This is a genomic window from Bradyrhizobium sp. S69 (genome assembly GCF_009766005.1).
Taxonomy (GTDB): Bacteria; Pseudomonadota; Alphaproteobacteria; order Rhizobiales; family Xanthobacteraceae; genus Bradyrhizobium.
Window position 1 is genome coordinate 140,544 of sequence record NZ_LMUK01000041.1, and the last position, 110,207, is coordinate 250,750.

Annotated in this window: 111 protein-coding genes and 5 pseudogenes (1 of these 116 only partly in view); 70 read left to right on the top strand and 46 right to left on the bottom strand. The window is 61.5% G+C overall.

The window, feature by feature from the left end:
* Window positions 1-227: 227 nt before the first annotated feature.
* Window positions 228-662, bottom strand: coding sequence for a hypothetical protein (locus GSQ88_RS18035; protein ID WP_159009090.1), 435 nt, complete (start codon window positions 660-662; stop codon window positions 228-230).
* Between the two features lie 284 nt (window positions 663-946).
* The gene (locus GSQ88_RS18040) at window positions 947-1,153 is read right to left on the bottom strand and encodes a hypothetical protein (protein ID WP_159009091.1); all 207 of its coding nucleotides are present in this window, start codon (window positions 1,151-1,153) and stop codon (window positions 947-949) included.
* A 207-nt stretch (window positions 1,154-1,360) separates the two neighbouring features.
* Between GSQ88_RS18040 and GSQ88_RS18045 the strand changes: the two genes are divergently transcribed.
* The 5 genes and pseudogenes from GSQ88_RS18045 (at window position 1,361) to GSQ88_RS18065 (ending at window position 5,830) form a co-directional block, all read left to right on the top strand.
* Window positions 1,361-1,522, top strand: coding sequence for a DUF2934 domain-containing protein (locus GSQ88_RS18045; protein ID WP_159009092.1), 162 nt, complete (start codon window positions 1,361-1,363; stop codon window positions 1,520-1,522).
* Window positions 1,523-1,654: 132 nt separating this feature from the next.
* The gene (gene tkt / locus GSQ88_RS18050) at window positions 1,655-3,703 is read left to right on the top strand and encodes a transketolase (protein WP_159009093.1); all 2,049 of its coding nucleotides are present in this window, start codon (window positions 1,655-1,657) and stop codon (window positions 3,701-3,703) included.
* A 16-nt stretch (window positions 3,704-3,719) separates the two neighbouring features.
* A pseudogene (locus GSQ88_RS18055) lies at window positions 3,720-4,488 on the top strand (EcsC family protein).
* A gap of 149 nt (window positions 4,489-4,637) precedes the next feature.
* Window positions 4,638-4,886 carry a hypothetical protein gene (locus GSQ88_RS18060; RefSeq protein ID WP_159009094.1) on the top strand — a complete coding sequence of 83 codons (249 nt, stop codon included), beginning with the start codon at window positions 4,638-4,640 and terminating at the stop codon, window positions 4,884-4,886.
* Entirely contained in the window at window positions 4,883-5,830 is a 948-nt protein-coding gene (locus GSQ88_RS18065) for an MFS transporter (protein WP_159009095.1), read from the top strand. Before GSQ88_RS18060 ends, GSQ88_RS18065 begins: the two co-directional genes overlap by 4 nt.
* A gap of 111 nt (window positions 5,831-5,941) precedes the next feature.
* On the opposite strand, the pseudogene GSQ88_RS18070 reads toward GSQ88_RS18065, so the two are convergent.
* Window positions 5,942-6,313: pseudogene (locus tag GSQ88_RS18070) on the bottom strand (transposase); the annotation flags it as partial.
* Here GSQ88_RS18070 and GSQ88_RS18075 point away from each other — a divergent pair.
* From GSQ88_RS18075 to GSQ88_RS18090, 3 genes are all read left to right on the top strand, one after another.
* Window positions 6,283-6,690: a low affinity iron permease family protein gene (locus GSQ88_RS18075; RefSeq protein ID WP_159009484.1), complete on the top strand. Its 408-nt coding sequence runs from the start codon at window positions 6,283-6,285 to the stop codon at window positions 6,688-6,690. The pseudogene GSQ88_RS18070 and the gene GSQ88_RS18075 overlap by 31 nt on opposite strands.
* A gap of 394 nt (window positions 6,691-7,084) precedes the next feature.
* Window positions 7,085-7,270 carry a hypothetical protein gene (locus GSQ88_RS18080; protein WP_159008515.1) on the top strand — a complete coding sequence of 62 codons (186 nt, stop codon included), beginning with the start codon at window positions 7,085-7,087 and terminating at the stop codon, window positions 7,268-7,270.
* A gap of 1,004 nt (window positions 7,271-8,274) precedes the next feature.
* A complete protein-coding gene (locus GSQ88_RS18090) occupies window positions 8,275-8,565 on the top strand; it encodes a hypothetical protein (RefSeq protein WP_159009097.1) in 291 nt (96 codons plus the stop codon).
* Between the two features lie 608 nt (window positions 8,566-9,173).
* Here the strand turns inward: GSQ88_RS18090 and GSQ88_RS18095 are convergent.
* Window positions 9,174-9,917, bottom strand: coding sequence for a Crp/Fnr family transcriptional regulator (locus GSQ88_RS18095; protein ID WP_159009098.1), 744 nt, complete (start codon window positions 9,915-9,917; stop codon window positions 9,174-9,176).
* Window positions 9,918-12,824: 2,907 nt separating this feature from the next.
* On the opposite strand from GSQ88_RS18095, the gene GSQ88_RS18100 reads away from it, so the two are divergent.
* Entirely contained in the window at window positions 12,825-13,022 is a 198-nt protein-coding gene (locus GSQ88_RS18100; RefSeq protein WP_159009099.1) for a hypothetical protein, read from the top strand.
* Window positions 13,023-13,285: 263 nt separating this feature from the next.
* Here the strand turns inward: GSQ88_RS18100 and GSQ88_RS18105 are convergent, their stop codons facing one another.
* The 3 genes from GSQ88_RS18105 to GSQ88_RS36200 all read right to left on the bottom strand — a co-directional run bounded on the left by GSQ88_RS18105 (window position 13,286) and on the right by GSQ88_RS36200 (window position 18,055).
* Complete coding sequence (locus GSQ88_RS18105) at window positions 13,286-13,672, bottom strand: response regulator (protein WP_210253845.1); 387 nt, start codon at window positions 13,670-13,672, stop codon at window positions 13,286-13,288.
* Between the two features lie 28 nt (window positions 13,673-13,700).
* Window positions 13,701-17,015: an ATP-binding protein gene (locus GSQ88_RS18110; protein ID WP_159009100.1), complete on the bottom strand. Its 3,315-nt coding sequence runs from the start codon at window positions 17,013-17,015 to the stop codon at window positions 13,701-13,703.
* Window positions 17,016-17,638: 623 nt separating this feature from the next.
* On the bottom strand, window positions 17,639-18,055 hold the full coding sequence (locus tag GSQ88_RS36200; protein ID WP_159009101.1) for a GrpB family protein: 417 nt from the start codon (window positions 18,053-18,055) through the stop codon (window positions 17,639-17,641).
* Window positions 18,056-19,054: 999 nt separating this feature from the next.
* Between GSQ88_RS36200 and GSQ88_RS18120 the strand changes: the two genes are divergently transcribed.
* From GSQ88_RS18120 to GSQ88_RS18130, 3 genes are all read left to right on the top strand, one after another.
* The gene (locus GSQ88_RS18120; protein WP_159009102.1) at window positions 19,055-19,243 is read left to right on the top strand and encodes a hypothetical protein; all 189 of its coding nucleotides are present in this window, start codon (window positions 19,055-19,057) and stop codon (window positions 19,241-19,243) included.
* 173 nt (window positions 19,244-19,416) lie between these two features.
* Window positions 19,417-19,659, top strand: coding sequence for a DNA-directed RNA polymerase subunit alpha C-terminal domain-containing protein (locus GSQ88_RS35730; protein ID WP_246784889.1), 243 nt, complete (start codon window positions 19,417-19,419; stop codon window positions 19,657-19,659).
* Between the two features lie 679 nt (window positions 19,660-20,338).
* Window positions 20,339-20,605: a hypothetical protein gene (locus GSQ88_RS18130; RefSeq protein ID WP_159009104.1), complete on the top strand. Its 267-nt coding sequence runs from the start codon at window positions 20,339-20,341 to the stop codon at window positions 20,603-20,605.
* 77 nt (window positions 20,606-20,682) lie between these two features.
* Here GSQ88_RS18130 and GSQ88_RS18135 read toward each other — a convergent pair whose 3' ends face one another.
* Window positions 20,683-21,384, bottom strand: coding sequence for a LysR substrate-binding domain-containing protein (locus GSQ88_RS18135; RefSeq protein ID WP_210253846.1), 702 nt, complete (start codon window positions 21,382-21,384; stop codon window positions 20,683-20,685).
* Here GSQ88_RS18135 and tnpA point away from each other — a divergent pair.
* From tnpA to tnpC, 3 genes are all read left to right on the top strand, one after another.
* Window positions 21,373-21,771 carry an IS66-like element accessory protein TnpA gene (gene tnpA / locus GSQ88_RS18140; protein ID WP_159009106.1) on the top strand — a complete coding sequence of 133 codons (399 nt, stop codon included), beginning with the start codon at window positions 21,373-21,375 and terminating at the stop codon, window positions 21,769-21,771. The two genes, GSQ88_RS18135 and tnpA, sit on opposite strands and share 12 nt — an antisense overlap.
* On the top strand, window positions 21,768-22,115 hold the full coding sequence (gene tnpB, locus GSQ88_RS18145; RefSeq protein ID WP_159006605.1) for an IS66 family insertion sequence element accessory protein TnpB: 348 nt from the start codon (window positions 21,768-21,770) through the stop codon (window positions 22,113-22,115). Before tnpA ends, tnpB begins: the two co-directional genes overlap by 4 nt.
* A gap of 70 nt (window positions 22,116-22,185) precedes the next feature.
* Window positions 22,186-23,826 (top strand): IS66 family transposase, encoded by a 1,641-nt coding sequence (tnpC, locus tag GSQ88_RS18150; RefSeq protein WP_159009107.1) that lies wholly within the window; start codon window positions 22,186-22,188, stop codon window positions 23,824-23,826.
* A 44-nt stretch (window positions 23,827-23,870) separates the two neighbouring features.
* Here tnpC and GSQ88_RS18155 read toward each other — a convergent pair whose 3' ends face one another.
* From GSQ88_RS18155 to GSQ88_RS18160, 3 genes are all read right to left on the bottom strand, one after another.
* A complete protein-coding gene (locus tag GSQ88_RS18155) occupies window positions 23,871-24,080 on the bottom strand; it encodes a LysR family transcriptional regulator (protein WP_246784890.1) in 210 nt (69 codons plus the stop codon).
* A 134-nt stretch (window positions 24,081-24,214) separates the two neighbouring features.
* Window positions 24,215-24,424: a hypothetical protein gene (locus GSQ88_RS35285; RefSeq protein ID WP_210253847.1), complete on the bottom strand. Its 210-nt coding sequence runs from the start codon at window positions 24,422-24,424 to the stop codon at window positions 24,215-24,217.
* 282 nt (window positions 24,425-24,706) lie between these two features.
* Window positions 24,707-24,961 (bottom strand): hypothetical protein, encoded by a 255-nt coding sequence (locus tag GSQ88_RS18160; RefSeq protein WP_159009108.1) that lies wholly within the window; start codon window positions 24,959-24,961, stop codon window positions 24,707-24,709.
* A gap of 847 nt (window positions 24,962-25,808) precedes the next feature.
* Here GSQ88_RS18160 and GSQ88_RS18165 point away from each other — a divergent pair.
* The 3 genes from GSQ88_RS18165 to GSQ88_RS18170 all read left to right on the top strand — a co-directional run bounded on the left by GSQ88_RS18165 (window position 25,809) and on the right by GSQ88_RS18170 (window position 28,048).
* The gene (locus GSQ88_RS18165; RefSeq protein ID WP_159009109.1) at window positions 25,809-26,600 is read left to right on the top strand and encodes an enoyl-CoA hydratase/isomerase family protein; all 792 of its coding nucleotides are present in this window, start codon (window positions 25,809-25,811) and stop codon (window positions 26,598-26,600) included.
* Between the two features lie 835 nt (window positions 26,601-27,435).
* The gene (locus GSQ88_RS35290) at window positions 27,436-27,615 is read left to right on the top strand and encodes a hypothetical protein (protein WP_210253848.1); all 180 of its coding nucleotides are present in this window, start codon (window positions 27,436-27,438) and stop codon (window positions 27,613-27,615) included.
* A 73-nt stretch (window positions 27,616-27,688) separates the two neighbouring features.
* Window positions 27,689-28,048: a hypothetical protein gene (locus GSQ88_RS18170; protein ID WP_159009110.1), complete on the top strand. Its 360-nt coding sequence runs from the start codon at window positions 27,689-27,691 to the stop codon at window positions 28,046-28,048.
* A gap of 102 nt (window positions 28,049-28,150) precedes the next feature.
* Here GSQ88_RS18170 and GSQ88_RS18175 read toward each other — a convergent pair.
* A pseudogene (locus GSQ88_RS18175) lies at window positions 28,151-28,576 on the bottom strand (hypothetical protein).
* A gap of 144 nt (window positions 28,577-28,720) precedes the next feature.
* Between GSQ88_RS18175 and GSQ88_RS18180 the strand changes: the two are divergent.
* The 3 genes and pseudogenes from GSQ88_RS18180 to GSQ88_RS18190 all read left to right on the top strand — a co-directional run bounded on the left by GSQ88_RS18180 (window position 28,721) and on the right by GSQ88_RS18190 (window position 29,597).
* Entirely contained in the window at window positions 28,721-28,870 is a 150-nt protein-coding gene (locus GSQ88_RS18180) for a hypothetical protein (RefSeq protein ID WP_159009111.1), read from the top strand.
* A 121-nt stretch (window positions 28,871-28,991) separates the two neighbouring features.
* Window positions 28,992-29,370: pseudogene (locus GSQ88_RS18185) on the top strand (SOS response-associated peptidase family protein); the annotation flags it as partial.
* Window positions 29,370-29,597, top strand: coding sequence for a hypothetical protein (locus tag GSQ88_RS18190; protein WP_246784859.1), 228 nt, complete (start codon window positions 29,370-29,372; stop codon window positions 29,595-29,597). The pseudogene GSQ88_RS18185 and the gene GSQ88_RS18190, both read left to right, overlap by 1 nt.
* Window positions 29,598-30,156: 559 nt before the next feature.
* Here GSQ88_RS18190 and GSQ88_RS18195 read toward each other — a convergent pair.
* Both GSQ88_RS18195 and GSQ88_RS18200 read right to left on the bottom strand, forming a co-directional pair.
* Entirely contained in the window at window positions 30,157-30,438 is a 282-nt protein-coding gene (locus GSQ88_RS18195) for a hypothetical protein (RefSeq protein WP_349628227.1), read from the bottom strand.
* A gap of 311 nt (window positions 30,439-30,749) precedes the next feature.
* The gene (locus GSQ88_RS18200) at window positions 30,750-30,953 is read right to left on the bottom strand and encodes a cold-shock protein (protein ID WP_159009112.1); all 204 of its coding nucleotides are present in this window, start codon (window positions 30,951-30,953) and stop codon (window positions 30,750-30,752) included.
* Between the two features lie 1,341 nt (window positions 30,954-32,294).
* On the opposite strand from GSQ88_RS18200, the gene GSQ88_RS18205 reads away from it, so the two are divergent.
* Window positions 32,295-32,504, top strand: coding sequence for a hypothetical protein (locus tag GSQ88_RS18205; protein ID WP_159009113.1), 210 nt, complete (start codon window positions 32,295-32,297; stop codon window positions 32,502-32,504).
* A gap of 986 nt (window positions 32,505-33,490) precedes the next feature.
* Here GSQ88_RS18205 and GSQ88_RS18210 read toward each other — a convergent pair.
* From GSQ88_RS18210 to GSQ88_RS18235, 5 genes are all read right to left on the bottom strand, one after another.
* The gene (locus GSQ88_RS18210) at window positions 33,491-33,778 is read right to left on the bottom strand and encodes a hypothetical protein (RefSeq protein WP_159009114.1); all 288 of its coding nucleotides are present in this window, start codon (window positions 33,776-33,778) and stop codon (window positions 33,491-33,493) included.
* 667 nt (window positions 33,779-34,445) lie between these two features.
* Entirely contained in the window at window positions 34,446-34,646 is a 201-nt protein-coding gene (locus tag GSQ88_RS18215) for a hypothetical protein (RefSeq protein ID WP_159009115.1), read from the bottom strand.
* 419 nt (window positions 34,647-35,065) lie between these two features.
* Window positions 35,066-35,992, bottom strand: coding sequence for a glycosyltransferase family 4 protein (locus tag GSQ88_RS18225; protein WP_210253849.1), 927 nt, complete (start codon window positions 35,990-35,992; stop codon window positions 35,066-35,068).
* 103 nt (window positions 35,993-36,095) lie between these two features.
* A complete protein-coding gene (locus GSQ88_RS18230; protein ID WP_159009117.1) occupies window positions 36,096-37,697 on the bottom strand; it encodes an alpha-amylase family glycosyl hydrolase in 1,602 nt (533 codons plus the stop codon).
* Window positions 37,698-37,824: 127 nt separating this feature from the next.
* Complete coding sequence (locus GSQ88_RS18235; RefSeq protein WP_159009118.1) at window positions 37,825-38,142, bottom strand: hypothetical protein; 318 nt, start codon at window positions 38,140-38,142, stop codon at window positions 37,825-37,827.
* A 41-nt stretch (window positions 38,143-38,183) separates the two neighbouring features.
* On the opposite strand from GSQ88_RS18235, the gene GSQ88_RS35295 reads away from it, so the two are divergent.
* Both GSQ88_RS35295 and GSQ88_RS18240 read left to right on the top strand, forming a co-directional pair.
* Window positions 38,184-38,384: a hypothetical protein gene (locus tag GSQ88_RS35295; protein ID WP_210253850.1), complete on the top strand. Its 201-nt coding sequence runs from the start codon at window positions 38,184-38,186 to the stop codon at window positions 38,382-38,384.
* Between the two features lie 241 nt (window positions 38,385-38,625).
* The gene (locus GSQ88_RS18240; protein ID WP_159009119.1) at window positions 38,626-38,814 is read left to right on the top strand and encodes a hypothetical protein; all 189 of its coding nucleotides are present in this window, start codon (window positions 38,626-38,628) and stop codon (window positions 38,812-38,814) included.
* 346 nt (window positions 38,815-39,160) lie between these two features.
* Here the strand turns inward: GSQ88_RS18240 and GSQ88_RS18245 are convergent, their stop codons facing one another.
* From GSQ88_RS18245 to GSQ88_RS18255, 3 genes are all read right to left on the bottom strand, one after another.
* Complete coding sequence (locus GSQ88_RS18245; protein ID WP_159009120.1) at window positions 39,161-39,310, bottom strand: hypothetical protein; 150 nt, start codon at window positions 39,308-39,310, stop codon at window positions 39,161-39,163.
* Window positions 39,311-39,320: 10 nt separating this feature from the next.
* On the bottom strand, window positions 39,321-39,812 hold the full coding sequence (locus GSQ88_RS18250; protein WP_159009121.1) for a hypothetical protein: 492 nt from the start codon (window positions 39,810-39,812) through the stop codon (window positions 39,321-39,323).
* A 304-nt stretch (window positions 39,813-40,116) separates the two neighbouring features.
* Window positions 40,117-40,887 (bottom strand): enoyl-CoA hydratase, encoded by a 771-nt coding sequence (locus GSQ88_RS18255; RefSeq protein WP_159009122.1) that lies wholly within the window; start codon window positions 40,885-40,887, stop codon window positions 40,117-40,119.
* A gap of 145 nt (window positions 40,888-41,032) precedes the next feature.
* Between GSQ88_RS18255 and GSQ88_RS18260 the strand changes: the two genes are divergently transcribed.
* Both GSQ88_RS18260 and GSQ88_RS18265 read left to right on the top strand, forming a co-directional pair.
* Window positions 41,033-41,572 carry a PaaI family thioesterase gene (locus GSQ88_RS18260; protein WP_159009123.1) on the top strand — a complete coding sequence of 180 codons (540 nt, stop codon included), beginning with the start codon at window positions 41,033-41,035 and terminating at the stop codon, window positions 41,570-41,572.
* A gap of 62 nt (window positions 41,573-41,634) precedes the next feature.
* Entirely contained in the window at window positions 41,635-42,255 is a 621-nt protein-coding gene (locus GSQ88_RS18265; RefSeq protein ID WP_159009124.1) for a TetR/AcrR family transcriptional regulator, read from the top strand.
* A gap of 11 nt (window positions 42,256-42,266) precedes the next feature.
* Here GSQ88_RS18265 and GSQ88_RS18270 read toward each other — a convergent pair whose 3' ends face one another.
* Window positions 42,267-43,193: a LysR family transcriptional regulator gene (locus tag GSQ88_RS18270; RefSeq protein WP_159009125.1), complete on the bottom strand. Its 927-nt coding sequence runs from the start codon at window positions 43,191-43,193 to the stop codon at window positions 42,267-42,269.
* Window positions 43,194-43,291: 98 nt separating this feature from the next.
* On the opposite strand from GSQ88_RS18270, the gene GSQ88_RS18275 reads away from it, so the two are divergent.
* From GSQ88_RS18275 to GSQ88_RS18310, 8 genes are all read left to right on the top strand, one after another.
* Window positions 43,292-44,788 carry a CoA-acylating methylmalonate-semialdehyde dehydrogenase gene (locus tag GSQ88_RS18275; protein WP_159009126.1) on the top strand — a complete coding sequence of 499 codons (1,497 nt, stop codon included), beginning with the start codon at window positions 43,292-43,294 and terminating at the stop codon, window positions 44,786-44,788.
* 122 nt (window positions 44,789-44,910) lie between these two features.
* On the top strand, window positions 44,911-46,053 hold the full coding sequence (locus GSQ88_RS18280; RefSeq protein ID WP_159009127.1) for an acyl-CoA dehydrogenase family protein: 1,143 nt from the start codon (window positions 44,911-44,913) through the stop codon (window positions 46,051-46,053).
* A complete protein-coding gene (locus tag GSQ88_RS18285) occupies window positions 46,053-47,147 on the top strand; it encodes an enoyl-CoA hydratase/isomerase family protein (protein WP_159009128.1) in 1,095 nt (364 codons plus the stop codon). Before GSQ88_RS18280 ends, GSQ88_RS18285 begins: the two co-directional genes overlap by 1 nt.
* Before the next feature lie 43 nt (window positions 47,148-47,190).
* Window positions 47,191-48,078: a 3-hydroxyisobutyrate dehydrogenase gene (gene mmsB, locus GSQ88_RS18290; protein WP_159009129.1), complete on the top strand. Its 888-nt coding sequence runs from the start codon at window positions 47,191-47,193 to the stop codon at window positions 48,076-48,078.
* A 160-nt stretch (window positions 48,079-48,238) separates the two neighbouring features.
* Window positions 48,239-49,972, top strand: a complete 1,734-nt coding sequence (locus GSQ88_RS18295) for an AMP-binding protein (protein WP_159009130.1) — start codon at window positions 48,239-48,241, stop codon at window positions 49,970-49,972.
* Window positions 49,973-49,975: 3 nt separating this feature from the next.
* Complete coding sequence (locus GSQ88_RS18300) at window positions 49,976-50,455, top strand: MaoC family dehydratase (RefSeq protein WP_159009131.1); 480 nt, start codon at window positions 49,976-49,978, stop codon at window positions 50,453-50,455.
* A 128-nt stretch (window positions 50,456-50,583) separates the two neighbouring features.
* Complete coding sequence (locus tag GSQ88_RS18305) at window positions 50,584-51,501, top strand: SDR family NAD(P)-dependent oxidoreductase (RefSeq protein WP_159009132.1); 918 nt, start codon at window positions 50,584-50,586, stop codon at window positions 51,499-51,501.
* A gap of 181 nt (window positions 51,502-51,682) precedes the next feature.
* Window positions 51,683-52,927, top strand: a complete 1,245-nt coding sequence (locus GSQ88_RS18310) for a BaiN/RdsA family NAD(P)/FAD-dependent oxidoreductase (RefSeq protein WP_159009133.1) — start codon at window positions 51,683-51,685, stop codon at window positions 52,925-52,927.
* A 106-nt stretch (window positions 52,928-53,033) separates the two neighbouring features.
* Here the strand turns inward: GSQ88_RS18310 and GSQ88_RS18315 are convergent, their stop codons facing one another.
* The 3 genes from GSQ88_RS18315 to GSQ88_RS18325 all read right to left on the bottom strand — a co-directional run bounded on the left by GSQ88_RS18315 (window position 53,034) and on the right by GSQ88_RS18325 (window position 56,569).
* Window positions 53,034-54,116 carry a D-TA family PLP-dependent enzyme gene (locus tag GSQ88_RS18315; protein WP_159009134.1) on the bottom strand — a complete coding sequence of 361 codons (1,083 nt, stop codon included), beginning with the start codon at window positions 54,114-54,116 and terminating at the stop codon, window positions 53,034-53,036.
* 125 nt (window positions 54,117-54,241) lie between these two features.
* Window positions 54,242-56,062: an ABC-F family ATP-binding cassette domain-containing protein gene (locus GSQ88_RS18320; protein ID WP_159009135.1), complete on the bottom strand. Its 1,821-nt coding sequence runs from the start codon at window positions 56,060-56,062 to the stop codon at window positions 54,242-54,244.
* A gap of 9 nt (window positions 56,063-56,071) precedes the next feature.
* Complete coding sequence (locus GSQ88_RS18325) at window positions 56,072-56,569, bottom strand: YaiI/YqxD family protein (RefSeq protein WP_159009136.1); 498 nt, start codon at window positions 56,567-56,569, stop codon at window positions 56,072-56,074.
* Window positions 56,570-56,824: 255 nt separating this feature from the next.
* Between GSQ88_RS18325 and GSQ88_RS18330 the strand changes: the two genes are divergently transcribed.
* Entirely contained in the window at window positions 56,825-57,625 is an 801-nt protein-coding gene (locus GSQ88_RS18330; protein ID WP_159009137.1) for a hypothetical protein, read from the top strand.
* Window positions 57,626-57,792: 167 nt separating this feature from the next.
* Here GSQ88_RS18330 and GSQ88_RS18335 read toward each other — a convergent pair whose 3' ends face one another.
* Window positions 57,793-60,168 (bottom strand): xanthine dehydrogenase family protein molybdopterin-binding subunit, encoded by a 2,376-nt coding sequence (locus GSQ88_RS18335; protein ID WP_159009138.1) that lies wholly within the window; start codon window positions 60,166-60,168, stop codon window positions 57,793-57,795.
* 192 nt (window positions 60,169-60,360) lie between these two features.
* Between GSQ88_RS18335 and GSQ88_RS18340 the strand changes: the two genes are divergently transcribed.
* The 3 genes from GSQ88_RS18340 to GSQ88_RS18350 all read left to right on the top strand — a co-directional run bounded on the left by GSQ88_RS18340 (window position 60,361) and on the right by GSQ88_RS18350 (window position 63,904).
* On the top strand, window positions 60,361-61,488 hold the full coding sequence (locus tag GSQ88_RS18340; RefSeq protein WP_159009139.1) for a Ppx/GppA phosphatase family protein: 1,128 nt from the start codon (window positions 60,361-60,363) through the stop codon (window positions 61,486-61,488).
* Between the two features lie 162 nt (window positions 61,489-61,650).
* Complete coding sequence (locus GSQ88_RS18345) at window positions 61,651-62,340, top strand: RlmE family RNA methyltransferase (protein WP_159009140.1); 690 nt, start codon at window positions 61,651-61,653, stop codon at window positions 62,338-62,340.
* Window positions 62,341-62,593: 253 nt separating this feature from the next.
* Window positions 62,594-63,904: a glycoside hydrolase family 3 N-terminal domain-containing protein gene (locus GSQ88_RS18350; protein WP_159009141.1), complete on the top strand. Its 1,311-nt coding sequence runs from the start codon at window positions 62,594-62,596 to the stop codon at window positions 63,902-63,904.
* A 26-nt stretch (window positions 63,905-63,930) separates the two neighbouring features.
* On the opposite strand, the gene GSQ88_RS18355 is transcribed toward GSQ88_RS18350, so the two are convergent.
* Window positions 63,931-65,403: a DHA2 family efflux MFS transporter permease subunit gene (locus tag GSQ88_RS18355; RefSeq protein ID WP_159009142.1), complete on the bottom strand. Its 1,473-nt coding sequence runs from the start codon at window positions 65,401-65,403 to the stop codon at window positions 63,931-63,933.
* A gap of 323 nt (window positions 65,404-65,726) precedes the next feature.
* Here GSQ88_RS18355 and guaB point away from each other — a divergent pair, with 323 nt between their 5' ends.
* The 5 genes from guaB to GSQ88_RS18380 all read left to right on the top strand — a co-directional run bounded on the left by guaB (window position 65,727) and on the right by GSQ88_RS18380 (window position 71,357).
* Window positions 65,727-67,214 carry an IMP dehydrogenase gene (gene guaB / locus GSQ88_RS18360; RefSeq protein ID WP_174248066.1) on the top strand — a complete coding sequence of 496 codons (1,488 nt, stop codon included), beginning with the start codon at window positions 65,727-65,729 and terminating at the stop codon, window positions 67,212-67,214.
* Between the two features lie 151 nt (window positions 67,215-67,365).
* Complete coding sequence (locus GSQ88_RS18365) at window positions 67,366-67,989, top strand: hypothetical protein (protein ID WP_159009144.1); 624 nt, start codon at window positions 67,366-67,368, stop codon at window positions 67,987-67,989.
* Window positions 67,990-68,124: 135 nt separating this feature from the next.
* A complete protein-coding gene (gene curA, locus GSQ88_RS18370; RefSeq protein WP_159009145.1) occupies window positions 68,125-69,153 on the top strand; it encodes an NADPH-dependent curcumin/dihydrocurcumin reductase in 1,029 nt (342 codons plus the stop codon).
* 148 nt (window positions 69,154-69,301) lie between these two features.
* Window positions 69,302-70,900, top strand: coding sequence for a GMC family oxidoreductase (locus GSQ88_RS18375; RefSeq protein ID WP_159009146.1), 1,599 nt, complete (start codon window positions 69,302-69,304; stop codon window positions 70,898-70,900).
* A gap of 7 nt (window positions 70,901-70,907) precedes the next feature.
* A complete protein-coding gene (locus GSQ88_RS18380; RefSeq protein ID WP_159009147.1) occupies window positions 70,908-71,357 on the top strand; it encodes a gluconate 2-dehydrogenase subunit 3 family protein in 450 nt (149 codons plus the stop codon).
* A 157-nt stretch (window positions 71,358-71,514) separates the two neighbouring features.
* Here the strand turns inward: GSQ88_RS18380 and GSQ88_RS18385 are convergent, their stop codons facing one another.
* Window positions 71,515-71,712, bottom strand: a complete 198-nt coding sequence (locus GSQ88_RS18385) for a hypothetical protein (RefSeq protein ID WP_159009148.1) — start codon at window positions 71,710-71,712, stop codon at window positions 71,515-71,517.
* A gap of 177 nt (window positions 71,713-71,889) precedes the next feature.
* Between GSQ88_RS18385 and GSQ88_RS18390 the strand changes: the two genes are divergently transcribed.
* On the top strand, window positions 71,890-72,393 hold the full coding sequence (locus GSQ88_RS18390) for an ester cyclase (protein WP_159009149.1): 504 nt from the start codon (window positions 71,890-71,892) through the stop codon (window positions 72,391-72,393).
* A gap of 49 nt (window positions 72,394-72,442) precedes the next feature.
* Here GSQ88_RS18390 and GSQ88_RS18395 read toward each other — a convergent pair whose 3' ends face one another.
* From GSQ88_RS18395 to GSQ88_RS18410, 4 genes are all read right to left on the bottom strand, one after another.
* Entirely contained in the window at window positions 72,443-73,243 is an 801-nt protein-coding gene (locus GSQ88_RS18395; protein ID WP_159009150.1) for an SDR family NAD(P)-dependent oxidoreductase, read from the bottom strand.
* A gap of 1 nt (window position 73,244) precedes the next feature.
* The gene (locus GSQ88_RS18400) at window positions 73,245-73,799 is read right to left on the bottom strand and encodes a carboxymuconolactone decarboxylase family protein (protein ID WP_159009151.1); all 555 of its coding nucleotides are present in this window, start codon (window positions 73,797-73,799) and stop codon (window positions 73,245-73,247) included.
* Window positions 73,800-73,823: 24 nt separating this feature from the next.
* The gene (locus GSQ88_RS18405) at window positions 73,824-74,636 is read right to left on the bottom strand and encodes an SDR family NAD(P)-dependent oxidoreductase (protein ID WP_159009152.1); all 813 of its coding nucleotides are present in this window, start codon (window positions 74,634-74,636) and stop codon (window positions 73,824-73,826) included.
* 170 nt (window positions 74,637-74,806) lie between these two features.
* Window positions 74,807-75,646 (bottom strand): metallophosphoesterase family protein, encoded by an 840-nt coding sequence (locus GSQ88_RS18410; protein ID WP_159009153.1) that lies wholly within the window; start codon window positions 75,644-75,646, stop codon window positions 74,807-74,809.
* A 79-nt stretch (window positions 75,647-75,725) separates the two neighbouring features.
* On the opposite strand from GSQ88_RS18410, the gene GSQ88_RS18415 reads away from it, so the two are divergent.
* From GSQ88_RS18415 to cyoD, 5 genes are all read left to right on the top strand, one after another.
* Complete coding sequence (locus GSQ88_RS18415; RefSeq protein ID WP_159009154.1) at window positions 75,726-76,550, top strand: amidohydrolase family protein; 825 nt, start codon at window positions 75,726-75,728, stop codon at window positions 76,548-76,550.
* A gap of 123 nt (window positions 76,551-76,673) precedes the next feature.
* Window positions 76,674-77,492: a ubiquinol oxidase subunit II gene (gene cyoA / locus GSQ88_RS18420; protein ID WP_159009155.1), complete on the top strand. Its 819-nt coding sequence runs from the start codon at window positions 76,674-76,676 to the stop codon at window positions 77,490-77,492.
* Window positions 77,482-79,479, top strand: a complete 1,998-nt coding sequence (gene cyoB, locus GSQ88_RS18425) for a cytochrome o ubiquinol oxidase subunit I (protein ID WP_159009156.1) — start codon at window positions 77,482-77,484, stop codon at window positions 79,477-79,479. Before cyoA ends, cyoB begins: the two co-directional genes overlap by 11 nt.
* 14 nt (window positions 79,480-79,493) lie before the next feature.
* Window positions 79,494-80,114 (top strand): cytochrome (ubi)quinol oxidase subunit III, encoded by a 621-nt coding sequence (locus GSQ88_RS18430; protein WP_502706748.1) that lies wholly within the window; start codon window positions 79,494-79,496, stop codon window positions 80,112-80,114.
* Window positions 80,111-80,500: a cytochrome o ubiquinol oxidase subunit IV gene (cyoD, locus tag GSQ88_RS18435; RefSeq protein WP_159009158.1), complete on the top strand. Its 390-nt coding sequence runs from the start codon at window positions 80,111-80,113 to the stop codon at window positions 80,498-80,500. The genes GSQ88_RS18430 and cyoD overlap by 4 nt, the downstream gene beginning before the upstream one ends.
* A gap of 31 nt (window positions 80,501-80,531) precedes the next feature.
* Here cyoD and GSQ88_RS18440 read toward each other — a convergent pair whose 3' ends face one another.
* Window positions 80,532-81,245, bottom strand: a complete 714-nt coding sequence (locus GSQ88_RS18440; RefSeq protein WP_159009489.1) for a thermonuclease family protein — start codon at window positions 81,243-81,245, stop codon at window positions 80,532-80,534.
* Between the two features lie 284 nt (window positions 81,246-81,529).
* Entirely contained in the window at window positions 81,530-81,811 is a 282-nt protein-coding gene (locus GSQ88_RS18445) for a hypothetical protein (RefSeq protein ID WP_159009159.1), read from the bottom strand.
* A 377-nt stretch (window positions 81,812-82,188) separates the two neighbouring features.
* Here GSQ88_RS18445 and GSQ88_RS18450 point away from each other — a divergent pair, with 377 nt between their 5' ends.
* The 4 genes from GSQ88_RS18450 (at window position 82,189) to GSQ88_RS18465 (ending at window position 86,517) form a co-directional block, all read left to right on the top strand.
* Entirely contained in the window at window positions 82,189-82,569 is a 381-nt protein-coding gene (locus tag GSQ88_RS18450) for an MAPEG family protein (RefSeq protein ID WP_159009160.1), read from the top strand.
* 44 nt (window positions 82,570-82,613) lie between these two features.
* Window positions 82,614-83,912, top strand: coding sequence for an RsmB/NOP family class I SAM-dependent RNA methyltransferase (locus GSQ88_RS18455; protein WP_159009161.1), 1,299 nt, complete (start codon window positions 82,614-82,616; stop codon window positions 83,910-83,912).
* 231 nt (window positions 83,913-84,143) lie between these two features.
* A complete protein-coding gene (gene guaA, locus GSQ88_RS18460; protein ID WP_159009162.1) occupies window positions 84,144-85,739 on the top strand; it encodes a glutamine-hydrolyzing GMP synthase in 1,596 nt (531 codons plus the stop codon).
* 22 nt (window positions 85,740-85,761) lie between these two features.
* The gene (locus GSQ88_RS18465; RefSeq protein ID WP_159009163.1) at window positions 85,762-86,517 is read left to right on the top strand and encodes a toll/interleukin-1 receptor domain-containing protein; all 756 of its coding nucleotides are present in this window, start codon (window positions 85,762-85,764) and stop codon (window positions 86,515-86,517) included.
* A gap of 99 nt (window positions 86,518-86,616) precedes the next feature.
* Here the strand turns inward: GSQ88_RS18465 and GSQ88_RS18470 are convergent, their stop codons facing one another.
* On the bottom strand, window positions 86,617-86,934 hold the full coding sequence (locus GSQ88_RS18470) for a Fic family protein (protein ID WP_159009164.1): 318 nt from the start codon (window positions 86,932-86,934) through the stop codon (window positions 86,617-86,619).
* Window positions 86,918-87,817 carry a hypothetical protein gene (locus GSQ88_RS18475; RefSeq protein ID WP_159009165.1) on the bottom strand — a complete coding sequence of 300 codons (900 nt, stop codon included), beginning with the start codon at window positions 87,815-87,817 and terminating at the stop codon, window positions 86,918-86,920. Before GSQ88_RS18475 ends, GSQ88_RS18470 begins: the two co-directional genes overlap by 17 nt.
* 251 nt (window positions 87,818-88,068) lie before the next feature.
* Between GSQ88_RS18475 and GSQ88_RS18480 the strand changes: the two genes are divergently transcribed.
* On the top strand, window positions 88,069-89,328 hold the full coding sequence (locus tag GSQ88_RS18480; RefSeq protein ID WP_159009166.1) for a serine hydrolase domain-containing protein: 1,260 nt from the start codon (window positions 88,069-88,071) through the stop codon (window positions 89,326-89,328).
* 19 nt (window positions 89,329-89,347) lie between these two features.
* Here the strand turns inward: GSQ88_RS18480 and GSQ88_RS18485 are convergent, their stop codons facing one another.
* Window positions 89,348-89,905, bottom strand: coding sequence for a TetR/AcrR family transcriptional regulator (locus GSQ88_RS18485; protein WP_159009167.1), 558 nt, complete (start codon window positions 89,903-89,905; stop codon window positions 89,348-89,350).
* A 414-nt stretch (window positions 89,906-90,319) separates the two neighbouring features.
* Between GSQ88_RS18485 and GSQ88_RS18490 the strand changes: the two genes are divergently transcribed.
* Complete coding sequence (locus GSQ88_RS18490) at window positions 90,320-90,979, top strand: class I SAM-dependent methyltransferase (protein WP_502706749.1); 660 nt, start codon at window positions 90,320-90,322, stop codon at window positions 90,977-90,979.
* Window positions 90,980-91,195: 216 nt separating this feature from the next.
* Here GSQ88_RS18490 and GSQ88_RS18495 read toward each other — a convergent pair whose 3' ends face one another.
* On the bottom strand, window positions 91,196-91,555 hold the full coding sequence (locus GSQ88_RS18495; RefSeq protein WP_159009169.1) for a BA14K family protein: 360 nt from the start codon (window positions 91,553-91,555) through the stop codon (window positions 91,196-91,198).
* Window positions 91,556-92,031: 476 nt separating this feature from the next.
* Between GSQ88_RS18495 and GSQ88_RS18500 the strand changes: the two genes are divergently transcribed.
* From GSQ88_RS18500 to GSQ88_RS18510, 3 genes are read left to right on the top strand one after another with little or no spacing between them, the layout of a single operon-like run.
* Window positions 92,032-93,111, top strand: a complete 1,080-nt coding sequence (locus GSQ88_RS18500; RefSeq protein ID WP_159009170.1) for a helix-turn-helix domain-containing protein — start codon at window positions 92,032-92,034, stop codon at window positions 93,109-93,111.
* Window positions 93,112-93,154: 43 nt separating this feature from the next.
* Window positions 93,155-94,216, top strand: a complete 1,062-nt coding sequence (locus tag GSQ88_RS18505) for a helix-turn-helix domain-containing protein (RefSeq protein ID WP_159009171.1) — start codon at window positions 93,155-93,157, stop codon at window positions 94,214-94,216.
* 24 nt (window positions 94,217-94,240) lie between these two features.
* On the top strand, window positions 94,241-94,462 hold the full coding sequence (locus GSQ88_RS18510; protein WP_159009172.1) for a type II toxin-antitoxin system Phd/YefM family antitoxin: 222 nt from the start codon (window positions 94,241-94,243) through the stop codon (window positions 94,460-94,462).
* Window positions 94,463-94,697: 235 nt separating this feature from the next.
* Here GSQ88_RS18510 and GSQ88_RS18520 read toward each other — a convergent pair whose 3' ends face one another.
* Entirely contained in the window at window positions 94,698-95,717 is a 1,020-nt protein-coding gene (locus GSQ88_RS18520) for an LLM class flavin-dependent oxidoreductase (RefSeq protein WP_159009174.1), read from the bottom strand.
* Window positions 95,718-95,921: 204 nt separating this feature from the next.
* Between GSQ88_RS18520 and GSQ88_RS18525 the strand changes: the two genes are divergently transcribed.
* The 4 genes from GSQ88_RS18525 (at window position 95,922) to GSQ88_RS18540 (ending at window position 100,072) form a co-directional block, all read left to right on the top strand.
* Complete coding sequence (locus GSQ88_RS18525) at window positions 95,922-96,632, top strand: RibD family protein (protein ID WP_159009175.1); 711 nt, start codon at window positions 95,922-95,924, stop codon at window positions 96,630-96,632.
* Window positions 96,633-96,656: 24 nt separating this feature from the next.
* Window positions 96,657-97,040, top strand: a complete 384-nt coding sequence (locus tag GSQ88_RS18530; protein WP_159009176.1) for a nuclear transport factor 2 family protein — start codon at window positions 96,657-96,659, stop codon at window positions 97,038-97,040.
* Between the two features lie 79 nt (window positions 97,041-97,119).
* A complete protein-coding gene (locus tag GSQ88_RS18535) occupies window positions 97,120-97,929 on the top strand; it encodes an NAD-dependent protein deacetylase (RefSeq protein ID WP_159009177.1) in 810 nt (269 codons plus the stop codon).
* 94 nt (window positions 97,930-98,023) lie between these two features.
* Entirely contained in the window at window positions 98,024-100,072 is a 2,049-nt protein-coding gene (locus GSQ88_RS18540; RefSeq protein WP_159009178.1) for an acetoacetate--CoA ligase, read from the top strand.
* 19 nt (window positions 100,073-100,091) lie between these two features.
* Here the strand turns inward: GSQ88_RS18540 and GSQ88_RS18545 are convergent, their stop codons facing one another.
* The 3 genes from GSQ88_RS18545 to GSQ88_RS18555 form a co-directional block, all read right to left on the bottom strand.
* Window positions 100,092-100,508 (bottom strand): PIN domain-containing protein, encoded by a 417-nt coding sequence (locus GSQ88_RS18545; RefSeq protein ID WP_502706743.1) that lies wholly within the window; start codon window positions 100,506-100,508, stop codon window positions 100,092-100,094.
* A complete protein-coding gene (locus GSQ88_RS18550; protein ID WP_159009180.1) occupies window positions 100,489-100,719 on the bottom strand; it encodes an AbrB/MazE/SpoVT family DNA-binding domain-containing protein in 231 nt (76 codons plus the stop codon). Before GSQ88_RS18550 ends, GSQ88_RS18545 begins: the two co-directional genes overlap by 20 nt.
* A 103-nt stretch (window positions 100,720-100,822) precedes the next feature.
* On the bottom strand, window positions 100,823-101,794 hold the full coding sequence (locus tag GSQ88_RS18555) for a LysR family transcriptional regulator (protein ID WP_159009181.1): 972 nt from the start codon (window positions 101,792-101,794) through the stop codon (window positions 100,823-100,825).
* A gap of 78 nt (window positions 101,795-101,872) precedes the next feature.
* Between GSQ88_RS18555 and GSQ88_RS18560 the strand changes: the two genes are divergently transcribed.
* Window positions 101,873-102,403, top strand: a complete 531-nt coding sequence (locus GSQ88_RS18560; RefSeq protein WP_159009182.1) for a DUF8737 domain-containing protein — start codon at window positions 101,873-101,875, stop codon at window positions 102,401-102,403.
* On the opposite strand, the gene GSQ88_RS18565 is transcribed toward GSQ88_RS18560, so the two are convergent.
* On the bottom strand, window positions 102,372-102,869 hold the full coding sequence (locus GSQ88_RS18565) for a peptide deformylase (protein ID WP_159009183.1): 498 nt from the start codon (window positions 102,867-102,869) through the stop codon (window positions 102,372-102,374). The genes GSQ88_RS18560 and GSQ88_RS18565 overlap by 32 nt on opposite strands.
* A 154-nt stretch (window positions 102,870-103,023) precedes the next feature.
* On the opposite strand from GSQ88_RS18565, the gene GSQ88_RS18570 reads away from it, so the two are divergent.
* Together GSQ88_RS18570 and GSQ88_RS18575 are read left to right on the top strand one after the other, a co-directional pair.
* Window positions 103,024-104,247: an MFS transporter gene (locus GSQ88_RS18570; RefSeq protein ID WP_159009184.1), complete on the top strand. Its 1,224-nt coding sequence runs from the start codon at window positions 103,024-103,026 to the stop codon at window positions 104,245-104,247.
* Between the two features lie 33 nt (window positions 104,248-104,280).
* Entirely contained in the window at window positions 104,281-104,784 is a 504-nt protein-coding gene (locus GSQ88_RS18575; protein ID WP_246784860.1) for an SRPBCC family protein, read from the top strand.
* Here the strand turns inward: GSQ88_RS18575 and GSQ88_RS18580 are convergent.
* Window positions 104,773-105,231, bottom strand: a complete 459-nt coding sequence (locus GSQ88_RS18580; RefSeq protein WP_159009185.1) for a winged helix-turn-helix transcriptional regulator — start codon at window positions 105,229-105,231, stop codon at window positions 104,773-104,775. The genes GSQ88_RS18575 and GSQ88_RS18580 overlap by 12 nt on opposite strands.
* 175 nt (window positions 105,232-105,406) lie before the next feature.
* Here GSQ88_RS18580 and GSQ88_RS18585 point away from each other — a divergent pair, with 175 nt between their 5' ends.
* Together GSQ88_RS18585 and GSQ88_RS18590 are read left to right on the top strand one after the other, a co-directional pair.
* Complete coding sequence (locus GSQ88_RS18585) at window positions 105,407-106,327, top strand: alpha/beta fold hydrolase (protein WP_159009186.1); 921 nt, start codon at window positions 105,407-105,409, stop codon at window positions 106,325-106,327.
* Window positions 106,328-106,464: 137 nt separating this feature from the next.
* A pseudogene (locus GSQ88_RS18590) lies at window positions 106,465-107,795 on the top strand (MFS transporter).
* Window positions 107,796-107,810: 15 nt separating this feature from the next.
* Here the strand turns inward: GSQ88_RS18590 and GSQ88_RS18595 are convergent.
* Window positions 107,811-108,710 carry an AraC family transcriptional regulator gene (locus GSQ88_RS18595; RefSeq protein ID WP_159009491.1) on the bottom strand — a complete coding sequence of 300 codons (900 nt, stop codon included), beginning with the start codon at window positions 108,708-108,710 and terminating at the stop codon, window positions 107,811-107,813.
* 177 nt (window positions 108,711-108,887) lie between these two features.
* Here GSQ88_RS18595 and GSQ88_RS18600 point away from each other — a divergent pair, with 177 nt between their 5' ends.
* The 3 genes from GSQ88_RS18600 to GSQ88_RS18610 all read left to right on the top strand — a co-directional run.
* Window positions 108,888-109,622 carry an SDR family oxidoreductase gene (locus tag GSQ88_RS18600; RefSeq protein WP_159009187.1) on the top strand — a complete coding sequence of 245 codons (735 nt, stop codon included), beginning with the start codon at window positions 108,888-108,890 and terminating at the stop codon, window positions 109,620-109,622.
* A 68-nt stretch (window positions 109,623-109,690) separates the two neighbouring features.
* On the top strand, window positions 109,691-109,990 hold the full coding sequence (locus GSQ88_RS18605) for a hypothetical protein (protein WP_159009188.1): 300 nt from the start codon (window positions 109,691-109,693) through the stop codon (window positions 109,988-109,990).
* Between the two features lie 94 nt (window positions 109,991-110,084).
* Window positions 110,085-110,207 carry the start of a helix-turn-helix domain-containing protein gene (locus tag GSQ88_RS18610; RefSeq protein ID WP_159009189.1) on the top strand. Its footprint extends 834 nt past the window's final position, so 123 of the gene's 957 nt are visible here — the first part of the coding sequence; the start codon lies at window positions 110,085-110,087; its stop codon lies beyond the right edge, outside the window.

Sequence of the window (110,207 nt, forward strand, 5' to 3'; positions counted from 1 at the left end):
AATTAATCTGCTGTCCGAGGATCACAGCCAGGCCGGCGGCGGCGGCCGGCATAAACTGGTGCTCGAAGGATATGGATACCGATGGTACCGCGTCGGCGGGCTGAATTATCTCTTGGAGCGCAGTGATATCGATAGTTTTGCAAGCCCTCGAAATCCGGGCTGAGACCGTCTGGCCGGACTGCCCCCGGACGGCGATTTCGCTCGATTTGCCACTGCGACCAGCTTGCCTAGGTCTTTCCCATGTCCTTGTCGGCGACAGCCACGGCGCGCAGCGCGGTCGGCTTATTCGCTTTCAGATTGGGGGCATCCACGACCAGGCTGTCAAACTCCATCTCGGCGGCAGCCTTGATAATGGGCTCTTTTGGCGCGCCCTCGGCAGGCGCGTACCACGGCGCTTTCTCAATCGCCCCTTTTTCAAGGGCTTGCGCCATCAGTTGTCCGATTTCTTGTCCGCTCAGCGGGACGAGCGAGCCGTCCTCGTTCTTGTAGAGTTGGGGACAAAAATATAACGCGTGTATCCGTGGATCATATCCGTCTACGACGAGGAAATGCTGCGCTTTGCCGAATATTTTACGCTTCGTTACAAGCCTTCTTTCCTGCGTCGTGAGTGCGACCCTCAGACGCTCGCGCTCATAGCCGACGATCGTGGCCGCACAGAACAAGCCAATCCCTCGTGTTGGCGTTGTCTGAGTGGATCGGGACGAGAGTGCCTCGCGGTTTGACAAAGATACCCATGCGCCGAAGCCTACCAAGTCTGACTATCAGGTCAACCCGATAAGACAATTGCAATAGTCAGTATGTGCCATTCCGGCGCTACATCCGATTTTGGACGTAGGAACCCTTCGACGAAGCGCGGGTTTTAGTTGAAGCCGTTTGGCTTCATCCTGAGGCCCGTTTTTGTCGCCCATGCTGGCGATTGCTCTGGAGTGCGCTCTGTGAACGAGTCTCAATTGCTGGAAGATTCGGTCGCCATCGCCTGGTCTTCCTGCAGAGAAGCGGCGAACTGGGCGACGGATACGTCGCGGCGCATTTCCTGACGGACAAGGTTGATGCCATGATCCGAACAGGCCGGCGCAATCGGATGTTTCTGGCAAACATGGCGATCATCAAGTACCGGGAATCGCGACGTAAGGTCGTCCCGATCCCCAAACACGCTTGAACTTCCGAAGCTCCCCGGAAAGTTACTCTTCCGTGATCGCGTGATGGGAACAAAGGCTCTTCCAGCGACGTTTCCGGCGCGGAACAATTGGAGGATACCGGATGGATCGGACTGCGCGTCGTCTGCAAAACGTGCGGGTGCCGATGTGCGAGATTCGTTTGTCCATGCACCCCCTGGCAGAATTTGGCTTAGGAAACTGTAATGGGACGCGTCCCCAGCATTGAGATCGTTCGCCGCGCGTACAAGATTTGGGAGGAATCAGGTAAACCTGAGGGCAAAGATCAGGAATTCTACCATCGGGCCGAGCGCGAGCTCGAAGACGAACTGGCCCAGCGGGAAGCAACGCGGTCAGACAAAGCTTAAATCTTTCAGGCTTTGTCGTCAGGTGCTGCAATTCCTTGCCCACCGCCGCCCTGCTCGCCGCGCCAAGCGTCTCGCGGTCGCGAGATAACTTTTGAAATCAGATCAATCCAGCGAAAACAGGAGATGACAATCATGGCCGACGCCGCGCCACCTCCGGCCGTCAAGACGGCCCCCAAGCCCCGCGACCAGCATCTGCGGGACATGGCTGATTGCATTCGCTTTTTGTCGATGGATGCCGTGCAGCAGGCCAAGAGCGGCCATCCCGGCGCGCCCATGGGCATGGCCGACATCGCGACCGTCCTTTTCAGGGATTTCATGCAGTTCGACGCTGCCGATCCGCATTGGTTTGACCGCGACCGGTTCGTGCTATCGAACGGCCACGCCTCGATGCTGCTCTACAGCCTGCTCTATCTCACCGGTGTCAAGGATATGACCCTCGAGGAGTTGAAGCGGTTCCGTCAGATCGACAGCAAAACCGCCGGCCATCCTGAGTACAAGCACGCGGACGGCATTGAAACGACGACTGGCCCGCTCGGCCAAGGTATCGCCAACTCGGTGGGCTTCGCGCTCGCCGAACGCATTCTCAACGCCAGGTTCGGCGACGACCTCTGCAAGCATTGGACCTACGTCTTCGTGGGCGATGGCTGCCTGATGGAGGGCATCAGCGAGGAAGCGATTTCGATGGCGGGCCATTACAAGCTCGGTCACCTTATCGCCTTCTGGGATAACAACTCGATCACGATCGACGGCCCTACCCGTCTTGCGGTCTCCGATCTTGAGATCGAGCGCTTCCGCGCCTCCGGCTGGCACGTCCAGGAGATCGACGGCCACGACACGGATGCGATCCGCGACGCCATCACCGCCGCCCGCGCCGTGACTGACAAGCCGTCGATGATCGCCTGCAAGACCATCATCGGTTTCGGCTTCCCGACCAAGGCCGGCACTCAGAAGGCCCATAGCGATGCTCCAGGCGAGGACGAAATCGCCGGCGCACGCAAAACCCTTGGCTGGGATTCGCCGCCATTCGTGATCCCCGAACCGCTGCTGCGCGAGTGGCGCGAGATCGGCGCCAAGGGCCGAGCCGCTCGCATGGCCTGGGCCGACCGCGTCAAGGCGGCTCCGGCCAAACTGCGCACCGAATTCGAGCGTCGCAACGACGGCAAATTGCCCGCAGATTGGCAGACCGCGATCGCAGCGGCCCGCGCCGAGTTCATCGCAAGCGGCAAGGAAATGGCGACGCGCTCCGCCAGCGGCGCGGTGCTCGATCATCTCGCCGCGGCTATTCCGGAATTGATCGGAGGTTCGGCCGACCTCACGCCCTCGAACAACACGAAGGCCAAGGGCATGATCGAGATCAAGCCTGGCGAATACGGCGGCACCTACATGCATTACGGCGTGCGTGAGCACGGCATGGCCGCGGCCATGAATGGCATCGCGCTGCACGGCGGCTTGATCCCCTACGGCGGCACTTTCCTGTGTTTTTCGGACTACTGCCGTCCGTCGATCCGCCTTGCGGCCATGATGCTAGTGCGGACCATCTTTGTCATGACACATGACTCGATCGGCCTCGGCGAGGATGGCCCGACCCATCAGCCGGTCGAGCAACTCGCGGCGCTGCGGGCCATACCGCATCTTGCCGTGTATCGTCCCGGCGATCCGGTCGAGACCGCCGAGTGCTGGGAGGCTATCCTCAATACGCCGCGCCAGGCGGCTCTGCTAGCCCTCTCCCGGCAGCCGATGCCGTTGCTCCGTCGCGAACCCGGTAACGAAAACAAATCGGCCAAGGGCGGCTACGTGTTCCAGGAAGCCGACGGCGGCGAGCGCAAACTCACCATCCTGAGCACCGGTTCGGAGCTGCATCTTGCGGTGCAAGCGCGCGAGATGCTCCAGAAGCAAGGCATTCCGACCGCCGTCGTCTCCATGCCATGCCGCTTGCTATTCCAAGAGCAGGACGCCGCCTACAAGAAGGCCGTGCTCGGCAAGACCCGCGCGCGCGTCGCGGTGGAAGCCGCGGTCGAACTCGGCTGGGAGCGCTACATCGGCCTCGAAGGCCGCTTCGTCGGGATGCACTCCTTCGGCGCTTCCGGAAAGATCGCCGATGTGTACAAGAAATTCGACATCAACGCCGAAGCGGTCGTTCGCACGGCGCACGAGACGCTGGCGGAGGTCGCTGCACTCTGACAAGCTCTATCCCGATGTGCCGCGGTGGGCACCCAAAGGAAGCAGTTCGATCTTGTCGCTGCAGGAATCCACAGAGATCACCAGCGAGGACCGAGATGCCCTGCGCAGGGCCGTCAAGTCGCTGGAGCATCCCGGCGTCGCCGCGCGCCTCACTAATATCGTCGGGAAACCCGTCGAACTGATCGGGTACGCTCTACCATCTTTCGCCCTCCCCGCGGACGCATTCGCAGCTTCTGCATCGGGTGCTTGCGACCGCATCCGGCGCCGCGGGAGGAACGCTCGGGTTGGCGGCACTTCCAGTCGAACTGCCGGTGTCAACCGTAATCATGCTGCGGTCAATCGCAGACATTGCACGGAGCGAGGGCGAGGACCTCTCCGATCCGGAAGCTGCGCTTTCCTGCATCGAGGTGTTCGCGTTGGGCGGCCGCGCCGGATCGGCCGACGCCTCGGAGAGCGGTTATTTCGCCGTCCGAAGCATGCTCGCCAAGACCGTGACGGAGGCCGCGCGCTTTGTCGCCGAACGCGGCGTCATCAAGGAAGGCGCGCCCATCCTTCTGAAGTTCGTCACACAGGTCGCCGCACGATTCGGAGTGGTGGTCACGCAGAAGGTCGCCGCGCAGGCCTTGCCGGTGGTGGGCGCCCTCGGCGGCGCCGCCGTGAACTACGCGGTCATCGAACACTTTCAGGACGTAGCCCGGGGCCATTTCACAGTGCGCCGTCTGGAGCGCATCTACGGCAAGGAAAAGATCCGTTCCGAATACGATCTGATCGCTAGCGAACTTTAATCGTCGATCATACTTTGCCTCAGATCTCGTTCACTCTCCTCACTGGCAGCCTCGCCGAAGCTGACGTGGAACCAAACGAAGCCGGGAACATTGGCACGGCGTGCGCAGACGGCGATCCGCCCGTCTAAGATGATCCAAGGATGCAGATCATGACTGACGATGCCCCGCCGCCTCCCTTCGTTTACGACGGCCTCGACCCTGTGCTCGAGGAAAAAACGATAATCGGCGAGCTGACGGACGCCGTGAAGGGGACCGCGCGGCGCATCGGCGATACCATCGATTCTGGCCGTCGACCGGGAATGCCTCTCAGCGTATTGAGCAATATCGCCCGAGAAGCACCGCTCGGATCGCTCCTGATCGCGTTCTTGCTGGGCGTCGCGGTCGCAAGGCGCCGGTGACCGCAGGGACGTCCACGCAAGTAGCGACTCAGCAAGACGGGCTACCTACTCCGCAACGATATTGGGCCGCCACCACCATCTGGCTTGCGCTCACACTCTCGGTCCTCGACGGCTCGATCGCCAACGTCGCGCTTCCGACGATCGCAGCGGACCTCCATGCGCCCGCTGCGGACTCGGTATGGGTGGTCAACGCCTATCAACTCGCCATCGTCGTCTCGCTCCTTCCGATGGCCGCCGTCGGTGAGATGATCGGCTTTCGCCGCGTGTTCCAGCATGGCATCATCGTTTTCACCCTCGGATCGCTAGGATGCACCCTTGCGCATTCGCTGCCGACGTTGGCATTCGCCCGGGCCATCCAAGGCTTTGGCGCCGCCGGCATCATGAGCCAGAACGGAGCGTTGGTTCGCTTCACCTACCCCTCGAAGATGCTGGGGCGTGGTCTCGGCCTAAACGCACTCGTCGCCTCGGCCGGGGCGGCGCTTGGCCCCACCGTGGCGTCCGGCATCTTGGCGGTGGCTTCGTGGCAATGGCTTTTCGCCGTCAACGTTCCTATCGGAATCGGGGCGTGTCTTTTGGGCAGGAAATCCCTGCCGGATAATCCGAAGTCCGGCGAATTCGATCTCTGGGGCACGTTGTTGAATGCATCGATGTTCGGCTTCGGATTCATCGGCATCGATCTTCTGACCCGCGGCGGCAACATCTGGATCGGGATGGCGACGTTGGCGATAGGAACGACGGCGGCTGCCGGTCTTTTCTTCCATTCGCGTTCACAGGCGGAGCCAATCGTCCCATTCGATTTATTGAGAAACCCGGTATTCAGCCTGTCAGTCGCAACGTCGATCGCTTCATTCGCCGCCCAGATGCTAGCCTTCGTGTCCCTGCCGTTCTTTTTCGAAAGCGCGCTCCATCGCGGTCAGGTAGAAACCGGTCTAACAGTCTGCTGAAAAACCCAGAAACGGAGAGTTTTCTTGTTCTCGCGGGTCGTTGTTGGGCGGCACCCGGTGGAGTTGGATGTAATTTTCCAGCCTGGTTGGGTGCACCCTGGCGACGGGTGGCTAAGCGGCAAGCAGTTTGGGAATGCGGATCAGGTTATAGGCGATCAGATTGAGCAGGAAGTCGGCGGCGACGCGAGCGATGCCACGATGTTTGGTCTTGCGCATGGTGCCGTGCTGCTTGCCCCAACCGAAGATGCACTCGACCATCGCCCGGCGTGATTGCGACATGCCATAGCCTTGATGCCGGGTGGTTCGTTGGTCGATGGCGCTGTTGCGGGTCTTGCCGGTTTTGGTGACGGCCTGGTTCTGTGTCACATGCGGCGTCACGCCGATGGCGCGAAGATTGGCGACATGATCGGCGGTATCGTACGCCTTGTCCTCACCGGCCGTGATGCGGCGGCCTGCGGCTTTGCGTCTCGACCTCCCAGGCAGCCGGCCGCGCGCTGACATTCATGATAGCCACCGGCATCGTGATTATCTGGTCCATCACCGGCCCTTTGTTTCACTACTCCAATACGTGGCAGTTGGTGATCAATACCGGCACGACCATCGTGACGTTTCTGATGGTCTTCCTCATCCAGAATTCGCAGAACCGTGACAGCGCGGCCATCCAGGTGAAACTGGACGAACTCATCAGGGTGAGTGCGGTCCACAACTCCTTCGTCGGCATCGAACACCTGACCGATCACGAACTCGATGAAATCCGGTCGAATTGCGAGCGGCGCGCCGAGGCGGAAAAGGTCGCGGACGAGACCGTGAAAAACACCAGGAAAAAGGCGCGGCGCGCCGCAGACCTCGTTACCGAATGAATGGCGAGACCGATCATACGCACAACGTCCGCCGGCAGGCGGTTTTGAAGAATATCGATTCGATCGAGGGCCACCGGCCTCCACGAGGAGGCCCGCATAGCCGCGCTCCGGAGGTGCTGAAAAGATTAAGTCGGACATTCCGCAAAATTAAGCGCTTTAGAACGCCGCCCCAAGCGCGACGGCGCATCTCTCCCCTCAATGCGTCGTTTGCTGCGATGCCACCGCGGCTCGGCTCGGCGGGCCCATTCACCTGAATCCTTGAGGCAAATGGTTCCGATAACGCTGAAAAGATTCCCGCCTGACAAAACGCAATTAAAACGGAGCAAATCGGCTGCTGGCGCATTTCATTGATGGACTCAAACAACTGTGACAGATGTCAGAAAAGGAGACCGCCATGAGCGTCAAGGGTGAAATCAAGGAAGGTGCAGGGTTCGTCAAGGAAGAGATGAACGAGCACGGCAAATCTCCCGAGAGCCAACGTAAGGCGCAGGAAGGCCGCGATCTGCGTAACGAAGGCAGGGTCGAGGACGGCAAGGCGCCGAAGACGACCAAGCCCGGAACGGGCCATCCCGAGAAGTAAAATACCGAGTCCGCCTCCGCAAAACGGGGGCGGACTTTTTTTGTGCCATCCTATTCCCGCGCGCGACGCAGCCCCGCCTTCAGGCGCTTCTCGTCTTCTCCCCAGGCGGCATTTTCGGACTTTACCCTCTTCTCAATCGCCTCGATCTCGGCCCGAAGCGCGTCTGCGCGTCTGCGCGTCGATTATGTTGCCGCTCCGCCTCGTCCAGAGCCTTTTGCGCCTTGTCGACGGCCTTCTGCCTACGTTCGCGCTCCTTCTGTCCGGCCGTTTCCTCCCTTGCTTCCTCTCGCTCGCGCCGCTGCAGCTCCCGCTCGTAAGCCTGAGCGGCCTTGCGATCCGCCGCCTTGTCGGATCGGACGGACGATTTCTTCGCCCTGGGATTTGGTCGCCTCGAAGCGGGATTCCGCTCCGCCTCGGCCGAGGTCCTTAGGCAGTTCGGCGTTCTCGCCGAAGGGCCCATCGGATCCAACGGGGCGTTTGAGACGACGCCGGTCTTAGCCATAGTGGCGGCGATGACGTCCGGATCGGCGGCCTTCTTGGCCGCGCCGTGGTGAAGTAGATTGCTGTCGGCGCCCTATGCTTCTAGCGCGGCCTTCATCGACGGCGCGGCGATTGCCTGCTCGAAGAAGCCAAGCGAAGTCTGGTAGGCCTTCAACTTCCTTGCCATCGGCCGTATCGCGCCTTCCATCCTGCTTCCGACCCGTCGCGCAGGCAGTTCGCCTCGCATCTAAGCCGTGCAGGGCGGCCGGATCTTCATCGAACTGATCAAACGCGCCGATGCTGTACGAGCACAAGGCGACGCCGGCGGAATACTCAGCCGGGCTCAAGCTGGCGATCGAGCGCGGCTGGCTGGAACTCGACCGCTCCGGCACCTTCGTGAAGTTCACCTAGGCAGGCGCGGAGCTATTCGCCTGAGCGAAGGCTGCTTTCCTGGCAGGAACGATCGTGAGCTTGCTCTGTTGAATGATCCAAGGGCAGGCAAAGATTGATCAGGGAGTAAACCGATGAAATCGAAATACAAAATGACATCGCTGGCCGTCGCCATGGTGCTCGGATCTGCCGGCGTCGCCGCAGCGCAAGGTGGAATGACGGACCGCAACGGCAATTCAAATGGCTCGCAGCATGTCGGTAACGGTTCGCCGGCGCGCGGAACCGTCATACAAGGAACGACCGGCATGGGCGCCGGCCCTGTTCGGTCATCGGAGACTGGCCCGAACGGCTCGCCCAACTTGCCACCTACAGCCAAGAGCGGGCCTGTAGGTGACCCGTCCAGGGACGCCGGCACTCCCAAATAATCGCTTCGATCGGAACGAAAAGGGCCCCGCCGTGCAAGTCGCGGGGCCTTTTCGCGTGTGTACCTCTGCGCCGCGCTGGGCCTTGGAAACGGCTGTTTCCCATTAGATTGGAGTAGTTCCATACCCGCGCTGAAAATAATCCGCTCGCGCTCCCGGACACTCAGCGGCAAAATTCGGCGATCAATCTTACCCCGCGAGGGCCGCCATGCCGCGTTTATTACCTTCAGACCAATGTCCGAAATGCCGCGGCCCGATGGAGCGAACGCCGTCCCTGCTCGGCGCGCTTTACACCTGCGATCGGTGCGATCGCCGGCGATCCGATTGAGGACATCAAGCGATGGCTGGGCTGAGAGCTTGAGCCGCCGGGCGTCGGGAAAATGCCGCCGACCGATGAAATGCATCCTATGCGCGGATACCGGATGGGTTTGTGAAAACCATCGCCGACGGCCTTGGGACGGCCCGCATGGCTGCGATTGCGGAGGCGCTGGAATGCCCTGCCCGGCTTGCAACATGGCGGACGAAGGCGCAGCGCCAGGGCTGCCGGATCGCTTCAAAACCGAGGTCGATAAGGACGCTGGCGGCACTGAAAATGGCGAATGAGCCTGACATTAATCGTCTTTGGGATACAACCCATCCATGACCTCGTCGAAATGCCGTTTCGATACGCTGTCGCAAAGGCAGGCTTTGGCTCGCAGGCCCTCGGCATTCTTGACAAGCAATGCTTTGCGTCGTGTTTCCAATAAGCGCGCAGCCTTGAACTTTTGGACCACGCGGCTCGCGTAGCTTCGTCCAACACCCAAAAGCATCCCAAGCTGCTCATGGGTAAGAGGCACTGGTCCGGGCTCAGTGCGCTGCGCCGCTGAGGTGATCCACTTTGCCGCACGTTGCTCGATGGAATGCGTCGCGTTGCAAGCCGTCGATTGGAGAATCTGTGCAAGCAGACAGTCAGCGTAGCGAGCGAACAGTCCTGCTAGCGTGCGGGATCTCCCTTTTGCGGCTTCGAGCCGAGCGACAGGCAACCTCGCAAAAGGTCCCGCGAAACGTACTGTTATCCGGGAAAAAGCCGGCAGAGAACCATGACTGACAATACCGCCCGCCGCACCTTCCCGGCCGATTAAGGCGGCATCGAACTCACGGCCATCCTCTATAGCTATCACGAAGGCTGCCACACTAGCCCCGCAGGGAAAATGCACGCTCTCGACCTGATCTCCAGGATTGTAGAGAACGCGATCCGCGGACGCGTCGAACTGGTCCAGGTATGGTGATATCAGTGCGAAGTCGCGTGGACTTAGCCGTTGCAACAGCTCATTCGCGGGCAGCCCGTTTTTGCCCACGCTATCCCGCGATGCCATTTTAGGAAGTTGCCCTTCACACTCAGCCGAGGAACGTCGGCTTATCGATGTTGTGGGGAACCGTCCGTACCAAAGTGAACACAAGCCAAGATAATTTGCCTTCTCGGGAGAAAACGATCGAGCGGAGGGTGCGGCGCGAACGCTCCTGCATCCCGGACTGACGACTATTCGATGCTGGCCTAGTCTAGTGGCCTAATTTTAAAATCGCAGTGGCCTAATTTGATGTTGTGGAACGCCAGTCCGGTCATGCCGTTTTGGAATTGGCGAGATTTTGGACTAGCGGCAAAATCATTTCATGGGACAAGCACAGCGACCGACTTGCGCTGATTGCGGGGCTCACCTCACTCTCGCACTGCCGCCAGCTGGCAGCGGTCCACTCAGTGCTTGGATTGCGAAGGCCCCGCCCCCTCAAGAGTCTCCACTCGATAGGCCGGCTTGCCGGTGAGCTGGGCTGGAACGCTCCAGACGCAGAGTAAGGTACTGGCACCTTTCCAACGCGCCGGTTATAGGATTTGTCATCCGGCAGAGGACTATCGGGGTGGAAGAGTATCGGAGCTTACTTCGTTGGGCACGACGGGCATTTCAACGGATTCGACCCCCTGATTTGTGCGGACGACGGGATTGCAATCGAGAAGGCAAAGCGCCTTGTCGGAGCGTGGGGCGTCGAACTTTGGAGCGGTCCTCGGTTGGTTGCCCGGTTGGAACCCACGGCTAAATAAGATTTGAACGGTTCATGCTTTCGCCCGTCTTCTATAGGGAGGGCGATACATGACAGCTTTACGCGAAAAGGAAATTGAACGCCGTTTGGAGCAATCCAAGCGGTTGCTCCGAGGCGCAGCCGATCCCACGACCACCGAACGAATTGGAAAGATGATCGGCGAATTGGAGCACGAAATTCGCCGCCTCAGTTGGCGGCCTCTTTGTCATCTTCCGGCTGCCAAGCCAATTTTGCGGCTGGTTGCAGCAGATTGCGACCGTCTGAAGGAATCACGGATCAACGCCACACCGGCCTTTCGGCTGGCGGGGCGTCTTTGTGTGCGGAAGCGTGGCAAAGTGGCCTATTGCACCGCGCTTACCCCTCGGCAGGCGTTTGGGCGTCCATACCCGCGGGGGGCAACTGAGGCCGTCCTTAGGATGTGCCGGCGGCGGTCCGGCACCTACATTAAATTTCGAATCTTGGCGTCGGCTCCAGAGAATCCAGTGGTAGCATCACGCCCAAGGCGCGCCCCAGCGCGTCGAATCCTGATTGAGCAGCCCCCGCCTGCACGATCCCCGCGCGGGCGGGGTTTTCCGTTCACGGTAGCGACTCCAACCGGGAAACAATTCGTGGCTAAGAAACGGCCCGAGCATTGCGGATAGTCCGGCCATGCTCGTCGTCAATCGGACCATTGAGTCGTTCACGTGCCCTAGGTGCGGCCTCCGCTACCAAGGCACGAAAGAACCATTCCCGTTTCTTTGTGCCGGTCGATTCGATTGCATCCAGTGCGGCGCTGAAATCCATGCGTGGTCTGGACCTCACGACTATACCAGATGGACATGCAGCAAGGGCGAATGAGCGAGTGGCCTATTTTGATTTGGCGAGTGGCCTAATTCGCCCAGTGTCATGGGGAACCGGTCGTCGAGCCGCGCTCCAGAATTAGGGTACAATAGGCATTGCTGCCTCACTCGTCCCAAGTGCGCGTTCCACACTTGCATTCGAACATTCGGATTGTCTTGCCCGTCCGGGGGTCAAGCATTCTGTGGATCAAGCGCGGCTCGGCATCGCATTTAGTACACCGCCGATCCTCGCGAGTTTCTTTACGGAGAGGGAGAGCTTGCCACCACTGAAAAAGTTCATTCCTCACCCCTGCCAAAGGTGAGTTGATAAGTTCAAAAGTGAACATTTGTTCCGGGTCCTTCGAATATTCAAACAGGCCACTGCGAAAATCAAACGAGGCAACCAGGGGGCAGCTCCGAATCCGCCCGGCACAAAAGCCCGTAAATATCCCGGGACATCACACCGCAGCCACTTTGTGAGGTAGTTCACATTTGGAAAAAGAAATCCGGTGGCAGCCTTCTCGCGAAGGGAATCACCAAATGCCACACAATGACCAACGGCCAGAGTGCCCCGCGTGCGGGATGAATATGGTCGCGACCACCAAGTTAATCGCAGGAGACCAGGCTTTCGAGTGCTTGCGGTGCGGCCATGCGGCACCAACCAGGCCAGAGATGAGACGTCAGACTGCGTGAGAACCGTTGAGAACCCCGGCCGGGGCTCAAAAAGGACGACTTTTGGTACAGGCAGAATTAGGCGACTCGCTTTGGAACAGTTGGGATTGCCACTGCGACCTCTGACACAGGATTCGGCCCAGACTGGAGCATTCCCTCAGCCCCGACAAAGAGTTCGGAATGAGGGTCAACGGACATCTCATCGAACAGAGCTCGCAGCTCAGGCCGGAGCCCATCGCCGCAGAGGGCAGCAATAGAATCAAACTTACGCATCTCAGTCCTCCTACGTGTTCGGGACACGATAGGAGACCCGGCTTCGCGAACCACCCGATTGCCGACAACCCCGCGGATTGCATACCGATGATGGCCAGTTGATCTGATTGCAGTGGATTTTAGTATTGCAGTGCACCTCTGCGCAACGCTGCAGGGTGGCCTTGCCTATCTCATAAAGCGCGAATGATCTGCACCGCCCCGATCAGCGCCGCGACGGACAAAACTAGGCCAGCGAAATTATCGACTGGCCAGGATTTAAGAGAGTGACCGGCGATCCGAAGCTATCGCCAAGGGCCGCCGCTTCGTTGATGGCATTCACGCCGTAGAAGTGTGGAGTGGTCCTCGTCTGGTTACCTGATTTCAGCGGGAACCCGCCGTCCGTTAGAGCGTTCTTAATCCCGGCTAACCGCCGAGGAGATGGAACCGATGCAGCGCCGACGTTTTAAGAACGTGCTCTCGTTCCCCGATCGTCTCAACCAAGAAGCACAACGCCTTCGCGAAGAGGCAAAAAAGATGCCGCACGGCACGGAGCGCGATGCGCTTCTGAAGAAGGCCCGGCAAGCGGAAACCGCCGCACACATGGACGAATGGCTTTCATCGCCGGGATTGAGGCCGCCAGATTAGGTTCACACCATGAGCGACTTACTTTACCGCGCATGCGTCGTGATTTTGTGGGTGTCTCCCATCGCGATCGCTGTGATTGTTCTGTTTATGTAAGCCGCCTACGAGTGCCAGCCATGACTCCAAGGTGCCCGGTCATCGCCTCCTCTCGTCAAACGTGACCGTGTAACGTGAGAGCGATGAGCGCTGCGAAAATCACAGAAAATACGATCGACCTGATCAATCGTTCGCTGAATATGGCGACATCCCGGATACTCTGTTTCCGTCTAGCCCCGCACACCGCTCGAACCGCCCAGGGCTTCCGTGAGCGCCATTTCGAGATCTTTCTGCTGAAAGGGCTTCTGTAGAACCGGCCGATTTCCATATTCCTGGCGAAGGCCAGTGGACCCGTACCCGGTCGCAAAGATGAAGGGCACATTCTTCCGTTGGAGCGCGTCGGCAATCGCGTACGTGTCCTTGCCATCCAGGTTCAAGTCGAGGATCGCTACTTCTATCGACTCGTTGCCGATCAGTTCCAGCGCGCGCGGCACGCTGGTGGCCTGTCCGACAAGCTTGCAGCCGAGTTCGTCAAGCATGTCCTCGATCAGCATCGCAATCATCATCTCGTCTTCGACGACGAGGACCTCGCGGTTTGATAATTCCCGCTTGCTCAAATCTCTCACCTCCGCGCCTGCCCAGACACTATTCAAGAACGGCCGGCACGTTGCCCGTAATAGTGCCCAAAGGCGCCATTATCCTGCATACGACACCGGTCTCGCGATAATCGATCACTGCTTCACCACCGAGTTGTCCCGCCAGGCCCCGCTCGATGAGCCGCGAACCGAATCCCTTACTGCTGGGTGCAGCGACTTTGGGGCCCCCCGTTTCGGTCCAGACGATCTGCAGATGCGGCGCATCTTGTTCGGCGACTGCCCATTGCACCGATATGCGGCCGGAGCCGTTCGACAGCGCGCCGTACTTCGCCGCGTTCGTCGCAAGCTCATGCACCGCCATGGCGACGGCAAGCGCCGATTTGGGAAGAAGCCTGATATCGGGACCATCGACGTCGAATTCCCGCCTAGGCGACGTGAAAGGCGACAGCGCCTTTTTCACGATGTTACGCAGGTCCGCGCCTTCCCAGTTCTGCTGGGTCAACACGTCATGTGCGCCGGCCATCGAAAGCAGGCGAGACTCAAGCGCGCTTTTCACAGTCGCCGGTACCGTGTTTCCTTTCAGCGTCTGGGCGGCGACGGATTGAACCGTTGCAAGCGTGTTCTTGACCCGATGGTTGAGTTCATTGATCAGCAGTTCGCGCTGCTGACGCGCTCGAACGTAGGCGGAAATATCCCTGAAATAGCAGACCACGCCGTAGCGACCCGCGGGGAGAGGAATGCGGTTGATCCGCCACTCGTAATATTCCCTGACCCTCCTGTCGCGTCGTTCCTCAATGTGTTCGGGCGTCACGTACGGCTCGCCGGTTTCGAGCGTGTGCCGGAATAGGCGCACGACTTCGCCGGCATAGTCCTTGGGCCAAAGGATACGAATAACCTCGTCGAAATCACGCCCAACGAGGTCGGGAATATCCCCGAACACCGGCAATGCGGTGGGATTGACGGCCTGAATCTTGAAGTCCGCGTCGACCAGATACACCCCCAGCGGAGCTTCATTAAGCAGCGTCTCGAATTGGGTCGTCCGTCGCCGCAGAGCTTCTTCGCTCGCGCGGAGCTCCCGTGCCGCGTCGCTTCTGACCCGCGCGAGCGCCAGGTTGGCGTTGACCTGTGCTACGAGTTCGCGGGCGGAGAAGGGTTTGGTCAGATAGTAATCGGCTCCGGCATCAAGGCCTTCGATGCGCGCTTCCTCGCCGGCCCGCGCCGACAGCATGATGACGGGCATATCCCGCAGGTCGGGATCCTTTCGGATCGCCTCCAGCAGACCGAAACCGTCAAGTCCAGGCATCATCGCGTCGGTGACGACGAGGTCGGGTCGGCTTCGCTTGATGGCCTCTATCGCCGCGTTTCCGTCTTTCGCGGTCTCGACGCCCCAATGGGCCCCGAGCAATCTTCCGATATAGGCGCGCATGTCCGCATTGTCGTCAGCGACCAGGATCCGGCCCTGCATCTTGTTTCCACCCACGTCGGGGGTGGCGACGTCCCGCTGCGAGATCGGGAATTTCGCCGTGGGGTCCTGTGGCAGCCAACTCAATGCTTCTTCGACGTAGGCTTCCGCTCGACTGGTCGCGGGCATAGCTGTCGATCCGGAATCGAGGCTGTCAGCCGAAAGCTGGACCGACGCGAACGGAATGTTGACCTTGAACGACGATCCCCTGCCCACTTCGCTTTCCGCAACCAGCGAGCCGCCATGCAGCTTGACGAGTTCCTGAACCAGAGCGAGACCTATGCCGGATCCCTCGAACGACCGGCTCTTCTGGTTTTCGACACGGTGGAAACGCTCGAAAAGCCGCGGTACTTCGTGAGGCGGTATGCCGACGCCGGTATCGCGCACCACAAGCTCGGCGGATTTGCCGTCGTCCGCAGCATGCATCCGGACCGAGATGCTTCCCTCGAATGTAAACTTGAAGGCGTTCGAAAGAAGGTTGAAAACGATCTTCTCCCACATGTCGCGATCGACCGGCACGCTCTGCGGCAGCGGCTCGCAGTGGATTTCCAACTTCAGTCCGGCCTTCTCGGTGGCGGAATGAAAATTTGACGCAAGCTCGCTCGTAAAATCCGACAAGTCGGTCGGTTGAAAATTGGCGTTCACCCGGCCCGCTTCGATACGGGAAAAATCAAGCAGCGTGTTCACCAGCTTGAGCAACCGCAGCGAATTGCGCTGGGCGACATCAAGGCGCTGGCGCTGCACCGAATCGAGGGCGGAAGCGGAGGTGTCGTTCAGCGCGTCCTCGACCGGACCCAGCATCAGCGTCAGCGGGGTGCGGAATTCGTGGCTGACGTTGGAAAAGAACAGCGTCTTCGCCCGGTCGATCTCCGCCAAGGCGTCGGCGCGGTGGCGCTCTTCCTCGAAAGCACGCGCACCTACCAGGCTGGCAGAGATCTGGCCGGCCAAAAGTTCAAGGAAGCTGGCGTAAACTTCGTCATATTTCCGGTAGGGGTTCAGCGCGGAAATGATACAGCCGACGGGCTTTTCCTGCCCTTTGGTACCGATCGGAATAACGACGGCCTGGGTAGACGGATTGCTCCAGACGCCGCCGGGCAAAGCAGCGCCGACCCGGGCGGACAGATCGTCCACGAGCAGGCTTCCCGCCTCCGGAATCTCGTGGGGCCACGGACCGCCAGGCAGGATCACCGCCGGCGATGCCGGATGACCGCCTTCGATGCCGGAAGCGCGCGCGAGCCGCAAGGTGCCTTGCTCGTCGTGAAGGTACAGCAGAGCGAAAGGCAGGTCCTTGTTCGCTGCGTCCAGGCCCTCCTTGATCGCATCCAGAACTTCCGATTCAGCCCGGGCCGATGCCAGGCGACCGGCGAGATGGCTCAGGGTGGAGAGCCGTCTCTCCCCTACGACGCGTTCGGTTTCTTCCGTAACGACACAAAGCATGCCGCTGATCTGGCCCTTGTCGTCGGCCAGCGGGCTGTAGGAAAACGTGTGGTAGGTTTCTTCTCGAAAACCCAGCCGCTCGAGGAACAGAAGCAAGCCTTCGTCCCAGGTAGCCTCGCCGGTGTTCAGCACGCGCTCGATGCGAGGCCCGATATCGGGCCAGATCTCCTGCCAGACCTTGTCCGATCTGGACCCAAGAACCCAGTCGCGCTTTATTCCGACCGTGGGGAGGTACGCATCGTTGCAGAAAAATCTCAGGTTCGGACCCCAAGCCATCCACATCGCATAGCGGGAAGTTAACACGATCCGAACGGCCGTCTTCAGGCTTTGAGGCCACGACCCAGGCGCACCGAGGTCGGTCGCAGCCCAGTCAAAATCCCGCATCATCGACGCCATTTCGCCCGATCCTTCCAGGAAATCGGGCACGCCGCGAATCTCAACCGTTGGGTAAGGGGTTTCGAGCATCCAAGATGTCGGTTCTAAAAATCCTAAAGAAAAACTGCCGGGTTCCAAACGCGAATTCAGTAACCCGCTGTCCCCGCGTTTGTTCCCGGTTTTTGCATATTTTGGTCGGAATCCGGCGCAATGGAAGTGGAAAAATGCAGGGGCCCCTTGAGTTATGTCGCCCCCCGGACACAAAAGTGTCCGCGCGGCTTCTAAGCCGTTGGCCTCCTCCCCTAGAAAGAATTCCACACTCGATGGAACGGCCTTGTATTCCGCGCTGGCCTTATAGCGGAGTAATCACGGCCTCTTAGCGTACCTATTTTCCAATCGAATCAATGACGGTGGTTGCGGATTCATTTCCATTTCGCAAAGAAAACGCGGGTTATGTCCCGACCAGTTTCGTCATCCAGGACGACGAAATAAATTCGTCTTTTGAGCCAGCCGAGCAACTTGCTCCCCGTATGACAATTGCGATCGATATCAAAATGCACTCCTCCCGATCGAGGACACCGTCGGAGAACAACCGGACCGTCTTTGGCTCTGCTGACAAAACTTGGACACTCCTGCATGTCCACCCCTGGAAGGAGCTGGTTGTTTAGGTGGACGCAGCGACGTACAGCGAATCGGATGTTGAGGCTCTTGCGCTACCTGCTTGCCTTCCGCATCACGTCTTCCACGTAAACAGATCTAGCGTCGGTGTAAGCCTCCCGATCTGTCTGATGTTCGGCGGCAAGTCGCATTTTGAGCCGCCCGTAAGTCTCAGCTTCATCTGGATGAGCACGCAAATAGTCCCTGAACGCCAACCGTCGCCACATCTCCCCGTCTGGCTCTGCGACATGCACATGGTGGGAAAGGGAGCAATGAGAACTCCTGACACGGTCGTGCGGCAGTCCGCGCGGAAGATTCCCGATTCCGTGCCGTCGAGACCCGGAGATTGGGCCGAAAATGAGTGCCAGGGTCTGGCGGTAGTCGCGATCGCACCGGTCTCCGCCGATAGTCTCTGCAAAACGGGAATATTCGGGGTGGTGGCCGGAGACTTTCGGCAGTTGCTGCCCGAACATCGGCGCTCTGGGAGGCCAGAGACAAAACCAAATACGCACAAAGCCCGGATTTCCGGCCCATTCTCGCGTCTCTTGGTCGGCCTGGCCAAATGCGGGAATGGCTGGCTGGCGACGCAGTGCTGATCGCACCTTTCTCTAGACAAATTCCCTGCTAACAGGGAATTTAACAGGGAAATTCACGGCTTTGAGGGCCGGAAGGCCGAATGCAGCCCTAAAAAGGACCGCGCGCAGTCGTTTAGCAGGATTTTCCCTGCGCTAGTTAACTGGGAAAATCATTCGACGATCAGGGAAATTTTTCTGTCGTATCAGGGATTTTTCATCCCTACCAAAGGCGATACGCGGTTCGCGCCAGCAGCGGTCATTCGAAATTTGAGCACGTGACTTTTAATCATGGAGTGGTGGGTTCGAGTCCCACCGCGCTCACCAAAAACCCCACTACCGCAATGGGTTCTTTCATCCACCGAAGTGCCAGCCGAGTTGTACGCAACTTTAGATACGGAATAGTCAGCAACGCGTTAAAACCGCCCTCCAGGCGCCAATTGCTGCCCTTCTCGCTGATCGCCCCTTGACCAGCCCCGCCAACACGCCCACCCCATGGGCCATGACTATCCCCCAAACAGACATCACAATTGAGCACCGCTGCGAGGCGCTGACGATCAGTGAAATCCCACCCTACCGCTGCACCACGTCAGCTACTGGTGCCCGGCGAGGCCGGGAGGTCTGTCCCAGCCACGCCAGCGCGCTCCACGTCCGTTGGTTCGATGATGACGATGCTGGCGTGCGCCAGCTACAGAACTGACGTACCGGCGTCTAGCTGCCGTCCACGAGGGTGAAAACTAGGAACATTGCCGCCACCGCAGGTTCTCCGGACATTCATTTAGAGGAGGTCGGTAGATACGACAGTCGGCGTCGCAGGGGGATAGCAGACGACTCAGGCTGACAAACTCGGTAAGCCCGAGGCCATCAGCCGTCTGGTCGAAATCGGATTGAAGGCAAAAAATGACTTCACCTCTCACCGCAGCTGAGCGCAAAGTGCGCGATGAAGAACTCGAGTCCGCGAAAAGGGCCTCGGCCCGCGCCGCCATGGCCGACCAGGCAGCTCGGATCAACACTTTCAATGACAATTACAAGCGTTTGAAAGCCGATCGGCAGGCGCGAGAGGCGTCGGAACTGAAGGCGAAGAAATGAACGGTGTCCGGAAAAGCACTGATGCCGGACTCACGACCGCCGAGCGAAAAAGTCTGCGCGAGAGCGAAGCGCAAGAGGCGATGTCGGACCATGTGGACGCCGAGAAGGCCTTTCACGACAATCGAGAGCGTTTGCGCGCGGCCCGACTGGCGCGCGAAGCCGTGGCTGGCCCGATGCTTTATCCCGCTCTGGGCCTTCCAGATGAGACTCCTATCTTTAACGTCCGCTTTTCGACACGCATCACAAACGCGCTCAACGGGGCGGGCGTCAAAACAGTCGGCGAAATCCGCGAAGCATCCGACGCAACGCTGCTAAGCTATCAAGACCTTGGAGCAAGCTCGATCGCCCGGCTTCGCGAAACTCTAGGGCCGGCGCAATCGGACGCGCTCAAGCCGAAGCGCGAAAACCCGAGATGAATTGACAGCGTGCCCCCCCGGGGCGACCTCGCGCACCCTACCGTGAATTACCTCGCCATCGGCGACTGACTGGCGCAACTTGCGTAAGGGGCGACGCGGCGACCTCCGAAATTGAGCAAAGGCTCCATACTCCCCACAACAGAGGCGACCGAAATGCCCAAGTATCATATCGATCTTCTCAGAGGTCCCCTTGTTGTTAAATCTTTCGATTATGAGGCAGTCAATGCTCCGGGCGCTTGCGCCGGCGCCAATGACTGGCTTGAGAAAGCATCCCCTTTAACGGAAGCTACTCGCGCCCAGATTTCGCAAGGTCGCGACATAATCGCAACCAGAGAGCCGATCGCGGACGGGGTTTGGTCTATGGCGAATCCTTGATCGGCGTCGGCAAGCCATGGCGTGCCGTCAGCCATGTCACCACTCCAAAACGGCTTGAGCTTGCATCAGCAGTGTCGGCCGCGCTGGTTGAACCTGGTTCGGTTGGCCCGATGCACCTCATCCCGGCAGAGAGATGTGTCGGGCCGCTTCCTTCGCTCAGAATAAATCTCGCCTTCCGGAGAGCAATGTCGGCTTACCCCGCCTCCATGGCTGACCTCCTGTGAGGCTGTGGCGGCCAGTCGGGGTCGGACGCACGGAACAAAATCCATCGCCCTCCCTTGATTGAGACATCAGAGGAATGCCGATGCCAAGCAGCCAGTTAAAACGCGCCGAACGCTCGATCCAGACGATCCGTGATCAGGGCGAGCTTCCGCCGGAAACTGCCGACGCGCTGCAAGAGCTGGTCGATGTCATCCGGACGATCGAAGTGCGCGTGTCGGCGCTGGAAGGTCAACGCGTTGGCGCACTGGACGTGAGACCCGTGCAGCCCGGTCGCAGAATCTATCCGCCACCGTGCAAGGAATGCGATGGCAAAGGACGGATACCAAAGGAGGGCAACTTACCAGCTTAGACCGCCGGGCCACTCGGCGCGACAGTTCGATTGCGAGACATCGGTACGGAGGACGTCGCGACCTGCCGGCAATTCATTTATTGCGAATTAGATGGATCAAAAAACAGAGTCGAAAGCTGCTTGATTAAGCTCGCAGCTTTTTCAGTTTCAAGCCCAAGTCGCGCACACAAAAGCGATTTGATAGGGGGAAGATCGGGCAGATAATATTCCCGTGCGATGACCAACTCCGATGGCACGATACGCTTTGGAATTGCACTCAAGCCAATGCCGGCTTTCACGGCGGCTAATTTCGCATGGTAATCAGGGCTGTTAAACACGATATTGTAATGGATACCGCGCTTGGCCAAGGTACGGATCATCCAATCATCGCCCGGCCACGTCAGAATTGGGATGGGTGCCCCCGGACTTAAAACAAACTTGTTAGCCCTTACCCAAACCAATGGATCATTGCGCTCATTGATAATCAACTCTTCGATCTTCTCATCGATGGCCTGATTTTCAAAGATGCAAGCAACATCGATGTATCCGTCGACCAGTCCTTTCGCGATCGTCGTGGAATGGTCGGTGTGAATAACAATGCCTGACAATGATTCCGCAGTTTGATGGTTGATGAACTCCTCAGCCAAGAGAGTGCTGAGGCCCAATCGAAGTGCTTGAGGTCCAGCCATATTGCCACCAAGCCGCAACATTTGATCGTTTGACTCCAGCGTCTCCCTCCGGTGGGGACCGTCTTGTCGGGTTAAATCGATTGCGCTGTAACAGTACTTATGGACGTCCATAAGTACAGTACTCAGGCTGAGCGGTTAGAGGTTGTCGAGACGGGTCGGCGGCGGCGCTGGTCCGATGACGAGAAGCTTCGGATCGTGTTGGAAAGCCTGGAGACGCCGCGTGCGATCTCGTCGACAGCGAGGCGCCATGGGATATCGCGCTCATTGCTGATGACGTGGCGGCGCGCGTTCCGCCCCGAGCCCGTTGGCCCCGACATACAGCAGAGCGGCTTCGTGCGGGCGGTGGTTACTTCGGCTGAGACGGTCGCAGCGGAATCCAGCGCGTTGACGACGGGCCGCATGGTTATCGAGATCGGGAAGGATCGTCGCGTCATTGTCGATGCCGGCGTCGATGCGGCGGCACTGGCGCGGGTACTTGCCATTCTGGAGCGGCGATGATCCCGGTCGCGGCAGGTGTGCGGATCTGGATTGCCAGCGGCCACACCGACATGAGGAAAGGGATGAATGGCCTGGCGCTGCTGGTGCAGGAGGGCCTTGGCCGCGATCCGTTCGCGGGCGACGTCTTCGTGTTCCGCGGTCGCGCCGGTTCGTTGATCAAAGCCCTGTGGCATGACGGGATCGGGCTGTCGCTCTACGCCAAACGGCTCGACCGTGGACGGTTTGTCTGGCCGGCGACGGTGGACGGCGTGGTGGCGCTGAGTGCGGCACAGATGAGTTACCTGTTGGAAGCGATCGACTGGAGAAATCCGCAACATACATGGCGACCGCAGAGCGCGGGCTAGGCTTAGAAAAGCTCTGGGGTGCGAAAAAAAAGTCACCGCAAATCGCTGATTTTGTGATTCCATCAGCTTCATGAAAGCTGGTGTTGAAGCCCTGCCAGACGACGTCGAAGCGCTGAAAGCGGCCTTGATTGTCGCACGCGCGGAGGCCGCCGCGGCGCGTGCTCAACAATCCGACGACCAGGCGCTGATCGCTCATCTGAAGCTGCAGATCGAGAAGCTGAACCGTGACCGTCATGGCCCGCGCTCGGAGCGTACCGCGCGACTTTTGGACCAACTGGAATTGACGCTGGAGGAACTGGAGACCGCGGCGACCGAGGACGAGCTTGCCGCCGAAATCGCGGCGGCCAAAGCCGCGAACGCAACCACCACCGTGGCGTCGTTCACGCGCAAGCGACCTTCCCGCCAGCCGTTCCCGGATCATCTGCCTCGCGAACGGATAATCGTGCCAGGACCTGTGGCATGCGACTGCTGTGGCGGATCGCGGCTGTCCAGGCTCGGCGAAGACGTTACCGAGACGCTGGAGGTCATCCCAAAATCCTGGAAGGTGATCCAGCACGTCCGGGAGAAGTTCTCCTGCCGGGATTGCGAGAAGATCAGCCAGGCTCCGGCGCCGTTCCACGTGATCGCGAGGGGCTGGGCCGGACCCAGCTTGCTGGCGATGGTGTTGTTCGAGAAGTTTGGCCAGCATCAGCCGCTCAACCGACAGGCTGAGCGCTACGCTAAGGAAGGCGTGCCGATCAGCCTGTCGACCCTGGCCGACCAGGTCGGCGGCTGCACGGCGGTGCTGATGCCGTTGTTCAAGCGCCTTGAGGCCTACGTGCTGAGTGCCGAGCGGTTGCATGGCGACGACACCCGGGTGCCGGTTCTAGCCAAGGGCAAGACCGACACCGGCCGGATCTGGGTCTACGTGAGGGACGACAAGCCGTTTGGCGGGCCGGCGCCGCCGGGGGCGGTGTTTTATTACTCGCGCGACCGCGCCGGCGAGCATCCGCAGGCTCATTTGGCCAACTACAGTGGAATCTTGCAGGCTGACGCCTACGGCGGCTACGGCAAACTCTATGAACCCGGCCGCCCGCCCGGGCTTATCCTGGAAGCGGCTTGTTGGGTCCACGCCCGGCGTCCGTTCTTCGTGATGGCGGATCTGGCCGAGAACGCGCGTCGCAAGGCGCAAGGCAAAAAGCCGGTGGCGATCTCGCCGCTGGCGCTGGAAGCGGTCCGTCGGATCGATCAGCTGTTCGAGATCGAGCGGGCGATCAACGGACAAAACTCCGCACGGCGCAGGGCCGTTCGACAGGAGCTCAGCGCACCGCTGGTCGCCAATCTGGAGGCCTGGATGCGAGAGCAGCGCGCCAAGCTGTCGCGCGGCAACGACGTCGCCAAGGCCATGGACTACATGCTCAAGCGCTGGACCGCGTTCACGCGCTTCCTCGACGATGGCCGCATCTGTCTGTCCAACAACGCCGCCGAGCGCGGCGTACGCGGCATCGCACTGGGGAGAAAATCCTGGTTGTTCTGCGGCTCCGACCGAGGCGGCGAGCGGGCCGCGGTGATGTACAGCATGATTGTCACGGCCAAGATGAACGATATTGATCCGCAGACCTGGCTTGCCGATGTGCTGGCTCGCATCGCCGAGCATCCCGTCCAAAAATTGGACGAGCTACTGCCCTGGAATTGGCGCCAGCTCGACGTCAGAAACCGTCAGGCGGCTTGACCATTACATCCTGCGAGCAATCCCGCCGCGGTCCTCACCGGATGCTAACACTCCAGCACACGCCGGGCATGATGCAGTGCGAGTTTGCCGAGTTCCGTGACCCGTGTTCCGTTGGCGCCCTTGGAAAACAGCGAGCCTCCAATAATCGTCTCTATGCGTTTTACCTGCGAGCTTACGGCTGGCTGGCTTAAACCCAGGCTATCGCCGGCTCTGGACAAGCTCCCCGTCTCGGAAATTGCGACGATTGTGCGCATGATTTCGATGGGAATATTGATATTTTGATGCCGCTTATGCAATCAATTACCCCCCTTTGAAATATTGTACGCCCTCGAATTCTGCCTTTAGTTGTATGGCCGTTCAAGTTATACTTTTGGAGTCCTTCTCGTCTCTATCCACGTTCTAAGACGGGGAAGGCGTCCGCGTTCTGCTCGACAAGCCACCAATCGAGGCAGCAACCTACATCGAATGTTAGATGATGTTCGCGGTCCATCGCGCTTTCGATCACCGCGTCGACCTGTTCGCCGGTCAATTTGCCTCTGGGGCTTGCCACCAAGGCGTCGACCAACGCTAAAACGACATTGAGGTTTCCGCGGATCAATGTTCCGCCTCGGCATAGGCCAGTATCGCATCAACCGACCGGGGTGACGCGCACGCGATGGCCGCGACCGCCCGGGCTTCAATCTCATTGTGCTCGGCGCGCAGCGGCGGAAGGTCGGCGTCCACCTAGTCTTACAAACAAATCAAGGCGCTCCTAGCCCATTTGGCCTGTATGAGCTTGGCTAATACCTAGAGGAAACGAAACACGCGTTGATGCGGATGGAAGCGGCGTGGCGCACGCTGGCCAACCAGGGGAGATAGGCGGCCGTTCAGTCAGCCGAACTTAGAACTCCGCAGCGAGCAAACGAAATCTAATATTTTCCGCCCTGCCCCGAACCTTCACGGCGCCGCGAGCGCGAAACCGTTCGGCCTTAATCGCCAGGCATCGCCGTAACTCATCGTTACTCGTTTTGACGTGATTTCGAATTTCACGGCGTTCGAATGTCGTAACGTCGGGATCTGCGACGCGCCGCCAGGCCACGGTCTGCCAATCCATCAATTCGCGGATTTTGATGCTCAAATTGTCAGGCTCGGCCATGCTGTCCCCGCCATCGATATCCAATGACGTTGACGGTACCGCTGATTCTGAAAGATTCCTTAACGAGGCGCGTTCCGCGATCCTGACCCGCCATTTAGACGAGCGGAGACCTGCCGCCATTCAACTTGGATCATCCGGCACGTTGCTAACATCGCGCGCTCGTAACTTCGCTTTACCGGTGACGGTAATGGCGTTTGCCAGCACAGCGGCTGTTGCCCAATCGAGCACGATCGGTCGTACTCAAGCGCTCCCCGGCGGGTAACGACAGCTCTGCAACTTCTGGCGTAAGCACAGGGACAAACGCCGGCAGTGCCCGCCGCCGGGGGCCAACAGCGCGGCGAATCCATCCGGGAATAGCTACATGAATACTTCACCCTCCGGTTCGACGCTGATGCCGGGCGATGGTGCGCCCGCCGGAGCAGGTCGCCGTTAGGACCTGTGCCCAGAGTAGCGGCCAACCCGGGGTATTCTACCGGCTAGTCGATACGTGCGGCCGGTCACAGTATGCTATGGGCGGCTTCCATAGATTGCAATGCTGACGTTCCGGTCGCCTTCCGTCTCCTTGATATCGATGTCGATGCGGAAAAACTTCGTTTGAAAGCATCGCGCGATCCGGACTCCAGCCAAGCATATTTGGGTGGCCGGAGCGTCCCACCATACATCCACGCTCTGATTCAGGGCCGAGGCCGGCACGTCGAGGGCGGCCTAGGCCGCATAGCGTACGAGATAATGCGACCGCGCCGACGCGTCCTTCCTTGCGCGACAGAACGCAAACCCAAGGCTTGTATGAAACCGCCAAAATGAGTTTAGTTGCGTCCCTAAACATAAAAGAGCAAGGGAGGCGCGCTTGGCAAGCTATCAGGATATCGGCGTCGAAAAGACAGCGAACTATGTCGGAACCATCGAAATTCAGCGCCCGCCGCACAACTTTTTCGACATGGAACTGATCGAACATATTGCCACGGCCATGGAAGCGTTCGACAAGGACGATGGCGTACGCGCCGTAGTGCTTTGCGCTCAAGGCAAGTCGTTCTGCGCAGGCGCGAATTCCGGCGATCCCAATCGTCAGGGTGAAGCGGCCTATAGCATCGATGGCAAGCCGATCAGTCACCTCTGCCAGCAAGCCGTGCGCCTAATGCGCATTCAGAAGCCATTCGTCGCAGCGGTTCACGGTGCTACAATAGGAGGCGGGCTGGGCGTTGCTTGCGTGGCGGATTTTCGTGTCACCTGCCCGGAGGTGCGCTTCGCCGCGAACTTCACACGGCTTGGCTTCCATCCGGGCTTTGGTCTGACAGTCATTCTGCCGGAGTTGGTCGGCAAGAACCAAGCGGAACTGATGTTCTATACGGGCCGCCGCGTCGGCGGCGAGGAAGCAACCCGCATCGGTCTCGCCAACGTTTGTGTACCGCAGGATCAAGTCCGTGCGGAAGCGGTCAAGCTCGCGACCGAGATCGCAGAATGCGCGCGACTTGCCATCATCTCTACACGCAAAACCATGCGGGCTGATTTCGCGGACCGCTTCAAGGCTGCGACGGATCGCGAGCAGAAAGAGCAAACGTGGCTGCGCGACATCGAGGACTTCAAAGAGGGCGTTAAGGCTTCGTCCGAGCGCCGCGTCGCAAACTGGAAAGGTCGCTGACATGGTTGGAAAACCTCAGCGCGCATCACAGCAGCGATGGGATTGAAGTACTCGGTCGGCTCGCCAGCCGCAATGCCGTCATCGGCGGCGACGAATGGTAGCGCTACGTAATAGATTACTTCGGCCATGATACTCACCCGCGTGTAAGGTCTTGAACCTTGCCCGCACGTAAGCGTGCGAAACTGCCTGCATCAATTCGCGGACTTCTGATTCCAGCCATGATCAGCGCCGTCACGCGTCGCCGCCGCAAGCCGCGATGGCCTGATCGGTCGCCGTCTCAAGGCGGTCCATATCTGTAGTTTCGGCTGTGGAATAGCTGGCATACCGGGTGCGGCTCGTGGCTCGGGCATAGCGTTCTTTTTTCGTTCTAGTTGTCAATATTTCTTATCGGGAATTGCGTGCTGACCTAGTTCGACCCCTAATTGACCTAGTTTGAAAACAGTAGTGGCCTAATTTGAATTTTTGGAACACCAGCCAAGCCATGCCGTTTTTGGAATTGACGAGATTTCGGACAGGCGGCAAAATCATTCCATGGGACAGGCGCAGCGACCGACTTGCCCCGATTGCGGGGCTCATCTCACTCTCGCGCTGCCGCCTGGCGGCGGCGGTCCACGCACGTTTCAGTGCTTGGATTGCGAAGGCCCTGACCCCTTCAAGAGTCCACACACGATAGGCTGGCTTGCCGGTGAGTTGGGTAGGATCACCCGAGACACCGAGTAAGATACTGGCACCCATCCACCCCGCTATCGAGAATTTTTGGTCTTGAGTCCGGTACCGGACTGAACTATTTCGACGCCCCGGTTTATAGAGTTCCGCATCCGGCAGGGACTTCGGGGTGATCGAGTACAGGGCTTACATCGTCGGGCACGATGGGCATTTTAACGGATTCGAGCCGTTGGCGTGCGTTGACGATTCCGAGGCAATCGAAAGGGCCAAGCGCCTTGTCGACGGGCATGATGTTGAGCTTTGGAGCGGCGCGCGGCTTGTGATCGTGCTCAAACATAAGTTCGAGTAGAGGCGGGATTAAATAGGCAAAGGTGTCCTGTTTTGCTCAGACAAGGCTCGCCGCGTCATGGTCTAGTCCGACCATGATGTTCACCGCAGCAGAATGCCGAGCAAAGGCCGCCGAGAAGCTTGGACACGCCGAGCGCGATATTGGGCGGCGCAAGGAAAAGCTTGAAAACGCCGCTCAGGCGTGGCTGCTTCTTGCGAGTAGGATAAAAGATGACCCGGCAGATAAGGCCGCCTCAGTCGGCAATCTGCCCGGCATAGATACGGAACCGTCCCGGCGTGGTCATCCGCAGCCGGCCCGCAATTCCGCCGTAGCCCAATGCGATCAATCGGGCGCTGTGTGCGGCTGGGATCGGAGGCGCTGGGCCATGTACGGGCGTGTTACCGACCGCTATCAGAGAAGCAAATTCTTCATCGGTCAGCATTGTCGATTTTGACATCATGACTCGAGTATGGACTGCTTCGGCAATCCCGGCATGTTCAATTTTGCTCACACTGGCAAATAAAGGCCACCTCAGTTGGCGGCCTCTTTCATTCAATCATCTATCATCATCCGGATGCACCCACTTGTAAGGTGCGATCTCGCGCTGTTGCGTGAGCTTGATCATATGGACGCGTGGCGAATAGCGCGGTGTCCGGCATGACCTGCATTTCAGCGCCGCCTCAAGTTTCCAGATCGGCGTATCGCGCGGCCTGCGGACGTGTTCAAGCGGGATGCTGGCCTCGGTTTCACAGCGATGGCATTTGACTTGGAGCCAGCCCTAGCCGCCATTGAGGCATTGCGCGATCGTTGGCGATGGTTGCGCCGGTCCGCCATGGGCCTCCATCTGGATCGACCATAGCTCGGCCGCTGCTCGGTCGGCTTCACGGATGGCCTTTTGCGCGGCTTCACGGGCACCATCGGCGCGTATCTTCGCCCCGATGATCCGGCCGCCGTAGATGACTTCTCGCGATTTCGAACTCATGGCCGCCATTACAGCGACCTTGGCGCGGCTGTGCAATGCCACTAGGATTTGAGGCCCGGAACGAGCTTGAGGCCATACAGGTCGGTCAAAGGAACACCGAGACGTGCAATACACCTTTGAGGAAGATGGCCTTGGCCGCTGGCAATGGGCCGTGGTTTTGGGCAGTCCACCAACAATCAAATCCGGCATACCGTGACAAAGGGCGCCGCGATCCTCAAGGTCTGGACCGCGATCGATCGGGCGCTCGATTCGTACAAGCTCAGACTAGTGCAATCCGAACGGCCCAAGACCTGATTTTAGAGAAAGAAACTCGCAAAGCATGTCCGATACCCAAATTGATTTCAGTGCTCCCGCAATCCTCAGAAAATGGCCGTCAGTCAACAAAGAACGCGTTAGCGCCTCGCTCGGGGCGCGTCCGTTCAACGGCTTTGCGGAATATGCACCAGAGACCAATCCGGAGACTAAGAAAAAAGACATCGTCTGGTTTGCCCTGAACGACGATCGGCCGCTGACGGCCTTCGCCGGCATCTGGACCGAGTTCAAGGGTGACCGGGGGGTCCAAGCCGGTCCCCGGCCCTCACCTGGTCTACGGTTTCCTGACCACATCGCCGAATGAAGTGGTCGCGCCGATCCACGAAAAGGCCATGCCGGTTATCCTCACCACCGACGAGGAACGGGACATTTGGATGCGCTCGCCGTGGGACGAGGCCAAGGCTTTACAGCGACCGTTGCCGGATGATGCGGTGAAAATTGTAGCGCGGGGCGTCGATAAAGAAGATGAAGTCGCCACATGATGAAATTCGCCGCAGCCCGTCCCTACTCGGATCCGGAAGTCACGGCCCGCAAGCTGATCGAGATCGCCAACTCGGTCGCAGCCGTGCAGGACGGCCGAATCTACATCGAACTGATCAACGGGCCGATGCTGTTCGAGCACAAGGCGACGCCGGCGGAGTACAGGCCGGCCTCGACCTTGCGATCACGCGCGGCTGGCTCACCATCGACCGGTCAGGCACCTTCGTGAAATTTACCCAGGCTGGCGCCGACCTCTTCGCTTGACGTGGATTTGTCCCGTCAAACCAATAAAAATTAGCTGGCAGATCGGAAATTTTAGCGACAAAATTCGCCGATCAGATGTGATCAGCGAGGCGCGCCATGCCGCGTTTATTGTCTTCAGATCAATGCCCGAAATGCCGCGGTCCGATGAACCGAACGCCATCCTTGCTCGGCGCGCTCCACATCTGCGATCGGTGCGACGTCGACGATTCGATCGAAGGCACCGCCAGGAAATGGGTCGAGAGCGAACTCCGGCCGCCTACAGGAAACCGGGGTTGATCAAACGCGGATTTGGCGTTTATCTGGTGCATGCCTCAAGCTGACCGTTTCCCCATGTTGGAAGTAAGCGTTGAAGCTGTTGGACCCACCTCGTGGGAGTGGAGCGTCAGGGATAGCGTTGACTTGGTAATGAGCGGCTTCGAGGCCTCGCGCAGCGATGCTCAAACGGAGGGCGATACAGCTTTGTTCTCACTGTTGGCCTCGGGATGGTACCGCGCGCCAACCTAGCCCGGCGGCCGCGCACCAACCTAGCCGATGCCAAGCCTCTCAATGGCCGCCTCTATGACAACGATCTCTTCATCGATCTGGCCGATCGGGCGGCTTAAATCGTAAGGTCCTGACCTTCCCTTGAGGTCGATTGCCAGCCTGCGCCGATGTGCTCGGAGATCTTCGAGGGCCCGTCGATCGCCGAGCTTCACATAAGCGTCGACAATTCCTTCGATGGCTTTCGTCAATTGATGCTCGCTATGTAAATTCGCCGGACCGATGGGGCCAAAGCACAAGAAACCGCCGCTGGGTTGAGTCAGCAACAGCTTTCCTACGAGTTTCGACCACCATGAGCAATAGATGGTCTGACCGATCGCGGTTAATGCGGGGTTACCCGCCCGCGCCGGTGCGAACCGGCGGCCAATTAGTTAGCAGCCGCTACAAATACCTTTAATCTTGCGATCGAGAGCGACATCCGCTGGATCGCGGTTCTTCGCGGGAGGACTGGTCGTTTCAGTCTTGGACACCGCCGTCGGCCTAGCTCCTTTTGGCGCGCGATGATGCGAGCGAGCACCGACGGCTGTAGTTACGCAGAGTGCTACCACCGCGACCGTCAAAAGCGTCTGGCCCGGTCTCACGAAATGCGCAGATTTTCCGCGCTCTCCTTGCCCTTATTGGGAACTACCTCATAGCTCACCTTGGCGCCCTCGTTGAGGCTGCTCAGGCCTGCCTTTTCGACGGCCGAGATGTGCACGAAAACATCCTTGCCGCCATTGTCGGGTTGGATGAATCCGTAACCCTTAGTCGCGTTAAACCACTTCACTGTACCTGTCGCCACGTCTCGCACTCCCTTTGAACAACGAAGATGATCACCGGCGGTCGCGTGGCACACCGCAAGCAAAAGCCACCGAGTTGCCCTGGCGGCTTAATCGGATGGCTCCCGTGCGAACCGACCGCACCGCACAAGGAAAAAGCCACCGCTGGGTTGAGTCAGCAGCTGCTCTTGCGATAGTTCCAGGCAACCTTTGGAGGGGTTGGAGCGGATGGTGTATCGGCAGGGTTAATGCGCAGTTACCCGCGGTGATTAGCCGGCGGCCCTGCCCGGAACCTGCATCTCGTTACATGTCCGCGGCGTTCCGCGATCTACAGCTACGCGACGTGCCGTCCGTGCTACAGGACTTCGTCGATCGACATGACGCGATCGACCGCGCGCAGCTCGCGCTGCCGCTGCGTATGGTGAGACCGTGAAGTGCATCCCTCTGTACGGACGTCGGCTGGGTCTGTGAGAACCACTCCCTGAGACCTTGGGACGGCCTTCGCGGCTGTGATTGCGGCGGTGCCGGAACTGCCCCGACCGGCCTGCGACATGGCCGACGAAGGCGCAGCACCGCGGCTACCGGATGCCTTTAAAACTGAGTCGACAAGGACAGCCGGCGGCATTAGCGGTCCGCTGCGCCGCCAGCACTCGCCAGCGCTGGGGCCGTTCTTTTGGGGGCCGCAGCTCGCCGCTGCGGGTATGGCTTTTTTGCAACGCTCCCCATATCCTGAACAGCTCGCCCTCACGGGCAAGCATCCTCCCTTGACTTCGACCGCCCTTCGGGGCGGTCTTCTTTTGGTCGCTCTTGATCCAGTCGCGAGCTATCGCGAATGCTCCCTCACATTCTGCGACCCTCGCTGACGTTGCATTATATTGAGATCGCTAATTCGGTCGAAGACGTAGTGGCAAGCCGTATCGAGATGCCGGCGCGTCCTACCAATTGACCAAACCGCGCCATCGCGACGCTAGCCGCTTGGCGGCGCCGTCATTCGCAGGCCTTGGACACGTTCGGCCGGCGCGGATATCGTGCGTGACCGGCGTGAGACCTAGTTCGCCCAATAACCAACCGACTGCTTTATAGATTTGAGAGGATCGCAGGGGATCACCTTGCTTTCGGTATCTCCGCACTTCAGGCACTCAAACGTTCGGTGCTCGAAGCCCTCGGGACCGGCAGAGACCTCCGCGGTGATCATCCGCGTATTGCATTTGAGGCAGCGCGGCCGGCCTACCGCTAAAAGCTCTGGATCTGGCATTTGTGCTGTTCCCATGGTCGCACCCATTCGGATCGTTCTCGACGGTCCAAATTAGGCCGATTTCGGGAAATTGTCAGTCCGATACCCGACATATCGGGATATCAAATTATTGAACCATCTGATCGTTCTCCGTCGGCTGTCTAAAACGTGCAAACGCGACGATCGGGCTTCTTTGGTCGCGGCGGAAACGTTGGGCAGTTCGCCATGGCGGTTGTTTGACCAGATATCCTTCCATGCCGCTTTGCAATTTGGCATTGAGGAACAACTGTTCACTTTGATACTTATCGGAGTAGTTCAGGCGGGGCGCGGCTATCCGTGAATGACGAGTTTAAGAACGAATTCTTTTCTAGCTTCGACCCCAATCCGATCCGGACATGCAGCCAATGCGACAAGAAACCCGCCATGGTTCGGTCGATGCTCAATCCCACAAATGGACGCAAGGTCCGCATGTTCAAGTGCGAGTGCGGCGAGCAAACATCGTCCGAGGATAGGGCGTAGTCCGTCTCAGTTGGTGGGTCGTTCACGCGACGCTGGCGCTGAGTCGAGAACCGTCCTGTGCGGCGCGGAATTTCCATAGCGGGGAGCTACTTGGGGCTATGAAATTGGTCGAGCATTGGGAATAATCGGTGCATGCTCGCCGTCAGCCAAACCGTTGAGTCGTTCGAGTGCCCGAGGTGCGGCCTCCGCTACCAGGGTACAAAAGAACCGTTCCCGCTCGCTTGTGCCGGCCGTTTCGATTGCATCCAGTGCAGCGCCGAAATCCACGCATGGTCCGGACCCTACGACTATACCAGATGGATATGCAGTAACGACCTCTAACCTAGCAGCCTGTTTTTGACCGGGCGAGATTCAGAAAAACCCGGGGCTCAGGTCAACGCCGTAGCTCATCATCAAAAACGATACGAGCAGACCGGCGCAAGCGAGCAGCGCCAATTGCTTGAGAACGTCGCTCTCCGCATCAGAGGCTGGAATCCGGCGCGCCAGGAACCTTGCGATTGCAGCCATATGTGATCCCCATCCGGTTTGCGCTCAAGGATAGGTCTCAGCTGAAAGTCTAAAGGTTCAATCGAGTTGTGTGTCTACGGGCCATTCACCTTGCCATCTACGTTTGCCTTGATAGTCTTCTCTCACGGCGCTCCTTGGTTCTCCCAAGTCCCTTGGGTGCTGCTAACCCCGTCCGTGGATCTCCTCGGACGGGGTTTTTCATTAGTGGCCTATTTTGATCCCGGTGATTTTACCGAGAGCAAGCAGCCCAGCGTGGGAAGCACCGGGGCGGTTTAGTCGGGGCGCGCACCGAATTATTTATTAGTTCGGCTTTCCGTCCTTCCGCATGGTATCGGCGCTCGACGAGCCATCCTTGGACATGTCCTTCTTCATCCCGCCGCTGGCCATGCCGTCCTTCTTCATACCGTCATCGCTCATGCCCGTGGTGGTCTCAGTGTTCATTGAACCTTTGTTCATCGAACTACCGGTCGTACCATTGGTCATGCCGGGCTTAGTCATGTTGTCCTGCTGGGCGGCTGGCCCAGTGCCCTGCGCAAACGCAGAACCGCACATGAGAGTTAGGGCAGTGGCGATAAGAATCTTTTTCATAGCTATCTCCATTGAGTTGCACGACGACACGACAAGGCATCGTAACAGCGAACGTTCCTACAGAATGTAAGGCATATTTCGATCGAGAATTGAAACGTAATCGTTGTGTGCTCGTAAGTGGCACAACGATCCGAGTGCGTGTGCTTGGTTGACCGCGACCTCTGGCGTTTTATTCGGTCCGCCGGAACCAATTGATCCTGTTGCAATTACCCTGTCATGAAAACGACACCAATCATTTCAGAAATGAGAGCCGCCATCCTAATCGGTGCGGCTCTGTTTACGATTGGTGCAATGCTCTTCGGGCACTGAGATGCGTCCTCTAGTTCAGCGATGGACACCCGAAGAAGATGAACGTCTGAAGGCACTCGTCGCGCAGGGTGCATCGACATTCCGAGCTGCAGCGGCTTTAAAGCGACGGCAATCCGTAGTTCGTGAACGCGCCAACAAGCTCGGTTGCCCTTTTCCGAAACTGCGTGAGGCGCGAAAGAAGTGGGCCACTACGCCAGACAAGAACGGGTGGCGAAACTGAAGGGACAGGTTTTGCCGATCCCTTCAGATCTTCTATTACTTTGGGGCGTCATTATTTCTTGACGGGTCTCCGCCAAGCCCTTCCCTCGATATCGGAGGCGTGTTCGGAGATCCGTTGGGATTGTCCTGCTCCAAACGCTTAGTGCTCATTCCACGTGGTGCCCGGCATTGTTTGACGCATCGCGGGATTGCGCGTTGTGTTGCCCATACTTGGCCGCACGTCTCTTTCGGGAAGGGTTGGCGCGGCGCCGCCGGCACCCGGGCCCTGTGCTGAAGAGACACCGGTTGAACCGAGGAGCGTCACAGCAATTGCCGCAAAAACCATCTGCTTGTTTTGCATCGGAAACCTCCCTTTTTGATAGCCAGCCCGAACAACGACTGCGGAAATTTCCTGTTCCTCAACTCAATGGTGTGTCGAGAAAGCTAAGGCGCGGTTAGACCGTGTGGCCGGAATCCACGTGCTTCGGCTGCTTCTTTTCGCGCTGCGGCGTCATTTTTGCGGGATCGTCTTTTCCAAGCACGCGCCGGGGCCCGAATTGCTCACGTTGAACATCGCAGGAATAACGCCCGCAACGACCATCGCTGGTGACTGTTCCATGGCCGCGATTGAATGCGGGCTCAACCGAATGTCCCCTGTGCGCCATAAGCGGGCGTTAACGACCAGTCTACGAGCAACCTGATGTTAACAAGTGGCTCAGCTCGGCTACTTGGCGTACACAAAGCGGGCTTTCCCCCTCGGCTCCGTAACATCACCGGCTCTCAGCCAAGGATGGATCGGTACAGGGCTAAATATCGATCGGCCATGAGGTCCATCGTGAACCTCGCGGATACCGCGGCACGGCAAGCCGCCCGATCAATTTCCTCGATGCGTCCAATCGCATCGACCGCTTGATCGAGACTGTCGACCAGAAATCCGGTCACGCCATCCTCTATCAGCTCGGGCATCGATCCCCGATTGCGGGCAATGACGGGCGTTCCGCAAGCCAATGCTTCCACCACCGACAGACCGAACGGCTCGTCGAAATTGATGAGATGAAGCAGCGCGCGTGCGGAGCCCAGGGTCTTTGCGCGCATCGTCCCGCCGACCGGGCCAAGATAGACCGCCGACCCGTCGTTGAGTACGGGCACCACTTGCTCGTCATAATAATTCCGATCCTGGACGATACCGGCGATCGTCAATTTCCGTCCCGTGCGGCGTGCCGCCGCGATCGCTTCGGCTGCACCCTTGTCCGGATGAATGCGGCCGAAGAACAGCAAACCCTCGCCGACATGCGGATCAAAGGGAAAATCTTGCAGCGGAATGCCATGGTGGATCGTTGCGGCGTAACGCAAGTCCGGATGGCGATCGGCGTCGCTGATGGCGACGTAGTGGACGCGCGCTTCGTATTCCTTGTATGCGGGCAGAATGCGTGCGGACGAAAAACCGTGGATTGTCGTCACAACAGGGGTTTTGACCAGCCGCGAGAACGCGAGCGGTACGAAATCGGCTTGATTATGAATGAGATCGAACTGGTCGGCCTGTTCGAAGACATGGGCGATGTGAAGCATCTCCCATACCTTGGCGTCGATCGCGGGGTCTTCGGAATACGGAGCCGGACAGACGGCATCCAGCCTCGCTGTCGTCACGCTGTCTTTGGTCGCGAACAGGGTGACATCGACGCCGCGCGTCACCAGCGCTTCGGTCAAGAGGCTCGTCACCAGTTCCCAGGGGCCGTAATTGCGCGGCGGTGTGCGCCAGGAGATTGGCGCCAGCATAGCGATGCGCAAGATAGCGTCCCCTCTCTGTTTGCTATCGAGCCTCGAGCACGACAGCTTCGTTCGACCGTAACAGGAAGGCGACGGTTTCCACAGGCGCAGCGTCCTCGGTCGTGGACAGCAGCAACCGGCTGCCATGCGCCCAGTCCGGCAACTCGAGCCGGTGCTGTCGCTTCCCGAAGTTGAGCGCCACAATCAGCCGCTCTGAGCCGTGCCGGCGTGCGTAAATCAGTATCTCGTCTTCCGCTTTCAACAGGAGGAAGTCACCGATCGACAGTGCCGGCCAATCTCGCCTAAGCGCCAGCAAACGGCGATAGAGCATCAGGATCGATCGAGGTTCTTCCGTCATACGCATCACATTGCGCGTCCGCCAGTCGTCATTAAGCGGCAGCCATGGCTTGGCCCGAGTGAAGCCAGCATTATCGCTGTCATCCCACGGCATCGGCGTTCGCACGGGGTCGCGGCCCAGCGCCAGGCCGGGCTGACGCAACTCGTGCGGATCTTGCACCTGCGACGGTTCGATCGCGACATCGCTCAGGCCCAGTTCGTCGCCGTAATAGAGCGTGGGCGTGCCGCGGAGCGTCAGCAACAACACCGCCGCAACGCGGGCCTGGGCCTGTCCGCGCTTGGCCGCAACGCGCGGCCGGTCATGGTTGCCGAGCACCCAGTTGGGCCCACCGCCCGGCGGCAGCGCGGCCTCATAGCCGGTGATGACCGCTGCCAGCGAACGCGCCCGCCACGGTGTATCGATGAGCTGGAAATTGAACGGCAGATGCATCTCGGGGCGTTCGCCGCCGTAATAGTGCATCAGCCGGTCGACCGGCAGATAAATTTCGCCGATCAGAACCCGCTCACCGTGACCCCTGGCGCCATAGCTATCGGCGATTTCGCGCATCTCGGCGGCGATCAGATGCACCTCGGGCTGGTCGGTCGAATGGAGTTGAAGCAGGCGGTGCATGTCGCCCATCCCGGGCCGATAGTTCGGGTTCGGTGGATTGTCCGGAAAATCCGCAGCCTTCAGCAGATGCCACAGCACGTCGATGCGGAAGCCATCCACGCCGCGGTCGAACCAGAAACGTAACACGTCGTACATTGCCGTTTGCACGCCCGGATGACGCCAGTTGAGGTCCGGCTGCTGCTTCAAGAATGCGTGATAATAATATTGTCCGGTGACTTCATCCCATTCCCATGCTGAACCGCCGAAATCGCTGATCCAGTTATTGGGCGGTCCGCCGTCAGCCGCAGGGTCGTGCCAGATGTACCAGTCTCTCTTCTGATTTTCTCGCGAGGCGCAGCTCTCAACGAACCATGGATGCTGGTCGGAACTGTGGTTGGGCACGAAGTCGAGCAGAACCTTTAGACCCCGCCGATGGGCTTGCCCAAGCAGGTCGTCGAAGTCAGCCAGCGTACCGAAACGGGGATCGACGTCGCAATAGTCGGATATGTCATAGCCGAAGTCGACCATCGGCGACGAGTAAATCGGACAGATCCAGATGGCGCCGACACCAAGGCCGGCAAGATAATCGAGCCGCCGCTCTATTCCTTTGAGGTCGCCAATGCCGTCGTCGCCAGTGTCCTGAAATGAGCGCGGATAGATTTGATAGATCGCGCTCGTCTGCCACCAAAGCGAAGTCATGCAACATCCGATTCAGCCATAAAGATCTCAATCTCTGCCGGTTGCGATCGAAAGTCGATGACCTTCTATACTCCTCTCGTATTTAGGATCTAACAGTACCTATGAGCTGGCTACTCGGTCCAGAGGTTCAAGAAAAACACTTGCCGTAGGGGCGTTGCCGACGTTGTCCTACCGCTGGCACCTTGGCAATTATTTCCGAATAAACGAAAACCAGTTTGGGTCGTTCACAAGACCATCGTTTCGATGGCGTGCTGCCAGGCATCGTTATCGGCAACGCTTTCTGTTCTAGGTCATCGACCAGCGCCGTTAAGGCCGAAGAAGCATCGACCATTTGGTTACTTTCGGCGCCGAACGACTTCAGTGTTTGAAGAAAATCCCGGAGCTTTTGAGCCACGTCCTCTGGCGGTAACTCAGCCGCCGCGACTTCTCCGATTAAATTGCTCATTGGACCCCACGGTCCTCTAGGATGATGAAATAGGTCGCGCCTTGGCTATTCAAATCCCGCGCGCTTTATTATTCTACGGCCACATCATCCGAGCGTCCGCCACCTACCGCTCGCCAGGAACGGACATTCCCATGAACGACCGCTTCGCGCCAACAGCGGCCGTTGCCGACGAACAATCTAACCTTAAGGCGGTCTATTTTGTAACAGCCACCGGACGGCGAATCCGGGATCCGAGCACGTGACTTTTAATCATGGGGTCGTGGGTTCGAGTCCCACCGCGCTCACCAAAAAACTCACAACCGCGCCGGTTTTTTTAATCAATCAACGTTTGAATTGGTACTCGCTCAACCTGAGGTGGGAATTAGTCTGCGATCTGAAAAAACAGGTGCTGACTAGCCAGCAAGGTGGAAGTGGCTGTGCGCCGGCCACCAGAATCAGCGCCTGCCCTTGACGGCCGGCCCACATCAGCCAAACCCGGCGTTCATGGCCATTCTAGAAACCGTCACCACCGTTGAACGCCGCTGCGAGGGGCTGACGATCAGCGACATCCCGCCCTATCGCTGCACCACCAGCGCAACCGCCGACCGGCGAGGCCGGGCGGTGTGTGCGAGCCATGCCCGCGCCCTGCGCATCCGCTGGTTTGATGATGACGATTTGCTCCAATGGTTTTAGCGACGCCCCGACGCGGCCGAGCCGGCGCAGAATGGGAACGGGCAGGCGCGCCGGGGCCGACCGGCACGCTTGTGGCGGAAAACGCCCCTCCCAAGTACCGCGCGAGCTGTGAATAGCGGTATTCCATCCGCCGCAGCCTCGCTTACCCGACACAATGGGTTTGGCTCGTTGCCGTGCCTCGGGAAATAATGTTTCCATTGCCTTCTCGTTGTCAATATGTCTTGCCGCGATTGACCGGCATTTTAGCGCCTGGCCTCGGTTTCACGCGATGGCATCTGACGTGTAGCCAGCCATAGCCGCCGTTGAGGCATTGCGCGCTCGTTGGCAACGGTGCGCCGAGAAGCTGTTAGCGCTTCGATTTCTTCTTTGCCTTCTTGGCTTTTTTCGCCTTCTTCGGCATCATTTTCTTGACGGCCTTCTTCGCTTTTTTAGCCAGAGATTTTGCGGCCTTAACGACGCGTTTCTTAACTGACGTCTTCTTTGATTTCTTAGCCATGTCGATTCCTTCAGTGTTTGGATTTCTTGGATTTCTTAGACTTCTTCTTTTTTACCGTCTTTTTGGCAGACGATTTCTTCGCCGCTTTTTTCGCCTTTTTGGCCGTTTTCTTCACGGCTTTCTTGGCGGCTTTCTTTGCAGTTTTCTTCGGGGCCTTGGCAGCTTTCGCAACCGCTTTAGCGGCTCGCTTAACGGGCTTCGGGGTGCGACTAACGACCGCCTTCTTCGCGCGCTTGGCAACCGCTTTTACAGCGGTCTTGGCGAGTTCGCCCGCCGCGTCTGCGACCACGTCGGTCATCTGATCGACTAGCGGTTTATCTTTTTCGTCGTCCATGATCGGTTCTTCCTTCGCAGGTTGAGGAACTGTGGCGAGCGGCGTCAAGAGAGGGTCCGGATAGTCGAGCGGGACGCCAGTTATGAGCTTCGCCGCATCAATCGCGATGCTTGCCAACGTCGTCACTAGATTGGGGTTCTTTCCCTCATCCTTCTCGTCAGGTTCCATTAATCGGCATACTCCGCGATTGAGCGTAAACGATTCGCATTCGGACCCTGATGTGCGAAACGCGCTTATGTTGCCGTACAGTGCGCTTATACACGAATAGAGGATCGTTAGAACGCTGGCCCGCGCGAACGGAGTTGCAAAGCATAACTCGCCCCCTGTTCGGTCGCAGTATCATAATATTGCTAATCTGCACGAACGAGAGGGCGGATTACGCTAACGCTAATCCGCCCTACGGCTTGTCATCAGACGCGCACTCGCGCGACCCGGTGGCGGATGATGACGGCTCGTTCTGTTCGTTCCGAACTCACCGCTTCCGGTTGACAAAACCCTGCATCAGCCGCTGCGGCTCGCCGCCGATGAACGACTGCCCGAACACGCCGATACTGAGATCGACGGATTCCTTCAGCGGCAGTTCCTCCCATTGCCGCAGCAGGGCCTTTTGCGCGCGCAAGGCGCCGGGGCCGCATTCCAGCAGCATCGCGATGGTGCGCTCGACCGCGGCATCGAGGCCGCCCTGCGGCGCCATCACGTCGATCAGGCCCCAGGCCAGCGCGGTTGGGGCATCGATGTTTTCGGCCGTCATCAACAGCCAGCGCGCGCGGCCCCAACCGATCAGCCGCGGCAACAGCGCGGCATGAATCACCGAGGGGATGCCGACCCTCACTTCCGGCATGCCGAATTTGGCGTCGTGGGCGGCGACCCGGAAATCGCAGGCGGCTGCGACCTCAAGACCGCCGCCGAGACACCAGCCCGGCATCCGCGCGATCACCGGGCCCGGAAACGCGCGCACGGCTTCGCAGAGGTCGCGCAGACCGGTGATGAATTTCTCCGCCGATTTCTGGTCGAGGGCCGCCATTTCCTTGATGTCGGCGCCGCCGATCATGCTCTTTTCGCTTTGGCCCGCCAGCACCAGCACGCGAATGTCCTCGTCCTTTGCCAGCGTTTCCAGCCCTTCGCGGACGGCGTTGATGACCGGCGTCGAGAGGATGTTGAGCGAGCCGGCATTGCTGATCGTCAGGCGGACGACGCCGCGCGGGTCGCGATCGACGCCGCAATGAGGGTTGAGCATTTCCATGGCAGATTCCAGGCACAATGAGTTGGATCGCGCCACTTCCCGGACAAAGCGTCGCCTTGTCAAGGGTCGCCAACACCGTCACGTCCGTTGCGGACCGGCGATCGCTTCATTAATATGATGGACATAATTTAATGGAGTAGCGCTCATGAGCACCGCGGATATTGTGAACCTGTTCTCGGCCGCCGAGCGCCGGGAGCGCGTGGTCGACTGGCAGGCGCCCGGAGCGGTCGCCAAGGCCGCGGCCGCGATGTCCGGACTGGAGGCGATGTGCGCGATCCGCGACGGTATCCTGCCGCCCCCGCCGATGGCGCGATTGATTGGCTTTCGGCTTCGTATCGCCGAGCCCGGCCGGATCGTGATGGAACTCGATCCGCATGAAAGCCTGGAGAACACCATCGGGCTGCTGCACGGGGCGACCGCCGCGGCGCTGCTCGACACCGCCATGGGCTGCGCGATCTCGACCATGCTGCCGGCCGGGCAGGGCTCGGTCACCCTCGACCTCAAGCTGACCTATTTGCGGCCGCTCTCGGTGCGATCGGGCACGATCTCGGCGGAAGGAAAACTCGTCAAGCTCGGCCGCCAGAGCAGTTATGCCGAAGGCTTCGTGCGCGACGGGGCAGGCCATCTTGCGGTGCACGCCACCGCGACGTTCTCGATGATCGGCGAGCCGGCAAAAGCGAAATAAATCGGGCTTTTCTCGGTCATATCTGCTATTATATGACCCTGAACATCTTATAGGACTACGCGATGCGCTATTCCAGGGAACACAAGCTCGAAACCCACGAGCGGATCGTCAAGCGGGCCTCGGTGCGGCTGCGCGAGAAGGGCGCCCATGGCATCGGCGTCGCCGATCTGATGAAGGACGCCGGCCTCACCCATGGCGGGTTCTATGCCCATTTCGATTCGCGGGAAGCGCTGGTGATCGAGGCTTTTGCCCATGCCATGGATCGCTCCACCGAACGCTGGCGCAAGCTCGGCGAGTCCACGCCGCCGGAACAGCGCCTGACGACCATCGTGGATTCCTATCTGTCGCCGGTACATCGCGACAACCCTGGTCAGGGCTGCGCGGTCCCGACGCTGGGGGCGGAAATCGCCCGCGAGAGCCCCAAGACCCGCCGGGCGTTCGCCGCCAAGCTGGAGCAGATGATCGACGTGTTCGCGGACCAGATTCCCGATGTCTCGCGCAAGGCCGCACGCCAGCAGGCGACGGCTGCGCTCGCGACCATGATGGGGACGATGGTGATGGCCCGCGTCGCCGGCACCGGCGAGTTCTCCGAAGAGATTCTCGCCGCCGGACGCGAGGCCGTGCTCGGCCGCGCCGCGGCGCCAAAGCCGACGGCCAGGAAATCCGCCCGCAAGCCAAATTAGACCAAGCCACATTAAACGCTGCCTGAGGGCCCGCCGAACAGCGGACGTTCGGCTTCCACCGTTTCATAGATGTAATCGGCGACCGCGCGAATCCGGGCCAGATCCTTGCTGTCGGCATGCATCAACAGCCAGAATGTACGCGAGATCGAGATTTCCGCCGGCAATACCGGGCACAGTTCAGGATGCGCCGTCGCCATGAAGTGTGGCAATACCGCGATACCAAAACCCGCGATGGTGGCGTTGAGCTGCGCAATCAGATTGGCGCTGCGGAATTTGGCGGAAACCTTCGGCGAGACCTGCGGCAGATAATCCAGTTCGGGCGTGAACAGCAGGTCTTCGATGTAACCGACAAAACGATGCCCGGCGAGGTCGCTGCGGGTCGCGATCCCATGGGTGCGGGCGAGATAGCTACGGGTGGCGTAAAGTCCGAGGCGATAATCCAGCAGCTTGCGCCCGACGATTCGTCCTTCCTTCGGCATCGACAGGCTGATCGCGATATCGGCCTCGCGCTTCGACAGGCTGAACAGACGGGCCGTCGCGACCAGTTCGAGATCGAGATCCGGGTAGCGTTCGACAAATTTCACCAGCCGCGAGGCGAGGAAATGGCTCCCGAAGCCGTCGGGCGCGCCGATCCTGACCGTCCCGGTCAGATGGGCGCGCGAGCCGCCGACGGCTTCCTGGTTGGCGACGATGGTGGATTCCATCGCCTCGGCGCTGTCGGCGACGCGCTGGCCCGCTTCGGTCAAGAGGTATCCGGTCTTGCGGCGATCAAACAGTTTTGCGGAAAGGTGCCGTTCCAGCCGGTCGACACGGCGGATCACTGTGGCATGATCGACGGCCAGCTGCTTTGCCGCGGCGGAGACCGATCCGCCGCGCACAATCGCTAGCACGAAACGAAAATCGTCCCAATCGATCGTTCCTCGACCTTGATCCTGCATTTTCGCACATCTATCGTGCAATATATCGCACTTGTTTCCTATAAAATGCAGGTCAAAAGGATTTGTAAAGCGATCTAGTTCGGACCAGGGAGGAATTCATGCGCTCAATTGGACATTTCATCGGCGGCCGCGAGGTCGCGGGCACGTCGGGACGCACCGCGGATGTCTTCGAGCCGATGACCGGCGACGTCCAGGCCAAGGTGGCGCTGGCCTCCAAGGCCGAACTCCGGGCCGCGGTCGAGAACGCCAAGGCGGCACAGGAAGCGTGGGCGAACACCAACCCGCAGCGCCGCGGCCGCATCATGATGAAGTTCCTCGAACTGGCCCAGCGCGACTACGACAAGCTCGCCGACGTGCTGGCGCGCGAGCACGGCAAGACTGTTCCCGACGCCAAGGGCGATATCCAGCGCGGCCTCGAAGTGGTCGAATTCGCCTGCGGCATTCCGCATCTGATGAAGGGTGAATATACCGAAGGCGCGGGGCCGGGCATCGACATCTATTCGCTGCGGCAACCGCTCGGCGTGGTCGCGGGCATCACGCCGTTCAATTTCCCGGCGATGATTCCGATGTGGAAATTTGCCCCGGCGATCGCCTGCGGCAATGCGTTCATCTTGAAGCCGTCGGAGCGCGATCCCGGCGTGCCGATGATGCTGGCGCAACTGATGATCGAGGCCGGCCTGCCGGCCGGCATTCTCAATGTCGTCAACGGCGACAAGGAAGCGGTCGATGCCATCCTCGACGATCCCGATATCAAGGCCATCGGCTTTGTCGGCTCGTCGCCGATCGCGCAATATATCTACGAGCGGGCCGCCGCGACCGGCAAGCGCTGCCAGTGTTTTGGCGGCGCCAAGAACCACGCCATCATCATGCCGGATGCCGACATGGATCAGGCGGTCGATGCCCTGATCGGCGCCGGCTACGGCTCCGCCGGCGAGCGCTGCATGGCGGTCTCGGTCGCGGTGCCCGTCGGCAAGACCACAGCCGACCGGCTGATGGAGAAGCTTATTCCGCGGGTCGAGAGCCTGAAGATCGGCACCTCGATCGATCCGTCGGCCGATTTCGGCCCGCTGGTCACCGCGGAGGCGGTCGCCAAGGTCAGGAACTACATCGATATCGGCGTCAAGGAAGGCGCGACCCTGGCGGTCGATGGCCGCGGCTTCAAGATGCAGGGCTATGAGAAGGGCTTCTATCTCGGCGGCTGCCTGTTCGACAACGTCACCAAGGACATGCGCATCTACAAGGAAGAGATCTTCGGCCCCGTGCTCTCGGTGGTCCGCGCCAAGGACTATGCCGAGGCGCTGGCGCTGCCGTCGGATCATGACTACGGCAACGGCGTTGCGATCTTCACCCGCGACGGCGACGCCGCGCGCGATTTCGCCGCCAAGGTCAATGTCGGCATGGTCGGCATCAACGTGCCGATCCCGGTGCCGATCGCCTATTACACTTTCGGTGGCTGGAAGAAGTCCGGCTTCGGCGATCTCAATCAGCATGGTCCGGATTCGATCCGCTTCTACACCAAGACCAAGACCGTGACCTCGCGCTGGCCTTCCGGTGTCAAGGAAGGCGCGGAGTTCTCGATCCCGACGATGAACTGACGCGAAACCAGAGCGTCATTGCGAGCGTAGCGAAGCAATCCAGAGCCGCAAGTAAGAGCTGGATTGCTTCGTCGCTATCGCTCCTCGCAATGACGACAGGATGTGATGAGCACGGATAACGGATGCAATTCGCTCTCAGCGAGGATCAGCTTGCGGTTCGCGACATGGCGCGGGACTTTGCCGCGGAAAAAATCGCGCCGCATGCGGTCCGCTGGGACGAGGAGAAGTATTTTCCGGTCGAGGTGATGCGGGAGGCCGCTTCCCTTGGGATCGGGGGCGTCTACATCCGCGAGGACGTCGGCGGCTCGGCGCTGACCCGGTTCGACGCGGCGCTGATCTTCGAGGCGCTGGCGCAGGGGTGCCCGACGGTGTCGGCTTTCATCTCGATCCACAACATGGCGTCGTGGATGATCGATGCGTATGGCAACGAACCGCAGCGGCAGCAATGGCTGCCGAGACTGTGCACGATGGAGCTGCTCGCAAGCTACTGCCTGACCGAGCCTGGTTCGGGCTCGGACGCGGCGGCGCTGCGCACCCGCGCCGTGCGCGACGGCGACCATTATGTGCTCAACGGCCAAAAACAATTCATCTCCGGGGCCGGCCGCGGCGATCTCTATGTCGTGATGGTACGGACCGGCGGCGATGGACCCGGCGGCATCTCGACCCTGGTGGTCGAGGGCGACACGCCGGGGCTTTCCTTCGGCGCCAACGAACGCAAGATGGGCTGGAACGCGCAGCCGACCCGCGCGGTGATGTTCGAGAATGCCCGCGTGCCCGTCGCCAACCGGCTCGGCGATGAAGGTATCGGCTTCAAGATCGCGATGGCCGGGCTCGATGGCGGGCGCATCAATATCGCGGCCTGTTCGCTCGGCGGCGCGCAATGCGCGCTCGACAAGTCGCTCGCCTACATGAAGGAGCGCAAGGCGTTCGGAAAACGGCTCGACGAATTCCAGGCGCTGCAATTTCGGCTCGCGGACATGGCGACCGAGCTGGAAGCGGCGCGGACCTTTGTCTGGCGCGCGGCCGCAGCCCTCGACCGTAGGGATGCCGACGCCACCATGCTGTGCGCGATGGCCAAGCGTTTCGGGACCGACGTCGGCTTCGAAGTTGCCAACCAGGCGCTGCAACTGCACGGCGGTTACGGCTATCTCAGCGAATACGGCATCGAGAAGATCGTGCGCGACCTGCGCGTGCACCAGATCCTCGAAGGCACCAATGAAATCATGCGGCTGATCGTGTCGCGCAAGCTGATCGAGGGCGCGTGATGACGGCCAGCACTGCTGCGGTCGCCGATGTGGAAGGCGATCTGATCGTCCGGCGCGAGGGCTCGGCCGGCATCATCCGGCTCAATCGTCCGAAAGCGATCAATGCCCTGACCCTTGAAATGTCCGAAGGCATCGATGCGGCGCTGGACCAATTCGAAGCCGATCCGGCTGTCGCGGTCGTGGTGCTGGAAGGCGCCGGCGAACGCGGGCTATGCGCGGGCGGAGACATCCGCGGGCTGTATGAGAGTTCGCGGGCCGGCGGCGATCTCGGCAAGCGGTTCTGGCGCCAGGAATACCTCATGAATGCGCGGATCGCGAAGTTTCCAAAGCCGTATGTCGCGTTCATGGACGGTCTGGTGATGGGCGGCGGGGTCGGTTTGTCCGGGCATGCACGGCACCGCGTCGTCACCGAGAAGACAAAGCTCGCAATGCCCGAGGTCGGTCTTGGCTTTTTCCCCGATGTCGGTGGCACCTGGCTGCTGTCGCGTTCGCCCGGCGAGATCGGCACTTATTTCGGATTGACCGGCCAGACCATGAATGGCCCCGATGCGATCCATGCCGGTTTTGCCGATGCCGTGGTGCCCTCGGCCAAATTGGCCGCGCTGCGCGAGGTCCTCACCAAGGTTCGTCCCGGCACGGTGTCCAGCGAGATCGCGCTTTTGATCGACGGGTTTGCGCTTCGAGAGGCCGCGGGCCCCGTGGCTGCGATGCAATCGAACATCGACGCCTGGTTTGGCTATGATCGGATGGAAGATATCGTCGCCGCCTTGCAGCGCGACGGTTCGGAGCTCGCGGGTTCGACGCTGAAGACATTGAACGAGAAATCGCCGCGCGGCATGGTGGTGACGCTGAAGCTGTTGCGGCTGGCGCGAACATCGTCTTCGCTGCAACAATGCCTGACGCGGGAATATCGCGCGGCGCTGCAAGTCTTTGCCAGCGACGATTTTCGCGAGGGGGTACGCGCCGCCGTCATCGACAAGGACCGCAATCCGCGCTGGTCGCCGGCGCGCATCGAAGACGTGACACCTGAAATGCTGGCGCCGTATTTCGCTGACATCGGCGCCGACGAATTATTATTCGATCAACTAAAATAAAGCGCGCAAAACACAAGGGCGCTTCACGCGGAGGAAATTCGAAATGGCACATATCGCATTCATCGGGCTCGGCAATATGGGCGGACCGATGGCCGTCAATCTGGTCAAGGCCGGCCACAAGGTCACAGCCTTCGATCTGGCGGCGGCTTCGCGCGAGCAGGCCAGGAGCGACGGCGCTTCGATTGCCGAAACCGCGGTCGGCTCGGTCAAAGGCGCCGATGTCGTCATTACGATGCTGCCCGCGGGCAAGCATGTGCTGTCGGTGTGGAACGAGGTGATTTCGTCGATGGGCAAGGGCGCCCTGATCATCGACTGTTCGACCATCGACGTCGAAAGCGCCAAGCAGGCGCATGCGCTGGCGGCCAAACACGGCATCGCCTCGGTCGATGCGCCGGTGTCCGGCGGCACCGGCGGCGCCAAGGGCGCGACCTTGACCTTCATGTGCGGCGGCGAGGACAAGGCGTTCGCGGCGGCAAAGCCCGTGCTGGATAAGATGGGCAAGAAGATCGTGCATTGCGGCGGCGGCGGCGCGGGGCAGGCGGCCAAAATCTGCAACAACATGATTCTCGGCATCTCCATGATCGCGGTCAGCGAGGCGTTTGCGCTGGCCGAAAAACTCGGATTGTCGCATCAGGCGCTGTTCGACGTTGCTTCGACCTCGTCGGGGCAATGCTGGTCGCTGACGACCTATTGCCCGGTGCCGGGTCCGGTGCCGACGTCACCCGCCAATAACGACTACAAGCCCGGCTTCGCCTCGGCGCTGATGGTGAAGGACCTCACCTTGGCGCAGGACGCCGCCAAGGCCGCCGGTGCCGCGACCCCGCTCGGCAAGCACGCGCAGGAGATTTACAAGGCGTTCGATGCGGCTGGGCATGGCGGAGTGGACTTTTCGGGAATCGTGCAGCACGTGCGCGAGTTGGCGGGAAAGTGAGCGGAGACGTCATCCTTGAAACAGTTGCGCCGTCATCCTGAGGAGCTGCGCTCTTCGCGCAGCGTCTCGAAGGATGGCCACAGGTACTAAACTCCATCCTTCGAGGCTCGCAAGAGCTCGCACCTCAGGATGACGGCGGTGAAATAGTCGGGAGCTAGCCATGACCACATTCCAGGACGCGCGGGCTTTCCTCTTGAAACACCGCTCCGACTACGACACCGCGGTGAAAGGGTTCCTCTGGCCCGACCCGGTGCCGTTCAACTGGGCGCTGGACTGGTTCGACGCCGAGCTGGCGCGCAACGCCGACAGCAGGGATCGGGCCGCGCTGTGGATCGTCGATGCCGCCAGCAGCCGCGAGACCAAATTGTCATTCGCGGTGTTGTCGCGCCGTTCCAATCAGGTGGCAAACTTCCTGCGTGCGCAGGGCCTCAAGCGTGGCGATCATCTCTTGCTGTTGCTGGGCAATGTCGTGCCGCTGTGGGAGACCATGCTGGCGGCGATGAAGCTCGGCGTGGTGGTGATCCCCGCAACCACGCTGCTGACGCCGGATGAGCTGCACGACAGGCTCGATCGCGGCCGCGCCAAGGTCGTGGTCGCGTCACAGGATCAGGTCGCGAAGTTTGCAGCGCTCGGCGGCGACAAGCTGATCCGCATCGTGGTCGGCGCGGCGTCAAGCCATGAAGGCTGGTTGCCGTTCGAGCAGGCCGCGAGCTTCCCGGAAGACTTCAAGCCGGATGGCACGACGAATGCCGAAGATCCGATGCTGCTGTATTTTACGTCCGGCACCACCGCAAAACCAAAGCTGGTGCGGCACAGCCAGCGCAGCTACCCGGTCGGCGGTCTCTCCACGATGTACTGGCTGGGCCTGCAACCCGGCGACGTCCACCTGAACATTTCCTCACCGGGATGGGCCAAGCATGCCTGGAGCTGCCTCTTCGCGCCCTGGAATGCCGGCGCCACGGTGTTCGTGGTCAACCAGCCGCGTTTCGACGCCAAGGGGTTGCTGGCGACCATCGGCCGCTGCCGCGTCACCACGCTGTGCGCGCCGCCGACGGTGTGGCGGCTGTTCATCCAGGAGAAGCTCGCGGACTTCAAGGTCAGCTTGCGCGAGGTCTGCGGCGCCGGCGAGCCGCTCAACCCGGAAGTGATCGACCAGGTGAAGGCGGCCTGGGGCCTGACCATCCGCGACGGCTACGGCCAGACCGAGACCACGGCGTTGGCCGGCAATTCGCCGGGGCAGCCGGTGAAGATCGGATCGATGGGCCGGCCGTTGCCCGGTTATCGCGTACAGATCACCGACAGCGACGGCCACGTCACGAGAGAAGGCGAGGTCAGTCTGCTACTCGGGGCTGATCGGCCTGCCGGTCTGATGCAGGGCTATCAGGGCGACGACGGCAAATTGAGCGGCGCCGATGGCGATATCTACCGCAGCGGCGACGTGGTGTTTGTCGACGACGAGGGTTACCTCACATTCGTCGGCCGCTCCGACGACGTGTTCAAGTCGTCGGACTATCGCATCAGCCCGTTCGAGCTCGAAAGCATCCTGCTCGAGCACGACGCGGTCGCGGAGGCCGCTGTCGTGCCCAGCCCCGATCCGATCCGGCTCGCGATCCCGAAGGCCTATGTGCTGCTGGTATCGGGCAACGAACGATCGGCGCAAACCGCGCTGTCGATCTTCAAGCATCTGCACGCGCGGCTCGCGCCATTCAAGCGGATCCGCAAGATCGAGCTGGTGACCGAATTGCCGAAGACGATCTCCGGCAAGATCCGCCGCGTGCAGCTGCGCCGGCTTGAACATGAAAATGATCGCGGTGACGCCTTGCGCGGCGAGGAATTTCGTGAAGAGGATTTTCCGGAGCTGCAAAAGCTGCGCACCACCGGATCGGAGAGTTGACGAATGAATGAAGTCTGGAAGAAGCCGCCGGTTTCGCTGGAGGCCTATCAGGAGATGGTGGGCCGGGAGATCGGCGTATCGTCATGGCATATCGTCGATCAGACGCGGATCGACAGCTATGCCGACGTGATCGAGGATCATCAGTTCATCCATGTCGATCCGGAGCGCGCGAAAAAGGAGACCGCGTTCGGCACCACCATCGCGCACGGCTTCCTGACGATGTCGCTGCTGAGCATCATGTCGTATGAGGTGATGCCGGTGATCTCGGGCACGACGATGGGCGTCAATTACGGCTTTGATAAACTGCGCTTCATCTCGCCGGTGCGCTCGGGATCGCGGGTCCGCGGCCGCTTTACCCTGGCGGAAGCGACCCTGCGCAAGCCCAAGGAATTGCAATCGCGCACCCATGTCACCGTCGAGATCGAAGGCGAGGAAAAGCCCGCGCTGGTGGCCGACTGGATCGGGTTGATGTATCTTGCCTGACCGTTGCTCCAGCCTTCGTTGCCGGGCTTGACCCGGCAATCCATCGCTGCTCAAAAACGCTTTGATTTTGATGGATGGCCGGGTCAAGCCCGGCCATGACGAAAGAACCGGTTCAGGAATCCTATCGCATGACAATCAGATTTGACGGACGCGTCGCCATCGTCACCGGCGCGGGCAATGGTCTTGGACGTGCACACGCCCTCGGGCTCGCGAGCCGTGGCGCCAAGGTCGTGGTCAACGATTTCGGCGGTGCCCGGGACGGTACCGGCGGCTCGCTGACCCCGGCGGACGCCGTGGTCGAGGAAATCCGCAAGGCCGGCGGCACGGCGATGGCCGACGGCGCGGACGTTTCGAATTTCGAGCAGGTCAAGGCGATGGTGGATCGCGCGACCAAGGAATGGGGCAGCGTCGATCTGCTGTGCGCCAACGCCGGCATCTTGCGTGATAAATCCTTCGGCAAGATGGAAGTCGCCGACTTCGCAAAGGTGCTCGACGTGCATCTGGTCGGCACGTTCTATTGCTGCAAGGCGGTGTGGGACGGCATGCGCGAGCGCAATTATGGCCGCATCGTCGTCACCACCTCGTCGTCGGGCCTCTACGGCAATTTCGGCCAGGCCAATTACGGCGCGGCGAAGACCGGCATGGTCGGCCTGATGAACGTGCTGGCCGAGGAGGGCCGCAAGAGCAACATTCGCGTCAACACCATTTCGCCGACCGCGGCGACCCGGATGACGGAGGAACTGTTGCCGCCGCAGGCGCTGGCACTGATGCGGCCGGAGGCGATTACGCCCGCGGTCGAATTTTTGCTGAGCGAGGACGCGCCGACCCGCACCATCATGGGCGCGGGCGCGGGGTCGTTCGCGGTGATCAAGATCCTGGAGAGCGAGGGCGTCAATCTGCCGGCCTCCGATTGGACCCCCGACGCGATCGCGGCGCATTTTGCCGAAATCAGCGATATGTCGAAGGCGAGGGCGCTGCAGGGCGCGTTCGAACAGACCCAGAAATATGTCGGGCAGGCCGCCGCGAGGGCTGGGGTGAAGCTGTAGAGCGATCGGCCGTCATTCGGGGTCCACGCGAAGACGCGTGTCCCGGAATGACAAACGTCGCTCGTCATGGCCGGGCTTGACCCGGCCATCCACGTCTTTGAGGATCAAAAAAGTAAGTGGTGGATGCCCGGGACAAGCCCGGGCATGACGACCTTTTACCAATCCGGCCTACACTGGCTCCATGTCATCTGCTCTTCCAAATCAAATCGCCATCGTCGGCGCCGGTCCCGCCGGCTTGATGGCGGCTGAAGTGCTGGCGCAAGGCGGTGCCGCCGTCACCGTCTACGACGCCATGCCTTCGGTGGGCCGCAAATTCTTGATGGCGGGGCGCGGGGGCCTCAATCTTACGCACAGCGAGGCGTTGCCGCAGTTTTTGACAAATTATGGCGAGGCGATGCCGCGCCTCAAGGCTGCGATCGAGGCGTTGCCGCCAAGCGCACTGCGAGAGTGGAGCGAAGCGTTGGGGCAGCCGACCTTCGTTGGTTCCAGCGGCCGGGTGTTTCCGAAGACGTTCAAGGCCTCGCCTTTGCTGCGCGCGTGGCTGCGCCGACTTGATGCCAGCGGCGTGCAATTCGCGCTGCGCCATCGTTGGACCGGCTGGAAAGATGATGGGCATCTTTCGTTCGAAACGCCGGAAGGGCGACGCACCGTGGAGACGCACGCCACGGTGCTCGCGCTCGGTGGCGCCAGTTGGCCTCGGCTCGGCTCTGACGGATCGTGGGTGGAAGCGCTGGCTGCGAAAGGTGTAGCCGTCTCACCGCTGCGGCCGGCCAATTGCGGGTTCACGGTGGCCTGGTCCGATATCTTCCGTGACCGCTTTCAAGGGCAGCCCTTGAAAGGCATTGCGCTGTCGTTCGGCGGGCACGTCGTGCGCGGCGAGGCGATGGTCACGGCGGCGGGGATCGAAGGCGGCGCGGTTTACGCGCTTTCGGCGCCGCTGCGAGAGGCTGTCGTCGATCAGGGGCAGGCGACGCTGCATGTTGCGCTACGGCCCGATCTCAAACCAAGCGACCTTGCCGCGCGACTGGCGGCGCCCCGGGCAAAACAGTCGTTTTCAAACTGGCTGCGCAAGGCGGCGCATTTGTCGCCGGTCGCCATCGGCCTGTTGCAAGAGGCAGCGTTCGCCTCCGGCGTATCGCTCTCATCGCTCCCCATGGCTGAGCTTGCGGAATGGATCAATGCGGTGCCGGTTCAGCTCAACGGCGTGGCATCCATTGCGCGCGCGATCTCCACCGCGGGCGGCATCGACTTCGACGAACTCGATGACGACTTTATGCTTCGCCGCTTGCCCGGCGTGTTCGCCGCGGGCGAAATGCTCGATTGGGAAGCCCCGACCGGCGGCTATCTGCTGCAGGCGTCGTTTGCGACGGGAGCGGCGGCGGGCAGGGGCGTGTTGAAGTGGCTGCAATCCAAACCGTCAAAGTAGGCCGTTCAGTTCGTCATTGCGAGCGCAGCGAAGCAATCCAGGGCTGCAAAGGAAGACTGGATTGCTTCGTTGCTACGCTCCTCGCAATGACGGAGTAGGGACGCAGTCAGCGCAGCTTCCCCCGTGCCGCTACCGGCAGCACGCCGACGATCTCCTCGCCGCGCACCATCACCACCTCGTCCATCATGTTGACGACGACGCAGACGTGATTGGGCACGATCCGTACGACGTCGCCGACATTGGGGCGGGTGTTGCTGCGGGCGAGATCGAGGAAGCCGTGCTCCTCGGCAAAGCGCGCGATCTTCGCTTCGGGGTGTTCGAGGATCAGGCCGTGGCCCTCAAGGCCGCCGCCGGTATCCGACGTCAGCGTCTTGGAGCCGGCATCGAGGATGCCGCGATCCGGACCGGCGCGGCTCACCACAGTCGCGTAGATGTTCAGTGCGCAGTCGTCCCAGGCCGCAACCCCGGCCGCGACCTGCATGCGGTCGTTGTAGATGTAGGTGCCGGGCCGGTGCTCGGTGGCGCCCTTGAGTTTTCCGAGATTCTTCAGGTTCGGCGAGCCGCCGGTGGAGACAATCGTCGCATCCAGGCCGTGTTCACGGATGCCCGCCAACGCCTCGTCGAAGAATTTCTGCGCCTCGGCCCAGCCGGTCTCGGTCGGGTAGAGCATGAAGCCGGCGAACTGCAATCCCTTCGAGGCCGCGATCTCGCGCGCCAGTGCGATCGCCTCGGCGGGCGTCTCGACCCCGGCGCGCTTGCGCCCGGTGTCGCATTCGACCACCACCGACAACGGACGGCCGGAGATTGCCGCCGCCTGCGGCAGGCCGCCGACCACCACCGAATTATCGACCGCAACCGTCATATTGGCCTTGGCCTGCAAAGCACCGAGCCGTGCCATCTTCTCGTCGCCGATCAGATTGTAGCTGATCAGGATGTCGTCGATGCCGGCGTCTGCCATTACCTCAGCCTCGCCGAGTTTCTGGCAGGTAATGCCCTTTGCGCCGGCGGCGATCTGCATCCTGGCCAACATCGGGCTCTTGTGGGTCTTGATGTGGGGGCGGTTGGCGACGCCGGCAGCATCGCAGGCGGCCTGGATCCGCGCGATGTTGCGCTCCACGCGATCCATGTCGATCACGGCGGCGGGTGTGCCGTATTCGCGGGCGATCTTGGCGGCAAGGGAGGTGGTCATCGTCATAGACTCCAATCAGTACCTTCGTCATCGCGAGCGAAGCGAAGCAATCCAGAGTCGCAAAGAAAGACTGGATTGCTTCGTCGCTGCGCTCCTCGCAATGACGGCAGAAAATCTTCCGCCGCCTAAGCTTGTTCTATCTCTTCGCGTAACACTTCAAGCTCGAGCCATTTATCCTCGGCTTCCTGCAATTCCTTTTGCGCCGTGGACAGCGCGGCAGAGGCGGAATCGAACTTCTTGCGATCCTTCTTGTACAGATTGGGATCGTCGAGGAACCGCTGCTGCTTGGCTATTTCAGCCTGTAGTTTCGCCATGGTCTTCGGCAGCGTTTCCAGCGCGTGCTTATCGTTGAAATTCAGCTTGCGCTTTGAGGCGCCGGAGGACGCCCCGGCCTTGGCGCCCTTGCCGGATTCCTTGCGGTCGTCAGCCGCAACCTTCGCCGCCTCGCGCTTCAGATCGGCGCCGCGCTGTTTCAACATGTCACTATAGCCGCCGGCATATTCGATCCAGCGGCCGTCACCTTCCGGCGCGATCACCGAGGTCACCACGCGGTCGAGGAAGTCGCGGTCATGGCTGATCAGGATCACGGTGCCCTCGTAGTCGCCGAGCATCTCTTCGAGCACGTCGAGGGTTTCGAGGTCGAGGTCGTTGGTCGGCTCGTCCAGCACCAGCAGGTTCGAGGGCTTTGCCAGCGCCCGCGCCAGCATCAGCCGGCCGCGCTCGCCGCCGGAGAGGACTTCCAGCGGCGTGCGCATCTGTTCCTGCGCGAACAAAAAGTCTTTCATGTAGCTGACCACGTGTCTTGGTTTGCCGCCGACCATGACGTTGTCGCTGCCGCCCCCGGTCAGAGCGTCCGCCAAGGTCGATTTCGGATCGAGGCTTTCGCGGTGCTGGTCGAGCGTCGCCATCTCGATATTGGCGCCGAACCGGATGCTGCCGCGATCCGGCGGTTTGCCGCCGGTCAGCATTTCGATCAGCGTGGTCTTGCCGGCGCCGTTCGGCCCGACGATGCCGATGCGGTCGCCACGCTGCACCCGGATCGAGAAATCCTCGACGATGCTGCGATCGCCATAGGTCCGGCCGATCCCCTTGGCCTCGATGATCAGCTTGCCTGATTTGTCCGCTTCGGAGGCGGCCAGATTGGCATTGCCGGCCGCACCCCGATAATCCTGCCGCTGCTCCCGCAGCGCATAGAGATTGCCGAGCCGCTTGACGTTACGCTTGCGGCGCCCGGACACGCCGTAGCGCAGCCAGTGCTCTTCATTGACGATCTTGCGGTCGAGCTTGTGCTGGTCGCGCTCTTCTTCAGCCAGCACCTCGTCGCGCCAGGCTTCGAAGGCGCTGAAGCCTTTGTCGATCTGTTTGATCTGGCCGCGATCGAGCCAGGCGGTGGAGCGCGACAGATTGGACAGGAAGCGGCGGTCATGGCTGATGATCACGAGCGCGCTGCGGCGGCTGCCGAGCTCGCTTTCAAGCCATTCGATGGTGGTGAGATCGAGATGGTTGGTGGGCTCGTCGAGCAGCAGAATGTCGGGCGAGGGCGCCAGCACCCGCGCCAGCGCCGCGCGGCGGGCTTCGCCGCCGGAGATATGCGCGGGGTCTTCGTCGCCATGCAAGCCGAGTTGTTCCAGCACGTAGCGGGCCTGATAGTGGTCGTCGCCCGGCGCGAGGCCGTCTTCGACATAGGCCAGCGTGGTCGCAAAGCCGGTAAAATCCGGCTCCTGCGGCAGATAACGTACGGTCGCACCGGGCTGCACGAAGCGGCTGCCGCTGTCGGGCTCGACCAGGCCGGCCGCGATCTTGAGCAGCGTCGATTTGCCCGAGCCATTGCGGCCGATCAGGCAAACGCGTTCGGCGGTCGATACCGACAGCTCGACGCCCGACAATAGCGGCGTGCCGCCGAAGGTCAGCTTGATGTCTTTTAGTTGAATCAGTGGGGGCGCCATAGGCTCACTTCAATCTTGTTTGATCGCAGGCTGGGTGGCCTGCTGGCGCTGGATGCGGCGAATGGTTTGATCGAGCGCCGACAGGAATGTCGAGCGGTCGCGCGGAGCATATGATTTGGGGCCGCCGGTGACCTCACCAGACGAACGCAGATCGGTCATCAGATTACGAACCGCCAAGGTCATGCCGATCGAGGCTTCCGTGAACGGCTTGCCGTTCGGGGCGATCACTTCGGCGCCGGCTTTGACGCAACGGCTCGCCAGCGGGATATCCGAGGTAATCACGATATCGCCCTTGCCGGCACGTTCCGCAATCCAGTCGTCGGCGGCGTCCATCCCGGAACCGGCAGCGATGCGCTCAATCATCGGATCCTGCGGCACCCGAATGAATTGGCCTGCGACCACGCTGACCGGCAGCGCGTGCCGGGCCGCGACGCGATAGATCTCGTCTTTTACAGGGCAGGCATCGGCGTCGACATAGATGCGGGTGGCGGTCAATTCGGGCGTCATCGGTTGGGGTTTGCTGGGGCTGTATGCCCTGTGCCGGGTGGTACTCCATTGCATGCAAAAATGCGAGGGAAACACCCGGCCAAACCGGCTTGCCACGGCACTTTGTCGGCGTAGGATTATGCCCAGAAAAGCAGCCCAGAGCCTGATCGGTTCTGATTTAATCAGAACCGGGCTCTGAATTTTTGTTTTGACGCGTTTTCTTCACGCGAACCGGGTGCCACTTCGCTCGAAAACGCTATAAATCAGGGAACAGGCATGACAGATCCGCTCGAAACCTACCGCGTATCGGCCTACAACACCTCAAAAATGTCGGAAAACAAGATTCACGACGACACCGTGGCGCGGAAATTCGGCTTCAGCGGCGGACTGGTCCCGGGCGTCGATGTGCTGGCCTACATGGTCCATGTGCCGGTGGCGAAATGGGGCCGGGCGTTTCTGGAGCGCGGCCTGATCGAGGCCCGCTTCGTCAAGCCGGTCTATGACGGCGAGTTCGCCGACGTTACTGGCCGCGAAAGTGATGGTGTGTTGTCGATCGCGGTGGACAGCCGCGGCGATCGCTGCGCCACCGGCACGGCATCGCTGCCGGCTTCGGTGCCGTCGTTCTCGATCTCGGATTACCGCGATGTCGCTGCGGTGGCCGAGCGGCGGCCGGTCAATTCGGCCTCGTACGAACTCGGCAAATGGCTCGGCAGTGCGCCGCGCGTCTGGGCCGGCGATGCCGCGACAGAATATCTGACGGATGTCCGCGAGGCCGATCCGATCTATGCCCGCGAAGGCCTCGGTCATCCCGGCATGTTGCAGAAAGTCATGAACAAGGTGCTGGTCGACAATGCCATCCTCGGCCCCTGGATTCACGTCGGCAGCCGGATGCAGCTGTTGTCGGCGGGCAAAGCCGGCGACGAGATCACCGCGCGTGCGAAAGTCACCGGCAATTACGAAAAGAAGGGTCACTTTTTCGTCGAGCTCGACGCGCTCGTGATCGCCAACGGCAAGACGGCGCTGGCGCATTGCCACCACATCGCGATCTATCAGCCGCGCGAGCAGGCGGCGGCGTAAACGCGCCGTCATTGCCGGGCTTTGGATTCGACCAGTGTCTTGAATTTCAAGTTCGTCATGCCCGGCCTTGTGCCGGGCATCCACGACTTTCTTTAGCGTTAAAGACGTGGATGGCCGGGACAAGCCCGGCCATGACGGAAAAAAACAACGGCGTTATTCCTCGCCGCCTACGCCGCTTTCGTCTTCTTCGCATCCTGAATGGCACGCCAGACCCGCTCCGGGGTCAGCGGCATGTCGATGTGCGAAATGCCGTATTCGGAGAGCGCGTCGACCACCGCGTTGACGAGGCAGACCAGACTGCCGGCGCAGCCGGCTTCGCCGCAGCCCTTGGTGCCCAGCGGATTGGATTTTGCCGGCGACGGATGATCGCTGACTTCCATCAGCGGAATGTCGCCGGCGCGCGGCATCGCGTAGTCCATGAACGAGCCGGTGATCGGCTGGCCGCTTTCGTCGTAGCTGACTTCCTCCATCAGCGCCTGGCCGATGCCCTGCGCGACGCCGCCATGCAGCTGGCCCGCGACGATCATCGGATTGACGACGACGCCGAAATCATTGACCGCGCTATAGCGCACGATCTGCACGATGCCGGTTTCGGGATCGAGTTCGACTTCCGCGACATGACAGCCGTTCGGGAAGGTCGAGGGCGTATCCTTGCTGTTGTGATCGACGTCGAGCGAGGAGGGTAGGCCTTCGGGCATCTTGCCCTCGCGGGTGCGGCGCGCCAGCTCCATGATATCGATGCTGCGGTCGGTGCCGGCGATGGTGAAGCGGCCGTTGGCGAATTCGATGTCGCCCTCGGAGGCCTCCATCAGATGGGCCGCGGCCTGCTTGCCCTTGGCGATCACCAGCGCGGAGGATTCGACGATGGCCTGACCGGTCGCGGTGATCGAGCGCGAGCCGCCGGTGCCGTTGCCGAAGCGGACAAGGTCGCTGTCGCCCTGTTCGAGGGTGACCTTCTCGAAGGGCACGCCGAGTTGCGCGCAAAGCACCTGCGCGAACGGCGTCGCATGACCCTGGCCGTAATCCAGCGTGCCGGTGGTCAGCTTCACCGAGCCGTCCGGCTCGAATGTGATCTTGCCGAGTTCGCCGCTCGGAGGCGCGGTGACCTCGAGATAGGAGCCGACCGCGATGCCGCGCAACTTGCCGTTCTTGCGGCTTTCCTTCTTCCGCTTGGCAAAATTGGCGTGATCGGAAATCTCCAGCGCCTTGTCGAAGACGCCCTGGAAGTCGCCGCTGTCATAGGTGACGCCGGAGGCGGCTGCGAACGGCAACTGCGCGGGCTTGATGAAATTGCGTTTGCGCAAGGTGAGCCGGTTGATGCCCATCTCCTCGGCGGCGCGGTCGATCAGCCGCTCCATGTAATAATTCGCCTCGGGCCGCCCGGCGCCGCGATAGGCGCCCATCAGCGTGGTGTTGGTCAGCACGGTCTTGATGTCGACGCCGAGCAGCGGCGTGCGGTAAACGCTGGCGAGATTCTTGCCGGTGTTGAGCGAGAGGGGGCCCGGCGAAACGCCGCTGATATAGGCGCCGAGATTGCCGTAACCGTTGAGACGCACCGCGAGGAACTTGCCGTCGCTGTCCAGCGCCAGCTCGGCATGGATGATCTGGGCGCGGCCCTGGCTGTCCGACAGAAAGCTGGTCGAGCGCTCGTCGGTCCATTTGACCGGCCGCCCCAGCGCCTTCGCCGCATGCAGGATGCAGGTATATTCGGGATAGCTGATGTTCTTCATCCCGAACGAGCCGCCGACATTCGCGGTCAGGATGCGAACCTTCTCCGCGGGGACGTTCAGGAGCTTGGCCAAGGTCGCCCGGTTGCCCGAAACGCCCTGGGTCGGCACCTGGATGGTGTAGCGCTCGCTGGTTTTGTCGTAGGCGCCGATCGCGACCCGCGGCTCCATCGACACCACGGCGACGCGGGTGTTGACGATATCGAGCTTGGTCACGTGGGCGGCGCCGGCAAACGCCGCATCGATCTTGGCGGTGTCGCCAAAATGATAATCCAGCGCCACGTTATTCGGGATGTGGTCGTAAAGCTGCGGCGCGCCGGGTTTTGCGGCCTCCTCGGCATTGGTCACCGCGGGCAGGGAATCGATCTCGAGCGCGACCGCCTCGGCCGCGTCGCGTGCCTGCGCCAGCGTTTCCGCCACCACGAACGCCACGGGATCGCCGACATAGCGCACCTTGTCGGTCGCGAGCGCCATGCGGTTGGTCTGCAGCAGTGGCGACCCGTCTCGGCTCTTCAGCGGCAGGCCGCAGGTGAATGGGCCGTAATTCGCCGAAGCAAGATCGGCCCCGGTCCAGACGCCGAGCACCCCCGGCAAGGCCTTGGCAGCCGAGGTGTCGATGCCCTTGAGGATGCCGTGGGCGTGGCTGGAGCGCACGATCCAGGCGTAGACCTGCCCGGGCAGGGCGAAATCATCGGTGTATTTACCCTTGCCGCGCACCAGGGTGTCGTCTTCCTTGCGCCGGACCGGCTGTCCGACGCCGTATTTTTGCAGTGCGATAGCGTTTTCCAGCGAGGACGGAGCGGTGTGATCTTGCATGTAAGGGACCTGAAATGCCGGCATTTGCACGATTTCGCGGCGGTGACCCCGAGATAAACCAGCGAAACCCCAACGACAACGCCTGATTGGGCATAGTCCTATGTGCCTGCTGTTGCGCGCCGGGCCGGCGCTGCTAAAGTTTCTGTGAACGGAACTCCCAGCCGGCCACGATGGCCGTGGAAAGACAGTTTGATGAACGACGATACGCGGCTTCGCGATGGCCTTGAGCCATGCGAAAGCCCGCAACAATCGGTCGCGGCGGTGAGCCCAAGCTTGTCGGGGCAAGGCCTGTCGGGACAAGGCTTGTCGGGGCAAAGCTCGCCCGCAATCAGCCATTCGGCGGGCGCCGGGACCGGCGTCTATGCCGCGCTCGACCTCGGTACCAACAATTGCCGGCTGCTGATCGCGTGTCCCACCGGCGATGGCTTTCGCGTGGTCGATTCGTTCTCGCGGATCATCCGTTTGGGCGAGGGCATCTCGACGACCGGCTGCATCAGCGACGCCGCGATCGAGCGCGCGATCGCGGCGCTGAGCATTTGCCGCGACAAGATTGCGTTGAGGAAGGCCCGGCGGCTGCGGCTGATCGCAACCGAGGCCTGCCGCGCGGCCGCCAACGCCGCCGGTTTCCGCGACCGCGTCGCGGCCGAAACCGGCATCCGGCTGGAGGTGATCGACCGCGAGACCGAAGCGGCCCTCGCGGTGCTCGGCTGCTCGCCGCTGCTCGACCCGGACGGGCGAGGCGCCATCCTGTTCGACATCGGCGGCGGCTCGACCGAACTGGTCCGGATCGAGCGCGATCCGACTGAGCCAAACGCGGCGCCCCGGATCAAGGCATGGATGTCGATCCCGCTCGGCGTCGTCACCCTGGCCGAGCGTTTCGGCGGCAGGGACGTCACGACGCAGTCCTATGCGTTGACGGTGCAGGAAGTGGCAAAACACATCGCCGGCTTCGCCGCCGAGCATGGTGGCGATCTCGAGGGGATGCATTTGCTGGGCACCTCCGGCACGGTGACGACGCTGGCCGGCGTGCATCTCAATCTGCAGCGATACGATCGCCGGCGGATTGACGGCGTCTGGATGAGCAACGCCGACATATCGGCGACCATCGCGCGCCTGCTCGCGATGAGCTATCAGGAACGCGCCGACAATCATTGCGTCAGCATCGAACGCGCCGATCTGGTGCTGGCGGGCTGCGCCATCCTCGACGCAATCCGTGATGCATTTCCACTGCCGCGGCTGCGGGTCGCCGATCGCGGCCTGCGCGAGGGAATGCTGGTCGAGATGATGCGCGAGGACGGCGTGCTCGGCATATGCCGGTAGGCGCATCATCCCGCGATGTGCTAGAGCCTTTTCCGTTCCGATGGAATCGGAACGGGGCTCTAGTCTTTTGTTTGGACGCGTTTTCTTCACGCGAACCGGTACCCACTTCGCTCGAAAACGCTCTAGAGCGCGGGCAACTGACACAAGGCAAGCAAGACAGATATGGCGAAGGACACCACCGGCCGGCTGCACGTCACGGTCAAGAGCGGTGGCAAGCGCAAGCTGTCATCGAAATTGTGGCTGGAACGCCAGCTCAACGATCCCTACGTAGCGCAGGCCAAGCGGGACGGCTTCCGCTCGCGCGCGGCCTACAAGCTGCTCGAGATCGACGACAAGCATCATTTCCTCAAGCAGGGCATCACGGTGGTCGATCTTGGCGCGGCGCCCGGCGGCTGGAGCCAGGTCGCGGCCAAGCGTACCGGTGCGGCCGACGGCAAGGGCAAGGTCATCGCGATCGATCTTCTGGAGATGCCGGAGATCGGGGGCGTCAGTTTCGCACAGCTCGATTTTCTTAAAGACGATGCGCCGGAAAAACTGCTGGCAATGCTCGGCGGGCGCGCCGATGTGGTGCTGTCCGACATGGCCGCCAACACCACCGGCCATCGCAAGACCGATCAGTTGCGTATCCTCGGTCTCGTGGAGGGGGCAGCGGCGTTCGCCGCCGACGTGCTCAATCCCGGCGGTACCTTCGTCGCTAAGGTGTTTCAGAGCGGCGCCGATGCCGATCTGCTGGCGCAGCTCAAGCGCGACTTTGCGACGGTCAAGCACGTCAAGCCGGCCTCGAGCCGGCAGGATTCCTCCGAGCGCTACGTGCTTGCGATCGGGTTTCGCGGTGGGTCAAAGGAATCGTAGAGTCGTAGGGTGGGCAAAGGCGCGCTCGCGCCGTGACCACCAACTATTTTTATCTTTTGCAACCATTGCTATGGTGGGCACGCTGCGCTTTGCCCACCCTACGGCGCCGCCGTTTTGCTTGGCAGAATTTCAGGATTGTCTTGCAGCTTTTGTGCAAACGCCGATCGGCACACGCAAGCGACATAAAGTCTTTGATAGCTGACGTTTCGCGGAGGCCGGCTGATCGGTCTCCGTCGCAACTCGGTTGTTTCGCATGCTCAAACGTCTGGCCACGATCGCACTCTGGTGCGTGGCGCCGGTCCTGATCTTCGTCAGCGCCAAACTCTACGATCCTTATCTCGTGATGATCCGCGGCTGGGGACATGTGGCTTTGATGATCAGCGAGCTTGCCGGGATCGGCGCGTTGCTCGTTTGCGGATATTGGCGTCGCGGAGGCGTCGCCGGCAAAGTCCTGGTCCTGCTGTGGTGCCTGGCGCCGCTGGCGATGCTGTCCGCGGTGACGGTTTTTCATGGGCGCAAGCACGCCGTGCTTCACGCGGAAGGCCGGCGGGCGCAGGAACTGGGACGACATTTTATCGTCGGCTATTCGTCGTTCGACGAGATTGCGTCGCTTGCCGCCAAGGGATTGATCGGCGGGATCTACGTCACCCGGCACAACATCGAGGGGCGCACGGCCGACGCCTTGAGATCGGAAATCTCGCAGCTTCAAGCGATACGAAGTGCGAGGGGCCTTCCACCCCTGATCGTCGCCGCGGATCAGGAAGGCGGCATCGTTTCCCACATGTCTCCACCGCTGACGGGACTGCCCGCGCTCGCCACGCTGGCGGCATTGCCGCCGGCCGAGCGGCTGGCGAAGGCCGAAGAGTTTGGTCGAACCCAAGGTCGTGAGCTGGCGGCGCTTGGGGTCACGCTGAATTTCTCGCCCGTCGTCGATCTGCTGCGGACCGGGGCGCCGAATCCACTCGACTTCAACAGCCTGATCAGCCGCCGCGCGATCTCGGGCGATCCGGAAGTCGTGGCGTCTATCGCGGCGGCCTATGCGCGAGGCCTCGAGGCCAATGGCGTCGAGGCAACGGTGAAACATTTTCCTGGCCTGGGGCGCGTGCAGGCGGATACCCATCATTTTCGCGCCGATCTCGCGACGCCGGTTGCCGAGCTGGAGGCCACGGACTGGATGCCGTTCCGTCAGGTTCTGGCGCGGTCGAGCGCCTATCTGATGGTCGGACATGTCGCGGTTACCGCGATCGATCCAAACAAGGCGGCATCGCACTCCAGGCGCGTCATCAACGATCTGATCCGGAATAAATGGGGGTATCAGGGCATCATCATCACCGACGACCTGGTGATGGGTCCGATCTACGAGCACGGCGTATGTGCCGCCGTCGTCGAAGCCCTCAATGCAGGCGTGGATTTGCTGCTGGTCGCCTATGACGGTCTTCAGTTCTACCGCATGTACGATTGCGCGCTCGGCGCTTCGACGGGAGGGCGGTTGGATGAAACGATGCTGAACAACAGCCTCGCGCGGTTGAGCTCGAAAATTCCCGCGGCAGGCCGGGGTGAGTGAAGGCGCCGCGTGGCGCCACGCGGAAACTATCCGAGCCGCTGATCGCGCGCGTTGGCGGTCTCGGTGGCGGCGGTCTCTTCCGGTTCGGCGTCGCGCTCCGGCGGGGCAACGACGACAGCGCCGCGGCCTGATACCTGATGACCGGCGTCAACCGGCATCTCCCAGAAGAAATATGCCGATAGTGTCGAGATCACCGACACCACGATGAAGGCGGGCGCGAACAGACCGGCGCTCAGGTCGGTCACATGGTGCAGCCACATGGTGGATTCCACCGAGGCTGCCCCGACGGCGACGCCGGCGGACACCGCCAGTTGCTGGTTGACGCTGACCAGCGTGGTGGCGCGGCTCATCAGCTCCGGTTCGACTTCGGCGTAGGCCAAAGTGTTGATCGCGGTGAATTGCAGCGAACGGAAGAAGCCGCCGACCACCAGCAGGATCATGATCAGCAGCAATGGCGTCGAGACCGTGAACAGCGCGCAGGCCGCGAGGAAAACGGAACTGACGATGGCGTTGATGGTCATGATGCTGCGAAAGCCGAAGGTGCGGATGATGCGCGCCGCCAGTGTCTTCATGCCCATGGCGCCGGCCGCCGAGGCGAAGGTCACGAGGCCGGAGCGCAGCGGCGACAGGCCGAATCCGATTTGCAGCAACAGCGGCAGCAGGAACGGCAACGAACCGATACCGAGCCGGAACATGAAGCCGCCGATGATGCTGGCGCGCATCGTCGGCAATCGCAGCAGCGAAAAATCCAGCACCGGCGAGGCCGTCCGGCGGGCGTGGATCACATAGAGCGTCATCGAGATGCTGCCGACCGCAACCAGCGCGATGACGAAGCTCCACGGCAACAGATTGAGGCCCGCGACCGACAGCCCGAACGCGATGCCGCCAAGACCTACTCCCGCCAGCACCAGCCCGTAGAGATCGAAACGCTCGGGGTTATCGCTGCGGATCGGATCGATATAGCGCAGCGCCATCACGATGCCGAGCAATCCGATCGGAATGTTGATCAGGAAGATCCAGTGCCAGGTCAGATAGGTCGTGATGAAACCGCCGAGCGGCGGACCAAGAACGGGCCCGACCAGCGCCGGCACCGTCACCCACGCCATCGCATTGACCAGCGCGCTCTTGTCGATCGAGCGCAGCAGCACCAGACGCCCGACCGGCGTCATCATCGCCCCGCCAAAGCCCTGTACGATGCGCGCGATCACGAAATCGGTGACGGAGTGGGAGAGCGCGCATCCGATCGACCCCACCATGAAGACCGCGATCGCCAGGCTGAACACCATCCGCGCGCCGAAACGGTCGGCGGTCCAGCCGCTCGCCGGAATGAACACCGCCAGCGACAGCAAATAAGAGGTGATCGCAAGTTTCAGGGTCAGCGGGCTGGTGCCGATGTCGGCCGCGATCGCCGGCAGCGAGGTCGCGATGACGGTGGAATCCATGTTCTCCATGAACAAGGCAGTGGCCACGATGAGCGGGATCAGGCGTTCTCTGGTCATTGCTTTTTCAGGGGGAGCAGGAGGGGCAGGGATGCCGGGGCTGTATCACCCCATGGTCGCACAAGCCATTGCGGAACCGCCGAAACCACCTAAATCCCGTGTGACGCCGCCGTGAAGGGCCATTTGCGCCGTCCGGGGCCCACGAAAACGCTGTGCATGGCAGGCAAACGCTTTGATTCGGCGGGCTGCCATGCTATCGACCGCCGCCAACCCTACCGATGGGCTCGATTCGCCGGCGTTGCCATTGCATCGCCGACCAAGCCGCTCATCCCGAAGGTCTATCGCGGCGAACGAGCCGCCGAATGGAGTTGGTAATGGCGCTGATGCAGGGACTGCAAGCTATACGCGAAGCCTATACGTTCGACGACGTGCTGTTGAGGCCCGGCCATTCGGATATCCTGCCCAGCGAGGCCGATATCCGTTCCCACGTCACCCGCGCCATACCGCTCAATATTCCGATTATCGCCTCGGCGATGGATACCGTGACCGAGGCGCGCATGGCGATCGCGATGGCGCAGGCCGGCGGCATCGGCGTCATCCACCGCAATTTCGATGTCGAAGGCCAGGCCGCCCAGGTGCGGCAGGTCAAGAAGTTCGAATCCGGAATGGTGGTCAATCCGCTCACCATCGGGCCCGATGCGATGCTCTCGGACGCGCTGTCTTTGATGAGCGATCATGGATTTTCCGGCATTCCGGTGGTCACCGGTGCGGCCAAGGGCGTGCCGGGCAGGCTGGTCGGCATTCTCACCAACCGCGACGTGCGGTTCGCGACCGATCCGCGGCAGAAAATCTCGGAATTGATGACGCACGAAAACCTGGTGACGGTGCGCGAGGGCGTCAGCCAGGATGAGGCGAAGCGGATGCTGCATCAGCATCGCATCGAAAAGCTGTTGGTGGTCGACGATCAGTATCGCTGCGTCGGGTTGATCACGGTCAAGGACATGGAAAAGGCGGTCGCGCATCCGCTCGCCTGCAAGGATGCGCAGGGCCGGCTGCGGGTCGCCGCGGCGACCACCGTCGGCGAGGGCGGCTACGAGCGCACCGAGCGGCTGATCGAGGCCGGCGTCGATATCATCGTCGTCGACACCGCGCACGGCCATTCGTCGCGGGTGCTGGAAGCGGTCAATCGCATCAAGCGGCTGTCCAACGCGGTACAGGTGATCGCCGGCAACATCGCCACAAAGGAAGGCGCGCAGGCGCTGATCGATGCCGGCGCCGATTCGATCAAGGTCGGAATCGGGCCCGGTTCGATCTGCACCACGCGGATCGTCGCCGGCGTCGGCGTGCCGCAACTGACCGCGATCATGGATGCGGTAGAAGCCGCCAAGAAAGCCAATGTGCCCGTGATCGCCGATGGCGGCATCAAATTTTCCGGCGATCTGGCCAAGGCGCTGGCCGCCGGCGCCGACATTGCCATGGTCGGCTCCTTGCTGGCCGGCACTGACGAGACGCCGGGCGAAGTGTTCCTGTGGCAGGGCCGTTCCTACAAGGCCTATCGCGGCATGGGTTCGGTGGGCGCGATGGCGCGCGGCTCGGCCGACCGCTACTTCCAGCAGGATATCAAGGACACCCTCAAGCTGGTGCCGGAAGGCATCGAGGGCCAGGTGCCCTACAAGGGCCCGGTCGGCAACGTCATGCATCAGCTCGCCGGCGGCCTTCGCGCGGCGATGGGATATGTCGGGGCGCGGAATATCGCCGAATTCCACGAGAAGGCGCAATTCGTCCGCATCACCGGCGCGGGCCTGCGCGAGAGCCACGTTCACGACGTCACCATCACCCGCGAAGCCCCGAATTATCCGGGCGGCGGCTAGGCCTTAATTAGGCCACCAATCGGCCGGCGAAACGCGATACCTTTGGCGCGAGGCGGCGCCGGCTCCGGCGCCAACAGCGACGGGGGTGCGTTGCTGCCGTATTCCTCACGCGATTTACCGCAACACAATTCGAAAAGAGAAGTTGGTCATCATGGTCGATTGGTCGGACGAAAAGCTTGCCGCACTTGCAGACAAGGATCTGAAAACCCTGCTGGCCAATGCGGAACGAAAATCTGCCACCGACCTGGTCGCCAAATGCACGGCCGAGCTCGAAAAGCGCGATGCCGCCAAGCCGCGCAAGACGGCCAAGCCGCGCACCGAACTGAAGGAGTTCGAGCATACGGTCGCCGGCGAACTGGCCGCGGTCGGCAAGGAGATGGCCGACAAATACGACCTGTCGGAAGAAACCGCCAAGACGAAATCGGCCGGCATCAAGGGGTTTCGCTCGCACAAACTGCTGGACGCCCAGGGCCATGCCAAGCTCGGCGGCAGCCAGCGTGACGGCACGGTGGCGGTCGATCGCTATATTTCGTACCGCCTCGGCAACGACATCGTGACGCTGGGCGTCTGGCTGCTCAAGGACGCAGGCGTCGAGAGCCGCGAATTCCATGTCAGCGGGCCGGCCGCGATCATCGAAGGCGGCAAGTCTTTTTCCGAGGCGCGACCGGGGATTTCGGAAAAGGACCTGAAGGAAACGCGGTTGATCCTCAGCTTCAACGATTTGCCGAGCGCTGCGGCCGCGTTCGACGCCGCGCTGGCAAAAATCACGGCGTGATTTCAGCGATTGTGGTACGGATTTAAGAACTCGTCATTGCGAGGAGCTCTTGCGACGAAGCAATCCAGTGTTTTCTTGTAGCCCTTGGATTGCTTCGCTACGCTCGCAACGAAAACAAAATTGGAGGAGATCAGGATGTCCCAGGCCAAGCGTGTCGTTCTTGTTTCGCGTCCCAAGGGCGAGCCCCGGGCATCGGATTTCCGTGTCGAAAAATATGCGCCGCCGGCGCCCGGCGATGGGCAGGTGCTGCTGCGTACCGTCTGGCTGTCGCTCGATCCCTATATGCGCGGACGCATGAGCGATGGACCTTCCTACGTAGCACCGGTGCCGATCGGCGGCGTGATGGAGGGCGGCACGGTCTCCGAGGTGATCGTTTCGAAGAATCCGGGTTTTGCCAAAGGCGACATCGTTTTGTCGCGCGCCGGCTGGCAGACCCATGCGCTGTCCGACGGCGCTGGTCTGCGAAAGATCGATCCAACGCTCGCACCGGTCTCGACCGCGGTCGGCGTGCTCGGCATGCCCGGCATGACCGCCTATACCGGGCTGCTCGATATCGGCAAGCCGCAGCCCGGCGAAACGGTAGTGGTGGCGGCGGCTTCCGGCGCGGTCGGCTCGGCGGTAGGCCAAATCGCGAGGATCAAGGGCGCGCGCGCCGTGGGCATCGCGGGCGGCAAGGACAAATGCGATTACGTCACCAGGGAGCTTGGCTTCGATGCCTGCCTCGATCACCGCGATCCCGATCTGGCTTCCAAGCTGAAGGAAGCCTGCCCGAAAGGCATCGACGTCTATTTTGAAAATGTCGGCGGCGCGGTGTTCGAAGCGGTGTTTCCGCTGCTCAACGCGTTCGCGCGCGTACCGGTCTGCGGCTTGATCGCGCATTACAACGACACCGAAGCCCACGCGCCAAAATGGGCCTCAGCGATGATGCGCGCTGTGCTGACAAAACGCCTGAACATCCGCGGCTTCATCGTCAGCGACTTCGCCGCACGCCATGGCGATTTCCTGCGCGACATGTCGGGCTGGGTGCGCGAGGGCAAGGTCAAGCACAAGGAGTTCGTCACCGAGGGGCTCGATAGCGCGCCCGACGCCTTCATGGGGCTTCTGAAGGGCGCCAATTTCGGCAAGCAACTGGTGCGCGTCGGACCCGATAAGGTTGGAGCATGATCCGGAAAAGTGGATACCGGTTTTCCGAAGAGATCATGCTCAAATAAATAGATAGAGTGGGATGACGATTCGAAGATAAGTCATCCCGCTCTAGGCTTCCGGCTCGCGCAAGATCGCTCAATATCGGTCAATAAAAAACGGAGCGGGAATGAATAAACCCGTCGATGTCCTGATTATCGGCGCCGGTGCCTCCGGCGCCGCGGTGGCGTGGAGCCTCGCCGACACCAAGATGCACATTCTCTGCCTCGACCAGGGCGGCTGGATGAGTCAGACCGAATATCCGAGCACCGGGCGAGACTGGGAGGCGCGCTTCTATGGCGACTATTCGCCGAGCCCCAATATCCGCGCCCGGCCCGAGGATTACCCTGTTAACGACGACAATTCGCCGATCAAGGTGGTGAATTTCAACGGCGTCGGCGGTTCGACGGTGATGTACACCGCGCATTGGCCGCGCCTGCATCCGTCCGATTTTCGCGTCAAGACACTGGACGGCGTCGCCGACGACTGGCCGATCGATTACGATACGCTGGCGCCGTTCTTTGCCGAGAACGACCGGATCATGGGCACCTCCGGGCTCTCTGGTGATCCTGCTTCGCCGTTGACCGATCCGCCGATGCCGCCGCAGCCGCTCGGCCGCTCCGGCGCGATCTTAGGCCAAGCGATGAACAAGCTCGGCTGGCACTGGTGGCCGTCGGACACAACTGTCGCCACCATGGATTACGAGGGGCGGGCCCGCTGCATCAACCTCGGCCATTGCACGCCGGCCTGCGCGCAGGGCGCGAAAGCCTCTACCGATATCACCTACTGGCCGTTGGCCTTGCGCGCGGGTGTCGAGCTGCGCACGCATTGCCGGGTACGCGAGATCGTCACCAATGACGAGGGCATGGCGTCAGGCGTGATCTACTACGACAAGGATGGCGTCGAGCAATTCCAGGCAGCCGAAGTCGTGGTGATCGCCTGCAACGGCATCGGCACGCCGCGACTGCTGTTGAATTCGGCCTCCAAGCATTTTCCCGACGGGTTGGCCAATTCGAGCGGACTGGTCGGCAAGAACCTGATGTTTCATCCGTACAGCCAGGTCTACGGCTATGTCGAGCAGCCCACCGACTCCAACCGCGCGCCGCCGACCTGCCTCTGGAGCAAGGAATTTTACGACACCGATTTGTCGCGCGGCTTCGTGCGCGGCTATGGCATCCAGTTCGGCCGTGGTGCCGGGCCGGTGTTCGAGGCCGTCGCCAGCGAGGCCAAGGGCATCCTGCCATGGGGCGCGGATCACCACCGCGTCTTTCGCAAGCTCAACGGCCACCGCATTGCCGCGTCGGCGATCTGCGAAGATCTGCCGGAAGAACATAACCGCGTCACGCTCGATCCGGTGTTGAAGGACAGCCACGGCATTCCCGCGCCGCGGATCGATTACACCATCAGCGAGAACAGCGCGAAGATGATGGAGCACGGCATTGCCCGTGCCAAGGAGGTGTTGGCCGCGGCCGGCGCGACCGACATCTGCGTCAATTCTCCGATCCTCTATGGCGGCTGGCATCTGCTCGGCACCGCGCGCATGGGCAGCGATCCCAAGCGCTCCGTGGTCAATGAATGGGGCAGGTCGCACGACGTGAAGAATCTGTTCATCGTCGATGGCAGCGTGTTCGTCACGTCGGGGGGCGTCAACCCGACCTCGACGATCCAGGCCATCGCGCTCTACGTCGCCGACCAGATGAAGCAACGTCTGGCCAATTTGTTCGATTGAGGCAGTCATGTCCGTGGAAACAAATCTCACAGCGGCTCAACGCGACGATTTACGTGCGGTCGCTGCGATGATCATTCCAGCCAGTACCGAATACAACGTGCCCGGCGCCGATGATGCGGTCATTCAGGCCGACATGCTGGCGACACTCGGCCGCGATGCACCGGCGGTCAGCGCCGCGCTCGATCATCTGGCGCGGCTTGCCGGCCAACCGTTGGCCCGTCTCGACCCAGCACGCCGCGACGCCGTGGCAAAGGAATTCCGCGCCTCCGGCGGACCTGCTGCCGCCACGCTCGTTCGCGTGGTGCTGCAATGCTACTATCGCGATGATCGCGTGTTGCGTTCGCTAGGGCTCGAGTTGCGGCCGCCGTTTCCGAAGGGCTACGAGTTGGAGCAGGGCGACTGGTCGCTGCTCGATCCGATCAAGGCACGGCCATCGACATTGCGGCGAACGAGCTAGTTTCGCGCACACAAACAAAGCTTGATCACGTCATTGCGAACGCAGCGAAGCAATCCAGTTCTTTTCTTTGCCCCTGGATTGCTTCGTCGCAAGAGCTTCTCGCAATGACGAACAATTAAGCCGCGATGCTTACCCGCGCGACACACCTTCTCGATCGCTAACAAGGCGTTCGCTTGAGAGGCACGATATTGGTAGGCGGCGTCTCGGCAACGGGGTTCGGACCGGCCTGGACCATGCCGTCATCTCTTGTGAAGAGTTCGGAGCGCGGAGCGGTCGCCATGCGATCGAACAGCGCTTGCAACTCGGGGCGAAGCCCGTCGCCGCGCAAGGCAGCGATCAAGTGGAAATTTCTCATGACGTGCTCCTGCGTGTTTAGGGCACAGTAGGAATTTTGAATCAGAGAGCCACCCGATTACCGGGCGCCGCGATGGATCTTCGCACATCAGGCGCGCGGCCAATCCGGAAATCGGGTGGCGCGGCACAGCTCGCGACGGTCTACTCCTGCGCATCGAGACGCAACGGAGATGATCTGATGTCACAGGATAACAAGGATATCGTAGCGCGCTGGTTCAAGGAATTCTGGGGCAACCCCTGGAATCCGAGAATCGTCAACGAACTCGCGACGGCCGATATATTGATGCACTACCCGATGCATGAACCGAGGAAAGGGCGCGCTGACGTCGTGGATTTCATGACGGAGTTTCGCGATGCCTTTCCCGACCTGAATTTCAACGGCGTCGGCAATCTGATCGCGGAAGGCAATTACGTCGTGGGCCGCTGGCAAGGTGGCGGCACCCACACCGGGCCGGCCTTCAGTGATTTTCGCATGGGTTCGATCCCGGCTGCTTCAGGTCGAAAGATGAAGTTTTCGGGAACGTCGGTTCTTCGCCTGGAGCAGGGACGGATCGCCGAGGAGTTGGGACAGGAAGACGCGTTGAGCGCCATGCTCCAACTCGGTCTCATTCGAACGCCCGAACCGGATGCGTCGGCGGCGAGGCCCGGCGGCGCGCTGCCGCCGGGATGGAATAATATGTAAAGTCGTGGCGAAGGCGGGGCGCCGGGTTGCTTGCGCCCCGCCGCGCGGCTTATCCCCGCCGCACGCTGGAGCCGCCGTCGACCGGCAAGGTCACGCCGGTGATAAAACTGGCTTCGTCGGAGGCCAGAAACAACGCGGCATTGGCGACGTCCCAGCCGGTGCCCATCTTCCTGCGCAAGGGCACCTGGGCGTCGCGCTCGGCTTCGACCTCGGCGCGGGTTTTCTTGAACTCGCGCGCGCGGGTATCGACCGCCATCGGCGTGTTCATCAGGCCGGGCAGGATGACGTTGGCGCGGATGCCGTATGCCGCGTTCTGATAGGCGAGCTGCTCGGTGAACGACACCATCGCCGACTTGGTCGCCTTGTAGGCCACGTAAGGGTAGCTGGTGATCACCGCCATCGAGGAGATGTTGATGATGACGCCGCTCTGTTGCGCGCGCATGATCGGGATCACGTGCTTGGCGGCGAGGATACAGCTCTTGAGGTTGATCGCGATGCAGCGGTCGAGCGCGTCCTCGGTGATGTCGAGCAATTCGGCGTCGCCGCCGGACAGGCTGACGCCGACATTGTTATGCAGGATGTCGACGCGACCCCAACGCTGCTGGGCGTCGGCCACCATCGCCTTGAGCTCGGCATTTTTGGTCACGTCGGCCTTGAAGGCCGCCGCCGCTCCACCTTTGGCCGCGATCATGTCGACCGTCTCCTGGGCAGACTCGAGATGGTGATCGACGCACAGCACCCTGGCGCCTTCGCGCGCAAAGGTAATTGCGGTGGCGCGGCCGTTGCCGATGCCTTCGCCCGGCGACTGCCCGGCGCCGACGACGATGGCGACACGATCTTGCAGACGCATGTCAGTTCACTCCCGGGATCGGGTACTGTTGCAGTACCTCTTTGTAATAGGGTTCGTTGTCCATCTTCATGGTCGCGAGCACGCGAACCACGGCGCAATAGAACGCGATGGTGACGACGAGATCGGTCATCTGCTCGTCGGAAAGCTCTCGCTTGATTTCGGCGAAAGTCGCATCCGACATCGCGAGCTCGCGCACCATCTCGCGGGCGCCTTTCAGGATCAGTTTTGCCAGCGGCTCGAGACTGGAGGGCTTGCCCTCGGTCTCGACCATCATCGCCTCGATATCGGCGTCGGTGACACCGAATTCCCTGCCGATCTTGACGTGGTGGGTGAATTCGTACTCGGATTTTTCCATCCAGCCGACCTGGAGGATCGCGAGTTCGCGCAGGCGCGGGTCGAGCTTGCTCTTGAAGCGGATATAGCTGCCCATGCCGTTGAAGGCGCGCGCCATGTCGGGCGAGTTGACCAAAAGCTTATGCAGATTGGTGTTGCGCTTGAGCATGTCGCGATATTCGGGCGCGACCTGGTCGGCCTCGAGATAGGGCAGGCGGGCCATTTTGGTGGTTCTCCCTTGGTGATCTTAATGAGGTTGCGATTCGCGTTCCGGGGCTTGCAGCGTGACGCCGCCATCGACCACCAGCACTTGGCCCGTGATGTAACGCGCGTGGTCGGAGAGCAGGAATTTGACGGCGTGGCCGACGTCCCAGCCGGTGCCCTCGGTCTTCAGCACGGACGCATTGGTGCGCTGGGTGCGCGCTGCATCGGTCATGCCGCGGGCGTAAACCATCGGCGTGTACATCGGGCCGGGGCAGATGCAGTTGACCCGAATGTTGTCGCGGCCGTGATCGACCGCCATCGCCTGGCTCAGCCCGATCACCGCGGCCTTGGAGGTCGTATAGGTGGTGAGGCCGCGCGGCCGCAGCGCCGAGATCGAGGAGATGTTGACGATCGCGCCGCCGTTTGCCGTCTTGATCATGGCCGGGATGGCGTATTTCGACAGCAGGAACATGGTCTCGACATTGACCTGCATCACCCGCCTATATTCGTCAGGCTTTTCGTCGACGACGCTGCCCCGGCTGCCGATCCCGACATTGTTGTCGAGAAAATCGAGCCGGCCGAAGCGGTCGACAGCGGCTTCGACCAGCGCCTTGCATTCGGCCTCGCTGGTGACGTCGCTGGCCATCGCCGCCGCGGTGCCGCCTTCGGAGTGGATCATCTCGGCGGTGCGCTCGGCGAGCACAAGATCGCGGTCGGCCACCAGCACCTTGACGCCGGCGCGCGCCAGCAGGATCGCCGCGGCCCGACCGTTGCCGATACCGTCGCCCGCGGCGCCGCCACCGCTGATGAGTGCGACCTTGTCGGCCAAGCCGGCATCGTCCTCGGGCCCCTTCATCGCGTTCCTCTTTTTTGTCTTTTCTTGTCTTTTTTCTTGGGCTGGTCCGCGCCCGGTATGAACCGGGAACGCGTCCGCTATCGTGGTCATAGCAGAGGTGATCATAGCAGGCTTGGCGCGGCCATGTCGTCGGGGTGTTTTGGGATTGCAGACCCGAGTTCCGTGCAGGCTCAGCTTTGCGCTGCCTCGGCCATCAACTCGTCCAGATCGATGTCGAGCTGGCCCGGCGCCCTGACATGACGGACTTCGAAACTGTCGGGCGCAAAGCGATATTCGACCAGCCCGACTTCCTTGAGGCCGATCGCCTGCTGCCTTGCATCCGAAATAATGAAGGCGGCGGAGGGCGCCCAGATCTGGCGGATGCCGGAATAGGTAAAATCCCGCCGCTGATGGACGTGGCCGCTCGCCACCAGCCTGATATCGACGGCCCGCAGCATCTCGATGAGGCGGCTGCGGGCCGGCATCGGCACGTAGCGGAACGAGGTCTCCGCGCGTTCGGGATCGTCCGGCGCGTTCATAAAAAGCGGCTTGTGCAGGAACAGCGCCAGCGGCTTGCCGCCGGTCGCGGAAAGCTGCGACGCCAGCCAGTCGAACTGCTCGGCTTCATCGGCAAGCCCGCTGTTCATGATCAGCGAATTGAGGCCGATGAAGCACCAGCCGGCGGCCTCAAACTGCCAGCGGCCTTCGCCGACGATGGTGCGATAGGCCGCCAGCTTCGCATCGGTGATTGGATGAATTAGCGGCGGGCCAACCTGGGTCGGGTTGTCACCGATATCGTGATTGCCGGGGAGAAAGCGGCAGGCGACCGGAAGCGCCTGGTGCAGCGCTGCGGCGAATTCGAGGTCGCCCGGGTTGCTCGGTCCATCGAACGCGAGGTCGCCGCTGTTGATCACGAGATCGGGGCGCTTGACGTCAATGTATTCGCTGATGCGGTGAAAATTGTCGGTCAAACGGGGCAGGCGGCGGGCAAGATGGGTATCGGAAATCTGGGTCAGGCGAAATAGGGGCATGCCATGTTCCTTCCTGGGTGCATACTATCGGCGCCCGACGTCGGAAAAATGAAAAAGAAACTTCGCGGAAAGGAATGTCATGAAGATCATCGACGCCCAGGTCCACATCTGGTCGAAAACGGTGACGCCGCCCACCGGCCTGCACCGCAAGGTCGAGCAGTTCACGGCCGAGCAATTGCTGACGGAAATGGATGAGGCCGGCGTCGATGCCGCGCTGATCCATCCACCCGGCGGCTGGGATCCCGATTCCAACGCGCTCGCGGTCGAGGCCGCGCGCAAATATCCCAGGAGGTTCGCGGTGATGGGCCAGTTTGCGCTCGATGTGGCCGACAATCGCGGGCTCATTCACGGCTGGCGCAACCAACCGGGCATGCTAGGCCTGCGCTGGCCGTTCCTGCAACCGGCGCAGCGCAAATTGCTCGACGATGGCGCGGTTGAATGGCTGTGGCCGGCGGCGGAGAAAGCCGGCCTGCCGCTCGCCATGATGGGCGGAATGTTTCTGCCGAAGTTTCGCGAGATCGCCGAACGCCATCCGAACTTGCGGCTGTTGATCGATCATTGCGGCCTCAACCGCCACGGCCAGGATGCCGAGGCTTTTGTCCATCTCGACGAATTGGTAGCGCTGGCAAAATTGCCGAACGTCGCGGTCAAGGCGACCGGCGCGCCGCATTATTCGACGGAACGCTATCCATTCCGCAATATCCAGTACGGGCTGCACAAGATATTCGACGCGTTCGGGCCGAAACGGATGTTCTGGGGCACCGACATCACCCGCATGCCATGCAGCTATCGTCAATGCGTGACACTTTTTACTGAGGAGTTGTCATGGCTTAGGGGCAGCGATCTGGAAGATGTGATGGGCCGCGGCCTGTGCCAATGGATTGGATGGGACTGCTCCTTTTAGTACAAAAGCGACGTGATCACCGGACTACGCCCTCGAAGGTGATACTGATACGCAAGGGTGATATTGATATCCCTTGCTGGAGTGCTATCGTCCGCGCTGTAGCAAATCCGGATTGGCGCGCCGATGAACATTCTCGATCCGCAGGGTCCGATTGGCGCCGCCGAGAAAACCATCCTGATCGATTCCGTCGGCATCATGCTGGCGATCGTGGTGCCGACCATCATCGCCATTTTCGCCTTCGCATTCTGGTTCCGGCAATCAAATCCGCGCGCGACCTACATGCCCGCCTGGGCCGAGTCTGGACGGATCGAACTCGTGGTGTGGTCGATCCCCACGCTCACCGTCATCCTGCTCGGCGGCGTCGCCTGGATCGGCGCGCATGAACTCGACCCGGGCAAGCCGGTCGAGGGAACGGGGCAGGCGATCACCATCCAGGTGGTGTCGCTCGACTGGAAATGGCTGTTCATCTACCCGGACCAGCGCGTCGCGACGCTCAATACGCTCACCGTCCCCGTGGGGGCGCCGTTGAATTTTCAGTTGACCTCCGCGAGCGTGATGAACGTGTTCTTCATCCCGCAATTCGGCAGCATGATCTACACCATGAATGGCATGACGACCCGGCTTTCGCTGCGCGCGGATGAGGTCGGCACCTATCAGGGCCTGTCGGCGCATTTCAGCGGCGATGGTTTTCCCGACATGATGTTCGACGTTCACGTGGTGCCGCAGAACGAGTTTTCCGACTGGGCCACCAAGACGGCCCATGGCGACAATGCCCTCAATGCCGACGTCTACCAGGAACTGGTCAAGCAGTCCGTGCCAAAGGACAGATCGGTTTATCGGCTGGATGATCCGGAGCTGTTCCTGGGCATCGCGACCCGGCGGATCGCGCCAGGGCCGGGGCCGGAGCAGACCGCGAAAATCGGAGCCAGCGATGCTCGGTAAGCTGACGTGGGCCGCCATCCCGTTCGACCAGCCGATTCCGCTGCTGGCAGGTGCTGTGGTGCTGGTCGCGATCCTGGCGGTTCTGGTCTGGGTCGTCGTCAAGGGCCATCTGCCGTATCTTTGGCATGAATGGATCACCAGCGTCGATCACAAGCGGATCGGCGTGATGTACGTGCTGCTGGCCTCGGTGATGCTGCTGCGCGGCTTTTCCGACGCCCTCATGATGCGGGCGCAGCAGGCGGTGGCGTTTCATTCGCCGGGATTCCTGCCGCCGGAGCATTACAACCAGATCTTCTCCGCGCACGGCACCATCATGATTTTCTTTGTCGCGATGCCGTTCGTGATCGGCCTGATGAATCTGGTGGTGCCGCTGCAACTCGGCGTCCGCGACGTGGCGTTTCCGACCTTGAACTCGGTCGGCTTCTGGCTCACCGCCACCGGTGCGCTGCTGGTCAATGTCTCGCTGGTGGTCGGCGAGTTCGCGCGGACCGGCTGGCTGCCTTATCCGCCCTTGTCGGAAATGACCTATTCGCCCGGCGTCGGCGTCGACTATTATTTATGGTCGCTGGAGATTTCCGGCGTCGGCACCCTGGTCGCCGGCGTCAACCTCGTGACCACCGTGCTCAAGATCCGCACCAAGGGCATGAACTATCTGCGCATGCCGATGTTCTGCTGGACCACGCTGGCGTCCAATCTTCTGATCATCGCGGCGTTTCCGATCCTGACCGCGACGCTCGCGATGCTGATCCTCGACCGCTATCTCGGCTTTCATTTTTTCACCAACGAAGCCGGCGGCAACATGATGATGTTCATGAACCTGATCTGGGCGTGGGGCCATCCAGAAGTCTACATCCTGGTGCTGCCGGCGTTCGGGATTTTTTCCGAGGTGGTTTCGACCTTCTCCGGCAAGCCGCTGTTCGGCTACCGCTCGATGGTGCTGGCGACCATGGCCATCTGTATTCTTTCGTTCATGGTGTGGCTGCATCACTTCTTCACCATGGGCGCCGGCGCCGACGTCAACGCGATTTTCGGTATCGCCAGCATGATCATCGCGGTGCCGACCGGCGTGAAGATCTACAACTGGCTGTTCACGATGTATGGCGGCCGCATCCGCTTCGACACGCCGATGCTGTGGTCGATCGGCTTCATGGTGACCTTCATCCTCGGCGGGTTGACCGGCGTTCTGCTCGCGGTGCCGCCGGCGGATTTCTTGCTGCACAACAGCCTGTTCCTGATCGCGCATTTTCATAACGTGATCATCGGCGGCGTGCTGTTCGGGGCGTTTGCCGGCTACACCTACTGGTTTCCGAAGGCGTTCGGCTTCAAGCTTCACGAAGGGCTCGGCAAGGCTGCGTTCTGGTTCTGGCTGGTCGGCTTCTACGTCGCCTTCTTTCCGCTATACGCCGTCGGCTTTCTCGGCATGACGCGGCGCATGCAGCATTACGACGTCCCGGAGTGGCGTCCCTGGCTGATGGCGGCCAGCGTCGGCGCGGTTCTGATCCTGATCGGGATCATCTTCCAGATCGCGCAGCTCGTCGTCTCGATCCGTGACCGTGAGGAATTGCGCGACCATACCGGCGATCCCTGGGATGGCCGCTCGCTGGAATGGGCGACCTCGTCACCGCCGCCGGTGTTCAATTTCGCGGTGCTGCCCGATGTCAGCGGCGAGGATGCCTATTGGGCCCAGAAGGTCCGCGCCAAACAGGAAGCCAGCGCCGAGGAACCGCATTATGAAGCGATCGAGATGCCGCGCAATTCGCCGACCGGATTCGTCTGCGCGTTCTTCGCTACCATCACGGGGTTCGCGCTGATCTGGCACATCTGGTGGATGGTGATCGCGGGGCTGATCGGCGCGTTCGCGACCTTCGTGGTGTTCGCTTGGCGCGACCATGACGAATACGAGATTCCGGCCGAGGAAGTCGCGCGCATCGATCAGGCCAATATCAGCGAGCGGCGCGACATGATCAGCGCCGCGGGGAGCGTGTGATGTCGGTTACGACCATGACGCCGGATCTGCACCAGGCGCAGGGCCTGGAAGTGACCGATAACCCGGGTCCGGCGCCGAAGCGGATCGTGACCGGTTACGGTTTCTGGATCTTCATTCTCAGCGACATGGTGATGTTCTCCTGCTTCTTCGCGGCCTTTGCCGTGTTGTCGGGGGAGACCGCCGGCGGCCCGCACGGCGCCGAGCTGTTCAACCTGAAGAACGTCGCGATCGAGACCGGTTGCCTGTTGTTGTCGAGCTTCACCTGCGGGATGGCCAGCATCGCGGCCGATTTGCGCAACAGGTTCTGGTTTCAGGTTGCGATGGCCGTCACCTGCGCGCTGGGACTGGCGTTCCTGTGGATCGAGTTCCACGAATTCGCCGATCTGGTCGCGCGCGGCGCCGGGCCGTCGCGCAGCGCGTTCCTGTCGGCGTTCTTCACGCTGGTCGGCTGTCACGGCCTGCATGTGTCGGCCGGCGTGCTCTGGCTGTTGACCATGATGGCGCAGGTCTTTGCAAAAGGCTTTCGTGCCGATATCCAGCGCCGTATTCTCTGCTTTGCATTGTTCTGGCACGCACTCGACATCATCTGGGTCGCGGTGTTTTCGGTGGTCTATCTGCTCGGGAGCGGCGCATGACCGACGTTCATCATTCTCACAATCCAGTCGATCTGGCGCCCGGTGACGAGGACGAGGGCCGGATTGGCCCGCGCCTGATCGGCTATGTGGTCGGGCTTGGCCTTGCGCTCCTTTTGACCGCGACGTCGTTCTTTGTCGCCGGCACCGATTTGGTCTGGCAGCCGAGTATTCCGGTCGCGATCATCGTGCTGGCGATCGCTCAGATGGGTGTGCATCTGGTGTTCTTCCTGCACATCACCACTGGCGCCGACAACACCAACAACGTCTTGGCGCTCGCGTTCGGCATCATGATCGTGGTGCTGGTGATCGGCGGCACGCTGTGGATCATGGCAAACCTCAATCACAACATGCTGCCGATGGATCAGATCATGAGGATGCAGCGCTGAGGAATCCGGCGCTGACGGTTTCAGCGCTGGATTATTTGCCGGCCCGGCAATTATAGGCCCGGCGAAAGCCCGCGGCCTGGGCGTCGTCTTCCGAGCAGAACCAGCGGTCCGGCTTGGTCAGCGCCGGGTAGCTGCGGCAGCCCTGCAAATGATAGATGCCGACATGTCCGGTGAAGCGGGCGCGCGCCGCGAATTTGCCCTTGATGCTGCAACGGGGCGGCATCGCGAGATCTTCGGGAAACAGCACGCTGCGGATTTCGCGATCCTTGTCGGCCGGGCAGGCGCCGCCGAGCAGGGCGCCGTCCTTTTTGCCAAGTCGGAATTCGTATGGCGCCACGAAACAGCCTTTCCAGAGGCCTTGGCGGTCGTCCCGGGCTGCGGCCTGGTCCTGTTCGAATTGGCCTTTGGTGGAGGGCTGCTGGCTGATCGCAAAACCCTGGCGAACCAGCGCCTGGTTCAGGCTCGTCGTGGCGCCCTCGGCGGTGCAGATGCCGAGGTGGCGTTTGCGGTGGGTTTTGTCCGGACCCAGATCGTCGCAGTGAACCGGATGGCCGCCGACCAGTTTTATCAGTTGCTCGCGCGCCTCGACGCCGCAGGTCCAGGCATCGGCGTGGGCGTCGATACAGGTCTGGTCGAGTTCCGGCGCATCGACGCCGTCGAGCCGGTACGTGGTGTCGCCAAGCTGGATGGTGTTGCCGTCGCGGACCACCGGGCTCGCGGCAAGGCCCGGATGTGTTGCCAGCATCAGTGCGGCGAACAAGACGATCAAACGCAACGGCGACCAGATCGAAAAGACAAGAGCATTTCCGGTTCTGATGGGATCAGAACCGGGCTCTAGATTCTTGTTTTGACGCGTTTTCTTGACGCGAACCGGTACCCACTTCGCTCGAAAACGCTCTAGACGTCTGGACCGCATGGATTCTCTCGGGCCGGCGTCCATTGACGCTGATCGGGATTTCCTAGCACACCCCGGCCGCGCAAGACCAACGCGTTGCACCGATAGCGTCTCCAGTGCGGGCTTTGCGTGTATCAGATCGCGCCGACGATCCGGGTGTCGGCCAATTTGGCGGCCGCGGCTTTCGGGTGCTGGATTTCAAGCGCGGCCTGCGGCTTTGAGGCGCTGATGCCGAGGTAATCCAGCGCGGCGGGTCGCATGTCGTAGACCGCGAAGGCCAACAGCCCAAGCACCGCCGTGGCGGCCAGGCCATGCCGGATCATGTCGCGCCCGCTGCGATAGCGCCGGAAATAGACCGTCAGCAGCAGGGCGACGCCGAGCGCCGTGGCCATGCCGGCCAACCCCGAAATCAGCACGCTAACCCCATCGTCCGCGCTGTCGTCGGCGAGCAGGTTCCAAGAGCTTGGATTTAAAGATCCTGGATTTAAAGAGTCCGGAATCAAAGACCCAAGGTTCAAAGAGCCAACGGATTCAAGGCTGTCTGCGACCGCCTTGAACAATGACGTTACGGTGTTGGGCATAAGGTCCATCGCATAGCACCCGCGTTAAGGCCGAATCCGAAGACAAATCACGAGAGGCGCCAACAGGCCGTTAAGAACAGGGAGCTGTCAGTTCGTCTCGGGCATGCCGATTTGGTTCAACCCGGCCATCGCCGCGTTCCGGGCGATTGATTGTCAGGGCAGGCCGCGGTCGCTATAGCGGGGCTTACGCTTCATCCGGGGAGGGGTTTTCAATGTCGGTTCGATGGGTTTTGCTGCCGGTTTTCCTGTCCGTGGGGCTGACATTTGCGCTGCTGCTAGGGATGGTCGCGTCGCGGACGCGCGCGAAGAAGGCCGGCCAGGTCGGGAACGACCAGTTCGGCGATTGCTTCAGCAACCAGTTCGAACTGCCGCTGTTGTTCTACGTCCTGATCGCGCTGGCGTTGCCGTTGCGCCACGTCGATTTTGTGATGGTGCTGTTGTCCTGGGTGTTCGTCGTCACCCGCTTTGCGCATGCGGGGGTGTTCGTGACCTCGAACAATGTGTCACAGCGCGGGCAGGCATGGTTCGCCGGCGTGCTGGTGCTGTTCGCGATGTGGCTCTACTTCGCGCTGAGCATCCTGTTGTTGATCTAAGGCTCTCTCATACCTAGATAATTTTCCTCAACTGAAAGTGTTGGATGACCCCCGCAGCGCGACTCTCCGCCGCCATTGAACTGATCGAGACCATCGACGCGCAACGCGTCCCGGCGGCGAAAGCGCTGAAGGAGTGGGGCACCGCGCATCGCTATGCCGGCTCGGGCGACCGCGCCGCGATCTCCGGCCTGATCTGGGATGTGCTGCGGCGGCGCGCCTCCAGCGCCTGGATCATGGACAACGATAGCCCACGGGCGCGCACGCTCGGCATGCTGCGGCTGGAGCGCGGCATGACCGCCGACGCCATCAGCGACCTCTGCCACGGCGAGCGTTTTGCGCCCGAACCCCTGACCCCCGCCGAGCGCGCGGCGCTCACCTCGCGGACGCTTGACGCAGCTCCGGCGCACATCGCCGGCGATTATCCGGAATGGCTCGACGGCTATCTGGCTCAGGCGTTTGGCGAGGACCGGGTCGCCGAGGCCACCGCGATGGCCAGCCGCGCGCCGCTCGATTTGCGCGTCAACACCTTGAAGGCCAAGCGCGAAAAGATATTGGGCTCCATCGCGCATCTCGGCGCCGTGCTGACACCGTGGTCGCCGATCGGCCTGCGCATCGAACTCGGCGCCGACGCCCGCAATCCCGGCATCCATGCCGAGGAGGATTTTATCAAGGGCGCCATCGAGGTTCAGGACGAGGGCTCGCAGCTCGCCGCATTGCTGTCGGCCGCCAAGCCCGGCGAGCAGGTGATCGATCTCTGCGCCGGGGCGGGTGGCAAGACCCTGGCGCTGGCGGCGATGATGCAGGGCAAGGGCCGGCTGATCGCCACCGACCACGACAAGCGGCAGCTCGCCCCGATCTACGAGCGGCTGTCGCGCGCCGGCGTGCACAACGCCGATGTCCGCACCCCCAAGGGGCCGAACGACACGCTGAGCGATATCCACGCCTCCGCCGATCTGGTCCTGATCGACGCGCCCTGCACCGGAACCGGAACCTGGCGCCGCAACCCCGACGCCAAATGGCGGATGCGCCCCGGCGCGCTCGAGGTGCGGCTGAAGGATCAGATCGAGGTGCTGGATCGCGCCGCGGCCCTGGTCAAGCCAGGCGGCCGGATCGCCTATATCACCTGCTCGGTGCTGCCGCCGGAAAACGGCGAGCAAGTCCGCGCCTTTGTCGCCCGCCATCCGGAATTTTCGGTGGTGCCGCCGGAGCAGACCGCGACCGTACTCTGGGACAAGGCCGAGGAGTTTGCGCAAGCCGCGCTGAAATCCAACGAAGGCTGGCTGATGACCCCGCGCCGCACCGGCACCGACGGGTTTTTCGTGTCGGTTTTGAAGCGGGCCTGAGAGCCGTAGCCGTAGGGTGGGCAAAGCGAAGCGTGCCCACCATTCAAGCGGCGCACCGAAAGATGGTGGGCACGGCGCAAGGGCGCCTTTGCCCACCCTACGGGGTTCACAGGCGAACCGCGCAGGATGACGTCAAAACCTGTGCAAATGCGGCGCAAAAGCTCATTTTAGCCGCTGTTTTGCTGGGGTTTCAGGGTTGCGAGGCCGCCCCCCGTCGCGTATTTGCTATCCATGACAGCAGCACAGACGATCGACGAGTCGGCGCCCTCGGTGGCCTCGGCGCATGACAAGATTCTGATTGTCGATTTCGGCAGCCAGGTGACGCAACTGATCGCGCGCAGGGTGCGCGAGGAGGGCGTCTATTCCGAAATCGTGCCGTTCCAGAAGGCCGAAGCCGCCTTCAAGGAAATGAAGCCGAAGGCCGTGATCCTCTCCGGCGGACCGGCCTCCGTGCTCGACGACAATGCGCCATCCGCGCCGATGTCGATCCTCACCGCGGGCGTTCCGGTGCTCGGCATCTGCTACGGCGAGCAGACCATGGCCCAGCAGCTCGGCGGCACCGTCGAGGCCGGGCATCACCGCGAATTCGGCCGCGCCGCCATCGAGATCACCGACGACTGCACGCTGTTCGACGGCGTCTGGGAGAAGGGCGGACGCTACGACGTCTGGATGAGCCACGGCGACCGCGTGACAAAACTGCCTGACGGTTTTCGCGCGGTGGCGAAGGCCGCGGGTTCGCCGATTTCGGTGATTGCCGACGACAAGCGCAAATTCTACGCGATGCAGTTCCACCCCGAAGTGGTGCACACGCCCGACGGCGCCAAGCTGATCCGCAATTTCGTCCGCAAGGTCGCCGGCCTCACCGGCGACTGGACCATGCGCGCATTTCGCGAGGAGGCGATCGAGAAGATCCGCGCCCAGGTCGGCAAGGGCAAGGTGATCTGCGGGCTGTCCGGCGGCGTCGATTCCGCGGTCGCCGCGGTGCTGATCCACGAGGCGATCGGCGATCAGCTCACCTGCGTGTTCGTCGATCACGGCATGCTGCGGCTCGATGAAGCCAAAACCGTGGTCGATCTGTTCCGGCACCACTACAACATTCCGCTGGTGCATGTGGACGCCTCGAAAGTGTTTCTGGGCGAGCTCCAAGGCGTCACCGATCCCGAAGTGAAGCGCAAGACCATCGGGCGTCTCTTCATCGACGTGTTCGACGCCGAGGCAAAAAAGATCGGCGGCGCGGATTTCCTGGCGCAGGGCACGCTCTATCCTGATGTGATCGAGAGCGTGTCGTTCACCGGCGGCCCTTCGGTGACGATCAAGTCGCACCACAATGTCGGCGGGCTTCCGGCGCGCATGAACATGAAGCTGGTCGAGCCGTTGCGTGAACTGTTCAAGGACGAAGTCCGCGTGCTCGGCCGCGAACTCGGCCTGCCGGAAATTTTTGTCGGCCGCCATCCGTTCCCCGGACCCGGCCTCGCGATCCGCTGCCCCGGCGAGATTACGCGCGAAAAGCTCGACATCCTGCGCAACGCCGACGCGGTCTATATCGACCAGATCCGCAAAGCCGGCCTCTACGACCAGATCTGGCAGGCTTTTGCGGTGCTGCTGCCCGTAAAAACCGTCGGCGTGATGGGCGACGGCCGCACCTACGAATACGTCGTCGGCCTGCGCGCGGTGACCTCGACCGACGGCATGACCGCGGATTTCTATGCGTTCGAGATGAAGTTTTTAGGCGAGACCGCGACGCGGATCATCAACGAGGTCAAGGGCGTGAATAGGGTGGTGTACGACGTGACGTCAAAGCCGCCGGGGACGATTGAGTGGGAGTGAGCTAGCAGCTCGCGGGGTGTCGATGGCGAAGCGCAAGAAATTTGAATACGACGTGGTTTTGTCTTTTGCCGGAGAGGATAGAGAATTCGCTGAGCAATTGTACGAAATTCTAACGCGAGAGCATGTTCGCGTTTTCTACGACCTTGCCGAACAGCATGGCTTATGGGGCAAAGACCTTTATCAACACCTTCAGGCGATCTATCGCGATAAAGCGCGATACTGCGTGGTCTTTGTTTCCAAACACTACGCTAAGAAACGGTGGACGAAGCACGAGCTACGCCAAGCTCAAGAACGCGCTTTTCAAGAAAACCGCGAGTATATTCTTCCGGTTAGGCTGGATAAGACCAGGCTGCCAGGCTTAAATCTAACGACTGGATACGTCGAACTGGGCAAAGCTGGCATTCCCGCGGTAGCAGCGCTCATGCTTGCTAAACTAGGCAAGGCTTCGGAAGACGGGCAAATAGATCGGCTTGCCTGGGACGGGAAATTTGTAACCTACCGAGGCGCCTCGATGGTGTCGTACTGGCCGAGAAAAATCCGGGCGGCACAAAAGAGAACGCACGTACATCTCGTTCAAGCCTTGTCCCGAACAAGGTATGGTGACGAACCCGGAGATTACGGTGCGGACAGTCGTCCTTGCCACGATTGCGGTGTAACGAAAGGACAGTTTCATGTCCCGAGTTGTGACGTCGAGCGCTGTCCATCGTGCGGTCACCAACTCATCTCGTGCGACTGTGAATACACCGAAAATAGAGCGTTCAAGGTTGTAGAAGATTAACGCAAACAAGCCGAATTACGGTAACAGAGCGAAGCCTACCCCATCAATCGAGTATAGCCGGGTACAATACGCTTGGCTGCCGTCCCCACGAGCTAGGCACTATTGCGTACCGGCGATCGCTTTCGAGATTAGCCGCTCCAATGCATCGAATTTCTGATCGTCCGCCAATCTCAGTGCGGAATAGTATTCCGAGCCGCGTTCGACCAGTAGGTTTTCTTCTAGCCCGAGAAGCTCGCGCGCTTGGAGAGAGAGCAATTCCCGAGCGAGTCGTCCATTGCCATCAATAAATGGATGTATCGCGAGGAGGCTGTGGAAAAAACGGGCCATCGAGGGAATGGCGGACTTGCGCGCGTCTGCCGCCACATCTGAGTAATTTCGATTCCACTCCGATATCAATGTTTCAACAAGATTGGGCACCTTGTCCCCAACCGGGGCATTCCATATCGACTTTTGATTTCCCGGTAGGATCCACGAGCCATATTTGGCTTGCCCTGTACTGACCTGCGAAAGGGTCGGCTGGTAACAGTAAGCGATGAACGTACCGGACGAACGCGCTGGACAACTGACCGGAGATAGCTTGGTCGGGTACCTCATCAATGCTTCGATTTGCAGCTTTACTTGAGGCCTTTATCATCGCTGCCACGTCTATCGCTGGCGCATCGGCACGAAACGCGTCAGCGACTACGGCCATGCTTTCGGCTATAAAGCCAAGCTGCGCCCTAGCGATGCGGGTGACTTGACCTGTCAGACGATCAATGGCGCGTGTGTGGACGACCAATGCGGCGGCGGTTGAGGAATCGGCTGCTGCAAAGAATGCCGATTGCTCTTCAGTCGTCAGCTCAACATCTAGATGGCGCAATCGGAGCCCATAGCCCGGTGGAGAATCGAGCACGACGCGCAAATATTCCCGATGATGAATTAGGCAGCGTTGACCCCTCGTACTTGCCAGCGCCTCCAGTTCATTTCGCTGACCGGGTGTTAATTGCTGGTTGGTCATGAAGATGAAGCCCTTGCGACCGTGCCGAAGGCTCGCCTTCAGGTCGTTCGCAAATTTCTTCTTGATGGCAGTAAACTTAAGATCGCTATTGGAAAAGTGACAAGCTGCGACGAAATCTATGCCGTCCTTGTCACATAGGATATCTTTGCCACCATCGCGGCCGCCCAACGGTGATTGTGGATCGACGTTCTGGAAACCCTCTAACCGAAGTACGTCTGCGCACAACCGTTCTGCAGCGGTGGACTGGTCTTCCCACATTCGCAATGCGCGGGTTGTTGAATTTGACGAGTCGGGTTTCTTCATTTCAAGCCAGGAAGGGTTAATTTGCCGAGCAGCGGCATCTTAGCAGATTCAGTAAGGCGCAATAGGCGAAACCTCGCTACGCTCTACTTTAGATTTATGTCGCGCGATCTGGTGGGTTGTGCTATCGTCCGCCGCCCTTCGTGCATCATCTCAACGGCTCGCCGCGACGATCACCCCCGGCACAAATGCGGGATGTGCGCCTGACGACCCCATGGTACGACATCGGCACCGCCTCTCTGGAGTGATCCCCGATGTCCACCGCGACCACCGCTAGCCAGCAGGCTCAACCCACCGCCGAGACCGATCCGCAAACACTTGGCTTCATGCAGGGCTTTCCGCCGCCACCGGACAAAACCATCACCTTCCAGAACGGCTCGTTTCGCAGCTTTCCCGAACTGCGCTGGGCCTGGAGCAACATCCGCCAACTGGTGCCGACGGTGAACGTGTGGCGCGGGCCGGGGCCGGCGTCCGTGTTGCCGCGCGAGGATCACGACATCGGCGGGTCCAAATCCGTCACGATGGACGGGCGTCCGATGACGTTTGCGAAAATGCTTGAGGAAACTTATGCCGACGGCATCGCCGTGCTGCACCGGGGCAAACTGATCTATGAGCGATATTTCGGCGCGCTGAAGCCGCACAAGCCGCATATCGCGATGTCGGTGACGAAATCGTTCACCGGCACGCTGGCCGGCATCTTGATCGCGGAAGGCAAGATCGATCCGCAGGCGCCGATCACCGATTATGTGCCGGAGTTGAAGGGCAGCGCGTTCGGCGACGCGCGGGTGCATGAGGCGATGGATATGACCACGGGCCTCGTCTACACAGAAATCTATACCGACAAGAATTCCGACGTGTGGGGGCTGCGGCGTGCGAGCGGTATGGCACCGATCGAGCCGGGCTATGAAGGCGCGACTAATATTTTCGATTTTCTCCGCGCGCAGCAGAAGCAGGGCGAGCACGGCAAGGCGTTTTCCTACAAGACCGTCAATTCCGACGTGCTGGCCTGGATCTGCCGCCGTGCCAGCGGCCTGACGCTGTCCGATCTTCTTTCCGAGCGCGTCTGGCTTCCGATGGGCGCGGAAGAGGACGCGCATTATCACGTCGACCGCATCGGCACCGAAAGCGGCGGCGGTGGCCTGTCGACGACGTTGCGCGATCTGGCCCGCTTCGGCGAGACGATCCGCAACCACGGCCGCTTCAATGGCCGCCAGATCGTGCCGTCGCATGTCGTCGAGGATATCGCGCGCGGTGGCGACCCCGAGAAATTCAAGCCGGCCGGCTACACCACATTGCCTGGCGCGTCCTACCGCAATCAGTGGTGGGTGACGCACAACGCGCATGGCGCCTTCATGGCGCGCGGCGTTCACGGCCAGGGCATCTATATCGATCCGAAGGCCGAGATGGTGATCGCCCGGTACGCCTCGCATCCGGCCGCCGGCAACGCCGCCAACGATCCCGTGACGTTACCGGCCTATATGGCACTGGCGAAGGATCTGATGGCGGGCGCGTGAGCCGAGGCCGCCGTGGCGCTTAGAACTCGCGGCCGCCAGCTCTTGTTGCCATCTGCTGGAACAACGCGTCGACCTGCGCCGGTGACAGGCCGGTGTCGGCTGCAATCCACCAGGCCAGCACCGCGAGAAACGCGCCGGAAATGAATTGGACGGCAACTTCAAGGGATCCGCCTGCCTCGTCGATCCGCCTCCCGATAAGCTCGGATCGGACCGCGCGCCGAATGCGCTCGCGGAATTTGTCGTGGATGGTGTCGCCGCTGCTTGCAAGCAGCGCACGATGAAGGAAACGCAGAGCGTGCGCATGCTCGAACATCGGCCGGCTGAACTCGAACAGGCGGTCGCTGGTCTCCAGTGGGGATGAGGGCTGCCGGTTGCCCAGCAAACGCAGGTGCTCATCGATCGTCGCGCTGCGCAGTTCTTCCTTGCCGGCATAGTGCGTGTAAAAGGTCGACCTCCCGACATTCGCCTTCTCGCAGATATCTTCGACCGTGATCGGCGCATATCCGCGCTCCGGGACCAAGGTGATGAGCGCGTCCTGCAATAGCGCACGCGTCCGCGCGACGCGGCGGTCGATCATGCCGGTGTCTGTCCGTTCGATTTTCATGGTCACCATCGCCTGGCGTGCGCGGTTTCCGGACACGCATGGGTTCTGTGTCCAGCAACACCGCTTCTGAACACGATGTTCAGCATGATACACCATGTCTGGGAATTCAGTATTTCGAGTACCGCCGTGATCTCACAGGAGCCGCCACGCATGCACGGATCCGGTCGTCACGCCGTCATGGCGCCGCAGTCTCGTAAGCGGGCCGTCGCGCTCGTCCTCCTTGCCAAGCTCGCCTTGATGGCTGCGGTGCTGATCCTGCTGCAATTCGGCGCAGGTTATCTCGGCACTGGAATTGGGGTGGCGGCGTTGCATGGGATTGTCCTGGTGGCGATCGTGGCATTTCTAATCTGGGGTCGCGCTCGTCACAGGAGCCTTGTCGGCGGCGGCATGCAGCGCGTGGGCGGTCAGGCCGGTGGCATCGTTCTGCATGGAGCGGCAGGCTACGACTTGCTCGCGCGCATTCTGACCTTCGGCCGCGAAGGCCGGTTTCGGGAGTTCATGCTTCGCCCCGCGGCGCTCCAGCCTGGAGAAACGGTGCTCGACGTCGCCTGTGGAACGGGGACGCTCGCCATCGCCGCGAAGCGCCAGATCGGTGCGGAGGGAAGCGTGACCGGCCTCGACGCATCGCCCGAGATGATTGCGCGGGCACGGGTCAAGGCCGAAAGGGCCGGCCTCCATGTCACCTTCGTCGACGGAACGGCCCAGCGACTTCCGTTTGGCGAGGCGCAGTTCGACATCGTGATGGGCACGCTCATGCTGCATCACCTGCCGAAGCCCGTGCGCCTGGCGTTTGTCCGTGAGGCTCGGCGCGTGCTGAAGCCTGGGGGCCGGCTGCTGCTGATCGACTTCGGAAAACCCCCGCGGCAATCCTGGCTGCCCCGACTCCATCGGCACGGACACACCGACATGCAAGTGATCAGCGCGCTGCTGGCGGAGAGCGGTTTCGAGATCGACGATACCGGTGCGGTCGGAACCAGGAATCTGAACTATATCCGCGCGAAAGCAGGAGTTGCCCGGCCGCCGGCAACGCTGCCAACGATCCCGTGACGCTGCCGGCATATATGGCGCTGGCGAAAGATCTGATGGCGGGCGCGTGAGGCGAGGCCCGCCATCGCGCTCGGAACTCACGGAGTGGATTAGCTGGAGGCGTACTCCACCCCGTGCTTTCGTTGAGCCGTACTCAACGTGGCGAGTTACGCTTTCGCTAACCCGCCCTAAGAGCTGCAGCTTTCGGCCGCAGCTCTTGTTGGTGGTAGCTATGACTCACTGGCAGGGAAGGCGCCGGCCATCCTTGGCTTGAAAGGTGTTCGAGGCGGGATCGTAGGAATGATAACGCTGGGCGCATGCCGCCGCGTGTTGCTGAGCCGCGGCATCGTTCGCTGCATTTTGTGACGCCGCCGCGCTCACAGCGCCGGCCGCGATGACGCCACCGACGACGCCGCCGATCAGCGCGCCAAGGCCGGCACCGCCGTCACCACCGCCGCAATGGTGGCACCAGACCTTCTCGGTGGTCGAGGGCGCGGCCATTGAGTTGCCGATCGCTCCCTGCAAGGGAGCCGAAATGGCCGGTGCCGCAAACATCACGGCAATCAGACCGACGCTCAAAAATTTTCCAACGCGCATTTGATTCTCCTGCTTCAATAAGACGAAGACGTAACTTGTTTCGTGAACCTCTCGCCGCATTCGTGCATGTGCGGCTTCGAGGTGTTGCCATTGCCGGAACTGTCGGAGACATCCGGGAAATCGATAAAATGCCGAATATCAGGTGCCACTTACTCCTTCTGAATTGAGAGGCGGCGTGCGATCCTTCTCGTATGTCATCATCCCCGGCGCCGTTGTCCGATCGTGCGGATGTTGGCTGGCACGTACCTGTGTCCATAGATTTCTATGATCGACCGTTCCACCAAATTCTGAGGCGATGAATGGAGCGAGACCAAAGATGGACTGGAGGAGACTTCGTGGAACTCAACGGTTCCATGATCGAGCACCGGTTACCTTCCGGCATCTCTCCGATGGTCGGTGGTGCCCGATTTTTGATTTAATCGTCATGTCGATTATAGATAGGTCGATGATATTGAACCTGGTGTGCATCCCGTCCCATGACCAAGCAGCACAGCGCTCCGAAGCAAACCGGGCTTGTCTCGATTTCCAGGTTTTCGACTCTCAAGATTCCCGAAAGAGATCGATTCGAGCTTTGGGTGGCCGGCAATCACTGCGATTGCAGGTTGCAGGACAGGGATTCTACACCATTTAACGGCGAGGCTAGCGGGGCGGCTCTCGGTTCGCTGATTTTGTCCCACCGAAAATGGTCCGATTCGAAACGATTGGCTCCCTATGAGGTGCGGCGCACCGCGCGCCGTATTCGGACCGATGGGTACGATTTCTTTCGTTTTACGATGTTCCTCGACAGGAGATTTCGCTTCCAGACGGACAATCTGCAGGGCACCAAGCAGGCAGGCGAGCTGGTCTTGCTCGACGCTGCCCAACCGCAGGAATGCGTGGTCGAGTCCGGCCAATCGATTTCGCTGGTGCTGCCCAGGGAGTTCCTGCCGCGACAGACCGAGCATTTGCACGGACGCACTCTATCGAGCGGGATCGGCCGGCTACTGGCGGATCACCTGCGGTCGTTGTTGCGGAATTTGCCGGTCTTGGCAGAGCGCGACGTTCCTTTCGTCGTCGAATCCACACTGCAACTGCTGACCGCCGCGGTGACGCCGACGGCGGACACCGTGCGGATGGCAAGCGCTCCGATCCGGGATGCGCTGGTCAATCGCATTTTACGTTACATTGAGGTGAATCTGCTCGAGCCTGATCTCACTCCCGATCGGATTTGCCGGGACATCGGGTTATCGCGTGCGAAGCTCTACCAGTTGTTCGAGGGCAGTGGCGGCGTGATGCGACAAATTCAGCGCAAGCGGTTGCGGCGCGTTTATCGCTTGCTCGCCAACCCCAATCGCGCCGGGGCACGCATCGCCGAGATTGCGTGGCGCCACGGCTTTTCCAACGAGAAGTATTTTTACCGGTTGTTCAAGGCGGAGTTCGGTCACACCCCGAATGAGACGGTCGCGACCGCAAGCGGCGGAAGGCCGCGCGCTTCGACCACCGATCGCGACCGCGGACCGGGAGAGATCGGGCGGCCCTTCGAGTGGACGCTGCCGTTCGGTGTATTCGGCCGGTAACGCTAGCGATCGATGAGGTTGAACCTGTGGTGTATTCCGTCTGATGACCAAGCAGCACATCGCCTCGAAGCGGACCGGACTTGTTTCGGTTTCCAGGTTTTCGACGCTCGAGATTCCGGAGAAAGAGCGCTTCGACCTCTGGGTGGCCGGCAGTCACTGCGACTGTAGATTACGAGACAAGGACTCTGTATCCTTTAGCGGCGAGGCAAGCGGGGCGGCGCTCGGTTCGCTCATTCTCTCCGAACGGAAATGGTCAGATCCGGAGCGATCGGCTTCCTATGAGGTACGGCGCACCGCGCGTCGTATCCGGACCGATGGGCACGATTTTTTCCGCTTCACCATCTTCTTTCAGACCGCGGATCTGGAGGGCACCAAACAGCCAGGCGAGCTGATCTTGCTTGACGCGGCCCAGCCTCTGGAAGGCGTGGTCGAGCCCGGCCAATCGATTTCGTTGGCGCTGCCCAGGGATTCCTTGCCGCGACATACCGAGCATTGGCATGGACGTGCTTTCTCGAGCGGAATCGGCCGGCTGTTGAATGATCATCTGCGGTCGTTGTCGCGGAATTTACCGCGCTTGAGAGAACACGACGTTCCCTATGCCGTCGAATCCACCCTGCAACTGCTGACCGCCGCGGTGATGCCGACGACGGACGCGGTGCGGCAGGCGAGCGCTCCGATCCGGGACGCATTGGTCAATCGCATTCTGCGTTACATTGACCTGAATCTGCTCGAGGCTGATCTCACGCCCGATCGGATTTGCCGGGACATCGGGCTATCGCGTGCGAAGCTCTACCAGCTGTTCGAGGGCAGTGGCGGCGTGATGCGACAAATTCAGCTCCAGCGGCTACGCCGTGTTTATCGCTTGCTCGCCAATCCCAATCGCACCCGGGCGCGCATCGCCGAGATCGCGTGGCGCCACGGCTTTTCCAACGAGAAGTATTTTTACCGGTTGTTCAAGGCTGAGTTCGGTCACACCCCGAATGAGACCATGGCGACTGCGAGCGGCGGAGAGCCTCGTGCTGCGACCACCGATCTTGATCGCGGAACGGGAGAGATCGGGCGCTCCTTCGACTGGACGCTGCCGTTCGGTATGTTTGGTCGGTGACGGTATACGGAATAGAGAGCTGCGATGCGGGAAATTGAGCTTGATGACGTGAGAGCTGACCTCTCCCGGATCATTGATGAAGCGACGCAGGGGCGGTCGACGGTCATTACTCGTCACGGCAAGAGGGAGGCCGTCGTGCTAGGCTACGATGAGTGGCAGCAATTGTCCCGTGTTCCGAGCTTCGGGCGTTTGCTGATGTCGGCGCCTGTGGAAGCGGGTGATCTTCCACGCCGCCGAGCGCAATAGGGGAGTTGATGTTGCGACCCGCACATCCCGATATGAGTGGCAATCAATGACCGGCCCAAATCGTCGAGGTCCCGACCTTCTACCGGTGATCGTTCTTGTTGCGATCATTGGTGCGGTGGGCGCCGGGCTGTGGCTGTTCCCCTATGTTCAGGCGACCCTTCAGCACCGGGATTGCGTCGCGGTCGGCCGCACCGACTGCGACTGAGGCGAATGTCTCCGGCGGCCTAACCTCGCCTTAGACAGCCTCGGGGACCGGAACCGGCTGTCCGGTGTTGATCCCGGCGACGTCGGCGATCAGCTCGAAGGAGCGGAGCCGCGCGGCATGATCGTGGATGTCGGAGACGACGATGAGCTCGTCGGCGTCGGTTTCCTTGACCAGCGCGTCGATGCCTGCGCGAACCGTATCGGGCGATCCGACGATGGAACGCGCGAGCATGCGCATCGCCTGCGCCTTTTCTCCTGGCGTCCAGTAGCTTTCGATGTCGTCGATCGGCGGCTGGCTCAAGCCGCGCGCGCCGCGAAACAGGTTGGTAAACGACATCTGCTGCGTCGTGGCCAGCCGGCGTGCTTCGGCGTCGCTGCCGGCCGCAATGATGTTGACGCCGACCATCGCATAGGGCCGGTCGAGCTGTTCGGACGGCTTGAAGCGGCTGCGATAGATTTGCAGCGCCGGAATCAGCTCGTCCGGCGCGAAGTGCGACGCGAACGAGTAGGGCAGCCCGAGTTCGGCGGCCAGCATCGCGCCGAAATGGCTTGATCCCAAAATCCACAGCGGCACTTCCGTCCCCGCCGCCGGCACGGCCTGGATGCGCTGGTTGGGACCGGCAGGCGCCAGGAAAGCCTGCACTTCAAGAACGTCTTGCGGAAAGTTGTCAGCTGCGTCGGGCGTGCGGCGCAAGGCGCGCAGCGTGAGCTGGTCGGTGCCCGGCGCGCGCCCGAGCCCAAGGTCGATGCGTCCCGGGAACAGCCGGGCCAGCGTACCGAATTGTTCGGCGATGACGTAGGGCGCGTGGTTGGGCAGCATGATGCCGCCGGCGCCGACCCGAATGCGGGTGCTGCCCGCAGCGATATGGGCCAGCACGACCGACGTCGCAGCGCTGGCAATGCCCGGCATGTTGTGATGCTCGGCGACCCAGATGCGGCGATAGCCCCAGGCCTCGGCGTGGCCTGCGAGATCGCGGGCCTTGTCGAGCGCGCCGCGCGCGTCGGTGTCCGTGGTGACGCGGACCAGTTCGAGGATCGACAGAGGCGTCATAGCGTACTCCCAAGCGAAGCCCACGGCTTCCCGGGACGTTATATGGCGATCATCTCCACGGGGACAATGCGATCGGACACCTGGCAGTCATCACGGCGTTCGAGGAACCACGCCTGTACGCTCGACGGCTTTTTGAAATTTGAATAGAACAGGGTGCGGCGACCGCATCGAACGAGCGTCTAAACGAGCGTCCCTGGAGAATTCATGAAACCGCATGTCATCTGCCACATGGTTTCGAGTGTGGACGGGCGAACGCTCAACAGCCGCTGGCGTCCGGACGGCAAGCTGGCGAGTGCGCTGTTCGAGCGGCTGCACGACGAACTCGGCGGTGATGCGTGGCTGATCGGGCGCGTCACCGGGCAGGAATTCGCGAAGGGCAAACCCTATCCGGCGGTCACGGACCAGATTTTTCCCCGCGAAAACTGGTTCGCGCGGCGCGATGTCAAAGCTGGCGATGTAAAGGCCTATGGCGTGGCGCTCGATTTCCACGGCAAGATCGGCTGGGGCAGGTCCGACATCGGCGGCGATCCGATCGTGGTCGTGCTCTCCAGCAAGGTTTCGGATGCGCATCTGGCGGGCCTGCGCCAGGAGGGCGTCTCCTACATCTTCGCCGGCGAGACCGAGCTGGACCTCGGACTGGTTCTCGATATCCTCAATCGTGAACTCGGCGTCAAGCGCCTGCTGCTGGAAGGCGGCGGCGGGGCCAACGGCGCCTTCCTGCGCGCCGGGCTGGTTGACGAACTCAGCCTGGTGCTGTGTCCGGCGGTGGACGGCGCCAAGGGCGCGCCGAGCGTGTTCGATTCCGGGGAACCGCTGACCGGACCGACCGCTCCCGTCGAAGCCATGACATTGGAAAGCAGCACGGTTATCGATGGCGGCGCCGTGTGGCTACGGTACCGGCTGCGGAACCGCTGAACCAAGGGAGCAAGGGAGTTTGCCATGGAAGACCGGGACATTCGCGCGGCGCTGGATCTGCACTGGGCTGCGTCCGACGCCAACGACTTCGAGGCGGAGCACCAGATCTACCAAGAAGACGCCGTGCTGGAGTATCCGCAATCCGGCGAGCGTATCCGTGGCCGGCACCATATTCAGGCGTCGCGCTTCGCCCAGCCGAACCAGAAGCGCTTCACGGTGCGGCGCATCGTCGGCGCGGGCGACCTCTGGGTAACCGAATTCGTCCTCAGCTATGATGGCAAGCCGTCTTACACGGTCAGCGTCATGGAGTTCAAAGACGGCAAGGTGGCCCGCGAGACGCAATATTTTGCCGACGCGTTTGAGCCGGGGCCTTCACGCGCCCGGTGGGTCGAGCGGATGGGACAATAAGGCGAGGCGGCTGGGGACGGCATTCGGTCCCGTAAACGGGCCTTGCCGATCGAACGCCGGGCTACGATATCTGCATTCCATGACGGCCTTCAGCTCCCTCCAGGATTTCGTCGACCGCCATCAGCGACTTTTCGTGCTGACAGGGGCAGGTTGCAGCACCAATTCGGGCATTCCCGATTATCGCGACGCTGCCGGCAACTGGAAGCGGCAGCAGCCGGTCACCTACCAGGCCTTCATGGGCGAGGAGGCGACGCGACGCCGCTACTGGGCGCGAAGCCTGATCGGGTGGCGCAGGTTCGGCCGGGCCCGGCCCAACTCGGCGCATCTGGCGCTGGCCAGGCTCGAGGCGGCCGGCAGGTCCGAGCTCGTTCTGACCCAGAATGTCGACCGCTTGCACCAGGCCGCCGGCAACGAAAAGGTGATCGATCTGCACGGCCGGCTCGACCTCGTCCGCTGCATGGGATGCGGTCAGAAGAGCCGGCGTGACGAGCTTCAGGACGAACTGACCGAGCTGAACGCCGGCTGGGTCGACCTGGATGCTGCGGACGCGCCCGACGGCGATGCCGATCTCGACGTCCACGATTTCTCCAGCTTCAACATTCCGGCGTGCCGGCACTGCGAGGGCATCCTCAAGCCCGATGTCGTGTTCTTCGGCGAGAGCGTTCCCCGCGATTTCGTCGATGCCGCTGCCGGGCATCTGCACGAGGCCGACGGCATGCTGATCGTCGGCTCCTCGCTGATGGTGTATTCGGGCTTCCGTTTCGTGCAGATGGCGGCCCGTGCGGGAATACCGATCGCGGCCGTCAATCTCGGACGAACCCGCGCCGACGAGATGCTGGCCTTCAAGGCGGAAGAGGCGTGCGAAACGGCTTTGAGCTTTCTGCTTTGAGCCTTATGCAGGAGTTCGCCGGGGCCGTTCCCGGCGCATCAGAGATCCAACGCGCGCCAGATACGGCGCGCGTGGCCTGTCAGAGTTCAACGCGATGACCGAAGCAATTCTTCCGCAAATGGCGCGCTATCGCCACTGGCTGCATCAACAACGCGGCCTCAATTTCCCGGACTATGAAGCCCTGCGGCAATGGTCGGTGCGCGATATCGACGCCTTCTGGCAGAGCATCTGGGATTATTTCGACCTGCGCTCGCCGACGCCGCACAGTGCCGTGGTGGCGCAGCGCAAGATGCCGGGCGCGGTCTGGTTCCCGGGCGCGCAGGTCAATTACGCGCGCCAGGTGTTGCGGCATGTCGAGGCGGCGCAGGCCGCGGGGATGCCGGCGATCGTGAGTTGCGGCGAAGACGGCGTGCTGAGCGAAACAAGTTGGCCCGAGCTGCGGCGCAAGGCGGTGGCACTTGCGATCCATCTCAAGCGCCAAGGCGTGCGCTCCGGCGATCGCGTCGCGGCCTATCTTCCCAATATCCCGGAGACCATGATCGCGTTTCTTGCGACCGCGAGCATTGGCGCGGTCTGGAGCGTCTGCGCACCCGATATGGCCGCACCCGCGGTAATCGATCGGTTCAAGCAGATCGCGCCCAAAATCCTGATCGCGTGCGACGGCGTGACCTATGCCGGGCGGCGCCACGACCGGCGCGAGGTGATCGAGGAATTGCGCGCGGCGCTGCCGACGGTCGAGCAGGTCATCATCCATAGCGAGCGGGGCGAAACCACCGCAGGCTCCGATCCGCGGCTTTCGACCATCCTGTCGGCAACGGGGCCGGAGATCGACGCCTTCGAGCCGGTCTGGCTGCCGTTCGATCACCCGCTCTGGATCGTCTATTCCAGCGGCACCACCGGGCTTCCCAAGCCGATCGTTCATGGCCATGGCGGCGTCATCATCGTGGCGCTGCCGCTCAACGTGCTGCACAATGATATCGGTTGCAGCTACCAGCCACATTCGTTCGGCGAACGCTATCATTGGTACTCTTCGACCGGCTGGATCATGTGGAACTGCCAGGTCGCGGGCCTGCTCAACGGCACCACCATCTGCATCTTCGACGGCAGCCCGGGCGGACCAAAGGACAAGCCGGATTGGGCGACGCTGTGGCGCTTTGTCTCCCGATCGAAGGCGACCTTCTTTGGCGCCGGCGCGGCGTTCTTTGCCAGTTGCACCAAAGCCGAGATCGATCTTTCGGCCGCCGGTGATCTGTCGGGCCTGCGCGCGCTCGGCTCGACCGGATCGCCGCTCTCCGCCGACACCCAGCAATGGTTCAACGATCGTTTTGCGCGTCTGGCCGCGGTCAGTGGCAACCGCGCGCACGCCGAGATGTGGTGGGCGAACATGTCCGGCGGCACCGATTTTGCCGGCGCCTTCATCGGCGCCTGCCGCGAATTGCCGCAAACCCCGGGACTGATGCAGTGCCGGCTGTTGGGGGCGGCCGTCGAGGCGTTCGACGAGCGCGGTCGCGCCGTCATTGACGAGGTCGGAGAACTCGTCTGTACCGAGCCGATGCCTTCGATGCCGTTGCGGTTCTGGAACGACCAAGGCGATGCGCGCTACCGCGCCAGCTATTTCGAAACCTATCCGGACAATTTCGACGGCACCGGCCGCGGCGCGGTGTGGCGTCACGGCGATTGGTTGAAGATCAACCCGGACGGATCCTGCGTGATCTACGGCCGCAGCGACGCCACCATCAACCGGCACGGCCTGCGGATGGGAACCAGCGAACTTTACTCAGCGATCGAGGCGTTACCGGAAGTGCTGGATTCGATGGTGGTCGACCTCGAATATCTCGGACGCGAAAGCTACATGCCGCTGTTCGTGGTGCTGCGCGACGGTATCGCGCTCGATAGTGCGATGCGGGCGCGGATCAACCAGGCGATCGAAGCCGGTCTGTCACGCCGGTTTTTGCCCAACGAGATCTTTGCCGTTGCCGAAATCCCGCGAACGCTGTCCGGCAAGAAGCAGGAACTGCCGATCAAAAAACTGCTGCTCGGCCACCCGATCGAAAAGGTCATCAACAAGGACGCGATGGCCAATCCCGGATGCCTCGGCTGGTATCTCGAATTCGCAGAAAGGCATTTGCAGCGGAATGCCTGAATGAGCTGGCGGTTCGTAGTTAGCCCACGTCGCGAAACGGATTGACGATCCGCAATCCGTCCTTGAACGTCATGCCGTGCTGCATGTCTTCCGACCACAACGTGTCGCAGCCGGCGAGAATCGCCGAGGCGGCGATCATCGCGTCATAGGTGGAGAGGCCGTATCGTTCGGCGAGCGTCAGACCTGTTTCGTGGGTCTCGAGGGTGAGCGGGTGAACTGTGAGCAGGCTACGTAGCATGTCTAAAAAAGCATGCGTGTCGGTCCAGGACATCTGCATCTTGCGGCGAGCGACATTGGCGAGTTCGTTGAGAACCTGCACGCTGATCGCACCGCCAGCAGTGATCGTTGCCTCCGCCCTGTCGGCCTTCGCGGCATCGCTGGACGCGAGGTAGACGAGGACATTGGTGTCGAAAAAACTAGCGGGCATTCGCCTCATCCCTGTCGAACTTGAAATCGGCGGGGAGGCGGCCGCGGAATGCGCGAAGACGCTTCAACAGCTCGTTACGCCCGGGTTTGCGCGCGACACCGAAATCCTTGCTGCCGGCGACATGGATTTCGACTTCGTCGCCTTCCTTGAGGCCGAGCGCTTCTACGACAACGGCAGGCAGGCGAACCGCCAGACTGTTTCCCCATTTGGCAACCTGCACGAGAGCGTCTCCTTAGATATACGTAGATCAAAATGTATATCAATAGGCGGCCTGGGTCAAGGAACGTCGTCGGTCCTTACTTACGATCGCGCGTTCTGCCGCCTCAACGCTTCTTCGCGGTCCGTTTTTGCTTGCCGCCGGTCGGCGCGGGTGTCTTGCCGCGGGTCTTCGCGCGCGCCTTTACGTGATCGATGAAGGCGCGCAGTTTCGGCATCAATTGGCGGTGGCCGGGATAATACAGAAACACGCCGGGACAGATCGGCGCGAACGGCTGCAGCACCTGCACCAGCTTTCCCGCTTTTAGCAAGCCCGCCGCGACCGGAGCCGGCACTTGCGCGAGGCCAATGCCTTCGACCGCGGCGCCCAGCATGGTGGGATAGTCGTTGGCGATCAGCGGGCCTGCCACGGCAATCTCGATCGTGCGGCCGTTGTCGTTGAGCGACCACAGCGCGAGCCCGCCGTTGGATCGTCGCAGCCGCAGGCAGGCGTGCCCGCGCAAATCGTCCGGGTGCTTCGGCCGGCCGCGGCGGGCGAGGTAGCCGGGGGTTCCGACGACGATGAATCGAAACGGCGGCGTCAGCCGCACCGCGATCATGTCGGCGGCGATGAACTGGCCCATCCGAACGCCGGCGTCAAACCCTCCGGTCGCAAGATCGACCATCTCCTCGCTGGCGGCGATCTCCACCTCGACTTCGGGATAGGCCTCGCAGAATGACGCGATCAGCGGCTCCAGCACGATCGGCACCACCGCGCGCGGCACCGCGAGGCGCAACAATCCGGACGGCCGCTGTCCGAGATCGCGTGCGATCCGGCTTGCGGCGACCAGTTCCTCGAAGGCGGGCTTGGCGCGCGACAGGAAGCGGTCGCCGGCCTCGGTGAGGCCGACGCTGCGGGTGGTGCGGATGAACAGCGCGGCGCCGACCCGCGCTTCGAGCGTGCGTATCGCCTGGCTGATCGCCGACGGCGTCACGGCGAGCTCAGCCGCCGCTTTGCGAAAACTGCGATGCCGGGCGACGCTCAGGAAAGCCTCGACGCCGTCGAGCGCGCCCTGCCGGACTGTGAAGTTCTGCTTCATGACCCATCGACATTATCGCGGCTAGTCGCTTGCGGGAAGTAGCCCTAGATCTGGCCGACAACGCCGACGGGAGCTCGCATGGCGCCGCAAACCATATTTCAGATCCATCTCGTTCTCGGCTATGTCGCCTGGCTGCTGTGCTTTGGCGCGTACATCTGGCCCTGGCTCAGATCGATGCAACGGACCGAAGCGCTGCGCGCCATCGCCACCTTGCACAGCTTCCGTTTCTTCGGGTTGGCGTTCCTGCTGCCCGGCATCGTCGGTCCGCAGATGCCGGCGGGCTTTGCCAGCTTCGCCGCTTATTTCGACTTCGCGACCGGGATCATGGCCATGCTGGCGCTGCTGAGCGTCAGGATCCGCCCGCTGTTCCTGCTGTTCGTGCTGGCCTTCAATCTCGTGGGAGCGTCCGACCTCCTACTCAACTATTATCACGCCATCGAGCTCGATCTTCCGGCGATGGCAGGCGAGTTCGGCGCGGTCTACGCGATCCCGGTGATCTATGTCCCGCTATTGATGATCACGCACATCGCCGCTTTCTATCTGCTGCTGCGCCCGCAAGCCAGTCGTGAAGACAGGCTCAACTCCGCGACGCTTTCTCAAAGCGCTTGATCAGCCGTTCACGCTTGAGGCGGGACAGCCGCTTGATCCAGAACAGGCCGTTCAATTGATCGATCTCGTGCTGGTGGCAGACCGCGCGCAGCCCGTCCGATTCCTCGGTGTGGTTGTTGCCATCGATGTCCTGGTAGCTGATCCGGACCCGGGCATGACGCTCGACCTCGTCATGGACCCCCGGCATCGAGACGCTGCCCTCGCGATGCAGGATCGTCTCGGGCGATGCCCATGATATCTCCGGATTGACATAGGTCCTCGCGGCATCGACGGGATCGAGGTCGAGCACCACGACCCGCAGCGCGACGCCGATATGCGGCGCGGTGATCCCGATGCCGGGCGCGGCCAGCATTGTCTCCAGCAGGTCGCGCGCCAGTTCGCGCAGCGCGCCGTCAAACGCCGTGACGGGCCGCGCCGGCAGCGCCAGCCGGGGGTCGGGATAGCGGAGGAGGGGGCGGATGGGCATGCGCTATTCTGGTTGGGGGCCGAACGGCCTCGGGCCGCTGATAAGCCGTAGCAAACCGCCAGCTAAAAAAATATCGGGACCATCCCTCGGCCTGTCGGTTCCGGCCTGTCCGGTTCGTCTTTCAGCCAGAACGGGATGTCGTGGAGATCGGAAAATGCAGGATTCTCGCTATCGCTGGGTGATTGTCGCGGCCGGAGGCCTGTTGGGCTGCGTCGCGGTCGGGGGCATGTTTTCGCTGCCGGTGTTCCTGCAACCGATCGCGCGGGACACCGGCTGGTCGGTCACCGGCGTGTCCAGCGCCATGACGATCGGTTTCCTGGCCATGGCCTTCACCAGCATGCTCTGGGGAACCCTGTCCGACCGGTTCGGGCCGCTGCCGGTGGTGCTGACCGGCTCGATCGTGATCGCGGCGAGCCTGGCGCTGGCGAGCTTTGCGACCTCGCTGCTCGCCTTTCAGTTCATGTTCGGACTGATGGTCGGCAGCGCCACCGCCGCGATCTTTGCGCCGATGATGGCGACGGTCACCGGCTGGTTCGATACCCATCGCAGCCTCGCGGTGTCGCTGGTGTCGGCCGGGATGGGGATGGCGCCGATGACCATGTCGCCGCTCGCGGCCTGGCTGATCTCGAACCATGACTGGCGGTTCTCGATGCGGATCATCGCGCTGGTGGTGGCGGCGATCATGATCCCGGTCTCGCTGCTGGTGCGCCGCGCGCCCGCGCTTGCGAGCGCAGCGTCCACGCCATCCGGCGCGCCTGCGCAGCCGGAGATGTCGCGCGCGCAGGCGCTGCGCTCGCCGCAATTCATCATCCTGCTGCTGACCAACTTCTTTTGCTGCGCCACCCATTCCGGGCCGATCATCCACACCGTGAGCTACGCCGTCAGTTGCGGCATCCCGATGATCGCCGCGGTCACGATCTACAGCGTCGAGGGCCTGGCAGGGATGGGCGGCCGTATCGCCTTCGGCCTGCTTGGCGACCGCTTCGGCGCCAAGCGCGTGCTGGTGCTCGGCCTGCTGGCGCAGGCATTCGGCGCGCTCGGCTATGTCTTCGTGCGCGAACTCGCCGCGTTCTATGCCGTGGCGGCGGTGTTCGGCTTCATCTATGCCGGCACCATGCCGCTGTATTCCGTGCTGGTCCGCGAAAACTTTCCGCTGCGGATGATGGGCACCGTGATCGGCGGCACCGCGATGGCCGGCAGCCTCGGCATGGCGACAGGGCCCCTGGCCGGCGGTTTGATCTACGACGCGTTTGCAAGTTACGCTTGGCTCTACATCGGTTCGTGGGCGTTCGGCATCGGCGCGTTCCTGATCGCGCTGACCTTCAAGCCGTTCCCTGCGGCCCGAACCCAGGCCGAGGCCGCGCCGGTGCCGGCGTGAACATCATGCAATTGAAACGGATGGAGAAGGTCGATGGACGCCAGAAGAGAGAGTGAGCCTGCCCCGATGAAGAACCGCACGACGGCGGAACGGAAGTCCGAGCGTGAACTCGTCGTTACGCGAAGCTTCAACGGCCCGGCGCGCCTCGTGTTCGAGGCGTGGACCAGGCCCGAGCTGCTCAAGCAATGGTGGGTACCGAAGTCGACAGGCATGTCGCTGCTTTCCTGCGAGATGGATGTTCGTGTCGGGGGCAAATACCGTTTCGAGTTCGGCCACGGGGCCTCAAAGCCCATGGCATTCTTCGGCAGCTACATCGACGTGACGCCGTACGCGCGCCTGGTATGGACCAACGACGAAAGTGACGACGGTGCCGTCACCACGGTGACCTTCGAGGAAAAGGATGACCAGACGCTGCTGGTCATGCACGAACGCTATTCCTCGAAGGAAGCGCTCGACTGTGCCATTACCTGCATGGAGGAGGGCGCGATGCCCGAAACGTTCGCCCAACTGGACGAGCTTCTCGCCCTAGGCGCCTGAATTCGGCGGCTGGCGCACGACCGTATCCTGCGGTCCCACGATGCGGCCGTCCTGGGCGCGAAGCTCCAGCTTCCGCACCGGGAGGCCATTCTTGCGGTCGACCAGCAGGACATGGGCCTCGCCGGGCTCGAAGAAGAAGTCCTCGCCCCACTGCCTGAGAGCGACCAGCAGTGGAAACAGGCCGCGTCCTTTTTCGGTCAGCACGTATTCCTGATAGGCGCTGCCGTCGGAGGCGGGGACGACGTCCATGATGCCGTGCGCGACGAGATTGCGCAGACGCGCCGCAAGGATGTTCTTGGCAAGCCCGAGGTCCTTTTGAAACTCGCCGAACCGGCGCAGGCCGTCGAACGCGTCGCGCACGATCAGCAACGACCACCAGTCCCCGATCGCGTCCAAAGGCCTGGCAACGCCGCAGCTTGAATCCTTGTGGCTGACCCGCCTGACCATCTCGCCCTCATTTGCGTGTTCGATTTCCCGGATGCCGTCTCGTGTCGACGGCAAGGAACGCGGCTGTCATCTGAATATATTGGTTGCAAGTTAAAACCTCAAGCGTTAGGAGTCGGTGTGGTTTTAATTTGAAACCGGAAGCTTGATCTATCGGGCTTCCGAACAGGAGACATGCATGACCCGATCCGACGCCACCTTCGGCGGCAGCTTTCCGTATGCGCCGCATTTCACCACCGCTGCCGGCTTCCGGATGCATTACGTCGATGAGGGCCCCCGCGGCGCCGGCGTCGTGCTCTGCCTGCACGGCCAGCCGACCTGGGGCTATCTGTTCCGCCATTTGATCCCGGTGCTGAGCCCCACGCACCGCGTGGTCGTTCCGGACCATATGGGCTTCGGCAAGAGCGAAACGCCGCCGGCGCGAACCTACTGGCTGCAGGATCATATCGACAATCTGGAACGCTTTGTTCTGGCACTCGACCTCACCGATATCACGCTTGTGATGCACGACTTCGGCGGTCCGATCGGGATGGGGCTCGCTGCCCGGCATCCCAACCGCATTCGCCGCGTGATCTCGACCAACGGGCCGACGCCGTTTGGGCAGGCCGATAGCATCGAGCGCCTGACGGCCAATGCCGGCGTTTCGCCCTGGTTCCAATGGGGCGCGAAGGCGCAAGCGGACGGCAGCCTCGAGGCGGTGCTGGGACAACTCGGCTTCAATATCCTGAGCACGCTCAAGCTCAACGGCTTCGAGAACAACGCGCTCATCACCGATACCTGGCTTGCCGCCTACGGTTCGCCGTTCGCTGCTCCCGCCGACTGCCTCGGCCCCATCGGTTGGTCCAAGGGCATTGCCACCGGCATGCACCAGTTTGAAACGCCGGACGCGGCCGCCGACCGGGCGATCCGTGGCAGGCCGGCCCTTGCCATTTGGGGTGACGCTGACCGCACGCTCCATGCCGAGCATTTTTTGCCGCTCTTCACCCAACTGTTTCCGGCCGCGCCGGTGCATCGGCTGGCTGGCGTTGGTCACTACTGCCTCGAAGACGCCCCGGACGAGATCGGCAGGTTGATCGCGGAATTCATCCGGCAGACCTGAACGTTGCGCTGTTTCTCGTCCCCCGGTCGCCGGATCGGGGGACCGGCGGGCGGCGGATCGGGAAGGGGACGGATGGCCTCTTGAGCCCGGATTTTTCGCCTCCAAGTGGTTTTAATTTAAAACTAATCGGAGCTAACATGCGTACGGAAAACGAGGCCCTCGTGGACGGCACCGAATCAAGCCGCAGCAGCGGCACCGCCAGCTCCGGTGCAACAGCAAACGCGGCCGATAGCGCGGCGCCGCTCTCTGACGCGGTGGCGCTGTTGTTCGCCGTCGCGTGCGGATTGGCTGTCGCCAACGTCTATTATGCCCAGCCGCTGCTCGACACCATGGCGGACGAGTTCGGCATCAGCCATGCGGCGGTCGGGCTCATCATCACGATCACGCAGATTGGTTATGGCTTTGGACTGCTGCTGGTGGTGCCGCTCGGCGATATCTTGAATCGGCGGCGTCTGGTCATCGGCCAGTCGCTGCTGTCCGTATTGGCACTGCTCACGGTCGCCGCCGCTCCGAGCTATCTGGTGCTTTTCGTCGGCATGACCGCCATAGGCTTGCTTGCCGTCGTCACCCAGGTGCTTGTCGCCTACGCGGCCGCCCTTGCGCCGGCCGCCGAGCGTGGCCGCGTCGTCGGCGTCGTCACCAGCGGTATCATCATCGGCATTTTGCTGGCCCGGACGATATCAGGCACCTTGTCGGATCTGTTCGGCTGGCGCTCGGTCTATGTCGTCTCCGCCGCGGCGACGCTGGTCATCGCCGTCTTGCTGGCGAACGTCCTGCCGCGACGCGAAGATCGCAGCGTGTCCACGACCGATCCAGCCATGACCTACCCATCGGGTCGGTGTTCGTGCTGTTCGTCGAGGAGCCGGTGTTGCGCATTCGCGCGACCCTGGCGCTGTTGATTTTCACGGCGATCACGATCCTGTGGACCCCGATGGTGCTGCCGCTCGGCGCGCCGCCTTTTTCGCTGTCGCATACCGAGATCGGCCTGTTCGGGCTCGCCGGCGCGATGGGCGCGATTGGCGCCGCCCGGGCGGGCCGGCTCGCCGATCGCGGGCGCGCGGAGCACACCACGGGCATAGCCCTTGCGATCATGCTGGTCTCCTGGCTACCGATCGCGCTGCTGCCCTATTCGCTGTGGGGCCTGATCATCGGCGTCGTCGCGATCGATTTCGGGCTGCAATCGGCGCATGTCGCCAATCAAAGCTTGATCTATCGCGTGCGGCCCGAAGCACGCAGTCGCCTCACCGCCGGTTACATGATTTTCTATTCCATCGGCTCCGCCACCGGCTCGATCGCCTCGACCCTGGTCTATGCACGCGCCGGCTGGAACGGCGTGTGCCTGCTCGGTGCTGTGATAAGTGCTTTCGCTTTGGTATTCTGGGCCCTGACGCGGCATCTGTACCGCGGCGACGCTACACCTAATTCCAATCGCATCTCTGCCTGCGGGCCGACGACGGTGCCTCTTTAGTCATGCGAGAGCGGCCTAGCCGGCAGTCGCAGTCCTCGCGACGTCGCGGAGCGGTGATGTTCCGTAGAGCCGGCTGTACTCTCGACTGAATTGAGACGGGCTTTGGTATCCCACGGTGTATCCCGCCGTGCCGACATCAAGTCGTTCAAACAGCATCAGGCGTCGCGCTTCGTGAAGCCTGAGTTGTTTTTGGTATTGCATCGGCGTCATCGCCGTCACCGCCTTGAAATGGTGATGCAGCGAGGAAGCGCTCATCCCGGATCGCTCGGCCAACTCCTCGATCCGCAGCGGGTGCATGAAGTTCTCCTTCAGCCAGGCAATGGCGCGGGCTACTCGGTTGCTCGGCGTCTCCGTCACGGCGATCTGCAGCAGGCGGGGTCCGCACGGGCCGGAAAGCAGGCGATAAAGGATTTCCTGCTCGATCAGGGGCGCGAGGGCCGGAATATCATCGGGCGTGTCGAGCAGGCGCATCAGCCTCAGCGATGCGTCGAGCAGTTGCGCAGAGGCCTTGTTGACGGCGACCCCACGCGTCTCATTGGGAGAAACCATCGGCCGAACTGGATGGGCCTTGCCGATGACTTGCTTCAGCCGGTCGGGATTGATCGCCATGCCGAGGCCGAAATGCGGTGCGGTTGCGCTTGCTTCGGTGACGCGCGAGATCACCGGGAGATCGAGCGCGACCACGAGGTAGTCGCCCACGCCATAGCGATACACCTCCTCGCCGAGCGTCAGACTCTTTGCGCCTTGAAGCACGAGCGCAAAGCACGGCCATTGCGAGGTGTGAATGGGCTGCGTGGGAGATGATCTCCGATTGAAAAAAAGACCTTCGATCGGCGTGGTAAATTCACGATCCTGCTCGGTGAAGCGGGCAATGATCGCAGCCATCTCCTGATAGGCCGTCGGGTGCTCGGTCATCTTTGTTGCCATCGCCTGATCATGTCCAATCCCGCAAGGCGAGTTATCCGCTCCGACGGTCTTTTGCAGGATCGTACATGAATCTTGCAGGATCTGGATAACGCCGCCAGCTGGGCCGCCGCATAACTCCGTCGAAGGCTGGCAATTCCCTGTCTCAAGCCGGAAACGGAGATCCGAGTGACCAACGCGACAAGCAAGACAATCCTCGTCACCGGCGCCAGCAGCGGTATCGGCGAGGCTACCGCCCGCCATCTCGCCAGGCTGGGCCACCAGATCGTTCTCGGCGCCCGCCGTAAGGATCGCATCGCGGCGATCGCGCAAGAGATTCTGGATGCGGGCGGCCAGGCCATCGCCAGCGAGCTCGACGTGACGAGCTTGGAGAGCGTCAAGGCGTTCGTAAGCACCGCTTTTGGGCGTTACGGCCGGGTCGACGTGCTGGTGAATAATGCGGGTGTGGCGCCGCTGTCTATGCTGGAGGCGCTGCGTGTCGACGAGTGGAACCAGATGATCGATGTCAATTTGCGTGGCGTTCTTCATGGCATCGCGGCCGTGCTGCCGATCATGCGCGAGCAGGGTGCGGGACACATCATCAATGTGGCATCCACCGCGGGGCACAGGGTGGATCCCACCGCCGCGATCTATTGCGCGACCAAATTCGCAGTGCGTGCGATCTCCGAAGGGCTTCGGCAAGAGAGCAAGCACCTGCGCGTAACTGTCGTCAGCCCCGGCATGACGAGCAGCGAACTGATCGACGGCATCAACGATGTGCAGGTCAGGGCAGCAATCCGCGCCATGGCGGACCAGGCGTGCATCCCGGCCTCGGCGATTGCCGAGGCAATCGCGTTCGCCATCGGGCAGCCTGAAAATGTCGATGTGAACGAGCTGATCGTTCGCCCGACCGCGCAGGGTTGACCGTCGGCGGATGGCCTTGCACCGAATGGTGCTAGGCGACAACCATCAAGCAGGAGGCGATTGAGGCGATGACCGAAGCAATCGAAGTCACGACGTTCAAGCTCAAAGGGCACAGCTGCAAGGACTTCGTGGCGGCCAACGCCGACATCGACGCCTGGCTGAAGCGCCAGCCCGGCTTTCGGTCCCGGCGGATCGCCGAGCGCGATGACGGGACCATCGTCGATATGTTGATCTGGGATTCGGCCAAAAATGGCCGAAAGGCAGCGAGCGGCATCATGACTGAGATGGGGCATTCTCCGGTGCACGGCATGATCGACCAGAGTTCGGTTGACTGGACCGTGGCGCCGGTCCGTCACCAAGTCGGATGACGGAGCCACAACTGCATGGGAGACCGGAAATGACCAATGTGATCTGACGCCAACAGGATGGCGCGGCGCATCGATGCGGATGATAATATAAGTCATGAAGCCGACATCCGCGTGCACGCAAGATCGAGATCGTGAGGCCGGGCAAATCGAGGCGCTCTACGCTGAACTGGAACCGTTGAGCTGCCATCGTGCATTCGTCGACCATCTCTATATCCTG

Bases quoted from the DNA above. Each gene is read 5' to 3' on its own strand.
- GSQ88_RS18190 (WP_246784859.1), top strand. From the start codon at position 29,370: ATGAAATTCGCCGCAGCCCGTCCCTACTCGGATCCGGAAGTCACGGCC.
- GSQ88_RS18490 (WP_502706749.1), top strand. From the start codon at position 90,320: ATGCAGCGCGTGGGCGGTCAGGCCGGTGGCATCGTTCTGCATGGAGCG.
- GSQ88_RS18275 (WP_159009126.1), top strand. From the start codon at position 43,292: ATGCGCTCAATTGGACATTTCATCGGCGGCCGCGAGGTCGCGGGCACG.
- GSQ88_RS18525 (WP_159009175.1), top strand. From the start codon at position 95,922: ATGAAACCGCATGTCATCTGCCACATGGTTTCGAGTGTGGACGGGCGA.
- GSQ88_RS18570 (WP_159009184.1), top strand. From the start codon at position 103,024: ATGCAGGATTCTCGCTATCGCTGGGTGATTGTCGCGGCCGGAGGCCTG.
- GSQ88_RS18565 (WP_159009183.1), bottom strand. From the start codon at position 102,869: ATGCCCATCCGCCCCCTCCTCCGCTATCCCGACCCCCGGCTGGCGCTG.
- GSQ88_RS18450 (WP_159009160.1), top strand. From the start codon at position 82,189: ATGTCGGTTCGATGGGTTTTGCTGCCGGTTTTCCTGTCCGTGGGGCTG.
- GSQ88_RS18350 (WP_159009141.1), top strand. From the start codon at position 62,594: ATGCTCAAACGTCTGGCCACGATCGCACTCTGGTGCGTGGCGCCGGTC.
- GSQ88_RS18210 (WP_159009114.1), bottom strand. From the start codon at position 33,778: ATGAAAAAGATTCTTATCGCCACTGCCCTAACTCTCATGTGCGGTTCT.
- GSQ88_RS18045 (WP_159009092.1), top strand. From the start codon at position 1,361: ATGGGACGCGTCCCCAGCATTGAGATCGTTCGCCGCGCGTACAAGATT.
- GSQ88_RS18405 (WP_159009152.1), bottom strand. From the start codon at position 74,636: ATGAAGGGGCCCGAGGACGATGCCGGCTTGGCCGACAAGGTCGCACTC.
- GSQ88_RS18345 (WP_159009140.1), top strand. From the start codon at position 61,651: ATGGCGAAGGACACCACCGGCCGGCTGCACGTCACGGTCAAGAGCGGT.
- GSQ88_RS18110 (WP_159009100.1), bottom strand. From the start codon at position 17,015: ATGCTCGAAACCCCTTACCCAACGGTTGAGATTCGCGGCGTGCCCGAT.
- GSQ88_RS18100 (WP_159009099.1), top strand. From the start codon at position 12,825: ATGCAGCGCCGACGTTTTAAGAACGTGCTCTCGTTCCCCGATCGTCTC.
- GSQ88_RS18300 (WP_159009131.1), top strand. From the start codon at position 49,976: ATGAATGAAGTCTGGAAGAAGCCGCCGGTTTCGCTGGAGGCCTATCAG.
- GSQ88_RS18380 (WP_159009147.1), top strand. From the start codon at position 70,908: ATGTCCGTGGAAACAAATCTCACAGCGGCTCAACGCGACGATTTACGT.
- GSQ88_RS18455 (WP_159009161.1), top strand. From the start codon at position 82,614: ATGACCCCCGCAGCGCGACTCTCCGCCGCCATTGAACTGATCGAGACC.
- GSQ88_RS18540 (WP_159009178.1), top strand. From the start codon at position 98,024: ATGACCGAAGCAATTCTTCCGCAAATGGCGCGCTATCGCCACTGGCTG.
- mmsB (WP_159009129.1), top strand. From the start codon at position 47,191: ATGGCACATATCGCATTCATCGGGCTCGGCAATATGGGCGGACCGATG.
- GSQ88_RS18535 (WP_159009177.1), top strand. From the start codon at position 97,120: ATGACGGCCTTCAGCTCCCTCCAGGATTTCGTCGACCGCCATCAGCGA.
- GSQ88_RS18130 (WP_159009104.1), top strand. From the start codon at position 20,339: ATGCCAAGCAGCCAGTTAAAACGCGCCGAACGCTCGATCCAGACGATC.
- GSQ88_RS18355 (WP_159009142.1), bottom strand. From the start codon at position 65,403: ATGACCAGAGAACGCCTGATCCCGCTCATCGTGGCCACTGCCTTGTTC.
- tnpA (WP_159009106.1), top strand. From the start codon at position 21,373: ATGGACGTCCATAAGTACAGTACTCAGGCTGAGCGGTTAGAGGTTGTC.
- GSQ88_RS18245 (WP_159009120.1), bottom strand. From the start codon at position 39,310: ATGGCTAAGAAATCAAAGAAGACGTCAGTTAAGAAACGCGTCGTTAAG.
- curA (WP_159009145.1), top strand. From the start codon at position 68,125: ATGTCCCAGGCCAAGCGTGTCGTTCTTGTTTCGCGTCCCAAGGGCGAG.
- guaA (WP_159009162.1), top strand. From the start codon at position 84,144: ATGACAGCAGCACAGACGATCGACGAGTCGGCGCCCTCGGTGGCCTCG.
- GSQ88_RS18340 (WP_159009139.1), top strand. From the start codon at position 60,361: ATGAACGACGATACGCGGCTTCGCGATGGCCTTGAGCCATGCGAAAGC.
- GSQ88_RS35730 (WP_246784889.1), top strand. From the start codon at position 19,417: ATGCTTTATCCCGCTCTGGGCCTTCCAGATGAGACTCCTATCTTTAAC.
- tnpB (WP_159006605.1), top strand. From the start codon at position 21,768: ATGATCCCGGTCGCGGCAGGTGTGCGGATCTGGATTGCCAGCGGCCAC.
- GSQ88_RS18410 (WP_159009153.1), bottom strand. From the start codon at position 75,646: ATGCCCCTATTTCGCCTGACCCAGATTTCCGATACCCATCTTGCCCGC.
- GSQ88_RS18215 (WP_159009115.1), bottom strand. From the start codon at position 34,646: ATGCAAAACAAGCAGATGGTTTTTGCGGCAATTGCTGTGACGCTCCTC.
- cyoD (WP_159009158.1), top strand. From the start codon at position 80,111: ATGACCGACGTTCATCATTCTCACAATCCAGTCGATCTGGCGCCCGGT.
- GSQ88_RS18330 (WP_159009137.1), top strand. From the start codon at position 56,825: ATGACAGATCCGCTCGAAACCTACCGCGTATCGGCCTACAACACCTCA.
- GSQ88_RS18530 (WP_159009176.1), top strand. From the start codon at position 96,657: ATGGAAGACCGGGACATTCGCGCGGCGCTGGATCTGCACTGGGCTGCG.
- GSQ88_RS18235 (WP_159009118.1), bottom strand. From the start codon at position 38,142: ATGAGCAATTTAATCGGAGAAGTCGCGGCGGCTGAGTTACCGCCAGAG.
- GSQ88_RS18390 (WP_159009149.1), top strand. From the start codon at position 71,890: ATGTCACAGGATAACAAGGATATCGTAGCGCGCTGGTTCAAGGAATTC.
- GSQ88_RS18510 (WP_159009172.1), top strand. From the start codon at position 94,241: ATGCGGGAAATTGAGCTTGATGACGTGAGAGCTGACCTCTCCCGGATC.
- GSQ88_RS18485 (WP_159009167.1), bottom strand. From the start codon at position 89,905: ATGATCGACCGCCGCGTCGCGCGGACGCGTGCGCTATTGCAGGACGCG.
- GSQ88_RS18375 (WP_159009146.1), top strand. From the start codon at position 69,302: ATGAATAAACCCGTCGATGTCCTGATTATCGGCGCCGGTGCCTCCGGC.
- GSQ88_RS18135 (WP_210253846.1), bottom strand. From the start codon at position 21,384: ATGGACGTCCATAAGTACTGTTACAGCGCAATCGATTTAACCCGACAA.
- GSQ88_RS18325 (WP_159009136.1), bottom strand. From the start codon at position 56,569: ATGACGCCCGAATTGACCGCCACCCGCATCTATGTCGACGCCGATGCC.
- GSQ88_RS18090 (WP_159009097.1), top strand. From the start codon at position 8,275: ATGAAATCGAAATACAAAATGACATCGCTGGCCGTCGCCATGGTGCTC.
- GSQ88_RS18430 (WP_502706748.1), top strand. From the start codon at position 79,494: ATGACGCCGGATCTGCACCAGGCGCAGGGCCTGGAAGTGACCGATAAC.
- GSQ88_RS18520 (WP_159009174.1), bottom strand. From the start codon at position 95,717: ATGACGCCTCTGTCGATCCTCGAACTGGTCCGCGTCACCACGGACACC.
- GSQ88_RS18385 (WP_159009148.1), bottom strand. From the start codon at position 71,712: ATGAGAAATTTCCACTTGATCGCTGCCTTGCGCGGCGACGGGCTTCGC.
- GSQ88_RS18060 (WP_159009094.1), top strand. From the start codon at position 4,638: ATGACTGACGATGCCCCGCCGCCTCCCTTCGTTTACGACGGCCTCGAC.
- GSQ88_RS18585 (WP_159009186.1), top strand. From the start codon at position 105,407: ATGACCCGATCCGACGCCACCTTCGGCGGCAGCTTTCCGTATGCGCCG.
- GSQ88_RS18240 (WP_159009119.1), top strand. From the start codon at position 38,626: ATGGCCATTCTAGAAACCGTCACCACCGTTGAACGCCGCTGCGAGGGG.
- GSQ88_RS18575 (WP_246784860.1), top strand. From the start codon at position 104,281: ATGGACGCCAGAAGAGAGAGTGAGCCTGCCCCGATGAAGAACCGCACG.
- GSQ88_RS18250 (WP_159009121.1), bottom strand. From the start codon at position 39,812: ATGGAACCTGACGAGAAGGATGAGGGAAAGAACCCCAATCTAGTGACG.
- GSQ88_RS18230 (WP_159009117.1), bottom strand. From the start codon at position 37,697: ATGACTTCGCTTTGGTGGCAGACGAGCGCGATCTATCAAATCTATCCG.
- GSQ88_RS18255 (WP_159009122.1), bottom strand. From the start codon at position 40,887: ATGGAAATGCTCAACCCTCATTGCGGCGTCGATCGCGACCCGCGCGGC.
- GSQ88_RS18280 (WP_159009127.1), top strand. From the start codon at position 44,911: ATGCAATTCGCTCTCAGCGAGGATCAGCTTGCGGTTCGCGACATGGCG.
- GSQ88_RS18495 (WP_159009169.1), bottom strand. From the start codon at position 91,555: ATGCGCGTTGGAAAATTTTTGAGCGTCGGTCTGATTGCCGTGATGTTT.
- GSQ88_RS18155 (WP_246784890.1), bottom strand. From the start codon at position 24,080: ATGCGCACAATCGTCGCAATTTCCGAGACGGGGAGCTTGTCCAGAGCC.
- GSQ88_RS18170 (WP_159009110.1), top strand. From the start codon at position 27,689: ATGATGTTCACCGCAGCAGAATGCCGAGCAAAGGCCGCCGAGAAGCTT.
- GSQ88_RS18335 (WP_159009138.1), bottom strand. From the start codon at position 60,168: ATGCAAGATCACACCGCTCCGTCCTCGCTGGAAAACGCTATCGCACTG.
- GSQ88_RS18480 (WP_159009166.1), top strand. From the start codon at position 88,069: ATGTCCACCGCGACCACCGCTAGCCAGCAGGCTCAACCCACCGCCGAG.
- GSQ88_RS18545 (WP_502706743.1), bottom strand. From the start codon at position 100,508: ATGAGGCGAATGCCCGCTAGTTTTTTCGACACCAATGTCCTCGTCTAC.
- GSQ88_RS18440 (WP_159009489.1), bottom strand. From the start codon at position 81,245: ATGCTGGCAACACATCCGGGCCTTGCCGCGAGCCCGGTGGTCCGCGAC.
- GSQ88_RS18605 (WP_159009188.1), top strand. From the start codon at position 109,691: ATGACCGAAGCAATCGAAGTCACGACGTTCAAGCTCAAAGGGCACAGC.
- tnpC (WP_159009107.1), top strand. From the start codon at position 22,186: ATGAAAGCTGGTGTTGAAGCCCTGCCAGACGACGTCGAAGCGCTGAAA.
- GSQ88_RS18180 (WP_159009111.1), top strand. From the start codon at position 28,721: ATGGGCCGTGGTTTTGGGCAGTCCACCAACAATCAAATCCGGCATACC.
- GSQ88_RS18120 (WP_159009102.1), top strand. From the start codon at position 19,055: ATGACTTCACCTCTCACCGCAGCTGAGCGCAAAGTGCGCGATGAAGAA.
- GSQ88_RS18415 (WP_159009154.1), top strand. From the start codon at position 75,726: ATGAAGATCATCGACGCCCAGGTCCACATCTGGTCGAAAACGGTGACG.
- tkt (WP_159009093.1), top strand. From the start codon at position 1,655: ATGGCCGACGCCGCGCCACCTCCGGCCGTCAAGACGGCCCCCAAGCCC.
- guaB (WP_174248066.1), top strand. From the start codon at position 65,727: ATGCAGGGACTGCAAGCTATACGCGAAGCCTATACGTTCGACGACGTG.
- GSQ88_RS18395 (WP_159009150.1), bottom strand. From the start codon at position 73,243: ATGCGTCTGCAAGATCGTGTCGCCATCGTCGTCGGCGCCGGGCAGTCG.
- GSQ88_RS18580 (WP_159009185.1), bottom strand. From the start codon at position 105,231: ATGGTCAGGCGGGTCAGCCACAAGGATTCAAGCTGCGGCGTTGCCAGG.
- GSQ88_RS18080 (WP_159008515.1), top strand. From the start codon at position 7,085: ATGAGCGTCAAGGGTGAAATCAAGGAAGGTGCAGGGTTCGTCAAGGAA.
- GSQ88_RS18095 (WP_159009098.1), bottom strand. From the start codon at position 9,917: ATGGCATCGCGGGATAGCGTGGGCAAAAACGGGCTGCCCGCGAATGAG.
- GSQ88_RS18270 (WP_159009125.1), bottom strand. From the start codon at position 43,193: ATGCAGGATCAAGGTCGAGGAACGATCGATTGGGACGATTTTCGTTTC.
- GSQ88_RS18315 (WP_159009134.1), bottom strand. From the start codon at position 54,116: ATGACCACCTCCCTTGCCGCCAAGATCGCCCGCGAATACGGCACACCC.
- GSQ88_RS18305 (WP_159009132.1), top strand. From the start codon at position 50,584: ATGACAATCAGATTTGACGGACGCGTCGCCATCGTCACCGGCGCGGGC.
- GSQ88_RS18555 (WP_159009181.1), bottom strand. From the start codon at position 101,794: ATGAAGCAGAACTTCACAGTCCGGCAGGGCGCGCTCGACGGCGTCGAG.
- GSQ88_RS18260 (WP_159009123.1), top strand. From the start codon at position 41,033: ATGAGCACCGCGGATATTGTGAACCTGTTCTCGGCCGCCGAGCGCCGG.
- GSQ88_RS18265 (WP_159009124.1), top strand. From the start codon at position 41,635: ATGCGCTATTCCAGGGAACACAAGCTCGAAACCCACGAGCGGATCGTC.
- GSQ88_RS18560 (WP_159009182.1), top strand. From the start codon at position 101,873: ATGGCGCCGCAAACCATATTTCAGATCCATCTCGTTCTCGGCTATGTC.
- GSQ88_RS18500 (WP_159009170.1), top strand. From the start codon at position 92,032: ATGACCAAGCAGCACAGCGCTCCGAAGCAAACCGGGCTTGTCTCGATT.
- cyoB (WP_159009156.1), top strand. From the start codon at position 77,482: ATGCTCGGTAAGCTGACGTGGGCCGCCATCCCGTTCGACCAGCCGATT.
- GSQ88_RS36200 (WP_159009101.1), bottom strand. From the start codon at position 18,055: ATGTTCGGGCAGCAACTGCCGAAAGTCTCCGGCCACCACCCCGAATAT.
- GSQ88_RS18320 (WP_159009135.1), bottom strand. From the start codon at position 56,062: ATGGCGCCCCCACTGATTCAACTAAAAGACATCAAGCTGACCTTCGGC.
- GSQ88_RS18160 (WP_159009108.1), bottom strand. From the start codon at position 24,961: ATGGCCGAGCCTGACAATTTGAGCATCAAAATCCGCGAATTGATGGAT.
- GSQ88_RS18465 (WP_159009163.1), top strand. From the start codon at position 85,762: ATGGCGAAGCGCAAGAAATTTGAATACGACGTGGTTTTGTCTTTTGCC.
- GSQ88_RS18595 (WP_159009491.1), bottom strand. From the start codon at position 108,710: ATGACCGAGCACCCGACGGCCTATCAGGAGATGGCTGCGATCATTGCC.
- GSQ88_RS18285 (WP_159009128.1), top strand. From the start codon at position 46,053: ATGACGGCCAGCACTGCTGCGGTCGCCGATGTGGAAGGCGATCTGATC.
- GSQ88_RS18475 (WP_159009165.1), bottom strand. From the start codon at position 87,817: ATGAAGAAACCCGACTCGTCAAATTCAACAACCCGCGCATTGCGAATG.
- cyoA (WP_159009155.1), top strand. From the start codon at position 76,674: ATGAACATTCTCGATCCGCAGGGTCCGATTGGCGCCGCCGAGAAAACC.
- GSQ88_RS18365 (WP_159009144.1), top strand. From the start codon at position 67,366: ATGGTCGATTGGTCGGACGAAAAGCTTGCCGCACTTGCAGACAAGGAT.
- GSQ88_RS18505 (WP_159009171.1), top strand. From the start codon at position 93,155: ATGACCAAGCAGCACATCGCCTCGAAGCGGACCGGACTTGTTTCGGTT.
- GSQ88_RS18400 (WP_159009151.1), bottom strand. From the start codon at position 73,799: ATGGCCCGCCTGCCCTATCTCGAGGCCGACCAGGTCGCGCCCGAATAT.
- GSQ88_RS18295 (WP_159009130.1), top strand. From the start codon at position 48,239: ATGACCACATTCCAGGACGCGCGGGCTTTCCTCTTGAAACACCGCTCC.
- GSQ88_RS18310 (WP_159009133.1), top strand. From the start codon at position 51,683: ATGTCATCTGCTCTTCCAAATCAAATCGCCATCGTCGGCGCCGGTCCC.